The sequence below is a fragment of the Streptomyces dioscori genome (assembly GCF_003024195.1).
Taxonomy (GTDB): Bacteria; Actinomycetota; Actinomycetes; order Streptomycetales; family Streptomycetaceae; genus Streptomyces; species Streptomyces dioscori.
In genome coordinates this window covers 114,529-227,396 of sequence record NZ_KZ679052.1, presented here as the reverse complement: position 1 = coordinate 227,396, position 112,868 = coordinate 114,529, and the positions used below count along the sequence as shown (strand labels likewise).

Here is a 112,868-nt window from a genome sequence, read left to right as displayed (position 1 = left end):
GCGCCCTCGAACTCCGCAGCCACACCGCTCCCCTGCGCCTCGACGTGGACGTCGACCAGCTCGACCCGGTCCGCTCGCAGGCCCTCGTCGACCATCCGGAACGGCTCTCCGGCCTCCAGGACGAGGTCGCCGAGGACGTCGGCGCCGGCACGCTCGACCTGGCCGTACGGTCCTGTGCCGCCGTGGTCGCCGGTGCGACGGGGCTCGGCCTCGCCGTCTACCGCCGCCCGCGCCGGGCCCTCGCGGCGGGCGGCCTGGCGCTGACCCTGCTGGCCGCCTGCGGGGCGACGGCCTTCGCCACCTGGAACCCCAAGTCGGTCCTGGAACCGAAGTTCTCGGGCCTGCTCTCCTCGGCACCCTCGGTCGTCGGCAACGCGCGCAGCATCGTCAGCGAGTTCGACGTCTACCAGAAGGAACTGGCCCGCCTGGTGACGAACGTGACGAAGCTGTACGACGTCACGTCCACGCTGCCCGCGTACGCGCCGGACCCCTCCACGATCCGGGTCCTGCACGTCTCCGACATCCATCTCAACCCGGCGAGCTGGAAGATCATCGCGTCGCTGGTGAAGCAGTACAAGATCGATGTCATCGTCGACTCCGGCGACACCATGGACCACGGGACGGCGGCGGAGAACGGCTTCCTGGACCCGGCGGCCGACCTCGGCGCCCCGTACGTCTGGGTGCGCGGCAACCACGACGGGCGCGTCACCCAGGACTACTTGAAGCGCATGAAGAACGTGCACGTCCTCGACGACGGCCGCGCGGTCTCGGTCGCCGGCCTGCGCTTCGCGGGGATCGGGGACCCGCAGTTCACCCCGGACCGCTCGGCCGGGGTGGGCGGCGCCGGACAGTCGGAGGTACTGGCGGGAGCCCGCCTCGCCTCCTCCCTCCGCGACCAGGAGGCGGCCGGGACCCCGGTCGACATCGCGGTCGCACACAACCCCACCGCCGCGCGCGAGACGGACGGGGACGTGCCGCTGGTGCTGGCCGGCCATGTCCACCACCAGGAGATGGAGGTCCTGAAGTACGGCACGCGGCTGCGCATCGAGGGCTCCACGGGCGGCGGCGGACTGCGTGCGCTGGAGGGCGACGATCCCGCGCCGATCGAGACGTCGATCCTCTACCTGGACCGCGACACCCGGCGGCTCCAGGCCTGGGACGAGATCAAACTGGGCGGGCTCGGACTGACGACGGCCGAGGTCAGCCGCCATCTCCCGAAGGAGAACCAGCCCGGCGCGCCCGCCTCCACGACCCCTTCCACCCCCGCCCCGTAAACCGTTTTGGCGATCCCTCCCGACATCCCATATGCTTCTCACGTCCCCGACGCGCTGCGAAGCGCCCAGGTGGGCCGATAGCCCTCATCGTCTAGCGGCCTAGGACGCCGCCCTTTCAAGGCGGTAGCACGGGTTCGAATCCCGTTGGGGGCACGTAATACCGTGTGCGAGACTGAGTTCGCTCGCTCGTGCACAAGCTTGGTCCTGTGGAGCAGTTTGGAGTGCTCGCCACCCTGTCAAGGTGGAGGCCGCGGGTTCAAATCCCGTCAGGACCGCTGCGGTTGTTGTTTGAACCGCGTGGCTGGGTAGCTCAGTTGGTACGAGCGATCGCCTGAAAAGCGATAGGTCGCCGGTTCGATCCCGGCCCCAGCCACTTCTCGAAGGCCCCGTCCAGTTGGACGGGGCCTTCGCCGTGGCCGGGGCCTTTGCCCTGCGGCCGGCCGGCGGGTCCTTCGGCTGCGGGTCCGTGGGGGTCGGCCGCGCAGTTCCCCGCGCCCCTCAAGAGCGCCAGCGCTCCGCTCGGGCCGCCGCCCCGCCGCGTGGGCCGGGCCCGATTCGCAACCCCCGGGGCCTTTGCCGTGCGGCCGGCGCCGGCGGGTCCTTCGGCTGCGGGTCCATGGGGGTTGGCCGCGCAGTTCCCCGCGCCCCTTAAAAGCGCCAGCGCGCCACTCGGGCCGACGGGGCGTGGGCCGGGGGGCGGGGCCCCGTTCGGGGCGGCGGTCTGAGCCCTGCATTCGGCGTCCTGCAGGGCACGCGCCTTTTAGGGGCGCGGGGAACTGCGCGGCCAGCCCCCACCGGCCCGCAGCCGAAGGACTCGTCGGCGCCGGCCACATGACGCAGGGTCCCGGGGCCATGGAGCCTCGGGGGCTCGGGGGCTCGGGGGCTCGTCTCGTAGGTTCCCGTGACGCCGTCAGGTCGCCGCGCCCGTCGTCGAGGATTCCGGCGGTGGGGTGCCCGCCGCGTGGGACGGACCCCCGGTTCGGCCTCCTGGGTGGCGGTGGCGCCACGTCCAGAACACCGCGCAGGACAGCAGGGCCCAGCCGGTCAGGACCAGGAACGGAAAGACGTGCTGGTGGCCGGCGAAGTACACCGCCGTGTGCTGGGCGTTGACCGAGCCGCCGGGCGGGAGCCAGCGGCCGATGACGCCGAGCGGGGACGGCAGCAGGGGCCAGGAGACCGCGCCGCCCGACGAGGGGTTGCCGAGCATGACCATCAGCCCCCAGGTGGGCAGCATCGCCCAGCGCCCGAACAGGGTGTTGAACATCGTGAAGACCATGCCGGACGTGAACATGGTCAGCGCGAGGATCAGCCAGGACTCGACGAACGGCAGCTTCAAAGCGCCGAGGATCCAGTCGACCGCCACCACGATCACGAAACCGCCGAGCAGGGAGTACGCGGCGGTGAACGCGATGCGTTCCACCGGGTTCAGCCCCCGCGCGTGCACGCTGAGCTGGATCGCCCCGATGAAGCCGATGATCACGGCCGCCAGGGAGATGTAGAAGATGGCGAGGCCCCGCGGATCGCCCTCCTGGAGCGGCTTGATGTCCCGGACCGTGACCGCCACCCCCGTGGCCTTGCCGACCGCCGGCGCCGCCTGTTCCAGCAGTTCCGCGACCGAGGCCCCGGACGCCCCGGAGACGTCGAGGACCACCGCCCTGCCGTTGTCCCGCGTATCGAGGATGGCGAAGACCTTCTGGTCGTCGACCGCCCGCACGGCCGCCGCCCGGCTGTCGTACGCGTGGATCTTCAGGGAGGCGTCGAGCGCCTTCTCCATCTCGGCGAGGAACGCCTTGCCCCGCCCCTCCTCGTACGAGCCCACGATCGCGGTCGGCACATGGCGCGGGGTCGGGTTCGCCATGGAGTACGTGTACGAGCCCGCGAAGAGGCCGGCCGCCGCGGCGAGGATCAGCACCAGCACCGACGCGGGAAGGAAGGGGGACTCCTTGAAGGAGGCCCAGCGTTCGCGCCGCGTGGGCGGTCTGCCATGGGCACCGTGCGGCATCTCGGACATACGCCCACGCTAAAGGCGCATAAAGGATATTTCTCTGCGACGGTCACCTCTAGCGGCCTCGGAGCCCTGCCTGCCGGACAGGCCCCCGCGCAAAAGCGTTCGCCCCACGTTTCCCCGAGGTGAGATCCTGGACCGCGTATGTCTACGCATCCTGCCCCCGCCCTCGGCGATCTCGCCTCCCGTCTGGCCGAGCTGTCACTGCGCGACGCGCACCGGCTCGGGCGCAGGCTCGAAGGCGCGCGCCGGATCCGCAAGCCAGAGGCCCGCGCCGCCGTCACCGCCGAGATCGAGACGGAGGTGGCGAGGGCCGAGACCCGCATGGCCGAGCGGCGCGGCCGCGTGCCCACCGTCTCGTACCCCGAGCAGCTGCCCGTCAGTCAGAAGAAGGACGTGATCGCGGACGCCATCCGTGATCACCAGGTCGTCATCGTCGCGGGCGAGACCGGCTCCGGCAAGACGACCCAGATCCCCAAGATCTGTCTGGAGCTGGGCCGTGGCGTCCGCGGCATGATCGGGCACACCCAGCCCCGCCGGATCGCCGCCCGGACCGTCGCGGAGCGGGTCGCCGACGAGCTGGACACCCCGCTGGGCGAGGCCGTCGGCTGGAAGGTCCGCTTCACCGACCAGGTCAGCCCGGAGGCCACCTTCGTCAAGCTGATGACGGACGGCATCCTGCTCGCCGAGGTCCAGACGGACCGCGAGCTGCGCGCGTACGACACGATCATCATCGACGAGGCCCACGAGCGGTCCCTGAACATCGACTTCCTGCTCGGCTATCTGGCCCAGCTGCTCCCGAAGCGGCCGGACCTGAAGGTCGTCATCACCTCCGCGACCATCGACCCGGAGCGGTTCTCCCGGCACTTCGGGGACGCGCCGATCGTCGAGGTCAGCGGACGTACGTACCCCGTCGAGGTGCGGTATCGCCCGCTCCTCGAAGAGGACGGCGACGACGCCGACCGCGACCAGATCACCGCGATCTGCGACGCCGTCGAGGAGTTGCAGGGCGAGGGCAAGGGCGACATCCTCGTCTTCCTCTCCGGGGAGCGGGAGATCCGCGACACGGCGGACGCGCTGGAGAAGAGGAAGTACCGGTTCACCGAGGTGCTCCCTCTCTACGCGCGCCTCTCGCACGCCGAGCAGCACCGCGTGTTCCAGCAGCACACGGGGCGCAGGATCGTTCTGGCGACCAACGTCGCCGAGACCTCCCTCACCGTCCCGGGCATCAAGTACGTGATCGACCCGGGCAACGCCCGTATCTCCAGATACAGCCACCGCACCAAGGTCCAGCGGCTGCCCATCGAGGCGATCTCGCAGGCCAGCGCCAACCAGCGCAAGGGCCGCTGTGGTCGTACGAGCGACGGCATCTGCATCCGGCTGTACTCCGAGGACGACTTCCTCGCCCGCCCGGAGTTCACCGACGCCGAGATCCTCCGTACGAACCTGGCGTCCGTCATCCTCCAGATGACCGCGGCCGGGCTCGGCGAGATCGAGAAGTTCCCCTTCATCGACCCGCCGGACCACCGCAACATCCGCGACGGCGTCCAGCTCCTCCAAGAGCTCAACGCCCTCGACCCGACGGAGAAGGACCCGCGCAAGCGGCTCACCGACACCGGCCGCAAGCTCGCCCAGCTGCCCGTCGACCCGCGCCTGGCCCGCATGGTCCTGGAGGCCGACAAGAACGGGTGCGTCCGCGAGGTCATGGTGATCGCCGCCGCGCTCTCCATCCAGGACCCGCGCGAGCGGCCGTCGGAGAAGCAGACGCAGGCGGACCAGCAGCACGCCCGCTTCAAGGACGAGACGTCCGACTTCCTCGCGTACCTCAACCTCTGGCGGTACGTGCGCGAGCAGCAGAAGGAGCGCGGCTCGTCCTCTTTCCGTCGCATGTGCAAGCAGGAGTACCTGAACTTCCTGCGGATCCGCGAGTGGCAGGACATCTACACGCAGCTGCGGACCGTCGCCAAGCAAATGGGCATCCAGCTCAACGAGGACGACGCTCCCGAGCAGCACGTCCACCTCTCCCTGCTGGCCGGCCTGCTCTCCCACATCGGCATGAAGGACGTGAAGGAGACCGGGAAGGAGGGCGGCAAGGACGGCGGGAAGGACGGCCGCAGCAGCGCGAAGAACGACTACGTGGGCGCACGCAACGCCAAGTTCGCGATCTTCCCCGGCTCGGCCCTCTTCAAGAAGCCCCCGCGCTTCGTGATGTCCGCCGAACTCGTCGAGACGTCCCGGCTGTGGGCCCGCGTCAACGCGAAGATCGAGCCCGAGTGGATCGAACCGCTCGCCGAGCACCTGCTGAAGCGCACGTACAGCGAACCGCACTGGGAGAAGGACCAGGCTGCGGTGATGGCGTACGAGAAGGTCACCCTGTACGGGGTGCCGATCGTCGCCCAGCGGAAGGTCAACTACGGGCGCATCGACCCCGAGATCAGCCGCGAGCTCTTCATCCGCAACGCACTCGTCGAGGGCGACTGGCGTACGCACCACAAGTTCTTCTCCGACAACCGCCGGCTCCTCACCGAGGTCGAGGAGCTGGAGCACCGGGCGCGGCGCCGGGACATCCTGGTCGACGACGACACGCTCTTCGACTTCTACGAGGAGCGGGTGCCCGCCCATGTCGTGTCCGGCGCGCACTTCGACTCCTGGTGGAAGCACAAGCGGCAGGAAGAGCCCGAACTCCTCGACTTCGAGCGCTCGATGCTCATCCGCGAGACCGCCGGGGCGGTCACCAAGGACGACTATCCGGACTCGTGGCGGCAGGGGCGGCTGAAGTTCCCCGTCACGTACCAGTTCGAGCCGGGCGCCGACGCGGACGGTGTGACCGTCCACATTCCGCTGCAGGTGCTGAACCAGGTCACGGACGAGGGCTTCGAGTGGCAGATCCCGGGGCTGCGGGAGCAGGTCGTCACCGAGCTGATCCGTTCTCTCCCCAAACCGATCCGCCGCAACTACGTTCCGGCGCCCAACTTCGCGCAGCGGTTCCTGGAGCGGGCGGTGCCCCTGCAGGAGCCCCTGACCGTGACGATGGCGCGCGAGCTGAAGCGCATGGTCGGAGTGCCTCTCACCGCCGACGACTTCGACTGGTCCCGGCTCGACGACCACCTGAAGATCACCTTCCGGATCGTCGACGAGCGGCGCCGCAAGCTGGCCGAGGATAAGGACCTGGAGGCCCTCAAGGTCCGGCTGAAGCCGAAGGCGCGCCAGGCGATCTCGCAGGCCGCGGCGGCGACGGCCCAGCGGGAGGGCGGGGAGTCCCTGGAGCGGACCGGGCTGACCGACTGGACCATCGGCTCCCTCACCCGCCTCTTCGAGACGCGCCGGGCGGGCCAGCCGGTGAAGGCGTACCCGGCTCTGGTCGACGAAGGGCCGAAGGCGAACACCGTCTCCGTACGCCTCTTCGACACCGAGGCCGAACAGCAGCAGGCGATGTGGAAGGGCACGCGGCGGCTCATCCTGCGCAACATCCCGGTGAATCCGGCGAAGTTCGCGTCGGACAAGCTCACCAACGCCCAGAAGCTGGCCCTTTCCGCGAATCCGCACGGGTCGATCCAGGCCCTGTTCGACGACTGCGCGACGGCCGCCGCCGACAAGCTCATCGGCGACTTCGGCGGCCCGGCCTGGGACGAGGAGTCGTACCGGAAGCTGTACGACAAGGTGCGCGCGGAGATCGTCGACACGACGGTCCGCACGGTCGGCCAGGTCGAACAGGTGCTGGCCGCCTGGCAGGCCTGTGAACGCCGTCTGAAGGGCGTACGCAGCCCTGTGCTGCTCGCCAACCTGACGGACGTACGGACGCAGCTGGACGCCCTCGTACGGCCCGGCTTCGTCACGGCGACGGGCCTGCGGCGGCTGCCGGACCTGATGCGCTATCTGGTCGCGGCGGACCGCCGTCTGCAGCAGATGCCGACGAACGCGCAGCGGGACACCAGTCGGATGGAGAAGGTCCACGAGATGCAGGACGAGTACGCCTGGCTGCTGGAGCAGTTGCCGCAGGGCCGCCCCGTCCCCTCCTCCGTCCGGGACATCCGCTGGATGATCGAGGAGCTGCGCGTCAGCTACTTCGCGCACGCGCTGGGCACGGCGTATCCGGTCTCCGACAAGCGCATCGTGAAGGCGATCGACGCGGCCGCTCCGTAACGGCGTCCGCACACCGGGTGAGTTCGCTCGGGGGGCCAACCCTCCTGTACAGTCTTGTCTCGCAGCGCAACGCAAGATCGCACTGCGAAACAAGGTCCTGTGGAGCAGTTTGGAGTGCTCGCCACCCTGTCAAGGTGGAGGCCGCGGGTTCAAATCCCGTCAGGACCGCAGAAGAAGAACAAGAAGGCCCCGCATCCGGAAACGGAAGCGGGGCCTTCTTGTTGCGCCCACCCTCCCGAGGGCCCCTCCGGGGCCTCCCAGGGGCGCGGGGAACTGCGCGGCCAACCCCCACCGGCCCGCACCCGACATTCCACGGCACCCCCACCCCCTGGGGGCGCGGGGAACTGCGCGACAAGCCCCCGTCGACCCGCAGCCGACGAACGGGCCCACCACCCCAATCGCCGCCACAGATCCCAACAACACCCCCACAGACCCCATCAGGCCCGTCCGCCGTCCACACGCCCTTGACGCCGCCACATTCCCCAAGTACCTACAGAACAAAGCCCCAGACCCCACCGGAGGTGACCATGGCGGCGACCGCTCGGCATGAGACGCGAGCCCTGCTCCGCGCCCACCTGTCGGCCGCCTCAGGACACCGCCACCGGACGAGGCACTGCCCGATCTGCCACCGCCTCCTGCGACTGGCCTCGGAGGCCGGCCCCGAGGACCTGGACGGCACCCCGGAGGACGACGGCCCCGCCCCGGCGTGACCGCCCGTGTCATCGCCCACGTGACCGCCCGCGCGATCGCCGCGTACGCGCCCGCGTGATCCGCCCGTCTGAACGAAGGCCGCGTCTCAACTACCCCTCACGCGGCCCCAGATGAACGCGTCCCCCAATAGCGCAGGTATGCCACGCGCAACAAGAACCCCGGCATGTGACGGGTGTCACCGCATAAGTTTTCAAACCTGCGGATCTTACCCCCCACCTACAACAGGTCAATTTAATATGTGCAATTGCACCGAGCCCCAGAGGGACTCACAGCCGATCCGACAGTCTCGCCCAGACTGCGACAAGGCCACTCACAGACCGACCCGGTAAGCGCGCACACCCCATGACCAGCGCACAAAAAAAGATCGCGCTGGACCCGGCGGAGTCCAGCGCGATCTACGACGCACCCACAGTGCTAGTGGTTCTTGCTCGGGCGGGGACCCCGTTGGGGCGGGATCCGCGTCGCTTGGTACTTGGGTGGTGCTTGGATGACGCGTGAAGCGGTACTTGCGTCAGGGCCCTGCCGACAAGTTGGGGGACCTGCCGAAATACCCTGCTATGTGGCTATGCAGTTGTTGTTCAGGCTTCGCTGCGCTGCTGCGGGATGCCCGCGAGCAGAGCACGTACCTCTGCTTCGCGGTAACGGCGATGCCCACCCAGCGTGCGGATCGACGTGAGCTTGCCGGCCTTCGCCCACCGCGTGACCGTCTTAGGGTCCACGCGGAACATCGTGGCGACCTCAGCCGGGGTCAGCAGCGGCTCGGCATCAGGGGTGCGAGCGGTCATGAGCGGCCTCCTCGGGAGAACCGATCGTTCTCGGTTCTTTCCTCTAAATTCTGCACCTTGACCCGCGTTGCCCGAAATGGCGGATGCGGGTCGAGTCGGTTATAGGACGAACGGCTTGTCCTCGGCACTACAACTACACCATCCGTCCAGCCACGTCGGCCAAACCGATGGAATTGCCCTCCCAGGTGTTCATCAGCGACGGAAGCCGATGGACCATGCCATAGCGGACAGTCACGCCACTGTGACGATCAGTCACAGGACGATCAGGAGTCACGTGACCCCCCTGCAGCGCAATGCCGAGATTCCACCCAAACGTGGGCAGAGAGAGCCCTCCCCGGACTCCTTGTCCTATTTTGGCATGAGGAGGGCCGTTGGGCGCAAGGTCCGTGTTAGTGCCGTCCGTCACCCTTACCCCGTACGACCCGGATCGGGACTTACGTCCTGTCAGGCTCCGTGACGCACAGGAACCGGGCGCCCGAAGAGCCTCCGTGCGCCCCTCAGTTCGCCGAGCGCCGGTCCCGTACCGAACGCCACCGTTCCACGAGCCGACCGTATGCCTCGCCCGCGCCGGGCCCGTCGCCCGTGCGCAACGCCTCGATGCCCTCGGCGACATCGGCGGCGGAATGGTCGCCGTCCAGCTCCCCCGCGGGCAGCACGTGGACGAGGCCGCCGTAGTCAAGCTCCACCAGCGAGCGCGGATGGAACTCCTCCAGCCAACGCCCCACGTCCACCAGGCCGTCGATGAGCGGACCCTCGTCGAGGGTGTCCCGCAGCGTCCGCAGGGCCCGCGCCACCCGCCGCCGCGCCTGCACCATCGGCGTGCGGTAGCGCAGCACGGGAGCGTCCTGCTCGGCCCGCGAAGCGCCCCCGGACCCGGCGCCCTTGTCGTACTCGCGCTCCTCGTCCGAGACGAGCACGAACCAGTGCAGCGGGACCTGCCAGGTCGAGGTGCGGATCCAGGGCCGGGCGTCGGGGTTGCGGGTCAGCCAGCGCTCGTAGTCCTGGGTCGCCTGCCGGCGTACGAGCTCGGGCAGCGCCGCGTCCAGGACGGGGGCCGGCAGCTCCTCGGCCAGGTCGCCGAGCGCCTCCCAGCCGCGTAGCCGGGTCCGCCAGGGGCACACGCACAGCACGCCGTCCACCTCCGCGACGAACGCGTCACCGCTCTCCTGCACCGGCACCGCGATCGGCGGCACGGGCAGCAAGTCGGCCAGCGAGCGGCGCAGTTCGTCCTGGTACGAGGGACGCCCTGGCCGGCGCGCGTAGCGGTACCAGTGGCCGCGCTCCGGTTCCGGGAAGGCCGCGAGCGGTTCGTACACCCGGAGATAGGACGCGTACGGGACGATCAACGAGGTCACCTTGGGCACGCTTGCTCCCTCCCCAGCCGACCCGGTGGAAAACCGCGCAACCGGTGCGCGGACACGCGGGAAACCCCTGCAAATCGTCCCACGCCCGTCCGTGACCGTACTCCGGCCGGGGGTGATCCTGACCACTGGGCCGATGGCGGTCCCGTACAGGCTCTAATCTCGTGCCACACGGACCCCCGCCACCCGTACGAGGGCCGCCCCGACCCGCCGCTACTTACCTGGGAGTCACCACAGTGACCGACGTAACCGGCAGCCCTGACGACGTACTGCACACCCTGTTCCGGTCGGATCAGGGCGGCCATGAGCAGGTCGTGCTCTGTCAGGACCGCGCCACCGGCCTCAAGGCCGTCATCGCCATCCACTCGACCGCCCTGGGCCCGGCCCTCGGCGGCACCCGCTTCTACCCGTACGAGAGCGAGGCCGCGGCCGTCGCCGACGCGCTGAACCTCGCCCGCGGGATGTCCTACAAGAACGCCATGGCCGGGCTCGACCACGGCGGCGGCAAGGCCGTGATCATCGGTGACCCCGAGCAGATCAAGACCGAGGACCTGCTCCTCGCGTACGGCCGTTTCGTCGCCTCGCTCGGCGGCCGGTACGTGACCGCCTGCGACGTCGGCACCTACGTGGCCGACATGGACGTCGTGGCGCGCGAGTGCCGCTGGACCACCGGGCGCTCCCCCGAGAACGGCGGCGCGGGCGACTCGTCCGTCCTGACGGCCTTCGGGGTATTCCAGGGCATGCGGGCCTCCGCCCAGCACCTGTGGGGCGACCCGTCGCTGCGTGGCCGCACGGTCGGCGTCGCGGGCGTCGGCAAGGTCGGCCGCCACCTGGTGGAGCATCTGCTGGAGGACGGCGCCCGGGTCGTGATCGCGGACGTGCGCCAGGACTCCGTGGGCCGTATCGCCGACAAGCACCCCGCCGTGCAGATCGCCCCGGACACCGAGCGGCTGATCCGGACCGAGGGGCTGGACATCTACGCCCCGTGCGCGCTCGGCGGCGCCCTGAACGACGAGTCCGTGCCGGTGCTCACCGCGAAGATCGTCTGCGGCGCGGCCAACAACCAGCTGGAGCACCCGGGAGTGGAGAAGGACCTCGCCGACCGCGGGATCCTCTACGCGCCGGACTACGTGGTGAACGCCGGCGGTGTCATCCAGGTCGCCGACGAGCTCCACGGCTTCGACTTCGACCGGTGCAAGGAGAAGGCCGCGAAGATCTTCGACACCACGCTGGCCATATTCGCTCGTGCGAAGGAGGACGGGATTCCGCCGGCCGCCGCGGCCGACCGGATCGCCGAGCACCGCATGGCCGAGGCCCGCCGCCCCTGATGTTCGGGGGCTGTTCGGCAGCCGTTCGCAGGGCTGTGCTCACGACCCCGCGGGGTCCCGTCGGCGGGTGTGGGAGAGAACTCTCACGTTCGTCGGCGGGTCGCTCGCCAAGAAGAGGTTAAAATCGCGGTTGACCAGCGAGGACAGGGCACCTCGCGGGTCCTGTGCACACGAGCTTCCTGCGGGCGACGTACCGTATGGGCGTGGGCTCAGGTACCGTGGAAGCCCTACGGACCGGTCTCTCCACGGAGAGCCCGTTCCAGATCATGAACGCGTGTCAAGACTCTGGGGCCGTCGAGCCCCGTATCCGAGGGGGTCGAGCCATGGGGCGCGGCCGGGCAAAGGCCAAGCAGACGAAGGTCGCCCGCCAGCTGAAGTACAGCAGCGGCGGGACCGATCTGTCGCGTCTGGCCAATGAGCTGGGCGCTTCGACTTCGCAACAGCCGCCGAATGGCGAGCCGTTCGAGGACGACGACGAGGAAGACGACCCGTACTCCCAGTACGCGGATCTCTACAACGACGACGAGGACGAGGACGATGAGTCCGGTCCTGCGTCGCAACGCCGCGGGGCTTGACGTACCAGCTGCGCTCGTCGTTCTAGCTGCGCTTCACCCGGTCCGGGGTTGGTTGCCGGACCGGGTTTTGTGCATGTCGCTCTGCGGGTTGGCTGGGAGTACTTGCTGTGGGCTGGTCGGCTGCAGGTTCGTCGTGGCTGGTCGCGCAGTTCCCCGCGCCCCTTACGGGGCTGCCCTGAAGGGCGCCCTTGTGGGCGCCCCTTTCATGGCTACCGCGTGACTACCGTGCTGCGTAGTCGCCCGTCAGGGTTGCGCCCGTGTCGTGGGTGCCCCGGTCCGTGATCTCGCCTGCCACCCAGGCTTCCACTCCTCGGTCCGCCAGGGTGGTGAGGGCGGCGTCCGCGGAGTCCTGGGGGACGATCGCGATCATGCCCACGCCCATGTTCAGCGTCTTCTCCAGTTCCAGGCGCTCGACCTGGCCGGTGGTGCCGACGAGGTCGAAGACCGGGGCCGGGGTCCAGGTGGCGCGGTCGACGGTCGCGTGCAGGCCGTCCGGGATCACCCGGGCGAGGTTGGCCGCGAGGCCGCCGCCCGTGATGTGCGAGTAGGCGTGCACGTCGGTCGTGCGGGTCAGCGCCAGACAGTCCAGCGAGTAGATCTTGGTGGGCTCCAGGAGCTCCTCGCCGAGCGTGCGGCCGAACTCCTCGACGTGCTGGTCGAGCTTCAGGTTCCCGCGGTCGAACAGGACGTGCCGGACGAGTGAGTACCCGTTCGAGTGAAGGCCGGAGGACGCCATGGCGATCACCGCGTCACCCGTACGGATACGATCCGCGCCGAGCAGCCGGTCGGCCTCCACGACACCCGTACCGGCGCCGGCGACGTCGAAGTCGTCCGGGCCCAGCAGGCCGGGGTGTTCGGCCGTCTCGCCGCCCACCAGGGCGCAGCCCGCGAGGACACAGCCCTCGGCGATGCCCTTCACGATGGCGGCCACGCGCTCCGGGTGGACCTTGCCGACACAGATGTAGTCGGTCATGAAGAGCGGCTCGGCGCCGCACACCACGATGTCGTCCATGACCATCGCGACCAGGTCGTGGCCGATGGTGTCGTACACGCCGAGCTGCCGGGCGAGGTCGACCTTCGTGCCGACCCCGTCCGTGGCGGAGGCGAGCAGCGGGCGCTCGTACCGCTTGAGGGCGGAGGCGTCGAAGAGGCCGGCGAAACCGCCGAGGCCACCGAGGACCTCGGGGCGCTGCGTCTTCTTCACCCACTCCTTCATCAGTTCGACGGCGCGGTCGCCCGCTTCGATGTCGACGCCCGCGGCGGCGTAGCTGGCACCAGTTGTCTCAGACATGACGGTGAGAACTTTCGTGTCGTACAGCTCGTACAGCGGTGTCGCTGCGAGATCGCTGCGAGGTCTTACGGGCGACGGATCGCGTCGGACGCGGCCGACGCGGGGCCCGCGGCCAGCTCGGTCTCCAGGAGCTGCTTGCCGAGCAGCTCGGGGTCCGGGAGGTCCATCGGGTACTCGCCGTCGAAGCAGGCACGGCAGAGGTTCGGCTTGTCGATGGTGGTGGCCTCGATCATGCCGTCGATGGAGATGTACGAGAGGGAGTCGGCGCCCAGGGACGTGCCGATCTCCTCGATGGACATGCCGTTGGCGATCAGCTCCGCGCGCGTGGCGAAGTCGATGCCGAAGAAGCAGGGCCACTTCACGGGCGGCGAGGAGATCCGGATGTGGATCTCGGCCGCGCCCGCCTCGCGGAGCATCCGGACCAGGGCGCGCTGGGTGTTGCCGCGCACGATCGAGTCGTCGACGACGACCAGCCGCTTGCCCTTGATGACTTCCTTGAGGGGATTCAGCTTCAGCCTGATGCCCAGCTGGCGGATGGTCTGTGAAGGCTGGATGAAGGTCCGGCCGACGTACGCGTTCTTCACGAGACCGGCACCGAACGGGATGCCCGAGGCTTCCGCGTAACCGATCGCGGCGGGCGTGCCCGATTCCGGGGTCGCTATCACCAGATCGGCCTCGACCGGAGCTTCCTTGGCGAGGCGGCGGCCCATCTCGACCCGGCTGAGGTACACGTTCCGGCCGGCGATGTCGGTGTCCGGGCGGGCCAGGTACACGTACTCGAAGACACAGCCCTTGGGCTTCGCTTCCGCGAATCGGGAGGTTCGCAGTCCGTTCTCGTCGATGGCGACGAACTCGCCCGGCTCGATCTCGCGGACGTAGGCCGCGCCGCAGATGTCGAGGGCGGCGGACTCGGAGGCGACGACCCAGCCGCGCTCCAGGCGCCCGAGGACCAGCGGGCGGATGCCCTGCGGGTCACGGGCGGCGTAGAGGGTGTGCTCGTCCATGAAGACGAGCGAGAAGGCGCCCTTGACCTGCGGGAGGACCTTCGCGGAGGCCTCCTCGATGGTCAGCGGCTTGCCGTCGTCGTCGACCTGGGCGGCCAGCAGGGCCGTCAGCAGGTCGGTGTCGTTGGTCGCCGCCACACGCGGGGTGCGGCCCTCCTGCTTCGGGAGGTCGGCGACCATCTCGGCGAGCTCCGCCGTGTTGACGAGGTTGCCGTTGTGGCCGAGCGCGATCGAGCCGTGCCCGGTGGCACGGAACGTCGGCTGGGCGTTCTCCCAGGTGGAGGCCCCGGTGGTCGAGTAGCGGGCGTGACCGACCGCGATATGACCGAGCAGGGAACCGAGGGACGCCTCGTCGAAGACCTGGGAAACGAGCCCCATGTCCTTGAAGACGAGGATCTGAGAGCCATTGCTGACCGCGATTCCCGCGGATTCCTGGCCTCGATGCTGGAGGGCGTAGAGCCCGAAGTAAGTGAGCTTGGCGACCTCTTCACCGGGAGCCCAGACTCCGAAGACGCCGCAAGCGTCCTGGGGTCCTTTCTCGCCGGGGAGCAGATCATGACTGAGTCGACCGTCACCACGTGGCACGCCACCGAGTGTAGGCGAGATCGACCACTGGTCCGAATTGGGGAAGTGCCCGGGCGGCGCGGTGAGACGCCGCCCGTCCGGGGTCACTTCGCGGCGACGGCTTCCAGGCCAGCGCCGTTTTCGCTGGTCAGGGTCAGGTTGCTGCCCTTCAGCGTGTACTTCACGGTGCCGCCGAAGAGCGCCAGCAGGGACCTTTCGGTGTCCATGAGTGAGTCGGAGCACATCTTCCGGGTGGTGCCCGGCGCGCCCAGAGTGATAGTGCCGTCGCCGACCGTGGCCTTCGCCGTCACCTTGTTGCAGCCGAGCTCGCCACGGACGGTGCCCTTCTCGTCGAAGGTGAGATGGACCTTGCCCTCGGCCTCGGAAGCCAGGGCGACGGCGGAGCCGCCCTTGGTGTCGGCCTTCTTGTCGGCCTTCACCGTGCCGGTGACGTTCCACTTGGTGCCGTAGAGGTCGGCCGGCTTGTCGGCGGTGAGTTTCACGGTGTAGCCGTCCTCGGTGGTGAGCGTCAGCCTGTCGCCGTTGACGTCGGCCTTGATCGTGCTGTCGGACATGACCTCGCCGAGTTTCGACTCGAAGCCCATCGTGCCGTCGGCCGTACAGGCCATCTCGGTCTTGAACGTGTCGTCGCCGATCGTGATCGTGTCGCCCTCGATCTCGGCGGTGGCCCCGAAGTGGTTGCAGCCGTAGTTGCCACCCACCTTGCCGTCCTTGCCGAACTCGACGTGCGCGCCGGCCGGGGCGTCCTGCGTCTTCCCCTTGGCCGTCACGCTGTCGACGTTCCACTGCGTGCCGGTGAGCCCGGTGTCCTGCCGGGTCCCGACGGAACTCGAACCGGGATCCTTGCCGCCGCTGTCGCCGCTGCCGCTCTCCGTGCCGCAGGCGGCCGTGGCGAGGAGTCCGGTGACCGCCAGGGCGCTGAGGCCGACCCGCGGGCTGAGGGCGCTGAGGTTGCGTCGCTGCGTGTGCATGCCGCTTTGACGGGGCGGGTGGGGTGCTTGGTTCCCTCACGGGGTAACGGCCGCGCAACGGGCGGTTCCCGGTCCGGCCGTCCGGCTCAGCCCATGAGGGGGAGCAGGGCGCCCAGGTCGGCGCGCTCTCCGCTCGCGCTGACCTTCGCGTCGTCGAGGGCGGTCTGCCACGCCGTCCGCCCGGTCGCGAGACGGATCCAGGTGAGCGGGTCCGTCTCCACGACGTTGGGCGGGGTGCCGCGGGTGTGGCGCGGGCCCTCCACGCACTGCACGACGGCGTACGGCGGTACGCGCACCTCCGTCGAGGCGCCGGGCGCCTTCGCGGCGAGGGCGTCGGCGAGCAGGCGGGTGCACGTGGCGAGGGCGTGGCGGTCGTAGGGGATGTCGAGCCCCGGGACGGCCGCGTTCAGGTCATCGGTGTGAACGACCAGCTCCACCGTGCGGGTGACGAGGTGGTCGGCCACGGTCATCGCTCCCACGCGAGTGGTGAGCAGGCGGCCGTCCCTGGCGTCCGGCAGCCGTTCCCCGAACCGGGCTTCCGTGCGCTCGTACAGCGCGTCGAGGTCCGGTTCGGCGGCGGCGAGCGCGTGGACGTCGCCGTCGACCTCGCCGGCGCGGGGGGCGGTGGTGGACGGCCAGTCGAGGAGGGCGAGCGCGGGGGTCGCCGGCTCCGGCCCGTCCAGGCCGCGGCTGACCGCCTCCAGCGCCATGGTCAGATGCACGGCCAACTCCCGTACGGTCCAGTCGCCGAGGCCCGCGGGTGCGGCGAGCCGGCCGGGGGTGAGGGTCCGCACCGCCGCCCGCACGTTCCCGAACTGGGCGAGGACCGCGGCGCGGGTCTTTACCGGATCGTAGGCGCGGGGACGCTTCTTGGCCGGGGGCATGGGGGGAGTTTATGCGGGGCGGGGGTGCGCCTGCGGGATGGGTGAGCGGGGGTGGGTCCGCGACTGCGGGGTGGGTGAGCGGGGGTGGGGTTCTGTCTGCGGCGCGGTGGGGGCTGGGCGCGCAGTTCCCCGCGCCCCTGACGGCGAAGCCGCCGGATTTACCGACGTGCTTCGGCTGCGGCGCCGTCGGGGCTGGGCGCGCAGTTCCCCGCGCCCCTAAGAGCAGCCGGGGTGCACGGGGGTGCTTCGACTGCGGCGGCGTGGGGGCTGGGCGCGCAGTTCCCCGCGCCCCTGAAAGCAGCCGGGGTGCACCGGGGTGCTTCGTCCGCGGCGGCGTGGGGGCTGGGCGCGGGCGGAGGGGGCGCCGGGGTCGCTTGGTGCAGCCGCGCTCGCCGGTGCCCCCCAGGGGCGCGGGGAACTGCGCGGCCCGCCCCCACCGGGCGGGAGACGGGATACGGGCCTCGCCGCCCGTTGCTTTTTGGGGGCGCGGGGAACTGCGCGACCAGCCCCCACCGGGCCGCAGACGGAACCCGGCCCCGCCCGGTTGCTGGGCGGGGCCGGGTTTCGTGTGGGTGTTAGGCGAACAGCGCAGGGATCGTGCGGGTGTGGGCCTCGCGCAGGTCCGAGAGGGGCAGAACGAACTCACCCTGGATCTCGACCGCGTCACCGTCGATCACACCGATACGCACGGCCGGCAGGCCCCGCGCACCGCACATGTCGGTGAAGCGCAGTTCCTCCGAGCGTGGGATCGCGACGACGGCGCGGCCCGCGGACTCCGAGAAGAGGAACGTGAACGCGTCGAGCCCGTCGGGCACGACGAGCCGCGCCCCCTTGTCGCCGAGCAGCGCCGATTCGACCACGGCCTGGATCAGACCGCCGTCGGACAGGTCGTGCGCGGAGTCGATCATGCCGTCACGGGACGCGGAGATCAGGATCTCGCCGAGGAGGCGTTCCCGCTCCAGGTCCACGGCCGGCGGCAGTCCGCCGAGGTGGTCGTGGACGACCTGCGACCAGGCCGAACCGCCGAACTCCTCACGCGTGTCGCCGAGAAGGTAGAGGAGCTGGCCCTCTTCCCGGTAGGCGACCGGCGTGCGCCGGGCGACGTCGTCGATGACGCCCAGGACCGCGACAACCGGAGTCGGGTGGATGGCCGCCTCGCCCGTCTGGTTGTAGAGCGAGACGTTGCCCCCGGTGACCGGCGTGCCCAACTGCAGGCATCCGTCGGCCAGTCCGCGGATGGCCTCCGCGAACTGCCACATGACGGCCGGGTCCTCGGGCGAACCGAAGTTCAGGCAGTCGGAGACGGCGAGCGGCTTGGCACCGGTCGTCGCGACGTTCCGGTACGCCTCGGCGAGCGCGAGCTGCGCACCCGTGTACGGGTCCAGCTTCGCGAACCGGCCGTTGCCGTCCGTGGCGATGGCCACCCCGAGCCCGGACTCCTCGTCGATGCGGATCATGCCCGAGTCCTCGGGCTGCGCCAGCACCGTGTTGCCCTGCACGAAGTGGTCGTACTGGGAGGTGATCCAGGACTTGGAGGCCTGGTTCGGGGAGGACACCAGCTGAAGGACCTGGTTGCGCAGTTCCTCCGAGGTGGCGGGCCGCGGAAGCTTGTTCGCGTCGTCCGCCTGCAGCGCGTCCTGCCAGTGCGGGCGGGCGTACGGACGCTCGTAGACCGGGCCGTCGTGCGCGACCGTGCGCGGGTCGACGTCGACGATCTTGCCGCCGTGCCAGAAGATCTCCAGGCGGTCGCCGTCGGTGACCTCACCGATCACCGTGGCGATGACGTCCCACTTGTCGCAGATCTCCAGGAAGCGGTCGACCTTCGACGGCTCGACGACCGCGCACATGCGTTCCTGCGACTCGCTCATGAGGATTTCCTCGGGCGAGAGCGTGGAGTCGCGCAGGGGTACGTCGTCCAGCGTCACGCGCATGCCGCCGGAGCCGTTGGACGCCAACTCGCTGGTGGCGCAGGACAGTCCGGCCGCTCCCAGGTCCTGGATGCCGACGACCAGCTTCTCGGCGAATGCCTCCAGGGTGCACTCGATGAGGAGCTTCTCCTGGAAGGGGTCGCCGACCTGGACCGCGGGACGCTTCGACGGCTTGGCGTCGTCGAAGGTCTCGGAGGCCAGGATGGAGGCGCCGCCGATGCCGTCGCCGCCCGTGCGGGCCCCGTACAGGATGACCTTGTTGCCGGAGCCCGACGCCTTGGCGAGGTGGATGTCCTCGTGCCGCATGACGCCGATGGCACCGGCGTTGACCAGCGGGTTGCCCTGGTAGCAGGCGTCGAAGACGACCTCGCCGCCGATGTTGGGCAGGCCCAGGCAGTTGCCGTAGCCGCCGATGCCCGCGACGACACCGGGGAGTACGCGCTTGGTGTCCGGGTGGTCCGCCGCGCCGAAGCGGAGCGGGTCGACGACCGCCACCGGGCGTGCGCCCATCGCGATGATGTCGCGCACGATGCCGCCGACGCCGGTGGCCGCGCCCTGGTAGGGCTCGACGTACGACGGGTGGTTGTGCGACTCGACCTTGAAGGTGACCGCGTAGCCCTGGCCGACGTCGACGACGCCGGCGTTCTCGCCGATGCCGACGAGGAGGGCGTCCGACTGGGGGGCCTTCTCGCCGAACTGGCGGAGGTGCACCTTCGAGGACTTGTAGCTGCAGTGCTCGGACCACATGACCGAGTACATGGCGAGCTCGGCACCGGTCGGACGGCGGCCGAGGATCTCCACGACCCGCTCGTACTCGTCCTTCTTCAGGCCGAGTTCGGCCCAGGGCAGCTCGACGTCGGGGGTCTCGGCCGCGTGCTCGACCGTGTCCAGAGGCGTCCGGCTCATGCGTTGACCAGCTTCTTGAGGATCGAGGTGAAGAAGGGGAGGCCGTCGGTGCGGCCGGACCCGACGAGGGGTTCGACAGCGTGCTCCGGGTGCGGCATCAGACCGACGACGTTGCCCGCCTCGTTCGAGATGCCGGCGATGTCCCGCAGCGAGCCGTTGGGATTGCCGAAACCGTCGGCGAACGCGCCGCCGACCACGTAACGGAAGACGACGCGGCCCTCCGCCTCCAGCATGTCGAGGGTGCGCTCGTCGGCGACGTACCGCCCGTCCATGTTCTTCAGCGGGATGTGGATCTCCTGGCCGGACTCGTAGTCCGCGGTCCAGGCGGTTTCCGCGTTCTCCACCTTCAACTTCTGGTCGCGGCAGATGAAGTGGAGGTGGTCGTTGCCGAGCATCCCGCCGGGAAGGAGATGGGCTTCGGTGAGGATCTGGAAGCCGTTGCAGATGCCGAGCACCGGCATTCCCGACTTCGCCTGCTCAATCACCGTCGCCATGACCGGCGAGAAGCGCGAGATCGCACCGGCGCGCAGATAGTCGCCGTACGAGAAACCACCCGGCAGGACAACGGCGTCGACCTGCTTGAGGTCCTTGTCCTTGTGCCAGAGAGCGACGGGTTCGGCGCCGGCGAGCTTGATCGCCCGCTGGGTGTCCCGGTCGTCGAGGCTTCCCGGGAAAGTGACGACGCCAATACGAGCGGTCACTTTCCGGCCTCCGCGACTTCCTCGACCTTGACGGTGAAGTCCTCGATCACGGTGTTGGCGAGGAAGGATTCGGCGAGTTCGTGGATGCGGGCGAGCGCGGTGTCGTCCACCGGTCCGTCCACTTCCAGTTCGAATCGCTTTCCCTGACGGACGTCGGAGATGCCTTCGAAACCGAGGCGCGGCAGTGCACGCTGCACCGCCTGGCCCTGGGGGTCGAGGATCTCCGGCTTGAGCATGACGTCGACTACGACGCGTGCCACTGGCACTCCCGGTGTGTGGTGCTGAGCAGGTTCGTTCAGACTACCCGTACAAAATTTCTACGCGAGTAGATTCGTAGGAATCTACGTGACCGTCATCACGATTGCGCATCGAGAACCTATCGTCGGGCTGCCTTCACGAAAAATCCTGGGAAAGATCCGGATCGAGACCGGGCCCCCTATTGCCTGGGGACACGCCAGGGGATTTAGTCGAGCTTCACATTGGATTGCCGGGCACTGTACAAATGAATTGGCAATAGCCGATACTTTGCCCAATCACCCATAAAAGCAGTCGGACAGTCGGCATCTCGACACGTCGTCGCACGTCGTCGGATAGGTGCCGCACGAAGGGACCGATATTCGTGGCGCAGCGTGTCGTAGTCACTCTCTCCGACGACATCGACGGCTCGGAAGCGGCGGAAACGATCGCCTTCGGTCTGGACGGCAAGTCGTACGAGATCGACCTGAATCCGGCCAATGCCGAGCAGTTGCGTGCGGCGCTTGAGCCGTATGTGGAGGCCGGGCGCAAGCGGTCGCGGTCCGGGAAGGCGTACCGGCAGACGGCGGTGGCGCCGGATCCTGCGGCTGTGCGGGCTTGGGCGCAGTCCAACAAGTTGGAGGTGCCTGCGCGGGGGCGGATTCCCAAGCGGGTGTATGAGGCTTTTACTGCTGCGCAGTAGGGCTTGTGGGGTTTTGAGGTGCTCAGGGTGCTCAGGTGCTCTGCGGGGAGTTCGGCCGCTCGGGGGTCGGACTCCTTTCCGGGCCCCTGCGGTCGCCTGCCGGCGGTGTGCGTTGTGCATGCGGTGTTGTGTGTCGGGTGCGGTTCCGTGGGGGCTGGTCGCGCAGTTCCCCGCGCCCCTGAGGTGCGTGGGGGCCAGGCCCTGTGTTGGGTGCGGGTTCCTGGGGGTTGAGCGCGCCGTTCCCCGCGCCCCTTGGGTGGGTGGGGGTCGGCGCTGTGGGTCGGGGTTCATTCGGGCCTGGGGGTAGTCGACTTGCGTTGTACCCCGGGCGATCGGCTAGAGTTCGGAGCACGCCGAGGGGCAAGGCCGAAAGGCCCGGCTCACCGGAGTCACGCGGGTGTAGTTCAGTAGCAGAACATCCCCCTTCCAGGGGGAAGGCGCAGTGTGCAATTCCTGTCACCCGCTCTGCATCGCCGGTCTGGTCGTTCATTCGATCAGGTAGGCTGGTGCCCGCGCCGATCGGTGAAAGCCGGTCGGAGGCAATGCGGACGTAGCTCAGTTGGTAGAGCGCAACCTTGCCAAGGTTGAGGTCGCCAGTTCGAACCTGGTCGTCCGCTCAGCGAAGAAAGACCCCGGTCATATGACCGGGGTCTTTCTCGTATGCGCCTGCTCTGCCGTCCGGTTCACGGCCGTCTGACATTTGTCATGTCCACCAGTGACAGCGCGCACTGCCGAAGGCCGTCGTCCGCGGGGACGCTTGAGTCATGAATACGAATGAGCCCGTGATCGAGGTCACTGATCTCCGACGCGTCTACGGGGGAGGGTTCGAGGCGGTCCGAGGGGTCTCCTTCGAAGTCGCCCGGGGCGAACTCTTCGCACTGCTCGGCACCAACGGCGCGGGCAAGACCTCCACCGTCGAACTCATCGAGGGCCTCGCCCGGCCGTCCGGCGGCCAGGTGCGCGTTCTCGGCCACGACCCGTACTCCGAACGCTCCGCCGTCCGCCCGCGCATCGGCCTCATGCTCCAGGAGGGCGGCTTCCCCTCCGAGCTGACCGTCTCGGAGACCGTACGCATGTGGGCCGGCTGCACGAGCGGGGCCCGCCCCGAGAGCGAGGCGCTGTCCCTGGTCGGCCTCACCCGCCGGGCCGACGTACGCGTGAAGCAGCTGTCCGGTGGGGAGAAGCGGCGCCTGGACCTGGCACTCGCGCTCCTCGGACGGCCCGAGGTGCTCTTCCTGGACGAGCCGACGACCGGCCTCGACGCCGAAGGGCGCCAGGAGACCTGGGAGTTGGTGCGCGAACTGCGTGCGCAGGGCACGACCGTGCTGCTCACCACCCACTACCTGGAGGAGGCGGAAGGGCTCGCGGACCGGCTCGCGATCCTGCACGCCGGGAAGATCGCGGTCTCCGGAACCCCTGCCGAGGTGACCGCCTCCCAGCCGTCGCGCATCTCCTTCGAACTGCCCAGCGGCTACTTCCCCGGCGATCTGCCGCCGCTCGACTCCCTCGGCGTCACCGGACACGAGGTCACCGGACGCGTAATACGGCTGCGTACGAACGAACTGCAGCGGGCCGCCACCGGGCTGCTGACATGGGCCGAACAGGCCGGTGTCGAGCTGCGGGGGCTCGACATCCGGTCGGGGTCCCTGGAGGAGGCGTTCCTGCGGATCGCACGGCACGTCTCGGAGCAGGACGCCCAGGCGGAACGGGCAGGGCAGGCAGGGCAGACGGAACAGTCCCAGTTTTCCGAGAAGGAGCATGTGGCATGAGCGCGGACACCGTGACCAGGACCGCACCCGCGGAGTCGACCGTGACCGCGGTGGGGCGCATGACCTCCCTCGCCCGGGCCGAACTCACCCTCCTCGCACGCAGCAGGGCCACCTTCTTCGCGGCCGTCTTCGTGCCGCTGATCCTGCCGCTCAGCCTTCGCTCGACGGTCGAGGACATGGACCTGAAGGGGTCCGGTCTCTCGGTCGGCTCGGTCATCCTGCCCTCCGCCATCGGCTTCTCCCTGCTCTTCGCCGTCTACAGCTCGCTGGTGAGCGTCTACGCGGCCCGTCGTGAGGAGCTCGTGCTCAAGCGGCTGCGCACCGGGGAGCTGCGGGACGCCGAGATCCTCATGGGTGCCGCGGTCCCGTCGGTCCTCATCGGCCTGGTGCAGAGCCTGGTGCTGACGGCCGCCTGCGCGGCGCTCATGGACGTGGGAACGCCCGAGGCACCCCTCCTCGCCGTCCTGGGGCTGCTGCTGGGGCTCATGATGTGGCCGGCGCTCGCGGCGGTGACCGCGAGTTTCAGCAGGAGCGTGGAGGGCGCCCAGGTCGCGGCGATGCCCCTGCTGCTCATATCGATGGTGGGCTCCGGCACCGTCGTGCCCTTCGAGGTCATGCCCGACCGGCTCGCCAGGTTCTGCGAACTGCTGCCGCTGTCCCCGGTGATCACCCTCATCCGCGGTGGCTGGGCCGGGAACCTCTCCACGTCCGAGACCCTGGGCGCGCTCGCGACGGCGCTGGCCTGGATCGTGCTCGCGGTGTTTGCTGTACACAAGTGGTTCCGCTGGGAACCGAGGCGCTGACCCCGGCCCGCGCAGTGCACCAGAGCGGAGCGGCGACGGAAACGGGGACGGTCGGTCATGGGAATCGGGAGTTCGGGAATGCGCAGGCCGGGTCGCTGGTGGCGCGGGAAGAGCACGCTGGCGAAGGTCGAGACGTACACCCGCTGGTCCTTCCACTTCTTTCCGCTGGTGGAGGTCACCGCGATCGGGCTGCCGGTCTTCGGGCAGGTGGGAGCCGGGTTCGCCGTCTGGCTCGTGCTGCCGCTGTGCGCCCACGCCGTGCTGTGCGGAGTGACCGCGTCCAGGTCGCTCGACTGGACGCGCGGTACCCGTGAACAGCCCGTACGCCTGCTCGTCGTGCTCGGCGTCGCTTCCGTGCTGCTGGGGACCGCCGCGCTCAGCCTGGTGAGACACGGGCCGGGCGGCGAGGACACGACGTCGGCGGTGGTCCCGGTCTGTGTGGGCGTGCTGATCTTCGGCACCGGCACCATCGCGCTCGGCGTACGCGGCCGGCTGCGCGTCCTCGGGCTCGTGGCCGGCACCGCCGCGTACGCGGGACTCATGGCGTTCGCGCTGGGCCTCGACGGGGACGCCTCGCTGGGAACGGCGTTCGCGGTGCTGTTCGGCGGCGGCGGCCTCGTCTTCACCTCCGTCTTCTCCGTCTGGCTGCTCGACGCCGTGTACGAGCTGGACGCGGCCCGCGAGACCCGGACCCGCCTCGCCGTCGCCGAGGAGCGGCTCCGCTTCGGACGCGACCTGCACGACGTGATGGGCCGCAACCTCGCGGTGATCGCCCTGAAGAGCGAACTCGCCGTCCAGCTCTCCCGCCGCGAACGCCCCGAGGCCGTGGACCAGATGATCGAGGTGCAGCGGATCGCCCGCGAGTCGCAGCGCGAGGTCCGCGAGGTGGTACGGGGCTACCGCGAGGCCGACCTCGGTGCCGAACTCGCCGGTGCGCAGGGTGTGCTGACCGCGGCCGGGGTCGACTGCTCGGTGACCGGCTCCGCGACCGGACTGCCCCCGGCGGTCCAGTCGGCGCTCGGCTGGGTCGTACGGGAGGCCACCACGAACGTACTGCGGCACGGCGACGCCCGGCGGTGCCGCGTGACGCTGGAGACGGCGGGGAACCACGTGGTCCTCACGGTCGAGAACGACGGGGTGGAGCGGGCCGCCGCGCAAGGGGCCGCCGGGCGGCCCGGCGGCGGGTCCGGTCTCGCCGGGCTGCGGGAGCGGCTGGCCGCGGTGGCCGGGACGCTGGAGGCGGGGCCCGTCGACGGCGGCCTCTTCCGGGTCGTGGCCGACGTGCCCCTGCCTCCCACCTCCTCGTCCGCCTTCCCGGCAGGTTCGTCGTCCGCCTCCTCGTCGGACACCGTTTCGCGCTCAGTGAGTGAAGAGGTCACCCCATGACATCCGTACGACCCATCCGGCTGCTGCTCGCCGACGACGAGCACCTCATCCGGGGGGCGCTCGCCGCGCTGCTGGGTCTTGAGGATGATCTGCTCGTGGTGGCGGAGGCGGCCGGCGGGCCCGAGGCGCTGGCGATGGCGCTGGCGCACGAACCCGACGTGGCCGTACTGGATCTGCAGATGCCCGGGGCCGACGGTGTGAGGGTGGCCACATCGCTGCGGACCGAACTGCCCGCCTGCCGCGTGCTCATCGTGACGAGCCATGGGCGCCCCGGCCATCTCAAGCGGGCACTGACGGCCGGTGTGCGCGGTTTCGTCCCGAAGACGGTGAGCGCGCAACGGCTCGCGGAGATCATCCGTACCGTCCACGCGGGAAACCGTTACGTCGACCCCGAGTTGGCCGCCGACGCGATCTCCGCCGGGGATTCGCCGCTCACCTCGCGCGAGGCCGAGGTGCTGGAGCTGGCCGCCGACGGGGCGCCCGTCGCGGAGATCGCGGAGCGGGCCGCGCTGTCGCAGGGGACTGTACGGAACTATCTGTCGTCGGCCGTGTCCAAACTCGGAGCCGAGAACCGGCACTCGGCGGTGCGTCTCGCACGCGAGCGAGGTTGGGTATAGTTGCTCTCGCGCCACGGCGAAAGCCACCGCGCGGCGCGGACGTAGCTCAGTTGGTAGAGCGCAACCTTGCCAAGGTTGAGGTCGCCAGTTCGAACCTGGTCGTCCGCTCAGCGTAGGAAGTCAGTCAGCAAAAACGAAGGAACCCCCGGTCATCGACCGGGGGTTCCTTCGTTGGCCGCAGCGCCCGTGGGTGGGCGCCGCGGTCCGCTCAGGTCCAGGGCGTGCCCGTCAGGCGCTCGTACGCCTCCACGTACTTGGCACGGGTCGCGTCCACCACCAGCTGGGGCAGGGCCGGCGGCGGCTGCTCGCTCTTCCGGTCCCAGCCGGACTCGGCGGAGGTCAGCCAGTCGCGTACGTACTGCTTGTCGAACGAGGGCTGCGCGCGGCCCGGCTCCCACTGGTCGGCGGGCCAGAAGCGGGACGAGTCCGGGGTCAGCACCTCGTCGGCGACGACCAGCGTTTCGCCGTCGAAGCCGAACTCGAACTTCGTGTCCGCGAGGAGGATTCCGCGCTCGCGCGCGATGTCACGGCCGCGGCCGTAGACGGCGAGCGTCGCCTGCCGCAACTGGGCCGCGGTCTCCGCACCGACCTGCCGGGCGACCTCCTCGTACGAGACGTTCTCGTCGTGCTCGCCGACGGCGGCCTTGGTGGCCGGGGTGAAGATCGGGGCGGGCAGCTCCGAGCCGTCACTGAGCCCGTGCGGGAGCGCGAGGCCGCAGACGGTACGGGTCTCGTTGTACTCGACGAGGCCGGAACCCGTGAGATAGCCGCGGGCGACGCACTCGACCGGGACCATCTCCAGGGACTTGCAGACCAGCGTGCGGCCCTGCCAGTCGGCGGGAGCGCCGGGCGGCGGTTCGGTGCCGAGCACATGGTTCGGCATCAGGTCGGCGAGCTGGTCGAACCACCAGAGCGACAGCTGCGTCAGGACGCGGCCCTTGTCGGGGATCTCCGTGGGCAGCACCCAGTCGTACGCGGAGATGCGGTCGCTGGCGACCATCACGAGGTCGCCAGCCTCGTTGCGGTACAGGTCGCGCACCTTGCCGGTGTGCAGGTGCACCAGACCCGGAACCTGAGGGGGCTCGGGCTTTTCTACGAATCCGGACACGGTTCCTCCCCGGGGTTCTGGCTGACTGGCTCGATTCTCCCGTACGGGAGGCCCGCGCTCGGCCAAGGGTCGGTCCGGAGCGGCCGGAGGGCGGCCTCAGTCGCGTTTGCAGATGCGGTCGAGGAGGTTGGCGGTGGCCCGCTGGACCCGGGCGTCGGTGTGCCCCGGCCGGTCCAGGGCCGGGGACCAGGCGAAGGTGCCCGCCGCGAAGACGAGAGCCCCGGAGTGCGCGCGGTACAGGGACGTCTCCTGGTGGCGGATCGTCCCCTCCGTGTCCCGGTACGGGGAGTGCGAGAGGAGGATGCGGCCCTGGTGCTCGGGGAGCGCGATCCGGGGGAAGTAACGGTCGGCCTCGCCCGCGACCATGCCCTCCAGCTCGTCGCCCTCGTGGGCTCCGGTCGCCTCCCACAGCCAGTGGTCGGCGTTGCGGACGACGAGGGGGTGGGCCTCGGGGACCCGGCCCGCGTACTGGATCCCGAGGACCTCCTGCTCCGGGCGGTCGATCTCCCGCCACAGCGCGGGTCTGCCCGGTCCACGGCGTTTCAGGCAGGTGAGAAGGCGGTCGGGGGTGCCGGACGGGGAGGGCGCGAGATCCACCTGCCAGTACATGGTGTTGGCGGAGAGGAAGACGAGCGAGGTGCCCTGCTCGCGGGCGACGTCCACGGTACGGCGCATGGTCGTCGACCAGTACTCGTCGTGTCCCGGGAAGACCAGGCCGCGGTAGCGCGTGGGGTCGATGCGGCCGGCGTGCAGATCGCGGGCGTCGGCGTACGCGAGGTCGTAGCCGTAGCGCTCGGCCCAGCGGATGAAGTCGTAGGCGTGGCCCACGTGCAGGGGCAGGCCCGCGCCCGCGTACGGACGGTCGAAGGAGACCGTCGTCGCGGCGTCGGCCTCGCCCAGCAGCCGGCCGTCCTCGTCCCACGCGTGGTAGAGACTCGCGCCCGTGCGGCCGTCCTCCGGATAGAGGTTGTACGCCTGCCAGGTGATGTCCGGCAGGACGAGCAGCAGGTCGGCCGGGTGGTCGTCGCGGACCGTGAACGGGATGTGGGAGCGGTGCCCGTCGTCGGTGGTCAGGACGGCGACGTACGCGCCGATGCTCCAGTACGACGGGATCTGCAGCCGCCAGGAGAGCCACCAGTGGTGGCAGGAGACCGTACGGTCCGCGGTGAGCGGGGCCGGCTGGACGATCCCGGAGAGGCGCGGACTGGTGGTGATCTTGCTGGCGCCGTCGCCGCCGTAGTGGCCGATGCGGTAGATGTCCACGCCGAACTGCTGGGGCGGGTCCACCGTGATGTGGAAGTCGACGGCCTCGCCGGGGGCGACCGCGCCGGTGGAGGCGAACCCCTTGATCTGCCGGTGGACGTCATCGGCCGAGCGGGGGTCTCCGGCGGTCGCGCGCGAGGTGGGGACGCGTGGGCCGGTGCTTCGGTAGCGGTCGTGGGCGGTGGTCGCGCCGGGGGGTGGGGTGTGGTCTACGTACCAGGGGACGACGTGGCCCGTGTCGTCGAAGTAGTTCTCGCTGCCGCGCAGCCAGGGGACGGGGCCCTGTCCGAATGGGTCCGTGACGGCGTGCGCCAGCGCTCCCGACTCCCATCGGCGGATCTGCTCGGTCCCCATGTGACGTTCCCTCCCTCGTACGTCCTTGCCCATACGTGCCGCCGCGCACGGGTAGGCACGGGTGGGCACGGGTGGACCCAGCACATCACATTACGCATGCGTGCGGTCACCGTTCGTCGCTAATTGCCTGCGGCGGGCGGGGAGATGGGGGCGCGGGTGGGGGTGGGGGTGGGCGGGGGTTGTTCGTGACGTGCGGGTTCGTGGGGGCTGGGTGCGCCGTTCCCCGCGCCCCTGAGGGGGTGGGGGTGCGGGGGTATGGGGGTGTGCGGGAGCGTCGTGGTTGCTCGCGCCGTTCCCCGCGCCCCTGGGTGGGTGGGGGTGCGCGTGTCGTTCCTCGTGCCCCTGAGGGGGGCGGGGTCAGACCAGTCTGACTGGTTTTTCTGCGCGTACTCCTAGGTCCAGGAGCCAGGCTCGTAGGGGGGCCGGGTCGCCTTCCTCGATGAGGCTGAGGACTCGGGGGCCCAGGTCCGCGGAGCGTTCGCCGTCGACGAGGAGCGACGGGCCGTCGAGCCAGTCGAGCCCCGGCATCGCCCCGGCCGTGTCCATCGCCGCGCAGCAGACCATCGCCGTCACATGGTCGCCGAGCAACTCGCGACCCGTCCGCGGCGGTTGCAGCGGGAAGAGCGGCAGCGCGCCGTCGTCCCAGAGCGCCAGATCGGGGCCCCCCTGTCCCGCGGAGGCCGTCGAGGGCGCCGCGGAACCCGTCGGCCCGGCGGTCGTCGCGGCCTCCTCGCGCGCCAGCTCGGCGCTCAGCACCGCCGCGAGCGCCGCGCTCCGCTCGGTCGCCGGAACGCCGTCCTCGTCGCTCTCCGGGCCGCCGTCGGCCTCGTACGCCGTCGCGTCGGTGTCTGTGCCTTCAGTGGTGCGTTGTTCGCCCTCCGGGGGCGCGGCGGACGTCAGGTGGTCCATCACGCGGTCCAGCGTCGGGCCCTCCGGCTCCGATGTCCCCGGACCCGCCGTGCGGCTCACGCCCAGTCCGTCCAGTACGCGATGGAGCCGTGCCGCGTCCGTACGCCACTTGCGGTCGACGACCTCGTCCGGATACTCCGCCCAGTCGACCGGGGCCCAGTCGGGTCCGGTCTCGGCGGGGCCGCCGTGGAAGAGGCGCGCGGCCAGCAGGGACGTCGCCTCGTCGATGGCGCCCGGCTCCTCCAGGAGATCGCAGGCGGGCCGTTCGCCGAGCCGGGAGGTGAAGCCCTCGGCCAGCCGGTCACGCCGGGACAGTTCGGTGAGCGCCGCGACGACACCCGCGTCGAGCCGGGACGGCCACCGCCCCATGCGCCAGGCGGGCAGTGCGACCCTGGTCAGCAGCCGGTCCCAGCCCGCGTACGCCAGACCGACCTGTTCCTGGGCGACGATCCGCAGGCCGTAGTCCACCGTCTGCGCACGCTCCGCCGCCGCGGTCGCCACGCCCCGCTCCATCTCCGCCGCGTGCACCCGGCAGCCGCGCAGCATGACCCTCGCCACCCAGCCGGCCACGCCCAGCACCATCCCGGTCAGGGGTCCGCGCGAGGGCTCCGAGGCCACTGCCACGGCCGCGTCGAGACCGCGTACGAACCTCCGGGCCGCGGCTATGTCGGGGTGCGCCGAAGGTCCCGTACCCGCGACGACCGGGGCGAGCACCGCCCGCAGCTCGCCGACCCGCATCCACCACAGGAAGGGGGAGCCGATGACGAGGACGGGCGCGGCGGGCGTACGCCGGTGGGCGAGGCCAAGGCCCCGGCCGCCCTCCATCTCGTCCCCGGACTCCGGGCGGGGCGGGGTGTGGGCCGGGTGGGTGCGGTCCTCCAGCCAGCTGTCGCAGTCCGGGGTGAGCGCTATCGCGGAGGGCGCGGGCACTTCGAGGCGCTCGGCAAGATCCCGCACCATGCGGTACAGGTCCGGCGCCGACTCCTCGGCGACCGGGACCGTCGGGCTCATGGCGGGCCGCGAACGGGCGACGAGCAGCGCGACACCCACCGCGCACAGCAGCACGAACACGGCGAACCCCGTCACGACCGCGCGCACCACGCCCCAGCCAGGGCCGTCGATGTGCCCGGTCGACCCGCCGACGAGCAGGACGACGGCGACGGCCGCGGGCAGCAGGGCGAGAGCCAGCGCCCTGCTGCGGATGCGCAGCACGGCGAGAGCCCGTGAGCGCGCGGTGTGCGCGCCCAACTCCACTCCCATACCGGACACGACCGGTGTCACCCCCTACTGCCCGCCCGGCGTGTGCATACCCAGCCACCGCCGGCGGACGTCCATGGTGTTGCTCACTCCCCCACTGTGGCACCCGCGACTGACATCGCAATGCCGGTGGGCCAAGTGCCGGAACGCTTTGCGCCGCACCCTAGTTGGGGCCCCGCCCCTCGTCAGCCGGATGGGGGATCGGTCACTCGATGGAATGGCTTTGGCTAAAGGTGGCTGACGAAAGGGCCCCGGATCCTGTGCCGGATCCGGGGCCCGAGGGTGCCGTGGGGGTGCTGTGGGGGTGCTGAGCATGCACCGGGCGTGCGCTAGGTGCGGGCTGGGTGCGGGCTGCCGGGGGTGTCGCGTGGCGGGAAACGGTGCAGGTGGCAGCCCGTGACCGAGGGTTACCTCAAGCTACTCCGCGGCGGCTTCCGCGACCTTCGCCGCGATGTCCGTACGGTGCTGGGAGCCGTCGAGGCGAATCCGGTCGACCGCCCTGTACGCGCGGGTGCGGGCCTGGGTGAGGTCCTTGCCGCTCGCCGTGACCGAGAGCACCCGGCCGCCCGCGCTGAGGACGGCGTCGCCGTTCCGCTTCGTACCGGCGTGCAGGACGTACGCGTGCGGGGCGTCCTCCGCCGCCACCTCGGCGAGGCCCTCGATGGGGTCGCCGGTGCGAGGGGTGCCGGGGTAGTTGTGCGAGGCGATGACCACGGTGACGGCCGCGTCGTCGCTCCAGCGCAGGGGTTCGAGGTCGGCGAGGGTGCCGTTCGCGGCCGCGAGAAGGATGCCGGAGAGCGGCGTCTTCAGGCGGGCGAGGACGACCTGGGTCTCGGGGTCGCCGAAGCGGGCGTTGAACTCGATGACCCGTACCCCGCGCGAGGTGATCGCGAGACCGGCGTACAGCAGCCCGGAGAACGGGGTGCCGCGGCGCCGCAGCTCGTCGACGGTCGGCTGCAGAACGGTCCGCATGACCTCCTCGACCAGCTTCGGGTCGGCCCACGGGAGGGGCGAGTACGCGCCCATGCCGCCGGTGTTGGGACCCGCGTCGCCGTCCAGGGCCCGCTTGAAGTCCTGGGCGGGCTGCAGCGGGACGACCGTCACGCCGTCGGTGATCGCGAAGAGCGAGACCTCGGGGCCGTCGAGGAACTCCTCGATGACCACGCGGTCGCAGGCGTTGGCGTGGGCCGCGGCGGCTGCGAGGTCGTCGGTCACGACGACGCCCTTGCCTGCGGCGAGCCCGTCGTCCTTCACGACGTACGGGGCGCCGAAGGCGTCCAGTGCCTCGTCCACCTCGGCGGGGGTCGTGCAGACGTACGAGCGGGCGGTGGGGACGCCCGCACCCGCCATCACGTCCTTGGCGAAGGCCTTGGAGCCCTCCAACTGGGCGGCGTCCTGCGAGGGCCCGAACACCGGGATACCCGCCTCGCGCACGGCGTCGGCGACTCCGGCCACGAGGGGTGCCTCCGGGCCGACGATCACCAGCTCGGCGCCGAGATCCGTGGCCAGCGCGGCCACGGCCTTGCCGTCGAGGGCGTCCACCTCGTGCAGCTCGGCCACGTCGGCGATACCGGCGTTGCCCGGGGCGCAGTGCAACGCGGTGACGTCGGGGTCGAGGGAGAGGGAACGGCACAGGGCGTGTTCGCGGGCACCGCCGCCGATTACTAGGACGTTCACGGGGGTCAGCGTAGCGGGCGGCTGGCCGGCGGGGGATCTGGTGTCGGGCAGCTGGACGGTTCGGCATCTGTGCCGGGTGGGTGGGGGCTTGTCGCGCAGTTCCCCGCGCCCCTTGGGTGGGTGGGGGTCAAGGTCGTACGTCCAGTGCCGCAGTGTGGGGGCTGGGTGCGCAGTTCCTTGCGCGCCTTGGGTGGGTGGGGGGCGGGGTTGTGTGTCGGGGGGCGCGGGCTGGGGGCTGGGGCGCAATTCCCCGCGCCCCTTGAGTGGGCAGGCGGGCGGGGGCGGGGTTGTGCTCGGTGGGTCTGCCCGGGTGGGGCGTTGGTCGGTCAGTCGTTCGTGAACTCTTCCAGGACCGTCGCTCCCAGTTCTCGGACGATCAGTTCGTGGCCGGAGAGGGCCGACTCGTCGAGGTCGGGGTCGTCGTCCTCCGGGGTGTCGTCCTCCGGGGAGATGGGAGGCGGTTCCTGGGCGGCGGGGCGGGGTGGGGGCTGGTGCGCCGGCGCGGACGAGGGCGTGGAGCCGGAACCGGAGGCGGAGGCGGGCGCCGGGCGGTTCTGGGACTGTGCGGAGGACGGCCCGGGCGCCGGAGCCGGGGCGGCGGGCTGCTGCGGGGCGGGGCGGGGCGCGCCCGTGCCCTGAGCAGCGCCGCCACCCGACGGGTAGCCGCCGCCGTAACCACCGCCACCGCCACCGAAGCCGCCACCGGGCGCGGGCGGGGGCGCCGAACCTCCGGAAGGATCGATGACCGCCTCGATCTTCCAGGTCACGTTGAACAGCTCGGACAGCGCCTGCCGCAGCACCTCCTCGCTGCCGCTGCTCGCGAAGTTGTCCCGCGCTCCGACGTTGACGAAGCCGATCTGGAGCGTGGTGCCGTCGAAACCGGTCACCTGGGCGTTCTGGCTGAGCAGGATCCAGGTGAAGCGGCGACGGTTCTTGACCGCCTCCAGGATGTTCGGCCAGAGCGTACGGGGGTCGGGCCCACCGCTCGGAGGAGCGGAGTACGCGGCGGGGCCGCCGGTCCCCTGCGAGGAGGCGGCGGCGGAAGGCGCTTGGGAGGGCGCGGACGCCGGTGCCGGGCGGGCGCCCGACGCGGCGGACCCTCCGGACGGGGGCTGCCCCCCGCCTGCGCCTGCCGTGGTCGGCCAGCCGCCCGGCCGCCGCCCGCTGCCCACGGCCGTCGCGGTGGGCCAGGCACCGGGCGCACCACCGGCGCCCGGGGCGGCCGGCTGTTCCGCGGCGGGAGCGGGGGTGGGTGCGTGGGCGGCAGGCGCGACCGGACTGAGGCTGGGGTTGTGGCTGGGGCTGGGACTGTGGCTGGGAGCCGGCTCGACGGGAGCGGGCGGGGGTGTGTACGCGGCCGCGGGAGCTGCTGGTCCGTGGGCGGGCCCGGCTCCCGCATCACCACCGGGGCCGGGACCGGAACCGAGGCCGGAACCGGGGCCGGGACCGGGACCGGGGCCGGGACCGGGAGCTCCGGGCGCCTGTCCCACGCCCCCTCCCCGCACGGCGGCGCGAGCGGCGGCGGCCCCGCCGCCCGGCATCCCCGCGTGTCCCGGTTGTCCGGCGGGGGCTCCCATCTGGGCCCCCGGGTGTGCGTCGGGCCCAGGCACGTAACCGACGGCGGGCCCACCGACCCCGCCACCGAGTCCGCCTCCTGCCCCTCCCCCGCTGAAGTTCACGCCGCGCTCGATCCGGTCGAGGCGGGCCATGACGGACCGCTCGTCGCCGTAGGCCGCGGGCAGCAGCACGCGCGCGCAGATCAGTTCGAGCTGGAGGCGGGGCGAGGTGGCCCCCCGCATCTCCGTCAGCCCGGCGTTGACGAGGTCGGCGGCGCGGCTCAGCTCGGCGGCGCCGAAGACGCCGGCCTGGGCCGTCATCCGCTCCACCACGTCCACGGGGGCGTCGATGAGCCCCTTCTCACCAGCGTCGGGCACGGCCGCCAGGATCACGAGGTCCCGCAGCCGCTCCAGCAGGTCGGCGACGAACCGCCGGGGGTCGTTGCCCCCCTCGATGACACGGTCGACGACCTCGAAGGCGGCGGCGCCGTCACCCGCGGCGAAGGCCTCGACCACGGAGTCGAGCAGCGAGCCGTCCGTGTATCCGAGGAGTGAGGTGGCCATGGCGTACGTCACACCGTTGTCCCGGGCGCCCGCGAGGAGCTGGTCCATGACGGACATCGAGTCACGCACGGAGCCCGCGCCGGCCCGCACGACGAGCGGAAGCACCCCGTCCTCGACGGGCATGCCCTCACGTCCGCAGACCTCGCCGAGGTACTCCCGCAGGGTCCCGGGGGGAACCAGCCGGAACGGATAGTGATGCGTACGCGAGCGGATCGTCCCGATGACCTTCTCGGGCTCGGTGGTGGCGAAGATGAACTTGAGGTGCTCCGGCGGCTCCTCGACGACCTTCAGCAGCGCGTTGAAACCGGCCGACGTGACCATGTGGGCCTCGTCGATGATGTAGATCTTGTACCGGCTGCTCGCGGGCCCGAAAAAGGCCTTCTCACGCAGGTCACGGGCGTCGTCCACACCACCGTGGGAGGCCGCGTCGATCTCGATGACGTCGATGGACCCGGGCCCGTTGCGCGCGAGATCCCGGCAGGACTGGCACTCGCCGCACGGTGTGGGCGTAGGTCCCTGCTCGCAGTTCAGACAGCGCGCGAGGATGCGCGCACTGGTCGTCTTCCCGCAGCCGCGCGGCCCGCTGAACAGGTACGCGTGATTGACCCGGTTGTTCCGCAGCGCCTGCTGCAGCGGGTCGGTGACATGCTCCTGCCCGATGACCTCGGCGAACGACTCCGGGCGATAACGGCGGTACAGCGCGAGGGACGACACACACACGAGGTTATAGGCGCCCACTGACAACGGGGAACGCCCGCCGACTCCCGCCCACCCGGCCCCACCGCCAACGTCCGGCACCCTCGGGCCGACCGGCCCGAATCGGCCTCCGCCTCACCCCGCAAACGCAAGCGCCCCCCACGCACCCGCCAGAGCCAACCTACCCTTGCTGCCTTCCGGCCCTGGGGGAGTTCAGTCAGATAGCGCCACGTGAGGGGCTGCGCACACAGTACCCGATCCGAGCGGGGGGAACGAGTTCGCGAGCACTGCTCAACGTCTTGTATTGTTTGCCCCGGAGGATTCGCCTAGTGGCCTAGGGCGCACGCTTGGAAAGCGTGTTGGGGGCAACCCCTCACGAGTTCGAATCTCGTATCCTCCGCCAGTGCCTCACCGGGCACTAACGTTGAAGGGCCCCACCGCTTGCGGTGGGGCCCTTCAACGTTTGCGGTCTCAACGCGGCCCTGGGGATGAGCCGGACCGTGCCGACGGTGCGTCGTGCGGTCGGGCGTTGTCGCCTGACCTCGTCCGTGTGTGGACTGCACGATGTTCTTGCCGTCCGTCGTGCTGCTCGCCGTGGGGGCGATGACCCGCGGTTCCGTCCGTGCTCGTCGACGGGGATCGGTCGCAAAACTGTCGCCCCGTCTCCACGACCGAGCGGTGACTGATCCGCCAAGACACAGCGGTAGTCAGCACCGTTGGACACCGTGTTGCGTGGCCGGGAGGTTGGCTCCGGTCACGCTGGGCCGGTGGTGGGACGTGTCGTGAGCCTTGCTCAAACCGGGAGCGTATGGACGCCTTGTGGGGGACCTCGTAGCCTGCACGCATGGAGTGGGGGACTCTGGCGGTTGTGGCGGTCGGCGCGTTTTTGGGGATCGGCGCAACGCTGGTGACCGACGTTCTGCGTTCTCGGCGCGAGAGAGAACAGCGTTGGGCGGAAGTGAAGCGGATCACTTACGCCAGGTTTCTGGCCTCACTGGCCCAGGCGCACAGCCGTATGACGGTGGCGGCCTCTCAGGGGGAATCCGGCCTTGCTCGGCAGCGAGCCGTTCACGACGCTTTTCTCAGTGATCCGCAGCACTCCGACGCCAAGTCCGTTCTGCGGGAAGTGGCCATATCCGGACCCGATCACGTATACCGGGCCGCCGAGGGGGTCTATGAACGGCTACGGACCGCACGCGACCTGCTGTGTTCGGAAGCGGTGACATTCGAGACGCCGGAATACCGGCTGGCCATACGCTCATTCTTCGCCGACCTGGATGCTCTTCAGCGGATCATGCGGAACGATCTGCAGCCACCGTCCACCCATCGTCACCCGTGATGGTCGGCCAGGGCGGCGGCTCGTCGTACACATGACTGCCCGATGGCGCATCATCGTCCACCACTGGGTCGGCCAGATCGTTTTCGCTGTCGTGGTCGATGCCCTGGCGATTCATCGACCGGCTCGTGAAAATTTCCCGGCGGCCATCGGCAAGGGGTCTTCTAGAGGAGGAGGAGGAGGAGGAAGCGTGCCGTCGTCGGTGATGTCCTACCGCGGGGTTCAACCGCGGGCGAACTAGATACCGGGGGCGGTGTCCCCGTGGACGGCGGCCCGTACCGCGATCGTCCCCTGTGCCACCGCGCACAGCGTCTGCGTTCCCTGTGCGTCCAGCGTCGACAGGTCGCAGCGGGAGACGATCCGGGTGCGGCCGGCTCGGACGACGTGGGCGTGGGCCCGTAGGAGGGCGCCGTCGGCCGGGCGCAGGTAGTCGATGGTGAAGCCCGAGGTGAGTACGTGTGCTCCGGCGGCGCTGCCCGCGGCGAAGGTCAGCGCGTTGTCGGCCGCGTAGCCGAGTACGCCGCCGTGCACGAAGCCGTTCTGCTGGCGCAGGTCGTCCCGGATGTCCAGTTCCAGTACCGCCTCGCCCTTGCCGAAGGCCACCAGGCGGGTGCCGAGCAGCCTGCTGAAAGGCTGTGCCGCCAGTGCCTCCTGGGCTGCGGCCAGGTCCAGAGAGTCCTTCACACCTGCACCTCAGCTTCGGACGTCAGGGAGGGGACGAGAGGCGCGCACTGGCAATGCAGCGGCTCTCACTTCACTAGTGAAGTGAGAGTCCCGTACGGCTGTCTCATCTGTCAACATCGGGCCATGTCCGAACCCGAAGCCGATCAGCGGTTGTTCTTTCTTCTGCAGCGGGCCGCTCTTCGGCTGCGTACGGTCGCCGACCGGCGTTGTGTGGCCGCCGCCGGGGTCACCACCGCTCAGCTCGGTGCGTTGTTCGCCGTGCGCGACCGGCCCGGCGGGACCCAGCGGGAGCTCGCCCGCACCCTGGGGCTGCGCGAGTCCGCCGTCACCGCGCTCGTCGCACGGCTCACCGCGGCCGGGTTCGTCGTACGGCGGGCCCATCCGCGCGAGCACCGGGCCGTGACGCTGGAGCTCACCGCCGAGGGCTCCGCCGCCCTGCGCGCCGCCCAGCCGGAGATCGACCGCTTCAACGGTGAGCTGCGCGCCCTCCTCGGCGACCAGGGTTTCGCGCGGACCTCCGCCGCCCTGGACCGCCTTGCCCACTGGGATGCCGAGTGAGAGTGAGAGGAAGGAGGGAGGGAGGGAGGGAGCGGGGGCTGTTCACATCGCCCGGGTGCCCGCGTCCGCCAGACGGTCGCGCAGGCGTGCCGTGTCCTGGCCCGGCGGGAGGCCGTACGTCCGCCGGTACTCACGGTTGAACTGGGTCGCGGACACGTAACCGACCTTCTCCGCGACCAGCGCCGCCGTGGTGTTGCCGGCGAGGAGCAGCCGGCGGGCCTCCTGGAGGCGGAGGTGCTTCTGGAAGCGCAAGGGGCTCATCCCCGTGGCCGCCTTGAAGTTGCGGTGCAGGCTCGCGGTGCTCATGTGCGCCGTCGCCGCGATCTCGTCGACGGCGAGCGGCTCGGCGAACCGTGCGCAGATCCAACGGGCCGCCGTACGGACCCTGGCCGCGGGCGAGTCGGCCAGGGTGTAGTGCCGCAGGGTCGGGCCGAGACCGGTGCCGAGCAGCCGGTAGAGGATCTCCATCTCGAAACGGCCCGCCAGGGCGCGGATGTCCTGCGGGGTGTCGAGCAGCCGTACCCAGCGGGTGACCGCGTCGGTGATCTCGGGAGTCATCGGTGCCGTGACCGGGCCGGCCGGGCCCGCGCCCGGGAGAACGGGCTGATCCGTGCCGTCCGGTTCCAGTTCCAGCAGGAGTTGGGCGAGCCTGCCGCCGTCCAGGCGCAGGACCGCCGAGCGGTACGGCACCTCCTCGAACGTGGCCGTGACCGGCAGGACCAGCGAGTTGAGGAACACCTGCCCGCGGCCGGCCGTCCAGCTCCGCTCGCCCGCGACGCTGCTCTTGGAGCCCTGGACGACGAAGCAGATCATCGGCTCGTAGAGCAGGTCGAGCGGCGCCTCCGCCTCGTCGAGTGTCACCAGTCGCTGGCGTGGCACCGCGGTGTCGGACCACATGTCGCTGCCGTGCCGGGCGATGACCGCGGCGAGTTCGTCCAGCATGCGCGCTCCCTGTCTCTGTCGCTGTCTGTCTCTGTCGCTGTCTCTGTCTCCGTCTCCGTCTCCGTCTCCGTCTCCGGAAGCCGGTGGCTCTGAGAGGATCAGGCAATCCTATGCGGCCGACGGCCCATGACTCGTGGTGTGCGCGCTCCTAGCGTTGACGGCATGACACAGCAAGGCAAGCAGGGCGATGACCAGCAGAATCAGCAGAACCACCAGAACGACGCCCAGCAGGGCAAGAGCAGTGGACTGTCCGTTCGTGCTCTCGGCGGGCAGGGGCTGACCGTCGGCGCGATCGGCCTCGGCACCATGGGCATGACCATGGCGTACGGCTCCGGTGACGAACCCGGCGGCATCGCGACCATCCGCCGGGCGTACGAACTCGGCGTCACCCTCTTCGACACCGCCGAGCTGTACGGCATGGGCACCGGGAGCAACGAGCAGCTGCTCGGCCATGCCGTACGGGACTTCCGCGGCGACGTCGTGATCGCCACCAAGTTCGGCTTCGACATGGACGCACCGCAGAACGCCGAGGGCTACGCCCTCAACAGCCGTCCCGAGCACATCCGTGCGGTCACCGAGAACAGCCTGCGTCACCTCGGCACCGACCACATCGACGTGCTGTACCAGCACCGCGTCGACCCGGATGTACCCATCGAGGACGTGGCGGGCACGATCGGCGAGCTGATCGCCGAAGGCAAGGTCCGGTACCTCGGGCTGAGCGAGGCCGGGCCCGACATCCTCCGGCGCGCCCACGCCGTCCACCCGGTGTCGGTGCTGCAGACCGAGTACTCCGTGTTCGAGCGGGCCGTCGAGGCCGACGTCCTGCCCGTGGTGCGTGAGCTGGGCATCGGATTCGTACCGTATTCGCCGCTCGGGCGGGGGTTCCTGACCGGCACCGTGCGGCCCGCCGCCGAGTACCCCGCCGACGACATGCGCAGCTGGGACGACCGCTGGCAGCCCGGCAACTACGAGCGGAACCTGACCGCCATCCGCGAACTGACCGCCCTCGCGGCGGGCAAGGGAATCTCGGTCACGCAGTTGGCCCTGGCCTGGCTGCTGGCCCAGGGCGACGACGTCGTCCCGATCCCGGGCACCCGCAGCCCGGAGCGCCTCGCCGAGAACGTGGCCGCCGCGGACGTCACGCTCACCCCGCAGGACCTGGCCCGCGTCCAGGAGATCCTGCCCAGGGGGGCCGCCGGGTCCCGCTACCCCGAGGCGATCATGCCGACCTGGTGACATCCCGGGACCGGCGGCCGCCTCGGCGGGTCAGCGCGGCCGGCTGACCGTCTGGCCCTCCGGCCGTTTGGCCGTCTGGCCGTCTGGCCCTCCGACCCTCCGACCCTCCGGCCGTCTCCGCAGGTCAGCGGGCGATCTTCACCTGCCGGGTCTCCGACACCTGGTCGATGTCCGACGTACGGACGGTGACCTTCATCGTCCAGGTGCCGGCCAGGGGCAGGTTGAGGGACCGGGTCCCCCAGTAGCCGCCCTGGTCGGTGAGCCGGGCGTCGATGGGGCCGATCTTCTGGGCCTTGAGGGTGAAGGAGAGCTTGATCTCGGGAACGGTGGCGATGCCTCCGTCCGGGCCGATGACGACCGCCTCGACCGTGTTCTCGCCGACACGGCCCGGCTCCAGGACGATCTGCACCTTGCCGTGGCCGCCCGGGGTGCCGACGTCGAAGGGGATCAGGGTCGTGGACGCGGTCGGGCCGCCCCCGGCGGCGTTCGCGGTGGACTCGGCCGCCGCGGCCGTCTCCAGTTCGGCCCGGCCGGGCTGGGTGCCGGTCAGCACCGTCGTGATCACCAGCACCGCCACCCCCACGACCACCTCGGCGAGAACCGAGCGGCGCAGGGCGCGGTGACCGGAGCCGCCGGACGGCGAGGGGGAGGGCGAGGAGGGCGTCGGCGAGGGGTCGTCGGCCACCGGGCTCGACGTCCGACTCGGCGTCGAACTCGGCGTCGAGCCCGGAGTCGGGTCCGACGCCGGGTCCGACATCGGGCCGGACACGGACACCGCCCCGGACCCGGATACCGACCCTGATACTGCCCCGGACACGGCCATCTCCGGCACCCGCTCCTTCGACGGTCGGGTCACCTCCGTCAACCGGGCCGTCCAGCGGCGCGAGAAGGCCGCCGCGGCCAGCAGCACCACCACCGCGCACACCTTCGCGACCAGGATCCGCCCGTACGACGTGCCGAACACCGCGTCGACGGAGCCGAGTCCGCGCCACGACTGGTAGACGCCGGTCAGCACCAGGACCGTGACCGAGGCGAACGCCAGCCGCGAGAAACGGTGCACGACCGCCGCCGGGAGCGGGATCTCGGAACGGTGCAGCGCGGTGAGCAGGGCGCCGAGACCCCCGAGCCAGACCGCCATCGCCAGCAGGTGCAGCATGGTGGACGTCATCGCCAGGGGCACCTGGATGCCCGCGGACGCGTGCTCGGCGACGGCCCACGTGCCCGCGAGGGCCAGCGCCAGGAACCCCCCGACCGCGAGAACGGCCGGCGTCGGTGCCGATGCCGATGCCGATACCGGGGTCGGGGTCGGGGTCGGGGTCGGGGTCGGTGCGAGTCCCTCGGCCCCCGCCCCCGCCCCCGCCCCTGCTCCTGCTCCTGCTCTTGCCCCGGCCCCGGCCCCGGACCGCCGCAGTGCCCCCTCCGTCCGTACGAGGAAGACCGCCACCCCCGCCAGCAGCGTGAGCCGGGCGAGCAGTGCCCAGCCGGGCCTGCTCGTCAGGGTGTTCTCGATGAGGGCCGGGTCCAGGAGGGTCGACGGGCCGGTACCGCGTTCGTACGGGCCACGCAGGAAGACGAGGACGACCGTGGTGCCGAGGAGGGTCCACCAGCCGGCGCGCACGAGCCCGCGCAGCGGCTGGGTGCTCGGCGGGCGGCAGGCCAGGACGAAGACGGCCACGCCGATGAGCAGCGCGACGGCGGCGTACGCGGCATAGCGGGCGATGTCGTAGAGGGCGCCCGAGGCGGGGTTCACGGCCGGCTCGGCGGAGATGGAGGCAGTCGTCGCGGAGGGCTCGCCGATGGAGAAGGTGAAGGCGCCGGAGATGGGGTGGCTGTCCGCCGAGACCACGCGCCACGCGACCGTGAACGTACCGTCGGGCAGGTCGTCGCGGAGCCGCACGCGGACCTTGTCGGAGCTGCCGGGGACGTGTTCCGTGTCGCCGGCGTTGACCCGGCGGTTCTCGGGGCTGAGGACGCGCAAGGAGTCGTCGGTGATGCCGACCGACTCGGTGAAGGTCATGGTGACCTCGCGCGGCGCGGTCTGGACGACGGACCCTTCACGGGGGTCGGTGTCCCGCACGGCCGAGTGGGCGGACGCGGGGGTCGCGCCGCCCAGCAGGAGCAGCAACAACGTGCCCAGCAGGCTGACGAGGGCCGCGGCCCGGTGTGTACGGCGCACTCGGCCCACGTCGGCTCTCCCTGCTTTCCGTGCTGCTTTCCGTGCTGCTTCTCGTGCTCGTCGCGCGTTCGTCCGTGGCCTCTGCGGAAGTGACCTCTGCGGGAGTACGGATGTACGCGGCACGTTGTTCAACCCGCTCACCGTTCGACCCGTCCGACCCGTCCGACCCGTCCGACCGACCCGCTAGCCCCTTCACCACGTCGGCCGCGCCGAGACACCCCCGTCCACGACCAGGTCGTGCCCGGTGATCCAGGAGGCCATCGGCGAGGCGAGGAACACGCAGGCGTCGCCCACGTCCTCCGGGCGCCCCAGCCTCCCGGTGGGTACCGCCTGCTGCCAGCGTCGTACGCCCTCCGGCCAGGCCTGTGCGAGGCCCTCGCGGTCGATGAGTCCCGGGGAGACGGTGTTCACGCGGATTCCGTAGGGACCGTACTCCAGGGCCGCCGAGCGCGCGTGCATGACGACGGACGCCTTCGACGCGGAGTAGTGGGCGTGGTGCGGGGCGGGGTGCGTGGCCTCGATGGACGCGATGTGGGTGATGCTGCGCACACGTCCACCGGCATCGTCCCCTGCATCTCTCGCGTCTCTCACATCTCTCATATCTCTCGCGTCTCTCGCGTCCCGCATCAGTTCGGCGGCGGCCTGCGTGCACGCGAACACGCTCGACACGTTGGCGTCGGCCACCGCCCGCCAGTCCGCCAGCGTCATGCCGGGCAGTTCCCGGACCGGTTGGACGCCCGCGTTGTTGACCAGGGCCGTCAGTGCGCCGCCTCCCCAGTCCGCGGCCTCGCGCACCACCCGGTGGCACTCGGACTCCACGGTCAGATCGGCCCGCAGGGCCACCGCTCGGCCGCCCGAGTCCGCGATGCGGGTGACGACTTCGTCCGCCGCCCGCGCGTTCGTACGGAAGTGGACGGCCACGGCCGCGCCCGCCGCCGCGAACCGGAGCGCGATCCCCCGCCCGAGGCCGCCCGAGGCGCCGGTGATCAGCGCCACCTGGCCTTCGAGCAGCCCGCCGCTCGCACCACTCACGCCACTCTCACCACGCGCGCCCGTCACGGGCGGCTCAGCGCGGTGATCCGCGCCGCCTGTGCCGGGTAGCGGGCGGCGAGTTCGGTTCCGTCCCCATGCTCGTACCCCTCGTACGTGAAGCCGGGGGCCATCGTGCAGCCGAAGAACGACCAGGCGCCGTCCGCGGCGACCCGCGCGCCCATCCAGGTGCGCGCGGGCACGGTGAACTGGATGTGCTGGCCGCCGAGGACGTCCGGGCCGAGCAGGACCGTACGGGACGTGCCGTCGGGGGCGAGGAGCAGCAGTTCCAGCGGGTCCCCCAGATAGAAGTGCCAGGTCTCGTCGGCCGGGAGGCGGTGCAGGGCGGAGAAGTCGCCGGGCCGCGAGGTCAGGAGGGCCACTATCGCGGAGCCCTCGGGCCGTCCGTCGGGGCGTTCGGGACCCGCCCAGGTACGGCGGAAGAGGCCGCCCTCCCTGGGGATGGGCTCCAGTTCGTAGTGCGCGGCTAGGGCTTCGGGAGTGATGTCATCGGCCACTCCCCGACCATGCCCCACCGGAAGCCGCCGACGCGCCGTCCCTCACGAGGAAAGCCAGACGGGCCTTCTTCTCGGGCAGGTACACCTCCGGGAGGTCGATCTCCGGCAGCACGACCGGCGGGCCGAGCACGAAGCCCTGGCGGATCAGCCGGGTGATCGCCTTCTCGTTGCGGAGGTCGGGCTCGACCACGACCCGCGGCCGGTCGAGAACCCGCAGGACGTAGGTGGTGAAGGCCCTGAGCAGGGCGGTGCTGTGGCCGGGCCGGCCGACGCCCCCGGGTGCCGGGCCGATCAGCAGGTGGACACCGATGTCGCCGGGCTGCACCTCGTAGCACTCGCTGACCCGGTCGGCCTGCGGTTCGTACGTCTGGAAGAGCGCGGCCGGTTCGCCGTCCAGGACGGCGAGGAACGCGTGGTGCGTGTCGAGCGAACCGAGATGCCGGTACGTCTCCAGCACCTGCTCCCTGGTGAAACCGCCCATGCCCCAGAAACGGGCCCGTTCGGCCGTCACCCAGGGATGCAGCACGTCCAGGTCGGCGTCCTCGTCCACGGGCACGATACGGACGGTACCGAGACCTTCGACGACCTCCTTGTGGACGGCCGCGCGGTCATGCAGGGGCGGGGTCGCGCCCGTGGTCGCGCTCGTGGTCGTGGTCGTGGTCGTGTACGACGTCATGCGTGCGTTGTCCTCGTTCTCGTTCTTGTCGTCGTTCTTGTCGTTCTTGTTCTCGTTGCTCGGCCGGTCCGGGCGGAGTTGGTTCCAGTCGGTGGTCACGGGGGCCAGTTCTCCGCCGAGCCACAGGGGGAGCTGGTCGCGGTGGTGCGGTGAACCCGGTACGCCCGACGCGCCGAACGGCACCACCCAGAGGCTGTCCTCACGCCGTGCCAGGTCCCACACATAGCGGGCGGCGGGGCCGCGCGCGGCCCGGTCGGTGAGACCCGGCACGGCCGAGGTGCACAGCACGCAGTCGTGATCGCCGGAGAGCCCCGGCTCACTCCCGTCACTCCCGTCACTCTCGTCGTACGCGGGGTCCGGCAGCGCCCGCCAGGGAGCGAGGCGGTGGGTGTCGCCCCACACACCCTTCGGCGGGGCCCCGGCCACCTCCTCCACGGCCGCCCTGACGATCTCGGCGCGGTCGATCCCGTACAGCTTCTCCGCGGTGAGGAGGTTTTCGAGGGCGAAGGCGACCCGGGGGAGGAGCGCGAGCCAGGGGCGGAACACCTCGGGGTAGGGCGGGAGTTCGGTGAGGGGTGCCAGGGCGGGGTGGGCGGCGAGACGGCGTACGACGGCGCTGCGGACCGCCGCGTAGCCGGCCGCCGCCGTGCTGTCGGCGGCCATGTGGCGGTCCCAGCGCAGGAGTTGGCCGCGCAGGGCGGCGGCTTCGGGGCTGAGGTCTTCGAGGGCGGCGAGGTGGTTCAGCAGCGGGGCCGCGGAGGCGAGGTGGGTGTCCATGTGGAGGGCGGCCATGTCGGCGGCCTTCCAGTCCTTCCGCACGTCGAGGAGGGCGCGCAGGCGGACGGCACGGTGCGGTGGCGCGAACTCGACGCCGAGAGGGGTGGCGGGGCCGCGCTGGTTGGCCATGACCGCGATGCCGTCGTCGACCGTCCCGCGGGGCATGGGGGCGTACCAGCCGTGCCACTCGTGGGCCGGTTCCCAGGCCGGGACGATCCGGGTGCCGTTCAGGGGGTCGCGTACCGGTACCCGGCCCGCGACGCGGTGGAGCAGGCCGCCCTCGGTGTCGGCCGCCTGGACGACGTTGACGGGCTCGGCCCAGTCGTCGAGGGCGCGGTCGACGTCGGCGACCCGGCGGGCGCGGAGGAGGGGGAGGAGGGCGCTGAAGCCGAGGTCTTCGGAGACGCGGGGCGGGTGGCGGAGGCTGATGGCGTCGCCGGTTGCGTTTTCACCCCGGCCACCGTCGGCGTCGGCGTTGGCGTCCGCATCGCCATCGCCATCGCCATCGCCATCGCCATCGCCATCGCCATCGATGATGACCGGGCCGCGGTCGGTCTCGATCACCTCCACCTCCACCGGGTCGGCGCCGGCCACCTCGATCCGTTCTGTGCGGTGGGTGGCGGGGTGCCAGGCCCCGTCCGGGCCGAGCGCCTCGACCAGTTGTCCCGCTCCCGGCCGCCCGGTTCCATCGCCGTCGCCCGACCGCCGGAGCCGCTCCCGGTACAGGTCCTGGTAGTCGGCCATCGCGTTGGTGATCGCCCAGGCCACTGTGCCGGTGTGGCCGAAGTGGGCGATGCCGGGGACGCCCGGTACGGCCAGGCCCACGACGTCGAACTCCGGACAGGCAAGCCGGACTTGCTGATAGACACCCGGCGCCTCGATGTAACGGTGGGGGTCGCCCGCGATGACCGGCAGCCCGGTGGCGGTGCGCTCGCCGGTGACGAGCCAGCCGTTGCTGCCGGAGGTGCCCGGTCCGTCGGTGGCGAACAGGGCGACGGCGTCCGGACCGAGACGGCGTACGACCTCCTCGCGCCACAGTTTGGCCGGGAACCCGGCGAACAGGATGTGCGTGGCCAGCCAGACGCCCAGCGGGGTCCACGGTTCCCACCGGCCCGGAACGAGCCCGACGGTCCCGAACTCGGGTGCGCGGCGGACCCCTTCGGGCAGGCCCTGGTTGACCCCGTCGACGTACGCCCGCACCCAGGCGGCCGTCTCGGGGTCCCGTCTCTCCAGGGCCGTGAAGCAGCGTCTCGCGGTGTCGTCGAGCAGGGCCTGTCTCGCGAACCGGTCCCAGGCGAGCGCGTCCGCGCCGAGGAACGCGGCCGAGGTGCCACGGGCCCTGTGCCGCTCGACCTCGATCTGCCAGGCACGGTCGTGGGCCGTGGCGAGCCCCTGGACGCGGGCCAGTTCGAGCACGTCGTCCGCGCGCAGGTGCGGGACGCCCCAGGCATCGCGGTAGATCTCGGCAGTCACTCTGCGTCTCCCCTCAGTTCGAGATTAGGTTAGGCTCACCTAAGTAAGGTGTGCCGGAATCGTACGCGAAGGGTGAAAACGTCATGGGGCAGGGGCAGGGACACGGCTGGGAGGGCGCGGTCCTCAGGCTGTTCCGGGGCAAGGACTTCACGTTCACCGTCCTGGGCACGGAGGACGTCACCGAGCACTACCGCCGGCTGCACCTCTCCGACGGCGGCATGCTCGCGGCGACCGGGGTGCACCCGACGATGTGGGTGCGGCTGTGGTTCGACAACGCGGGCAAACCACACCAGCGGGCGTACACCCTCGTGGACCCCGACCCGGCCGCGGGCACCTTCAGCCTGGAGTTCGCACTGCACGAGGGATGCGCGAGCGACTGGGCGCGGGCCGCGAAGGCCGGGGACACCATCGAGGCCACGGTCCAGGGCACCGGCTTCACCGACCCGGACCCGGCCCCGTCCCGGGTGCTGGCGATCGCCGACCCCGCCTCGCTCCCCGCTCTCAACTCCCTGCTGGCAGCGGTGGGTACGGCGCCCGCGACGATCTGGTTCGAGACCGCAGGGACCGCTGGAACCTCCGTGAGCGGCGGGATCGGCGGGAGCGGCGGAAGCGCGGGGAGCGGCGCGGGCGGGGACGTCCGAGGCATGGACGGTCTGCCCCTGCGGGTGGACCCGGCCCGCCACGACCTGCGTACGGTCCCCCGGCTCGACCGGGGCGCCCATCTGGTGGCACAGGTGCGGGCGGCCGTGCCGGAACTGCTCAAGGAGACCGCCGACCCGTACGTCTGGATCGCCTGCGACACGGCGACGACCCGCTCGCTGGCCGCGTACTTCCGCAAGGAACTGGCCCTGCCGAAGCAGCGGGTGAACGCGCTGGGGTACTGGCGAGCGGCCTGAACCCGCACGCGCGATGATCGAGGCATGGACGTCACCCTGCATCTCGCCCAGCAGCCCGAGGCCGACGAACTCCTCGGGCGCAGCCCGCTCGCCGCGCTCGTCGGCATGCTGCTCGACCAACAGGTCCCGATGGAATGGGCGTTCGCGGGCCCGTACACGATCGCGCGGCGGCTCGGCGGGGACGATCTCGACGTGCACGATCGCGACGCGCACGATCTCGACGCGCACGAGATCGCGGCGTACGAGCCGGAGGCCTTCGCGGCCCTGCTGTCCACGAAACCGGCCGTGCACCGCTACCCGGGCTCCATGGCCAAGCGGATCCAGCAGCTGTGCCAGTACCTCGTGGAGCACTACGACGGGGACGCGGCGAAGGTCTGGGAGGGCGCGGGGACGGGTACGAGCGCGGACTCGGGGGCGGAGCTGTTGCGGCGGCTCAAGGAGCTGCCCGGCTTCGGCACCCAGAAGGCGCAGATCTTCCTCGCCCTGCTGGGCAAGCAGCTGGGCGTACGCCCGAAGGGCTGGCGCGAGGCCGCCGGTCCCTACGGTGAGGCCGACTCCTTCCGCTCGGTCGCGGACATCACCGGCCCCGAGTCGCTGACGAAGGTGCGGGCGCACAAGCAGGAGATGAAGGCGGCGGCGAAGGCGGCGGCCGAGACGACCGCGAAGGCGGCGAGGACCGGGAAGACCACGAAGGCGGCCAAGACCACCAAGGCGGCGAAGGCTTCCGGCAGCTGAGGTTCGCCGGGGGCGTGCCGCCGCGTTCAGTCGTTCGGGTGTCACGAGTGGCAGGGGCCCCGGGCCCGGCCGAGCATGAGGCATGGCCGAGGTACCGAGTGGCGGCCCCTGGGGCCCTGAATACGACGACCGGCGGGCCCACGCGGCCCGCGACCCGCGCCGGACCGGCGATCTCCACGAACCGGAGCAACTCGAAGGTCCCCTCTTCCTGCTCTCCCGCACCGCCTGGCAGGCCGTACTGGCCGCCGGGATCGCCGCGCTCGCGCTCGGCATCATGATGCTGGTGTGGCCGAAGGCGACGCTGCTCGCGGCGGGCGTGCTCTTCGGGCTCTATCTGCTCTTCAGCGGCGTGCTCCAGCTGGCCTCCGCCTTCGGTACGCACAAGGCGACCTCCCTGCGGGTGATGGCGTTCATCAGCGGAGCGCTGTCGATCCTGCTGGGCCTGTTCTGCTTCCGCGGCGCGATGCAGTCGATCCTGCTGCTCGGGCTGTGGATCGGCATCGGCTGGCTGTTCCGCGGTGTCACGCACACGCTGGCCGCCGCGTCCGACCCGTCCGTGCCCGCCCGGGGCTGGCAGGTCCTCCTGGGGATCCTCAGCTTCCTCGCCGGGGTCGTCCTGATCGTCTCCCCCTTCAAGTCGGTGGCCGTCCTCACCGTCGTCGGCGGCGCCTGGCTGCTGGCCCTCGGCATCACGGAGATCATCACGTCGTTCCAGATGCGCAAACGGGCCCTGGCCGTACCGCGCGCGCTCTGAGCGGGGTGGTGGAGTCGTACGGGGCCGGGTCGTCCCGGGCCCGGGCCCGGGCCGGAGCGGAGTCCCTGCTCCTAGCCCGAGCCCGGGTCCGAGCCGAGGTCCGGGTCCGAGCCCGGGTCCGGGTCCGGGTCCGGGTCCGGGTCGGAGCCCAGGTCCGAGCCCGGGTCCGAGCCGAGGCCCTGGTCCTAGCCCGAGCCCAGGTCCGGGCACGGGTCCGAGCCGAGGCCCGGGTCCCAGCCCAGGTCCAGGTCCAGGTCGAAGCCCAGGTCCGGACGCGCCGCTCTACGCCAAGCGAGCGGTTCTGGTGGTGCGGCCGATGCACCGGGCCCTCCGACCGGGGACATGACCTCTCATGAGCCTCGACCGGAGCCTCGCCCGGAGTGCCGACGGGAGTCCCGACCCGGGGGCCCACGTGGGTCTTGACCGGGGTCCTGACCGGAGTCCTGACCGGGGTCCCGACCCGGGTCCCGGCCGGTTCGTCCCGCGTGCTCCGCGCCGGGTCGCCCGGCAGCGGCTCCTCGTGCTGCTCGCCTCGCTGCTGTGCGCGCTGTGTGCCGTGTGCGCGGCCGGTTCGGCGGGCGGGCACGGCGGGATCCGTACGGCCCCGCCCGCCGCCGTCTCCACCGAGCCCGGTCTCGAACACCCCCACGACGTCCTGGACACCGCTTTCCGGTCGGCCGCCCGTCACGGCCACCGTCCCCCGGTGCGCCGGCACCCTGCGGGGCGGTCCGCGCACCGCCCAACCGCCACCGGCGCGCATCCCCGGTCGCGGGTCCGCGCCCTCCATCACGCCCCCGCCCCGCGCGCCCTGCGCTGCATGGTCCTCCGCTGCTGAGGAGCCCGGCTTCGACCGGACCGCTCCCCCTTTCCCAGCAGCACGAGAGGACTCTCTCCATGCCGATGGACCCGTACGCGATCCTGCGCGCCCTGGTACGCGCCGAATCCCTCCGCAACGCTCCGAAGCCGCCTCCTGAATCCCGCCGGGCCGCACCAAACCCGAGCCCTAGCCCGAGCCCGAGCCCGAAAGTGAAGCCGACGCCCTCACCGTCGTCGGCCTCGGCTTCGGAGCAGGTCCCGTTCCGGAACGGCGAGCGCGACTGAATCGACGGACAGGGTCGGGTGAACCGACCGCGGGGCGGGCCACGGCTGGCCCGCCCCCTTCCCCGCCGCCGTCCCCGCCGCCGCAGAGGCGGTTCTGGCTACGGGTACCGGCTACCGCCTGCGCCGGGCCGTACCGAAGACCGATCGGGTGATCTCGCGCCCGATCTGCGTACCCAGGCTGCGGGCCAGCGACTTGAAGACGCCGCTGCCGACGACCTGCTGGACGACGGAGGGGCCCTCCTCGGTCTTACGGGCAGCACGGCCTCCACCCGCACCCTTCTCCGGCTTCGCATCCTTCTCCGGCTTCGCGCCCGTCTCCGGCTTCGCGTCCGTCTCACGGTCCGTCTTCGTCGGCGTACCCGCGTCCGGCTGCGCGGACGTACCCGCCTCCGCGGCCCGGAGCTTCTCGTACGCCGATTCGCGGTCGACCGCGAGGGCGTAGCGCGTGTGCAGCGGCGACTGCTCGACCGCCCGGTCGAGGACGGCCGGGTCCACCGGACCCATCAGGGACTCCGGCGCCCGCAGCCGCGTCGCCGCGACCGGCGTCGGCGCGCCCTTCTCGCTGAGGACGGTGACGACGGCCTCCCCCGTGCCGAGGGCGGTGAGGACCTCCTCCAGGTCGTACGGGGAGTCCGGGAACGTCTTCACCGTGGCCTTGAGCGCCTTCTGGTCGTCGGGGGTGAAGGCGCGCAGCGCGTGCTGCACACGGTTGCCCAGCTGGGCGAGGACGTCCCCGGGTACGTCCTTGGGGGTCTGCGTGACGAAGAAGATGCCGACCCCTTTCGAGCGAATCAGCCGGACGGTCTGCGTGATGGCGTCGAGGAAGGCCCTCGACGCGTCGTTGAAGAGCAGATGCGCCTCGTCGAAGAAGAAGACGAGTTTCGGTTTGTCGAGGTCACCGACCTCGGGGAGGTCGTGGAAGAGGTCGGCGAGGAGCCACATCAGGAACGTCGAGAAGAGCTGCGGTTTGTCCTGCACGGCGGGCAGTTCCAGGACCGAGACCGTGCCCCGGCCGTCCGCCGCCACCTTCAGCAGCTCGTTCGTGTCGAACTCCGGTTCCCCGAAGAACGGGCTCATCCCCTGCGCCTCGAACGCGGTCAGCGAGCGCAGGATCACGCCGGCCGTGGCCGTGGAGAGTCCGCCGATGCCCTTCAGCTCGGGCTTGCCCTCGTCGGAGGTGAGAAAGGTGACCACGGCCCGCAGGTCCTTCAGGTCGACCAGCTCCAGCCCCTTCTGGTCGGCGTAATGGAAGATCAGGCCGAGCGACTGCTCCTGCGTCTGGTTCAGCCGGAGCACCTTGGACAGCAGGACCGGGCCGAAACTCGTGACGGTGGCGCGTACGGGGATGCCGTGGCCCATACCTCCGAGGGCGTAGAACTCGCAGGGGTAACCGGCCGGCGTCCACTCCTGGCGGACCTCCGAGGCCCGCGTCCGCACCTTGTCGTTCTCCTGGCCGGGCGCCGAGATCCCGGAGACGTCACCCTTCACATCCGCGAGGAAGACCGGCACGCCCTGCGCCGACAACTGCTCGGCGACGAGCTGCAGGGTCTTGGTCTTGCCGGTACCGGTGGCACCGGCCACCAGGCCGTGCCGGTTCAGCATCCCCAGCGGGATCCGGATCTGCGCGTCCGGCAGACACCGCCCGTCCCACAGCAGAGCCCCCAGATCGAGCGCGGCCCCCGGAAAGGCGTACCCGGAGACGATCTCCAGGGCTTGGGGCGGAAGGGGCGGGAGGGAGGGGGTGTCGCTCGGGGCGGCGGGTGCCGCGGCCGTACCGGTTTCAGAAGTCCCGGCCGTATCCGTTTCGAAAGTCCCGGCCGTACCGGGGTTCCGGACCCGCCGTGCTTCACTGTTAGTCATTTCAGGCCCCTGTTTCCGGGTTTCCCGAGACCGTTCTCGGGCCGTTTCCTAACGGATCATGAACGGGTGATCTGGGAGAATTACCGGTTTGCCCATATTTACGACGTCATTTCCAGCGTCGCACTCCGGCGCCATGGCTGCGCCCGGAAGCTCTTGGCCGGTAGGCTTTCCGTGTGATCTTCAAGCGCATCGGAAACGGACGGCCGTACCCCGACCACGGCCGGGAAAGCACCCGGCAGTGGGCGGATGTCGCGCCGCGCCCGGTCCGCCTCGATCAGTTGGTGACGACCAAGGGCCAGCTCGACTTGGAAACGCTGCTCGCCGAGGACTCCACGTTCTACGGCGACCTCTTCGCACACGTCGTGAAGTGGCAGGGCGACCTGTACCTGGAGGACGGCCTGCACCGCGCCGTCCGCGCCGCGCTCCAGCAGCGCCAGGTGCTCCACGCCCGCGTCCTCGAACTGGACTGAGTTCCTCGTTCCTCCCTTCGCCCGGACCGGTCCACCCCTGGGCGGGTGACGCCTGCCCGGGTTGGCCCTTTTGGGTTGGACTGAGCCCCGGTCAATGATCATCTAGTAGGCATCGTCGCTTCGGCGCACTACGCTGCGCCCATGAGCATGCTCACTCCCCCTGGCATGGGCGGCCAGTACCGGATCACGGGGGACAAGTACCCACGGATGCGCAGAAACCGGGGGCGCCGCAGGATCGTGCTCGCGGTCGCCGCCTCCGTCACCGCACTCGGACTGGCCGGCTGGGGAACCCTGCAGCTCATCGACGTCTTCACGGGCGGCGGCGACAAGGCGTCCGCGGCGGGATCGGCACCGGGCTGCAAGACGTCCCCTTCGCCTTCCGCGAAGCCGGTCAAGGCCCTGCCCGAGCCCGGCCGGATCACCGTGAACGTCCTCAACGCCACGGCCCGCAAGGGCCTCGCCAAGGACACCGCGGACGCGCTGAAGAAGCGCGGCTTCAAGATCGGCGAGGTGGGCAACGCGACCAAGGCGTACGACAAGAAGGTCGACGGGCCCGGCATCGTGCTCGGCGCGAAGGCTGCCGCCGACGCGGCCCTGCCCGTCCTCGCGACCCAGCTCGCCGGCGCCGAGCTGAAGACCGACACCCGGGCCAGGCCCGCGGAGGTCGACCTGATCCTCGGCAAGGCCTATAAGGCCCTGACGACGAAAGAGGACGCCGACAAGGCACTGACCGCACTGGCCAGGCCCGAACCGGCGCCCTCCACGAAGAAGGACTGCTGAGGAAGAGCTGCTGCGGAGGACCGACAAGGACCGTCACAGAAGGCGGTCCGGTCGGGCCGGTTATTCGGCCGCGCCGTACATACGGTCGCCCGCGTCGCCCAGGCCCGGGACGATGTAGCCGTGCTCGTTCAGGCGCTCGTCGACCGACGCGGTCACGACCGTGACGGGGGCGCCCGCGAGGTCACGCTCCATGACCTCGACGCCCTCGGGGGCGGCGAGCAGGACCACGGCCGTCACGTCGTCCGCGCCGCGCTTGATCAGCTCCTGGATCGCCGCGACGAGGGTGCCGCCCGTGGCCAGCATCGGGTCCAGGACGTACACCTGGCGCCCGGAGAGGTCCTCCGGCATACGGGTCGCGTATGTGGACGCCTGGAGCGTCTCCTCGTCGCGGATCATGCCGAGGAAACCCACCTCGGCGGTCGGCAGCAGACGCACCATGCCGTCGAGCATGCCGAGGCCGGCTCGCAGGATCGGTACGACCAGGGGGCGCGGGTAGGACAGCTTGACGCCCGTGGTGGCGGACACCGGGGTCTCGATGTCGACCTGTTCGGTGCGCACGTCCCGCGTGGCCTCGTAGGCGAGCAGGGTGACCAGCTCGTCGGCGAGCCGGCGGAAGGTCGGGGAGTCGGTGCGGCGGTCGCGCAGCGTGGTGAGCTTATGAGCGACCAGGGGGTGGTCGACGACGTGGAGACGCATGTCCCCCAGGGTATCCGGGCCCGTCCAGGGCGCCCGTCGCCCGTCGCCACCTGGGTCGGGAACACTTCGCCGATGCCACCGCGCAAACCTCCGCTGGCATCAAACCGCCCGTCGGGGGGAAAGTGGGAGTGACCGAACTGGGGGTGTTGCCGATGCCGGACCCGGAGCGACAGAACCGGGAAGACCTGGAGAGCGACGCGCAGCGCCGCAGGCGCAGGGCCCAGTTCCTGCGAGAACTCACGGAGGCACGCGAGCTGCGCGACAGGGTGCAGCCGCGCCGAGCGAAAACGGCCCGCCTGCGCCACGCGATGCGCATGCGCACGTTCCGCTGGTAGTCCCGACCGCCATGACGACCCCGCGGCCGACAGCGCCACCTCGACGCCCCCGCACCCGACGCCCCCGCACCCGACGCACCGCCACGGCCCACCACCGCGAACCGGATGCGCACACCGGGGCAGCCACGGACCGGCCACCGGCACGGCCGACAGCCGCAGGCCCGGGAGCCCACCGCTGACCCGCTCGGGCTGAACGCCGGTACGGCCGCCGCCCGAGACCCGCTTACAGCGCCGATCAACGGCGTGCGGGCCCTCGCACGGCCAGCAGACACAAGCGCGCCGCACTGCGGGCAGCCGCGGGCCAGCGCCGGCCTGGTCGGCAGCCACAGCCCGCGATTCCGCCCGGTGGGCAGCCATCGCCCGGACGCCACTCGGCCCGCCGCCGTGGGCCGGAAGCTCAAGCGCCGACCAACGGAGGTGCGGTCAGGCACCGCCGGTAGCCGCAAGTGGATGCCCGTCGGCGTGCGGCCACAGGCTGGCTGGCGACACCGCAATGCGGCGGCAGGGGCGAGTGCCCGCCACCGGCAGCAACCGCCGCGCGCCGCGCAAGCCGGGCGGATGCCCCACCGTTGGCAGCCGTCGCCGGGGTGACGGACAGGCCGGACGCCCCACCGCCGACAGCCCTCGCCGCGACGCGCGCCGCGCAAACCAGACGCACGCCCCACCACCCGCAGCCCGCCGGGTGGCAGGCAGACCCGGCGGCGGGCCGGCCGGGCGGCGGGCCGGGTGGGAGCCCGTCGGCGGGCGAGCCGCTGGCGTCGGAGCGCATGGCCCGACTGCCCGCAGGCCCCGGGACGGGCAGACCTGACTACCCGCAGGACCCGGCGCGGGCAGGCCCGACTGCGCGCAGAACCCGGCGCGGGCAGGCCCGACTGCCCGCAGGAGCCGGGACGGACGAGCCCGGATGCGCGCAGGACCCAGGGCGCGCGGGCCCGGATGCGCGCAGGACCCGGGACGCGCGGGCCCGGATGGTCGGTTGAGTGCGTCCGACCAGCCCCGGGGCCGTTCGCCGAGCCGTCCGTAGGGGCATCGCCGTGCGACCCGCCGGGCAGCGGTCGGGCAGGCGCGTACGAAGCCGGGGTGCGGCGGCGTACGATCCCGCTGTCGGTGGGCGCCGGGCGCCCAGGTGAGGCCATGCGGCGGCGTGACGCACGCGCCACGCGACCGGGCGTGGGAACGCGACCGGGACACAGCGAGCCGAAGACCTCTCCTGAACGCTCTGTTTCTGCCACGATTCCGAGTGGGCGGGGCTCGGAGCACGTACCCCCCGCCCACAACCTCCGCCGGGGGGATCCCCAACCGGCACGCCTAGGACCAGTGGGAGAGTCACGGTGTACTTCGCCGCACTGCTCGCGCGCACCGAAGACGGGTGGGAAGCGAGCGACACAGAGCTCGACGATGTGGAGACCCTGTCGGATCTAGCCGACCTGGCCCGCGAAGCCTCGGTCGACGACGACACGGTGCTCGTCTTCATCGAGCAGGAGGACGCGTGGTTCGGAGTCGTCCGCGTGGACGGCGAGGAGGACCCTCGCATCTACGTCTCGGACGGCGCGGCCGCGGCCCGCAGTTCGTACGGCGAGATCCTGCTCACGGACGAACTGCTCGGACGGGAGCCCGGCGACGACGATGTCGCCGACCTGGACTCCCTCGACCTCGACGGCACGGAGGACGGTGAACCCGAGGACGAGACCGACGACGACGAAGAGGACGACGTCGGCACCACCTCCAAGGGTGAGACCGTGCCGTCCGGACCCATCGGAGACCGCGAGGTCCTCACCGATCTCGGTGTGAGCGAGAAGGAGTTGCTGGCCCTGGACAGCACCGACGCACTCGGCGAGATCGCCGAGGTCCTCGGAGCGGCAGAGGTCCTGGAGACCGTCCGCTGACTCCGTCGAACACGCAGGAGGAACAGGACCCCGCCGACGGTCCCGTACCGGTTCCCGTACCTGTACCAGTCCCCGTATCCGAGGCCGTATCCGTAGAAGATCCCGTACGCGATCCCTGGCGGCCCGCGATGCGGCTCGCCCTGGAGCAGGCCGGACTCGCGGGCCGCGGCGGGGACGTACCCGTCGGCGCCGTGGTGCTGGCCCCGGACGGCACGACGGTGCTCGCCACCGGGCACAACGAGCGTGAGGCGGCCGGTGACCCGACCGCCCACGCCGAGGTGCTGGCGATCCGCCGGGCCGCCGCGAGGACCGGGGAGTGGCGGCTCACCGGCTGCACGCTCGTCGTCACCCTCGAACCGTGCACGATGTGCGCCGGAGCGCTCGTCCAGTCCCGTGTGGACCGGGTCGTCTACGGCGCCCGGGACGAGAAGGCGGGCGCGGCCGGCTCCCTCTGGGACGTCGTACGGGACCGCCGGCTCAACCACCGGCCCGAAGTGATCGCCGGAGTGCTCGACGAGGAGTGCGCCCGGCTGCTCACGGAGTTCTTCAGGAGCCGCTGAACCGATTTCCGAGCACGGCCCATCTTGGGCTAGGATCTCTCTCGGTAGCGTGTCCGAGCGGCCGAAGGAGCTCGCCTCGAAAGCGAGTGTGGCGCAAGTCACCGAGGGTTCAAATCCCTCCGCTACCGCAGGTAGATGAGGGGCCCGGTCCACTGGACCGGGCCCCTCATCTACATTCCGTCTCAGTTCCCGTCTCAGTTGCCCATCTCTGTGGACACGCCTCCGTCGATTTACCATGCTGACCACTCATGGCAGACAGAGAACCCCGCGTTCGGCCCAACCAGATTCTTCGATGGATCCCGGGCATCGGTTTCACTGGCGCGTGGTTCGTGGCCCTGAGGTACGACACCCTGGATGGCTCCCCAACTACCAGCGACTGGGTGCTCGCGGCGGTGGGGGGCGTTCTGTGCTTCGGCCTAGCAGCGGCGATGTTCATGGCTTTGAGCGACCCGCGACGTTCAGAGAGCCGTGAACGTGTTCGTGAAGCCGAGCAAGACTTGGAAGAAGCCTTGCGAGGCTCAGCTTCCGCTCCCGCCAGCTCCGACCAAGAGGCCGATGGCTCTCTCGACACCAGAGTCAACAGAGACCTGGATCAGAGGCAAGCCCGCCTGACGCTCTCTGAGTTGTGGGTTGTAACACATCGCCGCCTCGACCACTACCACGGCATTGCCCTCGGCCAGGCGAAGCGATCTTTCCTCAGCGCACAGATCGCCATGGGGCTCGGGTTCGTCCTGCTCCTCGGCTTCGTAACCATTGCATTGAATGCCAGCACCGTGGCTGGCAGTGTCGTCGCAGGTGGTCTCGGAACCGTCGCTGCTGCGCTGGCTGGCTATGTGAGCCGGACATTCATCAGGTCCCAGGAAGCGGCGGCGGGGCATCTACGGGCCTACTTCGATCAGCCTTTGGAGTTCTCCCGATACCTCGCAGCAGAGCGGCTGGTGACTGATGCCGGATTGAGCGAAGAGCGCAGGGCAGAGATCTTGAGCATCCTTGTACAGGCGATGATCAGCGGACCCTCCGATCCAATGCCTGATGGGTCCGATATACAGCAGTCAGACGGGCGGCGGTAACTCTGCGTGGATAGACACCGCCAATGAACACGGGGTGGCCAATCACCGGCCACCCCGTTCCTGTCAGTTGGCTGGTACGAGCGCCTCGGCGTCACCGTCGTCCGGTCGGTCTCCGGGCGACTTCCAGATGAGTCCGTCGACGCGTTCGGCAACCTCGTTCCGAACCGTGTCCACCATGTGTTGGTACCGCGCGGCCATGGCCGTGGTCGACCAACCCATGAGTCCCATGACCGCCCGCTCGGAGACTCCGAGGATCAGCAGGACCGTGGCGGCAGTGTGGCGGGCGTCGTGCAACCGGCCATCTCGGACCTTGGCGTCGTCGAGAAGCTCCTTCCAGTCGTCGTAGTCCGTGCGGGGCGAGGTGCCCCGTCCGGTCGTCGTCGCGAAGAGCCAGCCTTGTTCCGTCCAGTCGTCGCCAGCCGCCGCGCGTTCGGCCTCCTGCTTGCTCCGGTGCGTCCGCAACAGGTCCACAAGCTGTGAGGGCAGCCCGACCGCCCGTCGGCCCGCGCGAGACTTCGTATCGGCCGTCTCCGGATTGGTTCGCTGCCTCTGGGGGCAGTACCCGGCTTTCCTTCCGCAGGTGTCGCCGCATCCGTGGGCGTAGCGCGGTCGGCGGCGGCTCCGACGGACCATCAATACGCCCCGTGACAGATCCACATCAGCCCACTTGAGTCCGAGCGCTTCCCCCTGCCTGAGTCCAAGAGAGAGCGCCACAGCCCATCGCGCGGAGTTCCGGCGGTTGTCAGCCGCACGCAAGAGGCTCTGTACCTCTTCGACGGTGTACGGCTCCACCTCCTCTTCCCGTAGACGCGGTGCCTTGGCGAGCCGCACGGGGTTCATCGCGAGGTGGCCACGCCGGACCGCCTCATTGAGCGAGGTACGGAAGGTGCGATGGATCTGGTGAATCGTGCCGGCACGACGGCCATCCGCCTGCATTCGCCCGTAGAAACGCTCGATGTGCTCGGGTCCAAGCTTGTCGAGACGATGGGCCCCGAGAGCAGGGATCAAGTGCTTCCGCACGGCAACGCCGTATCCGACCATCGTGTTCTCGTTGACCGCGAGCGGCGCGATGGTGTCGACCCAATGCGTCAGCCACGCCTCCACGGTCCAGGCCCGACCCGCCTTGCGCATGGTTCCGCTATCGCGCTGCTTCTCCAGCTCCCGCACGGCGGACGTCACTTCGGCGCGGGTCTTGCGTTCGACGTGTCGGCGGTCCGGCCTGCCGTCGTCACGGATGCCGACGGTCACGCGACCGTGCCACTTGCCGTCTTTGCTCTGGTAGATGGACGACCGGCCGTTGGGCTGCCGGGTGCGCTTCTTGTCCTCCGCCACGGGCGGACTCCTTCAAGTTGGTGTGGAAACAACCCGGGACGCCACCTCGCGGCGAGGTGGCGTCCCGGTGTGAGGCGATCAGGCAGCGCGCTGCTCAGCGCGGCGACGTGCGAGGTAGGCGGCCGGAGCGTCGGCGGGGACGCGCCGGAGTCCACCGATGGTCAGGGACTCCAGCTCTCCAGTGCGGATGAGCGCGAAGCAGGTGGTGCGACCGACGCGGAGGCAGCGGGCGGCCTCTTCGACGGTCAGGAGAACCGGGGCCAGGTCACCAGCCTCAGCGAGCGGTGCGATGTCGACAGCAGCGATGCTCATCGAAAGGTCTCCTTCAAGGGAGTCTGTCGGGGGTCCTGACCCCCTCCTGAGAAGTCCGCTACATCCGCTACGCCGCTACATCGCAGGTCAGCGGCGGGTTTTCTGTAGCGGAGGGGTGGCGTGTAGCGGCTACGCCCGGATTCCGGGGTGGTGGGCGTAGCCGCTACACGCTTCGGTGCCGCTACAGATTCAGGGCCTCTGAGCTGGCCTGTAGCGGCGTAGCGGATGTAGCGGCTTCCTGGGGAGGGGGGCAGTAGCGGGCCCACGCGTCGGTGAGGTCGCTGGTGTGGAAGCCCTTGAGGATGCCGCCGGCGGTGCGGATGTTGCGGGAGCGGATCGGCTCGTTGTCGGCCGTCATGTACTCCCCGAGCATTCGGGAGAGTCGCCGGTTGTCGAGCGGTTTGCCGTCGAGGTCGGCCCACGGGGCGTCATCGAGGGCGTTGAGCCGGTCCAGGATGGCGATGGTGGGCAGGCGGTCCATGCCGATGAGGACGTGGTCGCGCAGGTCGGTCAACAGGCGGATGCCGAGACTGTGCTTGTCGGTGTACTGCGCTGCCTTGACGAGCGTCACGCACGCTTCCCGGACTCGGCGGGGCCAGTCCCCGCCGATGGCGTCGGCGATGGCGAGCAGGGGTTCCCACACGTCGGCGGGGCGGTCGGTGATCCCGTCGGGCATCTGCGGCCACGCGCCCATGACGAACCCCCGGCTGTGCTCGGCCCACTGGGCGAGCCGGTCGCGCAACTTGTGCCCCTCGGCCTCGTGGAGGCGGGCCCGGAAGGCTTCCACGCGTTCGTTGCGTGCTCGTCGGCGCATCCGGATGACGATGGAGCGGGTCAGGATCGTGTCTGGGAGCGAGCCGAGTCCGGCAACCGCGACGGCGCAGTAGGACGGGAAGGCCTGCACGCTCTGGTTGCCGCCGTCGCCGATGCACCGGTAGGTGACCCCGGTCCGGCGGTGACCGGCGTTGAGGAATCCGCGCAGTTCCTCGTTGTCCCCTGCCTTCGGGCCGAAGATCGTGTCAATCTCGTCGAACAGGATCGTCGGCCGGCCGTCCACCCCGGACACCGACCGGAACAGGGCGGCGGCGGACGCGTTGACGGCCGTCATGGGCTGCGGAACGAGGGTTTCCACGATCTCCAGCGCGCGGGACTTCCCCGACCCCGGTTCCGGGGAGAGGAAGGCGAGGCGGGGGGTGGAGTCGAAGCAGTCGAGCAGGTGGGCGTGCGCGTCCCACAGCGCCACGGCGACGTAGGCGGCCTCGGTGGGGAAGACGTTGAAGCGGCGGTGAAAGGCTTCCACCTCGTTGAGCAGCGTCGCGCCGTCGATGGTGTCGCTCATGCGGCGGCCCTCCCTTCCTGGGTGGTGCGGAGCGGGCAGGTGTCGCGGTGCGCTTCGTGGTCGGCGATCAGGGCCCACACGTCGGCGTCTCCGGTGGCGTGCCGGTCACGGCCGCACATGCACCACGACGTTGCGATGGGCACCGCGCGGTACGGAGTGCTGATGGTCAACCACGCGATCGGGTACCGGTCGTCTCCGGCCTGCGGGTCAGAACCAACGGCAGTGGGGACGCCTTCGGCGACGCCCTTCGGGTCGCTCACGGCCGTCGGGGGTCCGGCAGGTTCGGCGGCCGGCGGGCCGGTGGGGTGTCGGGTGTGGCTCTTAGAGGGGAGAGGGTTGGTCATGCGGCCCTGCCCCGGGGCGCGTTGTGGGTGATCGACCAGTCCAGGGCGCGGCGGATCACGTCGTCGTAGTAGCGCTGGGGCTGTGTGGCGTTGGCCCCCGCCGCTCCTCTAAGAGCCTCCTCGACCACCGATCGAGGGAGGTCGCCGGACGCGATGAACCGTCCCAGAGCCCGTGCGGCCCTGAGCAGGGTGGAGTTGCGGGTGCCGTCCGCGGCGGTGGCCACGTTCCGCACCTCACACGTGAGTGCTACATCCGCGTATCGCCGCGATTGCCCCGCTACGACCCCTGTAGGGGGCTGTGCGGGCTTGGGGGCGGGTTGAAGGATGCTCAGCAGCCATCCGGGCACCGGGGCCGCCACAGAGCCGCCTACGGCTTCGTAGGGTCCGGCGGGGGTGATGCTGCCCGCGGCGACGACGTACCCGCCACATGCGCGGGTGTCGACCAACGGGGCAATCGTGCCTGCCGTGTTGGTCAGCCGCACGCTTGCCGGGGCGGTGAAGTACAGGTGCTGTCCGCCGCTCGCGGTCCGGGTGCGGTAGGTGTCGGGGACGGCGCGGCCGGTGCGCTCGCAGAGCGCCTCAAAGGTCGTCACGCCGTCAGGCGTGCCCTCACTGGTCTTGTCGTTGCTCTTGTTCTTGGGCATGTCGAGGTCGATGACGACCAGGTCGGAGGGACCGGTGGCGATACCGACGTTGAACGGCCCGTGTGACCAGGCCGCACGGATACGGTCCGGATCGGTGGTGGCCCGTTGCTCCCACTTGCGGTGCCCGCTCGCACAGGGGCCGGTACGGGGGCAGGCGGTCTCTCCGTGCAGGGCGGGGCGCTTGCTGCCGGGACGGAGCGGGAAGACGTGCCAGCCGCGCTCAGCGGCGGACAGGGCCGCGTTCAGCAGGTGCGCACTCACGCCGCCACCCCCTGCGCCGTGCGGGCGAGGAATGCGCGGCCGATCCACTCGCCGTAGGCGGGCGGGATGGCCTCGGTCAGTTCCTCGCGCACGTCCGTCCAGTCGATGCCCATCGCGGCCTGTAGCTCCGGCACGGACGGCTTGCCGCCGCCGTTGCCGTACGCGGCGACGTACGGGCCGTCGAAGTATTCGCCGTGCCGCCACCCGCGCACGCGGCCCCGGTGGGCGACGTGCGCCGGCCGGTTGACGCTCCAGCCGCCCAACTCGAAGTTGCGGTGCCGGATGACCCCGAGCCCGAACATCTCGCCGCACAAGGTCAGATCCTTGCGGATCTTCGCGCGGCCGTTGGGCTGCTCGATGATGTAGGGCAGGCCGGTCCGATCGAGCAGGGCCCGGGTCGGCTCGACCAGGTCCACATGCGTTCCACCCCATCCCTGCGAGGCGTTAGTGCCCACGGTGAGGGTGCACTTGTCCTGGCAGGGCGGGGAGGCGTGGACGAACGCGTACCGGCGGATCTCACCCGTGACGATGAGGTGGGCGAGGTAGGTGAGCGCGTCGCCCCGGTGATAGGGGAACGGGTAGTTGGGGCGGTCGGCGATGTCGACACCGTCTACGGCGAAGCCAGCCCGGTGGTAGCCGGCACCGGCCCCACCGGCGCACGAGAACACGTCCAGCACACGCGGCCGTTCGCCGCGCCCTCGCCGGATGTCGGTGGGTTGCGTCATGCTGGGAGACCTCCACAGGTCTGTTGAGGACTGGAGACAAGGGCGGCCCCGGACTTTGGCGAGACGGGGGCCGCCCTTGGTGTTTCTGGTCATCGAGACGCGATCAGTTACCTGATCACTCGTTACGGGTAATGCCCCGGTACTTTCGATCTGGGGGGACTGAAATGACCGAAGCATTCGAGATGATCGCGCCCATCGGCGTGGTGGCGTCATTACTCATCACTGCCTGGCAGACGCGGGAACTCGCACGCCAGACAAGAACCAACAATGGGCTTGCCGGAGCAACGGCCACCTATAACGGCCTTGAGCGGCTACACCAGGTTGATGGCTTCATAGCCGCGCACCCGTCGCTCTACGACTGCATCTACGGCGGTGCACCAATCCCGCAGGATCCAGAAGAGCGAGCCCGAGTGATGGCCTTGGTCAACATTCTGGCCGACTCGATCGACTACGGACTGATGACGACTGCGGTCACCCCGGCAGTTCTCGGGTACGAAGGATGGCGAGCTTTTGCTACCGAGATGCGCCATGATTGCCCCGCTCTCGTGCATGCGGTCCGAGATAACCCGAGCTTTTATCCGGGGATCGTGACTCATTGGAACAGCAAACCGGAAACTGCTTTGTGAATCAGCGATGGAAATGACTGCGTTTGATCACGGCTTTGCGGATGTTGACCGTGGCCCCGCCGCTGTGGCCGCTCGTGCCGAGGATCTGTACGGCGATCCAGCCGCCGAAGATCACGGCGGCGAGGGTGATGAGTTGGGTGATGAACGCGGTCAGCGCGGCGATGAACGAGGTGAGCAACAGGAGACCGCCGCACACGGCGAGGAACCCGACCCCGCCCAACGCGACGTTCACCGCAGCACGGGAGACGGCGGGTTTGGCGGCGAGGGGCTCGGGCTGCATGGGGCTGATCGCGTAGCCGGTGACCACCCGCCCGTCCGGGAGGACGACGCTCGCCACCGCGGGGACGGAGCCCGGTTGCATGGGCACGAGCGGAGCGGCCGGCGGGTGGGTGATGGGGGTGGGCTGGTGGACGGTCACGGCCCGTTCGGCGGGCAGGTAACCGGGGTGTTCGGGGTACATGCGGAATCCCTTCCGGCGGTGGGTCAGGGAGGCTCGGGCATCCCCTTGGGGGTGCGCTGTGGAGGGGGTTTTCGGGGGCTGACCTGGGGTGCCTCCCTGCCTCCCTGAACGATCATTTGTGCAGGTCAGGTGGAGGGAGGCGGGTCAGGGAGGGGGTCAGGGAGTTCTCCCTGCCTCCCTGCCCCGCCACCGGTCGACTCCCTGTCACTCAGCGGCAGAAGCGGAACCCGTGTCGTCGCGGTTGGCGAGCGCGCGGGCGAGCCGGTCACGGCCGACGACCATGACCCCGTCGGACTTGTACGGCTCGGCCCCGGTGCCGTCGAGAACGCGCTTGAGGTCGATGAACGACCACTTGCCGTAGGCGCCGGAGTTGAGGGTGCTGAGCCGGGCGACGACGTCCTTGGTACGCACCCGCTCCGCCGTGCCGACCACGGCCGCGATGTCCGCGAGCGGGTCACGGTCCTGGTCGCTCTGCTCGATGGCGTGCAGGGTGGTGACGCCGTCGCGCAGAGCCTTGGCCCGCTCGATGATGGCCACGGCGGCGTCGTCGTCGATGTAGTGCGTGCGCACCGTGATGGCGGCCTGCCCGGCGGGGATGTCGATACCGGAGGAGGCGACGACCAGCGTTCCCTGATCCAAACCGGGACGCAGCATGTTCGGGGCGGCCCCGCCGTCAACGGCCTTGTCCCCCAGCGCCATGCGCGCCTGTGACTCGGTGCCCAGCGCAAGGGAGGCGCGGGTGTGCGCGCCCTCGCGGACCAGCTTGGGGAGGTTCTGATCGGTGGGGTCCTGGGTGCCCTGCCACATCAGGACGTTGACCGCCCGTCCCTGGTTGTGAATCTTGCGGACGGCCATGAAGTACCGGGAGTTGGCCTTGGACCCGCCGTACGGTCGCTTGTCCTCGTCCTTGGCCGGGCACATGAACGCCATCTGCGCCTCATCGACCAGCACGATCAGGGCGGGGAAGACCGTGCCGGGCGGGGCCTGGATCCGGCGGTTCATCTCCTCAACGGCGCCCTCCACCATCTCGGTCACCTGGATCACGTGCTCATCCGTCGGACCCTGGATCAGCACCCGTGCGCGGCCATCGAACATGGCCCAGTCACCCACGCCTTTGAGGTCACCGAGCAGGAACTCCACCGACCGGTCCAGCGCCAGCCACAGGGCGAGCGAGCGCAGCGCGACAGTCTTGCCCTGGTTGGACAGGCCGGTGATGAGGAGGTGGCGCTGGTAGAGGCTCAGCGCTGCCGCGTCTCCGCGCAGGTCCTGCCCCCACGGCGCGCGGCCCTTGCCGTAGTCGGCGGTCATCGTCTCGTCGGTGACCAGCGGAGACGGACCGATCGGCTCATCCAGAGCGCCGGAGTCGGCCACCCACAGCCGCACCGTCCGCGCCGCCTGGGGGATGGTGATGAACACCTCGTGCTCGTGCCGGGTCAGGTTCTCCGCGAGCTTGCGGCGCCGGTTCTGCACCTCGTTCGTGGACACCCCCGAGGGCAGGGTGACGTCGACCTCGACACCGCATCCGGCGATCCGGATCGGCCCGAGCATCGAGGCGCCGGCGTCGCCCATCTCCTTGATGGCGTTGCGCAGCGCGGGCACCCCGAGGTCGCGTAGGGCCTTGACGACGATCGAGGGGGTGATGGGTTCGCCCTCGCTCGATCGGATGTTGTCGGGCAGGGCCCATGCGGGGGCGGCTTGCTGCTTGCTGCCGACGGCCCACAGGGCAAGCAGGGCGAGGAACGGGCCGATCGTCAGGGCCGGGCCCCACACCACCTGCACGATATGGATGAGGAGGCCGATGAAGTCGATCGTTGCGGCGAGCGGGGTGATGACGTCCTTGATCTCGCCGTTGTTGATGGCCATCACGACTCCGAGGGCGACCAGGGTTCCGATGCCCATCCCGGTGCCGACCGCGATCCCCTTGGCCACGTCGACCGGGGAGTGCAGCAGGTCCATGCGGCGGCGGTGGCGTGCCTCGCGGAAGCGTTGCAACCGCTCCTCCCACTCCTCCGCCACCTCATAGTTCCCGGCGGCTTCCGCCGCGCGGAGCATCCGCTCGTAGCGGGAGCCGGTCTTGCCGTCCCACGTGCGGCGCGCCACGATCCGGCCCCCGTTGAACGTGTAGAGGCCGTGGCGGACGACGGCGCGGGCGGCGGTCTTGGTCCGCTCGTGGGTGACGGCGGTCTTCACGGCACGGCCGGAGCGCACCCACAGCGGCACGATCGGCGCCGGTACCGGGTCGGGGACCACGGTCAACGTGGTCACAGCCGCCGGTTCGTCGGCAGGTTCGAGGTTCTTGTGCAGGTGAACGACGTTCTCAGACATGCTGGAACTGCTCCTGACTGCCCCTGTCGGGGCGGGAGTTCGTGGGAGTACCGGGGTGGCCTGGTCCGCGGCAGGGAGGGCCACCCCGGGCGTCGCAGCGTGCGAGGGCCGCGCGGTTCAGGCGGCGGGACGTGCGGGCGGCAAGGGCGCGCTCACCACCAACGCGACTTCTTGCCGGGCACCAGGGAGGGACAGCCGTTGCGCAGGTGGTCGACACACTGCGGGCAGTCCTCGCGGGGGCGCAGGTGGCGGTGTGCGCGCCGGTCATGGGCGTGCTGCCAGCACTGCGGGCACTCACCCGCAGGCGCCGGTTTGCCGGGCATGGTCACCACCACCCCGAAGACTTCTTCGCCGCCTTCACCTTCGCGGCCTCGCTCACGATGCGCTGCCGCTCGCCCTGCAACGCGCTCAGTTCCGTGATGAGGCGGGTCTGCACGGACTGATAGACCGTCTCCAGCCTGCGGTCCGCGCGGTCGGTGCTCTTACCGCGGGCGACGCGGTAGGAGCCACCCGCGAGGGCGGCGAGCACGGCGCGGCGCTCGGAGCCGGTGAGCGGCCACATCTCCTCGTTGCGGACCGCTTCCAGCTTGCGGTTCGTCTTGTGGATCTCACGATCCAGACGGCGGGTATCAGGCTTGCCCATTCAAAGACTCCTCACGCTGTCGGAGGTTCGGGGTAGGCGCAGGTCACGCAGGTGCCGAGTGAGAGCGGGATGACGTATCCCGCGTCGCGTCGGCAGGCGGGGCAGGTGCGGCGGGCGCGCATCGCCTTGGCGAGCGCGGCACGCTTGGCCGGCGTCATCGGCCGCACGGGCTTGGCCAGGTCCTCGCGGTAGAGGTAGGCGACCAGCGGGCCCCGCCGGTAACGCGGGCGCAGCACCTGCGCCGCGACCGGCTGTCCGCCGGGGCGCAGGCCGCACGCCCTCAGTTGGCGGCGGGTGGCGTAGCCGTCGGGGGCGTGGCGCCACGGGAAGGTCGGTATGCCGTGGCGGGCACCGGTGGGGTCGTAGCACTTGCCGAACGCCCCGCCGCTCACGGCGCCGGGGTGGCGCGTTCGGCGAGCAGGGTGTCGCGCAGCATCCGGGCATTGGCCGGGGAGGTGTGGACCTCCCGGCGGATGCCCTCAGCCGTCACCTTCCCGTCCGGCCAACCCGCCGTCACCTTCCGCGCCTCAGCGAGCAGTTCAGCCGCAGTGCGCTTCGGGCGGGTCGACCGGGCGGCCTGCGGGAGTCGACCCGTGGCCCGACGCGGGCGGGTCGACTCAGCAGGCACAGGGCGCGGGGCGATCGAGGTGACCGGAGCTGCAGCCACGGCCGGGATCGGCTTGAGCGGGACGGTCGACTTCACGAACTCGACCGTGACCGGGTCGGGCATCCGCCACGGCACCGCAGTGATCGGCGCGGGCGTCGATTCTCCGAGGTCAGCCGTAGACCGAATCCTCTCGGTCTCGGTGGATTCCTCCGCATTCGCGATCGGGGCGGGTTGGTGGTGGAGGACCTTGGCGACCAGGTCGGAACCGAAGTAGATCGACCCGACCGGTAGCGAGGTGGCGAGCAGCACGAGAGCCCAGTTGGCCGGGTCCCAGTCGGCGAGTCGGGTCCAGTCGACCGTGACGCCCGTGTCGCTGTGGAGCTTGGGCACGAGGCCGTGGACGTAGTTGAGGACGAGTGAGGCGAGGGTGTAGGTGCCCAGCACCCGTAGCGCGAACTTCCGTGCGTCGTCGGTGAGCACGAGGGTCGCGATCAGGGCGAGCGCCATCAGGCCGTCGACCACGAACGGGTAGAGCGTCGCGGCCGTCTCGTCGGCGCCGACCGCGCTCGCGATGTCCCGCAGCGCGTTCCAGGAGACCCGAAAGGCCATGGCAACGACCGCGACCAGCGCGGCCACCAGCAGGATCTTTCCCTTGCGGTTCATCGGCCGGCCCTCCCGTGCTCGTCACGGTCGCCCGGCTCCCAGATGAATCGCTCGCCCATCCATTCGTCGGTGTCGCCGTTGTCCGGCCCGATCTGCCACACGGCCGACGGCCGGGGCCGCCAAAGGTGCAGGAGCCATCCGGGGATCTGGACGGCCCCGCCCGCAGCGACCGCGAACCGCAAGACCGGTTCGTGGGTCACGAGCAGGGCGACGGTGGCGGCGACCATGACCAGCGCCCCCGCCACGATCAGCACCAGGGCGAGGCCCCGGGGAGAGGAGGAGTCGGCGTTCATGCCGCACCCCCGAGGGCGAGCAGCGCGGCGAGGATGAGCAGGGCCCCGCCGGTGCAGGTGAGGTCGACCGCGCGGCGCAGGCCGGTGAACTTGGCGACCGCGAGACGGGACAGCCCCGCGATGTCCGCCGCTCGGTCTTCGGACAGGGTGATGCTGATCTGCTCAGCGGTGAGGGTGGCCCACAGCGGGAAACCGTGGCGGCCCCGCAGGTTGGGGCGGACCGACCGCAGCAGCAGACCCGCCGCTACGACCAGCGCCCCCATGCCGAGACCACCCACGACGTACGCGGGAACGGTCAGGTGCACGTCCTTGGCGACCGTCCACGAACCGGCGAGCACCGCGCCGACGAACGCCAGCAGCAGACCGGTCTTCGTGTCGGTCCGCGCGATCTCCGCCTTCACCTCCGCATGCGCGGCGGCGAGCGTCTGGACGGTGCTCATGCGGACACCCCCGGGGCCCGCGTCGCGGCGAAGTTGGCGAGCGTGCGGCGAGCGGCCAGCACCCGTCGGCGGGCCCGCCGGATACGCCGCGCGTCCAGCTCCGTCGGCGTGCGGTCCAAAGTGATGATCTGCGCGTCCAACAGGTCGATGTCCGCCCGGATGACGGGCATCTCCCGGTCAATCGCGTCCAGCTCCGCGGCGGTAGGCTCGCGGTCGAACTCGTCGGCGGTAACAACCGCCTGAACAGCACCGATGTACACCATGGGTCGTTGTTCCTTTTCGCAGGGTGGAACGGCCCGAACGCGGTCCCCGGGGTGCCACCCGGGGACCGCTTGCCGTTGGAGTCACTTCCGGCTCCCCGCGCTCCCACCCGTACGGCCCCCGCAGCAAGCGGACCCGGACGGGTGGGAGAGGCAGCCGGCCGCAGCACGAGGCGCTGCGAGCCGAGAACGGACCGGTGGGCCCTACGGGCGCCGTCGGCCGGTCCGTCACGGCGACGCCCAAAGCATTCGTTGACGCACGAGAACTCCCGAAGATCGAAGAGACAAGAACCAGCACTGCAAGGGGGACCTAGTCCCCACACGCCGGCCGTTGCTCGCGGTCACCGGGCCACCTCGCCAGTACGGGCCGAAGCCCTGTTCCACCTGGCCTTTAGCGGGATTGCAGCGTCCCCGCCCTAAGCGTTCTTGCAGGTCAGAAACCCAAGACGGATCCACCCTTAGAGTGCTTAGGGGGGGTTGCCGTCTCGCTTGATAGGTACGGTAGGCAAACTGGAAGCTGCGCGCAACCCCCTCTCGCTGTAGAGTCTGATATCCCCCCTAGGCAATGATCGGAGAGTCGTGCACTACGACATGGAGCAGGTCCCTGGGATCGCGGACCCCGTAGACCGCGCCAAAGCCGCAATCGACCTGATGGCGCGGTATCAGAGCCACGTGAACGAGCTGTCCCGCATCCGCCGGGAAGCGATCGAAGAGGCGCAGGCGTCGGGCATGACCCAAGCTGAAATCGCGAAGCGACTCGGCGTCAGCCGCGGGCGCGTCGGTCAGCTCGCGTCATCTGGGCCCCCGCCAGAGCGCGCCTTCTTCGGCACAGACCTGGTTACGGTCTCGCTCGGGGGCAAGTACGAAGCGGGAAAGGCGCCTGAGCAGAACCCCAGTGAGGTGGTCACGCGGGAAGACCTCAACAACTTCGAGCACCTTCGCAAGCTGCTGGGTGGCATGAAACTGGACACTCAGTACGAGGTGATCCCACCGAGTGGAATCGTCAACCTCAATCGGGACAACCACGTCGTGGTCTGCGGCCCCCGCCTGTCCCCGATCGTGGCGCAGGTGCTCGAAGGGGACGACAACCTTCGGTTTGCCAAGGATCATGCGTGGCACCTGGTCGACCAAGTGGCCGGGAAGGAATTCCGGTCCCCACAGGATGAGGACGGGTCGGCCGGCGATGTCGGTTACCTGGGACGCCTCCCCCGCCTGGATGGGAAGGGAACGTTCCTCTACATCGCCGGTATCCACTCCATCGGAGCGAACGGAGTCGTTCACTTCCTGGAGAACAACCTGGCAGAGCTTTACAGAGAGGTCCGCACGCGCCGCTTCTCTACTCTTATTTCGTGCCGCTACGACCCGACAACGCTCGAAGTGCTGGAGAGTCGACGCGTCACTCCGCTGTACCGACACGAAGGCTGAGCATGCGCGTCGCGATCGACACCCGACCCGGTGGAGCCGCCCCCAACGAAGATTGGGTGGCCAGCACACCCGCTCTTGCCGTCGTGCTGGACGGGCTCAGCACTGCGGGTCTGGACACGGGATGCCGCCACGGCGTTCCGTGGTACGTCGCACACCTGGGCAGTCAGCTCGTGGCCGCACTGGCTGACCCGGAGCGCTCACTTTCGACCGGTTTGGCCGATGCCCTCGAACGTGTGGCGGCCAAGCACCCCGAATGCGACTTGGGAAATCCGGGAACCCCGTCCGCAACGGTGGCTGTCCTCCGACAGCGCGAAGGTTCCTTCGATCACCTCGTCTTGGCTGACTCCCCGATCGTGCTCGAAAGCCGCCGAGGCTTCTCCGTGATCACTGACTTGCGCGTGAAGGAGATCCTTCCGGAGTTGAAGGCGGAAGTTGATCGGTACGAGACCAATACGGCAGAGCACAAAGAGGCTCTGCGCCGCTTGGTGCTCGCGCAGCGAGAGACCCGCAACACGGCGACCGGGTATTGGGTCGCGGCTTCCGGGCCCGAAGCCGCAGAACATGCGTTGACCGGCAGCGCTCCCGCCGAGGATCTGCGCGCCGCCGCGCTCTTGTCCGACGGTGCGGCATGCCTCGTGACGGACTACTCGATGGCGACCTGGTCCGAAGCCTTCAGGACGCTCCGCGCCGGGGGGCCGCGCGAGCTGATCGACGCGGTTCGTAAGGTGGAGGCCTCAGACCCTCATGGGCAACGATGGCCGCGCTACAAGTCCGGGGATGACGCGTCCGTTGCCTTCTGCGAGTGGGGATAACGGCTGGTCAGCACTCGCGCGCTCCGTCTCAGTTTCCGTCTCATTCACCCCCGTCCGAAGGCGTTCACGAGGGTTCACGCAACGGGCCGGAGTACGGGAATGAACGAGGTTGAACGGCCTTATACCGCGCTCTGACCAGCGCGAACAGACCTCGAAAGCGAGTGTGGCGCAAGTCACCGAGGGTTCAAATCCCTCCGCTACCGCAGATAGATGAGGGGCCCGGTCCACTGGACCGGGCCCCTCGTGCTGCTCCGTCTCAGTTGGCCGACCCCTGACCTACTCACCTAACCCTCTGAGCTATGGAACCAGAACGAGTTCCACACCTCTGGCAGCGGGTCGTTTCCACGAAAAGGCAGCGCCTCAGGTCACAGCGACGGGATACGGTCCTCAAGTGACGAATGAGTTCAAGGGCCTTGATGGTCGAGACCCCGACCAGTCAACTGTCGCTGGCAAGTGTCCGCACTGCTTCCATCACGCGACACTCATGTGTACCGAGCACCGAGAACTGCAAGGTACTCGCGTGTCCAACACGGAACCCTCTACTGCCAAGTTTCTAATGTCATTGCGCTGCCATTGGTGCAATGCTGAGAGCGTCTTCCTGCGCCTCGGGGCCATGGAGGTGCACCAACTCTCGGGAGCGCGCTACACGGTGTCCATTGCTACCAGGGAACTGGAACAGCTCTGGCCGAAGAGGACCCCGCGTGAGCTAGCCCCCGAGGCTCCGGAGACCATCCGTGAGGTCTTCTCGGAAGGCGCCCTGGCCGAGGCAGCCGGAGCCTTCCGTCTCGCCGGCATCGGGTATCGCGCGACCGTCGAGCAGATCGTCAAAGAACGCGGCGCCGCCGGCAAGAATCTGTACGAGCGCATCACTGCACTTAAGGATCTTGGCGCGTCGCAGGAGATTGTGGACGCGTTTCATGAGGCACGATTCGTCGGGAACGACGCGGCGCACGAAGCCCTCGCCTACTCCGCCGAAGAGATCGCAGACATTGCCGAACTCATTGACGAAGCAGTGCTCGTGCTGTACGTCCAGCCTGCTCAGCGTACCCAAATGGCAGCTCAGCGAGCCGCACGTCGCACGTCGCAGAAGCAAGCAAAACCTTCGGGCGGGGCCTGAAAGCCCCGCCCTGTCCTGATCACCGCGCTGACGTGAAGCCCTCGGGGAATTCGTCGTTACGGTCGCTTGAGCCTGTTCCGGCCGACCTCCAGATGAGTCCGTCGACCTGCCGCGCCACATCCATCCGAACCGTGTCGACCATGTGTTGGTATCGCGCGGCCATGGACGTAGTGGACCATCCCATGATCCCCATCACGGCTCGCTCGGAGACTCCGAGGATCAGCGGGACCGTCGCTGCGGTGTGGCGAGCGTCGTGCAGCCGACCGTCCCGAACCTTGGCGTCGGAAAGCAATTCCTTCCAGTCGTCGTAGTCGGTGCGGGGCGGGGTGCCGCGTCCGTCCGGAGTGGCGAACAGCCAGCCCTCATCGGCCCACTTCTCCCGCGCCGCCGCGCGCTCGGCATCCTGCTTCACCCGGTGAGCCCTCAACAGGTCTACGAGCTGCGCAGGCAGGCCAACTGCCCGGCGTCCGGCGCGTGACTTCGTGTCTGCCGTCTCCGGGTTCGTGCGCTGCCTCTGCGGGCAGTACCTGGCCTTACGACCGCAGGGGTCCCCGCACCTGTGGGCATAGCGCGGGCGGCGACGGCTCCGACGCACCATCAGCACTCCGCGTTCGGCGTCCACATCGGTCCACTTCAGCCCAAGGGCCTCGCCCTGCCGGAGTCGAGCGCCAGTGCCACAGCCCAGCGAGCGGAGTTGCGGCGGTCATCGGCGGTTCGCAGGAGTCGTTTCACCTCTTCGACGGTGTACGGCTCGATCTCCTCTTCGCTCACCCGGGGCGCCTTGGCGAGCTGTACCGGGTTGCGTGCGAGGTGGCCCCGTCGTACCGCCTCGTTGAGGGAGGTCCTGAAGGTGCGGTGGATCTGATGGATCGTCCCGGCCCTACGGCCGGCCGTTTGCATCTTCCCGTAGAAGCGCTCGATGTGCTCGGGGCCGAGCTTGTCGAGACGATGGGCCCCAAGCGCGGGGATCAGGTGCTTTCGCACGGCAACGCCGCATCCGACCATCGTGTTCTCGTTGACCGCGAGCGGCGCGATGGTGTCGACCCAGTGCGTCAGCCACGCCTCCACGGTCCAGGCCCGACCCGCCTTGCCCATGGCTCCGCTGTCGCGCTGCTTCTCCAGCTCTCGCACGGCGGACGTCACTTCGGCGCGGGTCTTGCGTTCGACGTGTCGGCGGTCCGGCCTGCCGTCGTCACGGATGTCTACGGTCACGCGGCCGTGCCACTTGCCGTCTTTGCTCTGGTAGATGGACGACCGGCCGTTGGGCTGCCGGGTGCGCTTCTTGTCCTCCGCCACGGGCGGACTCCTTCAAGTTGGTGTGGAAACAGCCCGGGACGCCACCTCGCGGCGAGGTGGCGTCCCGGTGTGAGGCGATCAGGCAGCTCGCTGCTCAGCGCGGCGGCGTTCGAGGTATGCGGCCGGAGCGTCGGCGGGGACGCGCCGGAGTCCGCCGATGGTCAGGGACTCCAGCTCTCCCGTGCGGATGAGCGCGAAGCAGGTGGTGCGACCGACGCGGAGGCAGCGGGCGGCCTCTTCGACGGTCAGGAGAACCGGGGCCAGGTCGTCAGCCTCAGCGAGCGGTGCAGTGTCCACAGCGGCGATGCTCATCAAAAGGTCTCCTCTAGGACTGGCCTTCCGGGGGCCCTCTGAGGGGCGCTACTTCCGCTACCGCCGCTACCTCGCAGGTCAAGGGCCTGTTCGAGGTAGCGGGAAGGGGTAGCGGTAGCGGATGGGTAGCGGGTCGGTAGCGGCAACCGAGGGCGGTTGCCGCTACCGCGTTTTCGCTGGTCAGACCGTGTTTTCCATGCCCGGTAGCGGAGGTAGCGGACTTTCCGGGGGTGGGGGGCAGTAGCGGGCCCAGGCGTCCCACAGATCGGCGGCGGAGTAGCCCTTGAGCACACTCCCGGCGGTCTTGATGTTGCGGGAGGCGATGGGCTCATTGTCGGCCTTCATGTACTCCGCGAGCATCTTCGACAGCCGCCGGTTGTCGAGCGGCTTGCCGTGCAGATCCGCCCACGGGGCATCGTCGAGCGCGTTCAGCCGGTCGAGGATGGCGACGGTGGGCAGGCGGTCGATGCCGACCATGACGTGGTCGCACAGGTCGGTCAGCAGCCGGACCCCAAGGCTGCCTTCGTCGTTGGCGCGTGAGGCGGTCAGGCCCTTCGTGCTGCCCTGCCCCACTTCATTGAAAGATCGTCAGATCAACTGGCCGGGGTTACACTCGCCGCCGACACCAGGGGCCCCAACAGGCACAGCGGCCGCAGGGACACAGGCAGCGGGTGGCAGGCGCGGGCACAGACAGCAGGCACACGGGGGAGGCCGCGATGGCGGTGCATTCGAAGAAGATCGCCGTCTACGTAGTCGTGGTCTTCGCGCTGTACGTGATCATCACCGACCCCAAAGGGGCAGCGGACTACGTCCAGATAGGCTTCGAGGGCATCTCGAACGCCGCCCAGTCCGTCGGTGACTTCATGACCTGGGTCGCCGACGGGGCCAAGGACTAGGGCGTTTCGTCGCCGCCCCCACCCCACATCTCGGAGTGCACGTGATCCGCCACCTGGTCCTCTTCAAGCTCAACGAAGGTGTCGAGCGGGACGAACCCCGCGTCGTCGAGGGCGTCGCCGCCTTCCGTGCACTCGGCGGTTCGATTCCCGAACTGCAGTTCTGGGAGTGCGAGTGGAACATCACCGACCGCCCCATCGCCTACGACTTCGCGATCAACTCCGCGGTCGAGGACACGGACGCCCTCAAGCGGTACATCGAGCATCCCGCCCACCAGGCGGGCGTCGCACTGTGGCGCGAGTTCGCCACCTGGGTGATCGCCGACTACGAGTTCTGAGTCGCCGCGCGACGCCGCACGACGCGGTACAGCGCGGCACGTCGCGTCCCACGCGGAACACCGGCCCCTCGCCCGAACGGCGGGGGGTTCTTTCGTGTGCTCTTCATGCCCCGGCCCCCGAACGGAGCTCAACACGGAGTGATGAGGTGCTTGCACACAGTGCACATGTCTTGTGATGCTATGACCGCTTTTGACCGATGAGTTGACGCATGTGTCTGACGGACGTCGTTCGGACTTGTGTTTTCACGGGTTGACGGACCCAGAGGTGGAGTTGACCGTGCCGGCCAGTACCGCGCCTCAAGCACCTGCACCTCCCCAGCAGAAGCCGCAGGCCCACGAACGGATCGACGAGCCGGGCGATTCCCCGGACCAGAGCCCGCAGCGGCGCCGCGGCGCCGACACCCGGGCCCTCACCCAGGTCCTCTTCGGCGAGCTCAAGAACCTGGAGCCCGGCACCCCCGAGCACGGCCGGGTGCGGGCCGCGCTGATCGAGGCGAACCTCCCGCTCGTGCGGTACGCGGCCGCCCGCTTCCGCTCCCGCAACGAGCCCATGGAGGACGTCGTCCAGGTCGGGACCATCGGGCTGATCAACGCCATCGACCGCTTCGACCCCGACCGGGGCGTGCAGTTCCCGACCTTCGCGATGCCCACCGTCATCGGTGAGATCAAGCGGTACTTCCGCGACAACGTCCGCACGGTCCACGTACCGCGCCGGCTGCACGAGTTGTGGGTGCAGGTGAACAGCGCCACCGAGGACCTCACGACGGCCTTCGGGCGCACGCCCACGACCGCCGAGATCGCCGAACGGCTGCGCATCACCGAGGACGAGGTGCTGGCCTGCATCGAGGCCGGGCGCTCGTACCACGCGACCTCCCTGGAGGCCGCCCAGGAGGGCGACGGGCTGCCAGGACTCCTCGACCGGCTCGGTTTCGAGGACCCCGCGCTGGACGGCGTGGAGCACCGGGACCTCGTACGGCATCTGCTCGTCCAGTTGCCCGAGCGGGAGCAGCGCATCCTTCTGCTGCGTTACTACAGCAATCTGACGCAGTCACAGATCAGCGCTGAACTGGGTGTCTCGCAGATGCATGTGTCAAGGCTCCTCGCCCGTAGTTTCGCTCGGCTTCGATCCGCAAACAGGATCGAGGCGTAGCTCCGGGGAGCGAATCGCTTCCAAGGCCTTTTCCCGTCGTTTCTGCGTCGAAAAACCGTCAGACCCCCCTTTTCCAGGGCCTATTCACCCCTGTTGTGTCGACATGTCACTACAGCGTGTTGCCGACATGTGACATTCTTCCGGTGACGCGTTTGCCGCAGCCCCGCCGCCGGTATTCAGGTGGAGGCTGCGTTCCTTCGACGGGAGCGTTCCGCCGCGACCGTCCGCGACCCAAAGGGGGTGGCATGTCCGCAGACCAGGGCAGCTCGAAGGTGCTCACGCTCACGAAGAGCGAATCCGCGCCAGACGTGCTTCACAGTGTCGTTGTCGAGGTTCCGGCCATCCCGGCCGCGGAAGCCCCGGCCTTCCCCCCGACCCCGGAAGTGATCGACACCCGCACTCTGTCCCGCTCCCTGTTCCTGCGGCTCGCCGCACTCGACGAGAACAGCCCCGAGCGCGGCTATGTGCGGGACACCCTCATCGAACTCAACCTTCCGCTGGTGCGTTACGCGGCCGCCCGGTTCCGGTCGCGCAACGAGCCGATGGAGGACATCGTCCAGGTCGGCACGATCGGCCTGATCAAGGCGATCGACCGCTTCGACTGCGAACGGGGCGTGGAATTCCCGACGTTCGCGATGCCGACGGTCGTGGGTGAGATCAAGCGCTTCTTCCGGGACACCTCGTGGTCGGTGCGCGTGCCGCGCCGGCTCCAGGAGCTGCGGCTCGCGCTGACCAAGGCCAGCGACGAGCTCTCCCAGAAGCTGGACCGCTCGCCGACCGTCGCCGAACTCGCCGTGGTGCTGGGCGTGTCCGAGGAGGACGTGGTCGACGGCCTGGCGGTGGGCAACGCCTACACGGCGTCGTCCCTCGACTCCCCGGCCCCCGAGGACGACGGCGGCGAGGGATCCCTCGCGGACCGCCTCGGCTACGAGGACACGGCACTGGAGGGCGTCGAGTACCGCGAGTCCCTGAAGCCCCTGCTCGCCAAACTCCCGCCCCGCGAGCGGCAGATCATCATGCTCCGCTTCTTCGCCAACATGACGCAGTCGCAGATCGGCGAGGAGGTCGGCATCTCACAGATGCACGTCTCCCGACTGCTCACGCGGACGCTGTCCCAGCTTCGGGAAGGCCTCATCTCCGACTGAGCCGGCGCCCCGAGCCCCCGAGCCCCCGAGTCCCCGAGAGGTTCTTCCGCGCGGGTTCATAATTGACGGATCGTCAGCCACACTGGCGCGATGCGTCGACGGGTGGGGCAGCAGTCGATACGTGGTCGCCGAGGGGCCCTTGGGGGCGCCTCGGCGGCTGTGGTCTGTCTGGGCGCGGTGACGTTGGTCGCCTGCGGCAGCGGTATCGGCATCGGTGGTGGTATCGGTGGTGGTATCGGTGGTGGCGAAGGCGACGGTGACGGGTACGTCGCCGTGCAGCGGCCCTCGTCCTCGGCGGAGGCCGTCGCGCCCACAGGAGACGTGGAGTTGGTGCCGCTGGAGAGCGGGTCCGCGGCCAAGGGGCCGGTGGACGGCCCGAGTTCGGCGGGTGCGGCGCCCGGCGGTAAGCGGTCGGGCGGCGGGGACCCGAGTGGCGCCCCGGCTGCCGGGGGCGGGGGCGCGAACGGGCGCGACGCCGGCCCTTCGGCGTCCGACTCATCGGCGTCCGGTTCGTCCGGGGCGGCGGCGCACGACAGCGGTCGTACGAGCCCGCCCTCGGCAGGGGACGGCGGTACGGGCGCCACCGGCGGCGCCGGCACGCCCGCCGGTCCCGCCGTGCTGGACGTCGGTGAGCCCGCGCGGGAGCCCGCCGACAAGCGGTGGTGCGAAAAGGTCACCGTCGGGTTCCACAACACCGGGGGCACCGCGGTGCGTTCGGGCACGGTGACCTTCGGGACGCACGTCATCGGCGCGCTCGGGATCGACTGGGCGACCGTCGAGTCGACCGAACGGCTGCCCGTGCCGATCACTCCGGGCAGCCGGACGGAGAAGACGTGGACGGTGTGCGTCGACGCCTGGCGCGTACCTCTCGGTATGCATGTGGAGACGCTGGACGTGTCCATCCGGTGGGAATAGGGCGCCCGGGGGCGCCCGCAACCGCCTGAGCAGCCGCTTGAGCGGCTGCTCGCAGCGGCTACATGAGTGCGAGCCAGGCGACCACGGCGACGATCGCGACGGCCACGACCACACCGACGATCAGCCCGACCTGGGGACCCCGGGTGGTGGCCGCCTGCTGCTGCTGACGGCTCTGCGGGTCGTCGACGAATGCTCGGAACATCTGGGTGCTACCCGCGGGGTCGTAGTTGCCCTCGGGGCCCTGGGTGTTTGCCATGCGCGTGACCCTATCGGGTGCGTTCGGTGGCCCCAAGTTTTGGGGCCGTCTATCTCTTGGGCACCGCCCAGGGGCTCCGCCCTCGGACCCCCGTATCGGCCTTGCGGCCTCGTCCTCAGACGCCGGACGGGCTGAATGGGGCGGCCGACTCAGGCATCGCGCGGGTCGAACGGCCAGCGACTGCCGACGGTCTGCGGCCAGCGGCCAGCGGCCAGCGGCCACGAAAAACCCGCCTGAGCTGCGAGTTTACGTTCGCCAATACTTGCCTTTGCCAAGGTTTTAGGCCGTAGGGTCCCATTTCGTTTGCCTGCAGCAACCAACAGTATTTATGGTTGCCTGAGGCAATAAACGAAACGTGAAGAGGGATGAAGGGGGTGCGATGGCCGCTCGACGGCAGTACGAGGAGCTGGCCCAGCAGCTGAGCGCCATCGGCGCCGTGAAGCGGGGGCTGGGCCGGATCCTCCCGCACGAGTGCCCGGCGGGTTCCGCCGCGGTGCTCACGCTGCTCGACCGGCACGGGGAGATGCGCATGAGCCGTCTCGCCGAGCTGATGGCCATCGACATGTCGGTGACCAGCCGGCATGTGGCGCACGTCGCCGAGCACGGCTGGATCGACCGGTCCCCCGACCCGGCCGACAAGCGCTCCCGCATCCTGCGGCTCACCCCCGCCGGACGCGACATGCTCGCCGATCTCTCCGAGCGCTACATGAACGCGCTTGCCCACTACCTGGCGGACTGGTCCGACGACGAGGTCGACCAGCTCAACACCCTGCTCGGCCGACTGCGCGCCAGCTTCGGCGACTGCCGGGCCCTGACGCCCGTACCGGCCTCCCCGGTCGTACCGGCCGGGCCCGCCGCGGCGCCCGCCGAGCGGACCACCCGTACACCCGTATGACGCAACACAAGAAAAGGAAGCCCATGGCAACGACCACACCAGCCGGTGTGCGGGGCTCACACGCCAAGCACGGAGGCGCCCCCGACGGCGCTCCGATGACGCACCGGCAGATCATGGAAGCCCTCTCCGGGCTCCTGCTCGGCATGTTCGTCGCGATCCTGTCGTCGACGATCGTCTCCAACGCCCTGCCCGAGATCATCGGTGACCTGGGCGGCGGCCAGTCCGCCTACACCTGGGTCGTCACCGCCGCCCTGCTGTCGATGACCGCGACCACACCCCTGTGGGGCAAGCTCGCGGACCTGTACAGCAAGAAGGCGCTCGTCCAGATAGCCCTCGTCGTCTACGTCCTGGGCTCGGCCGCCGCCGGTCTGTCGCAGAACGCGGGCATGCTGATCGCCTGCCGCGTGGTCCAGGGCATCGGCGTGGGCGGTCTGTCCGCCCTCGCGCAGATCGTCATGGCCGCGATGATCTCCCCGCGTGAGCGCGGCCGGTACTCCGGCTACCTCGGAGCCACGTTCGCCGTCGCGACCGTAGGCGGCCCGCTGCTCGGCGGTGTCATCACCGACACCAGCTGGCTCGGCTGGCGCTGGTGCTTCTACGTCGGTGTGCCCTTCGCGATCATCGCGCTGATCGTCCTCCAGAAGACCCTGCACCTGCCCGTCGTGAAGCGGGACGTGAAGGTCGACTGGGCCGGCGCGTTCTTCATCTCCGCCGCGGTCTCGCTGCTGCTCCTGTGGGTCACCTTCGCGGGCGACAAGTACGAGTGGGTGTCGTGGCAGACGTACGCGATGGTCGGCGGTTCGATCGCGCTCGGACTGCTCTTCGTGTTCATCGAGTCGAAGGCCAAGGAACCGATCATCCCGCTGCGGCTCTTCCGCAACCGGACCATCGCGCTCTCCTCCCTCGCCTCGCTCTTCGTCGGTGTCGCGATGTTCTCCGGCACCGTCTTCTTCAGCCAGTACTTCCAGCTGGCCCGGGACGAGTCGCCCACCATGTCCGGTGTGCTGACGATCCCGATGATCGGCGGCCTGTTCGTCTCCTCCACGGTCTCCGGCCAGATCATCACCAAGACCGGCAAGTGGAAGGCGTGGCTGGTCGGCGGCGGTGTGCTCATCACGGCGGGCCTCGGTCTGCTGGGCACCATCCGCTACGACACGGACTACTGGAAGACCGCGATCTTCATGGCCCTGCTGGGTCTCGGCATCGGCATGATGATGCAGAACCTGGTGCTCTCCACGCAGAACCAGGTGGCGCCCCAGGACCTCGGCGCGGCCAGCTCCACGGTGACCTTCTTCCGTTCCCTCGGCGGCGCGATGGGCGTCTCGGCGCTCGGCGCGGTGATGGCCAACCGCATCACCGACTACGTCAAGGACGGCCTCACCGGCATCGACCCCAAGTACGCCGCCGCGGCGAGCCATTCGACCGGCAGCATCCCGGACATGGACTCCCTGCCCGCGCCGCTGCGCACGGTCATGGAGAGCGCGTACGGGCACGGCATCGCGGACGTCTTCCTGATCGCCGCCGCCATGGCCCTGCTCGCCTTCGTCGTCACGCTGTTCATCAAGGAGGTCCCGCTGCGTACGTCGGGCGGGCTGGCGCAGGCCGCCGAGGCCGCCCAGGCGGACGGAACGGCCGCCGTCGCCGCGACCGTCCCGGCGGCGGACTCCCCCACGGCGAACTCCCCCGCGGCGGCCGGCTCGGCCGACGTCTTCCCGAACGGGAGCGACGAGCGCGTACCGAGCTGGGCGGTCGCCGACACCGGCAACGGTGCGGGCCCTGAGCAGGGTCCCGCGGGCACCCAGCGGCTCTCGGCCGTCGCCACCCTGGCGGCCGGTACCGACGCCGCCGTGAGTGCGGGTTCCGGCTCCGGCTCCGGTTCCGGCGGGGTGCCGGTCCACGGGTTCGTACGCGGCGCCGAGAGCGCGCCCGTGCCCCGGGCAGCCGTCACGCTGATCTCCCTCGCGGGCCGTCAGCTGGGCCGCTCGGTCGCCCAGGCCGACGGTGGATACGCGGTGGACGCGCCCGGCACGGGTTCGTACGTGCTGATCGCCTCCGCGGACGGGTTCCAGCCGCAGGCCTCGACGGTCGTCGTGAACGGTGAGCCGCTCGCGTACGACATCCTGCTGAGCGGCACGAGCGGGCTCGCCGGTGCGGTGAAGGCCGCCGGGACCGGGCAGCCGGTCGTCGGCGCGATGGTCATCGTGACCGATGTGCGCGGTGACGTGCTGGCCACCGGGACCACCGGTGAGCAGGGCGAGTTCACCTTCGCCGAGCTGGTGCCCGGTGCGGTGACCGTCGCGGTGAACGCCGCCGGACACCGGCCCCGCGCCCTGCCCGTCGAGGTCGGCGGCACCGGCGTCACCCGGGTCGAGGTCGAACTGACCGCCGGGGCGCAGCTCCAGGGCGTGGTGCACGCACCCGCCGGCCCCCTGGGCGACGCCCGGGTCACGCTCGTCGACGCGGCGGGCAACGTGGTCGGCACCGCCACCACCGGGACGGACGGGGCGTACGCCTTCGCCGACCTGGACAGCGGCGAGTACACCGTCATCGCGACCGGCTACCCGCCGGTGGCCACGGCCCTGACCGTGAGCGGCGGCGGCGTGGACGGCCACGACATCCGGCTCGCCCACCCCGGCGAGTAGTCGCAGGACCGCCTGAAGAACAACCTGAAGAACAAGAAGAACAAGTAGCTGAAGAACCAGCAGGTCGAAGACCCCGGCCCGTGGGGCGCGTTCCGAGCGGAGGCGTGCTCCGCGGGCCGGTTTTCATGAGATGAGGTTGTGTGCAATGGGACTGACCGCGCGGATCCGTACGCGGGACGGCTGGGCCGTGTCGCACGCGGTCGTCACCGTGACCGACATGACGGGCGCCCAGGTGGTGCGTGCCGAGGCCGACGAGGAGGGCGCCGTGCGGGACGCGGTCGTCCTCGTGCCCGGCGCGTACACGGTGATCGTCACGGCCGTCGGGTACGCGCCCGTCGCGTCGAGCGCCATCGTCACGGCGAGCGGCCGGGCCGAGATCGGCACCGTGACCCTCGCCCGGCAGGGTGGCACCGAGCTGCCGCCGCCCGGCCCGTGGACGGTGGACCCGGCCCACTCCTCCGTGGGCGCCGTCGCCCAGCACCTGGGGATCTCCAGCGTGCACGGCCGGTTCACGCAGTTCGCCGGGTCGATCGAGATCGCCCCGGACGAGGTCGCCAAGTCCCGGGTGGAGGCGGTGATCCGGGCCGACTCGATCGACACGGGCAACGCCATGCGCGACGGGCACCTGAAGTCGCCGGACTTCCTGGACGTGGAGCGCCACCCGGAGATCACGTTCGTCTCGACGGGCCTGACCCCGGCCACCGGCAGCGACCGCTGGACGGTCCACGGCGACCTGACCCTGCACGGGGTCGTACGCCCGGTCGACCTGGACCTCGCCTACCTCGGCACCGGCGCCGACCCCTGGGGCGGCACGCGGGCGGCCTTCCGTGCCACCACGGAACTGCGCCGCGAGGACTTCGCGATGAACTACAACCAGGTCGTCCAGGCGGGCATCGCGGCGATCGGCACCACGCTCAAGGTGGAGCTGGACATCCAGGCGGTGCAGGGGGAGACGCTCCCGCAGGTATAGCCCGCGGGTACGGACAAAGACCTGTGCGTAGGCACGGCAGGGTCAGCCTGGGTGGGCGGTTGTACATCTAGGCTGCCCCCATGGCACCGAACATCGCTACGAACACCTCCGTATCGTCGGCCGAGCTGCTCGACTTCGTACGTCCCCGTCATCGCGCCATCCTGCTGACCCGCAGGGCCGACGGGAGCCCGCAGGGGTCGCCCCTGACCTGCGGGGTCGACGACTCGGGCCGCATCGTCGTCTCCACCTACCCGGAGCGCGCCAAGACCCGCAACGCCAAGCGCGACGAGCGGGTCAGCCTGATCGTCCTGAGCGACGAGTGGAACGGCCCCTGGGTCCAGATCGACGGCACGGCCGAGGTGATCGACTCCCCCGACTCGGTGGAACCCCTGGTCGAGTACTTCCGCAACATCTCGGGCGAACACCCGGACTGGGACGAGTACCGCCAGGCAATGCTCAAGCAGGGCAAGTCGATCATCCGCATCACCCCGGAAAAATGGGGCCCGGTGGCAACGGGCGGCTTCCCGGCCCGCCTGGCATAGCCCCAGCCCGGCCACCCCAGGGGCGCGGGGAACGGCGCAATCTTTGACCTTCACCCCCCAGGGCCGCGGGGAACGGCGCAGCCTTTTGCTTTTAGGGGCGCGGGGAACGGCGCAGTCTTCGCATCTCAGGGGCGCGGGGAACGGCGCAGTCTCTTCGTCTTGAGGGGGCGCGGGCAACAAACCCGCACCCCTACCCCTCACCCCCGCGGAGCACAACCGTCTCGATCCCCGCGATCACCAGATCCAACGCGAACCCGAAGTCCCGTTCATACATCTCCCCCACCGTGCTCCCCCCGCGCGCCCGCATCAGCTCCTTGGACTCCTCCAGCACGTCGTCCAGTTCAGGAGCCCCCCGCAGAGTGCTCAGCGCCTGCTGGAAGTACGCGTCAGGGCTCATCCCCGCCTCCGCGGACCGCGCGGTGAAGTGCCCCTCGATCGTGCCGAACCCGTACACGAACTGGAGGACGGCCGAGATGGCCCCCGCCAGCCGGTGCGTGGGCAGCCCGGTCCTGCGGATCACCCGTTGCACGGTCCGCGAGAAGGCGACCGACCTGGGGCCGATGTTGAGGAACGTCCCGGTGAGCGGCGAGGCCCAGGGATGCCGTACGAGCAGCGCCCGGTAGCCGGAGGCGAGCGCGCGGAGCTGATCCCGCCAGTCCTCGTCCGCCTCCGGGTCGGGCAGTTCCAGTTCGCCGTAGATCGCGTCGAGCGCCAGCTCAAGAAGGTCGTCCTTGGTGTCCACGTACCAGTAGACGGACATCGCGGTCACATTCAGCTCGGCGGCCAGCCGTCGCATGGAGAACTTGGCCAGCCCGTCCGCGTCGAGCAGCCGTACCGTCGCCCCGGTGATCCGCTCACGGTCGAGTGACGCCGGCTGGCCGCCCCGGGCGCCACCGCCTCGCGGGGCCTTGCCCTCCAACCACACGCTGGTCCGTGCCGGGCGCTCGGCCCGGTCGACTGCCCTCACCATGGCGCACCTTCCTCGACACTTCCGTACCGGGACGCCTCGGACCATCGAGGTCCGCCCCGGCCCTGCTACCCACCGGGCGGCCTCACATCGGGACCGCCACCGCGGAGTCTGCCCTCTCGGCCCGCCGAAGCAACGCGGCGGCCAGCAGTCCGCCGAGGAGCACGGCGAGCGCGCCCACCAGCTGGCTGGTCTCCAGGCCGGACGCGAACCCGTCCGTGATCCGCGCGCGTTCGTCCGTCGAGTCCGCCGTGGCGAGCGTCGCCGGGAGCGAGGCCGCGGCGAACGGGATCAGCGCGGCGAAGCGGGCGTTGAGGACCGCGCCGAGGACGGCGACGCCGAGGCCGTTGCCGAACTCGGCCAGCGTGCCGTTGATGCCCGCGCCCACGCCCGCCTTCTCCGGCGGGATCGCGCTCATGATGGCGTGCGCCATGGCGGGGTTGGCTATCGCGCAGCCCGCGCCGATGAGCAGCAGGCCGAGCAGCGTACCGGCGTAACCGTTCGACGCGAGGGTCGCGATCGACACCAGGCCGCCGGACATCAGCACCATGCCGAGGGCGATGGAGACGGGTGTGCCGAGCTTCGCGGTGAACTTCGCCGACAGTCCGGTGAAGTTGAGGGCCACCACGGTCAGGGCGAGCGGCGCGGTCCGCAGACCTGCCTCCAGGGGCCCGTATCCGAGGACGAACTGGAGGTGCTGGGTCAGCAGGAAGAGCGCGCCGCCCATGCCGAAGGTGATCAGTACGGCACCGGCGACGGCCCCGGTGAAGCGCCGGTCCCGGAAGAAGTGCAGGTCGAGCATCGGGTACGGGATCCGGCTCTCCCAGTAGGCGAAGAAGGCCAGGACGGCGAGTGCCAGGGCGGCGGTGCCGAGGACGCGGGCGGAGGTCCAGCCGTGTTCCGGGCCGGAGATGATCGCGTACACGAGGGCGGTCATGCCGATCGTGGAGAGCAGGGCGCCGAGGAGGTCGGGGCGGTCGCCGCGCTCCGGGGGTCCGGGGGTTGCTCCCCGGAAAAATACAGCCTTGGACTCCGGTACGAGGCTGATCACGGCGGTGAGGGCCAGCGCCACCACGGGCAGGTTGATGAGGAAGATCGCGCCCCACCAGTAGTGGTCGAGCATGAACCCGCCGAGCAGGGGTCCCGTCGCGAAGCCGAGGGCGTTGACGGCGCTCCAGATGCCGATGGCCTTCGGCTGCTCGTCGGGCGCGAAGATCTGCATCGCGACGGCGAGCGTCGTGGTGAGCAGCAGCGCGCCGCCGACGCCCATGCCCGCGCGGGCGGCGATCAACTGCCCGGTGGTGTCGGCGAGTCCGGCGACCAGCGAGCCGATGCCGAAGAGCACGAGACCGGCGACCAGCATCTTTTTACGGCCGTAACCGTCGGCCGCGCTGCCCGCGCTGAGCAGCAGTCCCGACTGCACCAGCGAGTACGCGTTGATCATCCACTGGATGTCGGAGGTGCCGGCGCCCAGTTCCTCGGTGAGGGTGGGGATCGCGACGTTCAGCACGGTGTTGTCGAGCAGCACGGTGAGCTGGGCGAGGCAGATGACACCGAGGATCAGCCACCGCTGGGGGTGGCCTTGGAAAGTGGGCATGCCATACACCGTAGAACAGTCCCTATACGGCGTACAACAACAGAAAAGATGGCCCGGGCGCTCGTTCGCCCGGGCCACCGCCTTTGGTGAAGTACGTCAGCTGCTCGTGGCCTGCGTCAGGTCGTAGAAGGTGGACGAACCCACCGTCACCTCCTTGAAGTTCTTCTGCACCCACTCGCTGATCTGGGTCCCGGTGCCGGAGCTGTCGCTGCCGCCACCGCCGCCCATCGAGCCGGACGAGATGAAGTAGTGGATCTTCCCGTCCGCCACGTACTTCTTGAACTGGGCCAGCGTCGGCGACGGGTCGCTGCCGTTGAAGCCGCCGATCGCCATCACCGGGTCGCCGGTGGAGAGCTGGTAGCTCGCCGCGTTCTGCGCGCCGATGGCCGCCGCCACCCAGGTGTAGTCCCCGGAGTTCTTCTCCAGGAGCGCCTTGGCCTCGGAGCTGACGGTCGCGCCGTTGAGCAGACCGCCCATACCGCCACCGCCTCCGCCGCCCATGCCGCCACCGTCACCGGTACCGCCGGCGGTACCGCCTCCCGGCTGGGTCCGGCCGTTCTGACCGTTCTGGCCGTTCTGCCCCGTCTGGCCATTGCCGTTCTGCTGGCCGCCACCGGGGAAGCCGCCGGTCGGAGGCTGGCCCATGCCGCCGCCCTGCTGGTTCTGACCGGTACCGGTACCGCCCTGCTGGTTCTGGCCCGGCATACCGCCACCGCCGCCACCGGGACCGCCGCCCATGCCACCGCCGCCGGGGCCGCCGCGACCGCCGGAGACCGAGGGCCCCGCCGTGACGATCGAGCCGCTGTGGCCTTCGTTCAGCGTGGTCAGCGTGTACGCCGTCGGGCCCGCGAGAGCCGCGACGAAGCTGAGCCCGACCACCGCGAGGGACAGCCTGCGTCCCAGCCGCGCGATGAAGATCAGGCCGAGTGCCGCGACCAGCCCGCCGACCAGGACCAGCCACTTGAGCCAGGGCAGGTAGTCGGAGGAGCGGTTCAGGAGGACGTAACCCCAGACCGCGGTGGCCGTGGCGGTGGCCGCCATGGTGAGCGAGATCCACATCCGGCCGCGCTCTTCCCACAGCACGCTCGCGCCCATACCGACCACGGCGGCGACGTACGGGGCGAGGGCCACGGTGTAGTACTCGTGGAAGATGCCCTGCATGAAGCTGAAGACCACCATGGTGATCAGCAGCGAGCCGCCCCAGGCGAGGAACGCGGCGCGGGCCATGTCGGTCCGCTTCGTCTTCCAGGTCAGCGCGATCCCGGCGGCGAGCACGATCAGCGCGGCCGGGATCAGCCAGGAGATCTGACCGCCGATGGACGAGCTGAACATCCGGTCCCAGCCGGTCTCGCCCCAGCCGCCGCCTCCTCCGCCGCCCCCGACACTGCCGGTCTCCTCGCCGTTGATGCGGCCGAGTCCGTTGTAGCCGAAGGTGAGTTCGAGGAACGAGTTGTTCTGCGAGCCGCCGATGTACGGTCGGGAGGACGCCGGCCACAGCTCGACCAGGGCCACCCACCAGCCGCCCGCGACGATCATCGCCAGGCCGGAGAGCAGCACCTGACCGATGCGCCTGCGCACGGTCGTGGGCGCGAGGACCGCATAGATGATCGCGAGGGGCGGCAGGATCAGGAAGGCCTGGAGGGTCTTCACCAGGAAGGCGAGACCGACGGCGGCACCCGCCCACACCAGCCACTTCGTCTCGGCCTTCTCCATGGCGCGCAGGACGCAGTGGACCGTGACGGCCATCAGGAGGGCGAGGGCCGCGTCCGGGTTGTTGAAGCGGAACATCAGCGCGGCGACGGGCGTGAGCGCGAACACCGCCATGGTGAGGAAGCCGGCCGCGGGGGTGAACCGGCGGCGCACGGCCCCGTACAGCACTCCGGCCGTGGCGACGGCCATGAGGACCTGCGGGAACAGGATCGCGAAGGAGTTCAGGCCGAACAGCCGCACCGACAGGGCCATCGGCCACAGGGAGGCCGGGGGCTTGTCGACGGTGATGGCATTGGCCGAGTCGAGCGAGCCGAAGAAGAAGGCCTTCCAGGACTGGCTGCCGGCCTGGGCCGCCGCCGAGTAGAAGGAGTTGGCGTACCCGGAGGCCGTGAGGTTCCAGGTGTAGAGCGCGCCGATCAGCAGCAGCGCGCCGAGGAACGCGGGGCGCACCCAGCGGTTGTCCTCGGGCCGCCCGCGCCACAGGCGGCGCGCGAAGGGCTGCTTGGGACTGCCGTCCTCGGGAGCGGCGGGCGGCGCGGTCGGCTCCGCCGGAGTGACCGGTTCCTGTACCGCCGTCGATGCGGGTGGCCTCCGACCGGGGTCGGCGGCCCCCGTATCCGGCTGCTCGTGCTGAGTCGTCGTCATCGCGGGTCCCTCGGATCGTGATCGTTCGGGCGCACCGGCTGCAGCTGCATCGTCGGGTCCCCCCAGGTCTGGTGGTCGTGCGGAGCGTCGGCCGCGCCGTACAGGGACTGCGTGCCGTACGGGGACCGCGGCGCCGTCGCGTAGACGGGGGACGCGGGTCCGGTCGGCACGGTCGGCGGCGCGGTCGGCATGGCGGGCGTGTGGGAGGCGACGACGGTCGACGGTGACGTGTCGTGCCGGTCCGGGAACACCCAGGCCCGGAAGAGCAGGAAGCGCAGCACGGTCGCCGCGAGGTTGGCGACGACCAGCACCGCGAGTTCGGTGGCGTGCGCCGGCTCGGTCGTCGCCGCGTTCAGGGCGGCGAGCGAGCCGCTGGTGAGGGCGAGTCCGATGGCGAAGACGACCAGGCCCTGCGCCTGGTGGCGGACCGCGCCGCCCTTGCCCCGTACGCCGAAGGTCAGGCGCCGGTTGGCGGCGGTGTTGGCGACCGCCGAGACGAGCAGGGCGAGCGCGTTGGCGATCTGCGAACCCGAGAACGTACGGAAGCCGCTGTAGAGCACCAGGTAGAACAGCGTGGACAGGGCGCCCACGACGCAGAATCCGACGAGCTGGCGGGCCAGGCCCTTCGGTACGCCGCTGATCTCGCTCTCGCGCGGGTCGTCCCCGAACGGCCGGGCGAGGCGGTCGAGCGCCAGTGAGCCGGTGGCGAGGGCGCGTCCCACACGCCACACGCCCTTGAGGTCGTCGGTCGCGGTCTTCACGATGTGCACGGTCGAGTCCGGGTCGTCGACCCAGTCAACCGGCACCTCGTGGATGCGCAGCCCGGCCCGTTCGGCGAGGACCAGCATCTCGGTGTCGAAGAACCAGCCGGTGTCCTCGACGAGCGGCAGCAGCACCTGCGCGACATCGCGCCGGATCGCCTTGAAGCCGCACTGCGCGTCGGAGAACCGGGCCTGCAGCGACCCCCGCAGGATCAGGTTGTACGTACGGGAGATGAACTCCCGCTTGGCGCCCCGCACCACCCGCGAGCTACGGGCGAGCCGCGAGCCGATCGCGAGGTCCGAGTGACCGGAGATCAGCGGGGCGACCAGCGGGAGCAGCGCGTTCAGGTCGGTGGAGAGGTCGACGTCCATGTAGGCGAGGACCGGGGCGTCCGAGGCGGACCAGACGGTCCGCAGCGCCCGGCCGCGGCCCTTCTGCTCCAGCCGGAACGATCTGACCTCGGGGAGCTCCGCCGCCAGCCGCGCCGCCACCAGGGGAGTGGTGTCCGTGGACGCGTTGTCCGCGACGGTGATGCGGAACGCGTACGGGAAGGTGCGGGACAGGTGCTCGTGGAGTCTGAGCACACACGGCTGGAGGTCCTTCTCCTCGTTGTAGACGGGGATCACTACGTCCAGGACAGGCGTACCGGCATTTCCGGCCGGGAGGTGCTCCCGCGCCGGCAGGTTGCCGGGAGAAGGTTCGGTTCGCATGACAACGACTGTCGTCAAGCGCCCTGTTGCACCCATGTGGTCGCGCTGTGGTGTGCCTGTGAGTACGGTTGTGAATTTGTTTGAGAAATGAACGCCTCATGAGAATGGGGCGCCTGCGGGGCCGGCGCGGGCAGGTGCACCGTGAAGACGGTGTGTCCGGGGACGCTGTCGACGGTCACCGCACCGCCGTGCGCGGCCGCGACGGCCTGCACGATGGCGAGCCCCAGCCCGGTCGAGCCGGAGGAGCGCGAGCGCGAGGAGTCGCCACGCGCGAACCGTTCGAAGACATGCGGAAGCAGGTCCGGCGGAATGCCCTGCCCGTTGTCCTGGACGTCCACGCACACCCAGGATCCCTGGCGGCGCACGCGGGCGGTCACGGTCGTGCCCGGTGGTGTGTGGGTACGCGCGTTCGCGAACAGGTTCACCATGACCTGCTGGACGCGAGCCGCGTCGGCCAGCACCAGCGCGGGTTCATCCGGCAGCTCCAGCCGCCAGTTGTGCTCGCGCCCGGCCGCGCGGGCGTCGCTCACGGCGTCCACGACCAGCGGCGAAAGGTCGGTGTGCTCGTAACTGAGCGGCCGTCCCGCGTCGAGGCGCGCGAGCAGCAGCAGGTCCTCGACGAGGCCCGTCATCCGCCCGGCCTCGGACTCGATCCGGCCCAGCGCGTGCCGGGTGTCGGGCCCGGTCTCCTCGCGTCCGCGTCTGGTCAGCTCGGCGTATCCGCGGATGGACGCGAGAGGGGTACGCAGCTCATGGCTGGCGTCCGCCACGAACTGCCGTACGCGGGTCTCGCTCTCCTGGCGCGCGTGCAGCGCGCCCTGGACGTGGTCGAGCATGCGGTTGAGCGCGGCCCCGACCTGCCCGACCTCGGTGTGCGGATCGGTCTCGGACTCGGCGACCCGTTCGTTGAGGGTCACCTCGCCGGTGTGCAGCGGCAGTTCGGAGACGCGGGTGGCGGTGGAGGCGACCTTGCGGAGGGGGCGCAGGGCGACGGTCACGATGGTCGCCCCGGCGAAGGAGGCGGCGATCAGGCCGGCGACCGTGACGCTGACCTCGACGAGGATCAGGGTGTTGAGCGTGTTGGTGACGTCCTCGGTGGGCACGCCCACGTAGAACGAGCCGTTGTCACCGGTCTGGAACTGGACGTGGTACTCGCCGAGGCCGGGCAGGGTGACCGTGTGCGGGCGCCCGTCCTGCGGCACGCCCGCGAGGGCGGCGGTCTGTGCCGCGGTGAGGGAGTCGGCGTCGAGGTCCGGTATCCCCTCGTCGGTCTTGGTCTTCTTGCCGACCTGTGCCTCGGTGATGCTGCCGCCGGTCACCTCCGCTGCGACCGTGCCGCTGGGCTGCGGGCCCTGCTTGACGAACTCCGACAGCGACTTCTCCGGTTTCCCGTTGTCGCCGCCACCGCTGCCGTCGCCGTCGGGATCGGGCTGGACCCCACCGGGCTTCAGCGGTCCCGCCGCCCTCATGGTGGCGTCCTTGAGCGTGTCGTCGAGCTGCTCGTACAGGTGCGAGCGGAGCGCGATCGTGGTCACCGTGCCGATCACCGCGCACACCACCGCGATCAGCACGACCGCCGAGACGACGAGCCGCGTCCGCAGGGTCCGAGGCTGCCGGCGCCGCAGCGTGCGCGGGGCCCCGGACGGTCGGCGCCGCTGCGTACGCGGCCGTCGCCGCCCGCTCACGACGTCGCGGGCTTGATCAGGTAACCGGCGCCGCGCCGGGTGTGGATCATCGGCTCACGGCCGGCGTCTATCTTGCGGCGCAGATACGAGATGTAGAGCTCGACGACGTTGGCCTGGCCGCCGAAGTCGTACGACCACACGCGGTCGAGTATCTGCGCCTTGCTGAGCACCCGGCGCGGATTGCGCATCAGGAACCGCAGCAACTCGAACTCGGTCGCGGTGAGGTGGATGCCGTCACCGGCGCGCGACACCTCGTGGCTGTCCTCGTCCAGGGTGAGGTCACCGACGACGAGCACCGAGTCGGAACGGCGGTCGGCGGCGCCGGAACGGCGGATGAGACCGCGCAGCCGGGCCACGACCTCCTCCAGGCTGAAGGGCTTGGTGACGTAGTCGTCGCCGCCGGCCGTCAGCCCCGCGATCCGGTCCTCGACCGCGTCCTTCGCGGTCAGGAAGAGAACGGGCACGTCGGGCAGCTCCCGGCGCAGCCGGCCGAGGACGGCGAGACCGTCCATGTCGGGCAGCATCATGTCGAGAACGACGGCGTCGGGCCGGAACTCACGGGCGGTCTGCACCGCACCGGTTCCGTCGGCCGCGCTGCGGATCTGCCACCCTTCGTAGCGAAGGGCCATGGACAGCAGCTCGGTGATCGACAGCTCGTCGTCCACGACAAGCACGCGGACGGGGCTCCCGTCCGGCCTCAGCAGTTCGGTGCGCCCCTGGGGCGAGGTCGTGGTCATAGCCAACACATTGGTGGGCCGCCCTGAGAGCACCCTTTCGGGAACCTGTGAATACCCTGAGAAACACACAGCCGTCTCTCAGGGAACACTGGGGAACCTCTCGGACCCGGTACGAGACGAGCGGGTCCGGTGCTCGTGCGGGCGGGCCCGGCTTCGTACGGGCAGGTCCGGCCTCGTACGGGCAGGTCCGGCCTCGTACGGGCAGGTCCGGCCTCGTACGGGCGGGTCCGGCGCTCACAGCCCGAACAGCCGTGCCCCGTTGTCGTGACAGACCGCGCGCAGCCAGTCCTCCCCGAGCCCGAGCCGCTCCAGCGCCCGCAGCTGATGCTCGTACGGGTAGGGGATGTTGGGGAAGTCGGTCCCGAGCAGAATCCGGTCACCGAGACCGGCGAGGCGAGGGAGATCCGCGTGACGGCGCAGGCCGTCGGGGCGGGGCGGTCCGTCGGGGCGGGGCGGTCCGGCAAGGCGGGGGAGCGCGCGCCGGGGGAACGGTGCGAACTCCTCGCTGAAGTCCGTGAACGCCATCGTCGTGTCCAGCCGCACCTCCCCGAACCGCTCGGCGAGGTCGAGGAAGTCCTCGTACTCCGGCATCCCCATGTGCGCGATCACCAGCCGCAGCCGCGGATGCCGCGCGAGCACCTGCCCGACCGGCCCGGGGCCGGTGTGCTTGCCGGGCGAGGGCCCGGATCCGCAGTGGATCACGACAGGGGTCCCCGCCTCGGCGAGCAGCCCCCAGGCCGGATCGAGAAGCGCGTCGGCGGGGTCGTACGCCCCCACCTGGACGTGCGCCTTGAAGACCCGCGCCCCGTCGTCCAGCGCCCTGCGCACGTACTCCGCCACGCCCTGCTCCGGGAACAGCGTCGCCGTGTGGAGGCAGTCGGGGGTCCGGCGGGCGAAGTCGACGGCCCACTGGTTCAGCCACTCGGCCATGCCCGGCTTGTGCGGGTAGAGCATGGCGGTGAAGGCACGCACGCCGAACTCCCGCAGCATCCCGACCCGTTCGTCCTCCTCGGCGCGGTAGGTGATGGGCCACTCGACACCGCCGGTGAGCGGCCCGAGCGCGTCGAAGTAGGCCCAGACCTTCTTCAGTACGGACTCGGGCATGAAGTGGGTGTGGACGTCGACGAGCCCGAGAAGCCCGAGGCCTTCCCAGAACCGCCGCACGCCGACGGCTTCGCCCTCTGTTTCCGTCCCCGCTTCCATCCCGCTTCCGTCCTCTCCGTGCCGTCGGCCATGCCCGCGCTCGAAACCGTGGCTCCGCTCCACCTCGGCGCCATGCGACGTGTGGCACCGGTACCACTCGGCACGCCCACGCCCACGCTTCCACACCGCCCGGTGCCTGCCCCCTGCCCCGCCTATGTTCTTGCCCCCGCCCCTCAGAAGAGCCCGTCCTGAACTCCCCCGAACTCCCGCACGGGCACGGTGACGTCCCCGCGCTCCCCCGGCCCGGTCGCTCCCGTCGCCCCGGTCGCTCCCGTCGCCCCGGTCGCTCCCGTCGCTCCGGTCGCCCCGGTCAGTTCCCACCCGGTCATGAGCCGCGTATCGAGCACGACGACCCCTCGCCCGGTCCGCAGATGCAGATCCGGCCCGGCGGCGGCGACCAGTTCACCCCGCACGACACCTCCCGGGACCAGCTCGCCGACGACGGCCACGGCCGGCGGCAGCCCGTCCAGCCCGAACGCGTCCGTGTGATCGACGGCCTCGAACGGCATCTGCTCCAGGGCGTCCGGCCACCCGTCCAGCCCCACGGCCCGCGCGTGCAGTTCCCGTACCTCCGCCGCCCGCACGCCCCGCTCCGGCAGCGCACTCCGCACGGCCCGCTTGGCGTCGTACGCGATCCGGTCCGGCACTCCCAGCGCCGTCCGCAGCAGCTCCTCACTGCGCCGGGCGGACATCAGCGGCCCCCGCCCCAGCCAGGTGAAGACGACGGCGCCCTGCTCCAGCAGCCGCGCCGACCCGCGCTCGACGGCCGTGATCCCCACCTTGACCATCCCGGGTCCGAACCAGGCCAGATAGACGGAGTAGGGCCGGGGGTCGTCGGCGAAGGTGTCCGCCGCGACGGAATGGGCCCGGTCCAGCCGCGCGCACTCCTCGCACCGGGCCCCGACACTGCGCCCGGACACCGCGGCCCCCGCGAAACAGCTGTGCCCGCGCGCCCCCACACACCGCCGCTCACCCCCGCCCACGACGGCGAACGCGACCTGCTTCCCCCACGGCAACCCACTGCGCCGCTCCCCGTCCCAGACCAGCACGGGCTCGCCCCCGGCCCACCGAAGCCCCTTGCATTTCCACACCTGTGCCATCACTGACGAGCATAGAGGCTCGGGGCCCCCGGGGGCCGGGGACCCGAGCTCGGGCTCCCCTGCGCGTTCGCCTACACGGCATCCAAGGCATCCTCGGCATCCACGGTCAGGAAGTAGTCCACACCGACGGACAAGTCCTCGGCCTGACCACGGATCGTCAGCGTGTGCTTCCCGGACTTCAGCGGCGGCAACTGGACCCAGAGGCCGCACCCGGTGGTCGTGAAGCGCTCGTCCGTGCCGGTGACGGGGTTGAAGACGACGCCCTGCACAGAGATCGGCTCTCCTCGGCTGCTCTCCGCCTCGACCTCCTCGCCGTCCAGGACCGCCGACCCCTTGGCCGTGCTCATGAAACTGGTGCAGACCGCCGGGCCGGCCATCAGGTTCACCAGGGGAAACGCGACAGGGACCCCGTCGGGGATGCTGCATGTGCGTTCGGCCCGAGTACCGAAGGTCCCTGCCAGAAACCACACGTCCTTCGGCTGGTTGCGCTCGCAGTCGCTCCCGTCCTCGTCAGCGACCGGGTTGGTACCTTCAGGTTCCGACATCGCCCATGTCCACCAACGGCTCTGCAGCTCCTCAGGAGAGAGACCGGCTTGCGCCGACCACGGTGCACTCGAAGCCGAAGATGCCGAGTCCTCCAACCCTCCGGCCGAACTGCGCCCGCAGCCCGCCAGTGTCGCCAGGACCATGGTCATGACTGCCACTGTGCCGGTCTTGATCCTCATGAGTTCCCCTCCCGTGCTGCGCACATGCCACGACCCCCCGGTCGCCACACAGTGTGTACAGACCTCGTCCGCGAGCTCGGCAAGCCCTCTTGGACCACGGCCGCTGCACTTCGCCGCTGTATGCCCCAGAAACGCAAGAAGCCCCGGATCTCTCCGGGGCTTCTCAACTGTGTGCACTCGGCAGGATTCGAACCTGCAACCTTCTGATCCGTAGTCAGATGCTCTATCCGTTAAGCTACGAGTGCTTGTGTGTTCTGTTGTGTTTGCTCTTCCTTCCGGACTTTTCTGCCCGGTTGGCGTTGCGGGAACAACATTACATGACTGGCGGCGTGAGGCGAAATCCGTTTGCCAGACCCTGCCTGACCTGCGGAAACGGCCCCCTGGAGCCCATCGGACGGCCCGCGGCACGGTCCCGTGGAGCGTCGGGAACGATCAAGGAACGACGAAGCCCCGGTCGAGGACGACCGGGGCTTCGTGATCTTCTGCGGAGGCGGAGGGATTTGAACCCTCGATGGGATTGAAGTCCCAAACCGCATTAGCAGTGCGGCGCCATAGACCGGACTAGGCGACGCCTCCAGCACAACCATCCTCGCCTGCGCGAAATGGTGCCTGCAGATGATGACACAGCCGAGCGGGCTGTCACCAATCGCCCCCCACGGTACTAGGGGGAAAGCCCCGAGGGCAAAGCCCTTCTCGCGGCGCAACGTCAGGGCTCGGACGGCGTTAGAGCAGGCGTCAGAACTGTCGCAAGGGCAGCCGCCGGGACAGTCGATCAGAACCGTCGTCAGGGGAGCCACCATGCTGCGCCGCATCGCCCTCACCGTCGCCACCTCCGCCGCCGCCGCCTCCTTCGCCGCGCTGTCCGGGGCGCCGACGGTCGCGTACGCCGATTCGTTTCCTCTCGTGCCGCCGCCGGTGAGCGGTGCGGACAGGACCGACCATCTGACGGTGACGGTCAGCGGGGCGGGTGACGGGCGCGACGGGAAGTTCGAGCTCGACTGCCATCCGATGGGCGGCAGCCATCCCCAGGCGCAGGCCGCCTGCGACCACCTGGACCGGAACATCTCGTGGGGCAAGAGCCCGTTCGCGCCCGCGCAGGAGCGCGGGATGTGCACGATGCAGTACGGCGGTCCGGCCACCGCCCACGTCACGGGCACCTGGGCCGGGCGGCCCGTCGACGCGACGTACGAGCGCGGTGACGGGTGCGAGATCGCACGCTGGAACGCCCTCGTGCCCGTCCTCCCGGATCTCAGCGCGTAGGCGCGTAGACCCGTAGACCCGTGGTCGTGCGGACCCGCAGACTCGTGGACCCGCCGACCCGCCGACCCGCCGACTCGTGGACGCGTAGGGCCGGGGCTGTGGGCAGGCGTCGGCTGATTTGTGGGATCGGGTGTCGCGTCGGGGCGGCGAATCGCACGGTCACAGGTTCTCCAGGCCTTCTGCGTGCGTTCTGCGTCCCCTCTACGTGCGACCTCCCTCTCATCCGGCGTCGCGAGCGCAACCACTGCCCGTAGACTCCCTCGCGTGACACGTCGCGGACCCGTTGGCAAGATGGCTACCGCGGTCGGCAAGGAGCGGTAACAGGGAGGAAGCGTCTCGTGAGCAGCAGGCCATCCCGAGGCGCTGCTCGCCTCGCAGCCATACTCGACGCACTTCCTGACGCGTTGGTGCTGGTCAACGCCAATGGAACGGTCGTCAACGCCAACACCATCGCCCTGGAGGCCTTCGAGGCCCCGGGCACCGCGCTCGTGGGGCGTGGACTGCTCGATCTGCTGCCGCAGTTCGACTCCCGGCTCATCCCGGGCACGATGCGGCGGGCCGAGACCGTCGACGAGAACGGGCGCACCCGGCCCACCCGGATGATCGCCCGCCGCACCGACGGCAGCGAGTTCCCCGTCGAGGTCACCAGCGCGAACCTGGAGAACGGGCAGCAGGCGTACGACGGTTACGGCTACACCGGCGACGAGCTGCTGATGATCGTCGTACGGGACCTCTCCGGCACCGTCGACACCGAGGCGGAACTCGCGCGGTCGCAGCGGCAGACGGAGATGATCCTGCGGGCCGCCGCCGAGGGCGTGGTGGGCACGGACACCGAGGGACGGGTCGTCCTCGTCAATCCGGCCGCGGCGCAGATACTCGGCTTCCGGGCCAGCGACCTCGGCGGGCAGGAACTGCACCCGCTGATGCTGCACTCGCGCGCGGACGGCGAGCCCTTCCCGTACGAGGAGTCGCCGCTCGCCGACACCCTGCGCTCCGGGCGCAAGCACCGGGTGCGCGGGCAGGTGCTGTGGTCCAAGAGCGGCGACCGCGTGCCGGTCGACCTGACCACCGCGCCGGTACGGGACGGCGACCAGCTCGTCGGGGCCGTGATGACGTTCACGGACCGGCGGCCGTACGACGCGCTCGCCGAGGAGAAGGACGCCGAGGCCGAGCGGCATCAGCAGGAGCTCGCGCAGGCCGCCGAGACGCATGCCGAGGAGCTGGCCGCCCTCCGGGAGGAGCACGCCAGGGCACTCGCCGAACTGCGCGAGGAGCACGACGAGGAACTGGCCGCCGGTGACGACCGGTACGCGGCCCTCGCCGAACGCGAGAAGGACCGTTACGAGGCACTGTCCGCGCGGCACGAACAGCTGCTGGCCGTTCTGGGGCGCTCCCTGCGCGGGCCCCTGGACCAGTTGCGCGGCGAACTCGCGACCCTCGCCGCGGACGACGCCGGACAGCTGTGGCCCGAGGCCAACCAGGTGCTGCACCACCTCTCGGCGGGCTACTCGCGCATCACCACACTCGTCGACAACGTGCTCGCCTACCAGCGCCTCGACTCCGGGACCGAGGGCGTCACCCGTACGAAAGTGATGCTGGACGCGGTCGTCGCCGCCGGTGTCGACGGGGCCGTCGAGCTGATCGGTCCCGGGCGGGTGCAGTTCGCCGTGCACGCGCCGCCCATCGAGGCGGAGGTCGATCCGCAGCGGCTCGCCACCGCGCTCGCGCACCTCATCGCGGACGTAGCGGGCGTCGACTCCACGGGCAACTCGCCGGCCTCGGCCGGCGGCTACATGGACAACACGGTCGTCGTGGCGGCCGCGCAGCGCGGCGAGGGCGTACGGATCGAGGTACGCGGGCCGTACGCCGGGGGAGACCCGGTGCACGAGCCCATCGTGCGCGGCATCGTGCGCGCCCACGGGGGAGTGCTGCAGACGCACGAGGTCCCCGGGATGAGCGGCAGCGCGTTCGTTCTCGAAGTACCCATCGGCGGCGGGGCCGGGTCGGTTCCGGCCGCCGTTCCGGGTGCGGGCGGCCTTCCCGACGCGGGTCCGGGCCCGGGCGGGGCCCCGGACGGCCCTCCGGCCGCAGAAGCGGGTGCGGGAGCGGCACTGGGAGCGGGTGCGGGCTCCGGTGCCGTCGGCTCCGCCCTCGCGCTGCCCGAGCAGGCTTCCTCGCAGGGCGGCGGACGGCGGCGGGCCCGGCGCGCGTCCGTCGACGCCTTCCTGGAGAGCGAGGTGGGGCCCCCGACGGAGGCGGCCGTACCCACCGGGCGACGCAGGCGCGCCGCGGAGGCCGCGGGGCAGCCCGCGCTGCCGGCCCGGGCCGCCGAGGACGAGAGTGCTTCCGAGGGCAAGGGTGCGACCGGACGGCGGCGTGGGCGGCCGAGCCCCGTCGAGGGCGGCGGCTCCGGGGGCGGCGTCTCCGAGGGCGCGGTGGTCACCGCCGCCGAGCATGCGGCCGGTACCGCCGCCACCGGCCTGGGTGCGACCGTGCCTCCGCAGGGCGTACCCGCGCCCGCCGACGGACGCCGGGCCCTGCAGGACGGCGGCCGACAGGCCCTGCCCGCCGCACTGCCCGCGGCCGTGCCCTCCGGGCCGGGTACGGGTTCAGGTGGGGACGCGGGTGAGAACTCCGAGGGCGGCGGCGCTCAGCCGACCGGACGGCGGCGGCGTGCGCTGGCCGCCGCGGCGGAGCGTGCGGCGGCCCAGGAGGCGGGGCCTCGCGCGGTGTTCGCACTGCCGCCCGCCGAGGCGGACCGCTCTCCCGAGTACGCGACGCAGTCCGCCGAGGGCCATGGCCACGGTCAGGCAGCGGCGGCCGGCGGACGCCATGATGTCGCCCTGCGCGATCCTGCCGACGATCACACGCCGCCCCAGCCGCATCCGGTGCAGGCGCCCAGCGGACGCCGACGGGCCCGGCAGGCCGCAGGCGAGGCGGCAGGCGTCGGCGCAGGCGTCGGCGCAGGCGCAGGTGTGGGCGATGTGACGTCGGACGGTTCGGCCGCGGTGCCTGCGGGGCCCGGGCAGCAGCCGATGCCGGGCCATCTGCCTCCCGTACAAGCCGTTCCCGCCCCAGCCGTTCTCCCTGAGGGCGCGCCCGCTCAGCCCGTTGCCGGGCAGGCCGTTCCCGGCCAGCCCGCACCCGCGCCCGCGCCCGTATCCGTACCTGGTCAGGGAATCCCTGGGCACGGCGCCCCTTCGGCCGTTCCCGCCCTGGGACAGGCCGTTCTCCCGCAGGGTGTCCCCCAGCCGCCCGCCCCCGGGCAGGCCCATCCGCAGCAGGCCCTTCCCCAGCAGGCAGGGCCCCTCCCCGGTCAGGCCCTGCCGCCGCAGGCCGCTCCCGGCCAGGTCGCCCCGGCCGGTCTCGCCGGACCCGCGGCACCCGCGACGGCCGAGGGCGCCCCGGGCCGCGTCGGAGTCCCGGCACCCGGCACGCCTGCCCAAGGAACCCCCGCGGCGGGTCCCGCCCAGCCGCAACCGCAGCAGCAGCCCCGGACGCCCGCTGCCGGGACTCCGAACGCGGACCCGACCGCGCCCGCTCAGCCGTGGCCCGGCGCGGCCGACACCTCCGGCGCCGGAGTACCCGTACCGCCGGAGGGCGCCGCCGCGCCGCAGCCGTGGCCGGGCACGGCCGATACGTCGGCCGCTCCTGAGCCCGCGGCGGCCCAGGAACAGCCGCGCGTCGCACAGCCCCTCCCCGCGGAGGAGGCGGCGCCTCCCGTCGACCCCAACTCGACTCAGGGCCGGGCGATCAGCGTCCGTACGCTCGGGCAGGGTGTCCCCTTCGGCCGCCGGATGATCGACGCCCAGCAGCCCAAGCCCGGCCGGACGGCGTCTCCCTCCCCCCAGGCCCACGCGCAGACGCCGGCGCAACCCGTGGCGCAGGGGGGCACCGCGGCACAGCCCCAGGCGCCTACGCCTCCCCCGCACGCGACCAACGGCTCCGGGCGGCGCCGCAAGCTCGGCACGCGGCCCGACCCCGCGGCCGAGCAGACGGACACGGCGGCGCGCTCGCACCCGGGTGCCGGCGGGCAGCAGTCCCGGCTCGCCCACACCACCGAGGGCACCGGCCGTTCGTACGCCATAGGAGCACCGGACCAGAACGCCGACGAAGGCCCCGAGCCGCTCGACGGCCCGGGCGGCGCGGTGGAGGTCGCGAACCAGCCCCACCCCCAGCCGATGGACGACGAGCTGCCCCCGGAGCCGCTGGACAACCCGCGTCGGCTGCTGGTGTGGCCCGCGCCGGACATCACCACGCAGCAGGCGCTGAGCGACCGCGGCTACCGGCCCGTCATCGTGCACTCACGCGAAGAGGTCGACGCGCAGATCGCCGCCTTCCCGGCCGCTCTGTTCGTCGACCCGCTCACCGGCCCGATCACGCGTACGGCACTCCAGTCGCTGCGTCAGGCCGCCGTCGCCGCCGAGGTGCCGGTCCTGGTGACCGCCGGTCTCGGTCAGGCGACACGCGAGGCGGCGTACGGCGCCGACCCCGCCGTACTCCTCAAGGCGTTGTCTCCGCGCGACAGCGAGCAGCATCCGCCGCGGGTTCTCCTCATCGAGGAGCACGCGGAGATCGCGCTCGCGCTGACCTCGACGCTGGAGCGGCGCGGAATGCAGGTCGCGCGGGCCTCGTCCGACGAGGACGCCGTCACGCTGGCCGGGCAGATGCGGCCGAACCTGGTGGTGATGGACCTGATGCAGGTACGCCGCCGACGCGCCGGGATCGTCGACTGGCTGCGCGCGAACGGCCAGCTCAACCGCACCCCGCTGGTCGTCTACACCGCGGCCGTCGATCAGACCGAGCTGCCGCGGCTGGCCGCGGGGGAGACGGTGCTGTTCCTGGCCGAGCGATCGACGAGCGCCGAGGTCCAGGACCGGATCGTGGATCTGCTGGCCCGCATCGGCACGAACTGAGCGTCGCCCCAGCCCACGCGTGCACCCGGCCGCCTCAACCACGCGTGCACACATACGGGTTGGGGCGTTGTTTCACGTGAAACAACGCCCCAACCCGCACTTATCGCCCGCTGTGTCCGTCAGAGCTGGGTGACGTCCAGCTCGCCCGCCGCGTACTGCCTGCGCAGCACCTTCTTGTCGAACTTGCCGACGCTCGTCTTCGGCACCGACTCGATGATCGTCCAGCGCTCGGGGAGCTGCCACTTGGCGATCTTGCCCTCGTCGGCGAGGAAGGACCGCAGGGTGTCGAAGTCGGCGCCCGCGCCTTCCTTCAGCACGACGGTGGCGAGCGGGCGTTCGCCCCACTTGTCGTCCGGGACGGCGACGACCGCGGCCTCGGCGACATCGGGGTGGGCCATGAGGGCGTTCTCCAGGTCGACCGAGGAGATCCACTCGCCGCCGGACTTGATGACGTCCTTGGCGCGGTCGGTGAGGGTCAGGAAGCCGTCGGGGCTGATCGTGCCGACGTCACCGGTCTTGAGCCAGCCGTCCTCGCTGAACTTGTCGTCGGGACGCAGGGCCTCGGCGCCCTGACCGCCGTAGTACGCGCCCGCGATCCAGGGGCCCCGCACTTCCAGCTCGCCCGCGGACTCGCCGTCCCAGGGCAGCCGCTCGCCGCCCGGTCCCGTCAGCCGTGGCTCGACACCGGCGGGGAAACGGCCCTGGGTGAGCCGGTACGCGAACTCCTCGTCCGAGCCCGCCTCCACATGGGCCGGCGGCCGGGCGATCGTGCCGAGCGGTGAGGTCTCCGTCATGCCCCAGGCGTGGCAGACGCGCATGCCCAACTCGTCGAACGCCTTCATGAGGGCGGGCGGACACGCGGAGCCGCCGATGGTGACCTGGGTCAGCGAACTCACGTCACGCGGCTTGCCCTTGAGCTCCGCGAGCAGCCCCTGCCAGATGGTGGGGACGGCGGCGGCGTGCGTGGGACGCTCCTTCTCGATCATCTCGGCGAGCGGTGCGGGCTGCAGGAAGCGGTCCGGCATCAGCACGTTCACGCCGGTCATGAACATCGCGTGCGGCAGGCCCCAGGCGTTCACATGGAACTGCGGGACCACGACGAGGGAGGTGTCCCCGTCGGTGAGCCCCATGGACTGCGTCATGTTGACCTGCATCGAGTGCAGGTAGATGGAGCGGTGCGAGTAAATGACGCCCTTGGGGTCGCCGGTCGTGCCGGAGGTGTAGCACATGGCCGCGGCCTGGAGTTCGTCCAGCGCGGGCCAGTCGTAGCTGTCCGGCTTGTCGGCGATCAGTTCCTCGTACTCGTGCACCTGGACACTCGCCCCGTCGAGCAGCGAGCGGTCACCGGGGCCGGAGACGACCACGTGCTCGACCGACTTGAAGTGCGGGAGCAGCGGGGCGAGCAGCGGGAGCAGCGAACCGTTGGCCACGATGACCCGGTCGGCGGCGTGGTTGACGATCCAGACGAGTTGCTCGGGGGGCAGCCGGAGGTTCAGCGTGTGGAGGATCGCGCCCATGGCCGGGATCGCGTAGTACGCCTCGACGTGCTCGGCGTTGTTCCACATCAGCGTCGCGACCCGGTCGTCGTCCCGGACTCCGAGGTCGTCGCGCAGGGCGTGTGCCAGCCGTGCCGTCCGTGCCCCGATCTCGGCGAACGAACGCCGGTGCGGCTCGGCTTCACCGGTCCAGGTGATCACCTGAGATGCCCCGTGGATCGTCGACCCGTGGGTCAGGATCCTAGAGATCAGCAGCGGTACGTCCTGCATCGTGCTCAGCACGGCGTCCTCCCGGGGGCGACATTGCCTACGCGGTAGTAAGGGTTGGGCTGATTCTGCTCACATACCGCGCGGTATGTCACTACTCCGGGGTGATCGATCACGTCACGGCGAGGATTGCTTGCCCGCTTCCGCGCTCTGTGCCTCCAAGACGCCGGTCAGCGCACGGGGCCCAGCTCAGGGTCCTCACGGAGCTTGCCCAGCGCGCGCGACACGGCCGACTTGACCGTACCGATCGACACACCCAGCACCTCCGCCGTCTGCGCCTCGCTCAGGTCCTCGTAGTACCGCAGGACGACCATCGCCCGCTGCCGGGCGGGCAGCTTCATGATCGCGCGCCACATCGCATCGTGCAGCGCCTGCTGCTCCGCCGGGTCCCCGGCCGGCGGAACCTGCGGCTCCGGCATCTCGTCGCACGCGAACTCGTCGACCTTCCGCTTGCGCCACTGCGACGTCCGCGTGTTCAGCAGCGCCCGCCGCACATATCCGTCGAGCGCCCGGTGGTCCTCGATCCGCTCCCAGGCGACATACGTCTTGGTGAGGGCGGTCTGCAGCAGATCCTCGGCGTCGCACGGGTTCGCGGTCAGCGAGCGCGCGGTACGCAGCAACACGGGTTGGCGAGCCCTCACGTACGAGGAGAACGACGGGTACGCATGGGTCCGCGTCGCCACGTTCGAAGCGCTGGTGCAGACGGGTGTGGTCATGGCTCCACGCTAGGATCGCCCCCTACTCCAGCGGATCGGCCGCAGGTCCCGAAGCCTTGTCCGCCTCAGGTTGTAGGAGGGGGGCAGGCCCCACCTCCTGAAGGTGGACACGAGGCTCAGGACCCCTGAGGGTTCACCCCTGAGAGACGGGCCCCCGCACACTCCCACCGCAGTAGTCCGGCCCCCGGCATGGTGCCGGAGTAGTACGACCGCGTACGAGGGCCGCTCCGCACGGTCCGCGTACGAGGGCCGCTCCGCACAGCGCCCGCGACAGCTCAGTCGACTCGTGCGACCGGCGCGTGCATCAGATTGCGGTCGATCAGCAGCGTCCGGCCGCCGTGCCGTTCCCGTACGTTCCCCGCGTACTGGTGGATGCGCCGCGCGGGCGCCCACGCGGTCTTCCGCAGTACGGGCTCACGGTGCAGCCCGTTCTTCACGCCCCAGCGCGCGAACCACACCACCGACGGCAGATCCCGTACCCCGGCCCGCCGCGAGCGCTCCATGTGGGCGACGCCCGACGCGGCGCTGCTGTAGAACCCCGGCAGATACCCCCGGCGCGACACCTCGCGGTTCCACCCCCGCACGAACAGGAGCGTGGTGCGGGCACACTTCTTGTTCCGGTAGGCATAGGCCTCCATGTCCAGGAAGAGCGGGCTGCCGGGCCTCATCCCGAGCGCCGCCGCCCTCTTCACCGCGTCGCGGGCCTCCGCCGTCCCCTGCTTCCAGGGATGCCGGCCGATCCGTACGTTCTTCTTGTGCCGCGCGAACACACAGGTCGACTGCGAGCCCACGTACAGCGGCAGGACCCGCCAGCCCTGGTCCCGCACCGTCCGCATCCAGCGGTGACTCAGATGGGGCTGTGACCGGCAGGCCCGCCCGCGCCCGCCGAAGTAGACACCCACCGCCCGGTACGGGGACGCCCGCCACCGGCGCATGGTGTCCGCGGACGGCGCCCGGCAGGTGTCGAACGCCCGGCCCTTGAACGTGACCGCCTTGGGTCTCGCGCCGGACTCCCGGACACCGGATTCCCGGACACCGGATTCCCGGACACCGGGCTCCCGGACGCCGGATTCGCGGACACCGGACTCCCGGACACCGGATTCGGGGACGCCGGGCTCCCGGCCGGGGGAGACCACCGGAGCGGCAGTACCCGGTGACCAGGGCCCCGCCTGTGCCGGTGGTGCCGCCGTGAGCCCCAGCAGGAGCAGCACGAACCCGAATCCGACGATCATCTTGTGACATCGCAGCCAACGCATAGGCCGAGTCAACGGCCCCGCCCTCGCTGTAGGGCCCGGACACGCGCCACGTTCATCCGTCCGCCCCGCAATCAGCCCCGATCGTCCGAACCGGGGATCGGGCGGACCCCTGGATCAGGCCCGGTCGTCCGACCCCAGGATCAGCCCCGAGGTCGGCACACCCGTCCCCGCCGTCACCAGCACCCGCCGAGCCCCGGGTATCTGGTTCACGGCCGAACCGCGCAGTTGCCTGACCCCTTCCGCCACTCCGTTCATCCCGTGCAGATACGCCTCCCCGAGCTGCCCTCCGTGGGTGTTCAACGGCAGCCGCTCCTCCGCCACGAAGTCCGCGGCCTCACCCGGCTTGCAGAACCCGAACTCCTCCAGTTGCGTCAGCACGAACGGCGTGAAGTGGTCGTACAGGATCCCGACGTCGATCCCGGCCGGCGTCAGCCCCGACGTACGCCACAGCTGCCGCGCCACCACACCCATCTCCGCCAGCCCCGTCAGATCGTCCCGGTAGAAACTCGTCATCTGCTCCTGGGCCCGCCCCGCGCCCTGGGCGGCCGCGACGATCACGGCCGGCGGACGCGGGAGGTCGCGCGCCCGCTCCACCGAGGTGACGACCAACGCCTGTCCGCCGTCCGTCTCCTGGCAGCAGTCGAGCAGCCGCAGCGGCTCGACGATCCAGCGGGACGCCGCATGGTCCGCGAGCGAGATCGGTCTGCCGTGGAAGTACGCCGCCGGGTTGGTCGCCGCGTACTTCCGGTCGACGACCGCGACCTGCCCGAACGCCTCCGAGGTCAGCCCGTACGTGTGCAGATAGCGCTGGGCCGCCATCGCCACCCACGACGCGGGCGTGAGCAGTCCGAACGGCAGCGCCCAGCCGAGCGCCGCGCCCTCGGCGGACGGCGTCCGGCGCTGCACCCCGGAGCCGAATCTCCGCCCTGACCGCTCGTTGAACGCCCGGTAGCAGACCACCACCTCGGCCACGCCCGAGGCCACCGCCAGCGCCGCCTGCTGGACGGTCGCGCAGGCCGCCCCGCCGCCGTAGTGGATCCGGGAGAAGAACGACAGCTCGCCCATGCCGGCCGCCTGGGCGACGGTGATCTCGGGGCTCGTGTCCATCGTGAACGTCACCAGGCCGTCCACATCCCCCGGTGTGAGCCCCGCGTCGTCCAGCGCGGCCCGCACCGCCTCCACGGCGAGCCGCAGCTCGCTGCGCCCCGAGTCCTTGGAGAACTCGGTGGCCCCTATCCCGACGACGGCCGCCCGTCCGCCGAGGCTGTCCCTCGTCCGCACGCTCATGACCGGCCCTCCGCGTTCCGCGCCGTGGCCCCGACCGGGCCCCCGACCGTGACGGTGACCGTCCCCGTGACGTGTTTTCCGAGACTGTTGGCGCCGACGACCCGCACCGTCGCCGTGTCGCCCCGGACGTCCTCCACCACCCCGGTCAGCACCATGGTGTCGCCCGGATGGTTGGGGGCGCCCAGTCTGATCGCCACTTTGCGCAGCACGGCCCGGGGGCCGAAGTGGTCGGTGATGTAGCGCCCGACCAGCCCGTTGGTCGTCAGGATGTTCATGAAGATGTCCGGCGAACCCTTCTGCCGCGCCGACTCGGCGTCGTGGTGAACGTCCTGGTAGTCGCGCGACGCGATCGCCCCGGCGACGACGAGCGTGCGGGTGATCTCGATCTCCAGCGGTGCCAGCACGTCGCCGGCCCGCACCGGCCCGACGTCGGTCGTCATGGGTCCGGCCTCGGTCGTCATACGTCCGACCTCGGGCGTCATACGTCCGACCTCGGGCGTCATACGTCCGGCCTCGTCGGTCATGCGTCCGACCTCGCTGGTCATGCGTCCCCCTCGCCGCGCACGATCGACTCCCCCAGTTCCTGGAGCAGTTCGCTCCCGCACCCCAGATACGCCTCCAGCTGCCGCCCCCACAGGAAATGCCGGTGCACGGGATGCTCCAGGTCGGCTCCCATACCGCCGTGCAGGTGCTGCCCGGCGTGGACGACGCGGTGCCCCGCCTCCGAGGCCCACCAGGCGGTGGTCAGCGCATGCGCGGCGTGGTCCAGCCCCTCGTCCCTCCGCCAGGCCGCCTCGTACGCCGTGACCCGTATCGCCTCGGTGTCCATGTGGGCGTCCGCCGCCCGGAGTTGAACCCCCTGCTTGGCCGCGAGCGGCTGTCCGAACTGCTCACGGGTGTTGGTGTACGCGACGGCCCGGGCGACCGAGCCCGCGCACACTCCCGCCTGCAGCCCCGCGAAGGCCGTACGCGCGGTGGCCAGCACGTCGTCGTACGCGTCGGCGCCACCGAGCTGTTCGGCCGGTGCGGCGTCCAGGGTCAGGCGTCCGGCCGACCACGGAGCCGTCGACTCGACGGGCTCGCAGCACGCGTCGGCGGTCCGGACGAGCCACAGCCGCTGTTCCTCGTCGGCGACCAGCACATGCGTGGCGTCGCGGAGCCACGGCACCACCGGGACCACCCCGCTCAACCCGCCCGGCACGCCTGCCCTTACCGCGGCCCGTAGCGCGGTGTCGTGCAGGGCGCCGGTCATCACGACCGACCCGTCCGCGATCCCCGGCAGCAGTCGCTCCCGCTGTTCCGCCGAGCCGTGCGCCGACACCGCCAGCAGCCCGTGGACACAGCTCGCGGCGAACGGCACCTGGGCCGTCGTCCGCCCCTGCTCCTCCAGGAGGAGCACCAGCCCGAGGAGCCCGATGTCCTCGACGGCGGCCGGCAGCCCCGCCGCGCACAGCGCCTTCCACAACTCCTCGTCGCTGCCCGTCCCGACGGCCGTCAGCCGCTCGTGCGTGGACAGGTCGCCGAAGATCCGCGCGGCCAGATCGCGGGCCGCCGTCTGCTCCTCCGTCGGCGTGAAGTCCATCAGCCCCCGCTCCCTTCGGCGGAGGAGTGGACGACGGTCCGGAAGACCGGCAGCTCCAGCTCCTCGTCCACCCGCTCGAACTCCAGCCGCACCGGCATCCCGATCCGTACGCGGTCGTGCGGCACTCCCACCACATTGCTGATCATCCGCACGCCCTCGACGAGTTCGACCAGTGCCACCGCGTACGGAGGATCGAAGGCAGGGAAGGGCGGGTGATGCATCACCACGTACGAGTAGACGGTTCCGTCGCCGGCCGCCTCGACCGTGTCCCACTCCAGGCAGCCGCAGGAGTTGCACCCCGGCAGCCAGGGGAAGCGCAGGGTCGCGCACTTCTCGCAGCGCTGGATGAGCAGCCGGTGCCGGGACACGCCCTCCCAGAAGCCGGCGTTGTCGCGATTGACGACGGGCCGGGGCCGCTCGGGGCGGGAGGCCGACGCGGCTTCTCCGGAGGACGCGAGGGCCTTCCCGGCATCCGCCACGGCCTCCTCGGCCGCCGTTCTCGCCCCGCCCGTCGCCCCGCCCGTGACGCCGCCCGTGACGCCGCCTGTCACGCCGCCCGTCGCACCGTCTCTCCTGCGCCGCCCCGCAGGTGCGTACTTGAGGATCCGGAACCGGTGCGTACCCGCCGGTTCGCCCCCTGCCCGTACGTCCGTCCGCGTCGTGACGAAGTACCCCGTCCCCAGCTTGGTCGTCTTGCGCTCGGAGACCGACTCGATCACCGAGTCGAAGGTGATCCGGTCCCCCGGCCTGAGCGGCCGCAGATACTCCTGCTCGCAGTCGGTGGCGACCACCGAGGTGTACCCGGCGGTGTCGAGCAGCCCGAGCATCTCGACGTACGCCTCCGAGCGGCCCCCATGGCCGGAGAGTCCCCCCATCGTCCAGGCCTGGAGCATGGTGGCCGGCGCGACGGCGTCCGCTCCCGCATACGCCGGATTCGTGTCTCCCATCGCCTCGCACCAGTGCCGGATCATCGGTTCGTTGACCAGGTCCTTGCCCACGCCTCCGACGGCCGTCAGCCCCTCGTACGTCTTCAGCCGGGCGTGGATGTCCTCGTATCCGGCCCCGGTCACGTCCACGGTCACGTCGACGGACACCGGCCCCTCTCCCGACACGCTCCTCCCGCTCACCGCCGCCCCCTCGTCATCCCGAGCCGCATCGTCGCCACGATCTCCCGCTGCACCTCGCTCACCCCGCCCCCGAACGTGTTGATCTGCGCCGCCCTGTTCATCCGCTCCAGCTCGCCGTCCCCGAACACCCCCGGCGAACCGGACCGGATCAGCGCGTCCGGTCCGACGATCTCCTGGCACATGCGATACACCGCGACGGCCGATTCGGTTCCCACGACTTTCACGCCGCTCGCATCGCCGGGTGCCAGCCGGCCGGCCCCCACATCACCCACCAGACGCCAGTTGAGGAGGCGCGTCGCCGCCAGCCGCGCATGTACCTCGGCCAGTCTCGAACGCACCCACGGCTCGTCAACCCGGCGCCGCCCGGTCACCCGATCGGGGACGCGAGCGGCGGCCAGCGCGGCCAGGTAGAAGTCCTCGGCCTGCATACCTAGGGCGGCGAGCGCGACCCGTTCATGGTTCAGCTGGTCGGTGATGAGCCCCCAGCCGCCGTTCTCCTCACCGACCAGGCGGGAGGCCGGGACCCGGATCCCGTCGTAGTACGTGGCCGTCGTGGTCAGCCCGCCCACCGTTTCGATCGGGGTCCACGAGAATCCCGGCGCGTCCGTGGGGACCAGCAGGATCGAGATGCCCCTGTGTTTCGGCGCGTCGGGGTCCGTACGGCAGGCGAGCCAGATCCAGTCGGCGCGCTGGGCGTTGGAGGTGAACACCTTCTGCCCGTCGACGATCCACCCGCCACCGGGCCCTACGCCGGACCCTTCGCCAGCCCTTTCGCCGAACTCCTCGCACGCCTCTTGCCCCTCTTGCCCCTCTTGCCCCTCTTGCCCTTCAGGGTCGCCGACCCGCACGGCACGCGTCCGCAGCGAGGCCAGGTCCGTACCCGCCGACGGCTCGCTGTACCCGATCGCGAACACGAGTTCTCCACGCAGGATCCGCGGCAGGAAGTAGTCCTTCTGCTCCTCGGTCCCGTACTTCATGAGCGTCGGCCCGACCGTGTTCAGCGTGACCATGGAGATCGGGGCGCCCGCCCGGCAGGCCTCGTCGAAGAAGACGAACTGCTCGTCGGCGCCGCGCCCTTGGCCCCCATAGGCCTCGGGCCAGCCGATACCGAGCCATCCGTCGGCGCCGATCCGCCGCAGCAGCGCCCGCCGCCCCGCGGACCCGGTCCGGGTGCCGGAGTCGGCAGGAGCAGGCCTCTCCGGCAGAAGTTCCCGGAAATACGCGCGGAGTTCGGCGCGTAGGCGTCGCTGGCGTTCGGTGGGGGCGAGATGCACGACGACGTCCCTCCCGGACCTCGTACGTACGAGCAAGGGTTTCTGACTGTCCGTCAGATACACCCCGCTGTCAAGGTTCCCAAGGTCCGAGGTCGCTCGACGCACCGGGCGCAGCGGCGCGGGCGCTCAGACACGCAGACACGCAGGCATGCAGGCACGCACACGCAGGCACGCGGATGGCCGGGACGCGCAGGGCGCGCACGAGCACACACGCACACGCACGCACGCACACACGCACAAATGCACACAAACGTCTGCGCGGCGATGCCGAAGCACCGCCGCGCAGACGTGTTACCACCCCACAAAGCACCCCACCAAGGAGGCATACGGCCGTCGGGGGTCTCCAGCCCCCGGCGGCCGCCGGCTCACCAGAGGTGGGTGAAGTTGACGGCGACGTTGTCGTTCGACTGGTCGATGGCCGTGAACGCGGACCCGTTCACCTGCGCCGTATTGCTCTGGTTCGAGGCGCCGGAACCGACGGCCTGCTGCTGCGTCGTGGACGAGGTGCCGTAGTTGTCACCCCCGACTCCGCTGCCACCGACAGTCGCCACCGCGGCGTTCGATCCGTTGTCCGCGAAAGAGCCGTTGTCGGCCACTGCCACTCCCGAGAAGAGGGCGGCGGCGAGCGGCAGGGCTGCCGCGGCGGCGAGAACGCGGGCGGTACGGATGCTTGCCATGTGTGTTCCTCCAGAAGCGAGAAGTACGTACCGGTCGGGACCTGTTACCGGTCAGGACCGGCTGAGTACGGCTGGATCCGGGGCAGTTGGCCGACCGCCCCGGTGTTCGTTCACGACGTCGCGAGATCAGAATTGCCCACCGAATCCCCGGCGAACCACCCCGGAAGCCGCTATTCGCTCGCAAGCGTGAGTACATGTCGATAAACCCCCTTCGCGCCCCCAAAACCGCAGTTCAGGATGGTGTGGGCAGCTCAATCCCATACACCGCAAGGGATGAAGCGTTTCGTCACCTTTTCAGTCAATCCCGCCGGGCGGGTTTATCCACCCTCTCCGGGGCGCCCTCCGCCTCCACCCCTTCCCTTTTTCGAACACTCGTACGAACATAGATGTATGGCCACCATCGACCGGCAGGCCACGACGCTGGCCCTCGCACACGCCCTGTCAGCCGCCGAACGCGGACTGGCCGTCATCCCGCTGTCCCGGACCAAGCTCCCCGCGCTGCGCTCACCCCACCGCGACGACCCGGCGGCACCGCCCTGCCACGGCGAGTGCAACCGCTTCGGACACGGTGTGTACGACGCCTCGACCGACCCCCGCCGCATACGCGCGCTCTTCGCCGCCGCGCCCTGGGCCACCGGCTACGGCATCGCCTGCGGCCTGGACCCCCACCACCTGATCGGCATCGACCTGGACACCAAGTCGGGTACGGACTCGTCCGCGGCCCTTCGCGAACTGGCGCTGCGGCATCTGTTCACGATCCCCGAGACGGTCGTCGTGCTGACGCCCAGCGGCGGCCGCCACCTCTGGCTGAGCGGACCGCCCGACGTCGTCGTACCCAACTCCGCGAGCCGGCTGGCCCCGGGCATCGACGTCCGCGGTGCCGGCGGCTACCTCGTCGGCCCCGGCTCCCGTACCGAACACGGCGTCTACAGCACGGCTCCGGGCACCGCCCAGCTGCCCCCCGCCCCCTGCCCGGCGTCGCTGCTGCGCCTCCTGGCGCCACCGCCCCGCCCTCACAACACCCCGACGGCGGCCACGCCGAGCCAGCAGGGCCAGGGCCTCGTCCAGTTCGTCCTCGCCGCGCACGAGGGCCAGCGCAACACCCGCCTGTTCTGGGCGGCCTGCCGCGCCTACGAGAACGGCTTCGGCCCACAACTGACCGAGGCCCTGGTCCACGCCGCCGTCCGCACGGGCCTGACCGAACGCGAGGCCCGCTCGACCATCACATCGGCATCCCGCATGACGAGCCACCGCCCGTAGCGTGCCCACACACAAAGGAACGGCCCCCGAC

At 70.5% G+C, this 112,868-nt stretch carries 98 protein-coding genes, 11 tRNA genes, 1 other RNA gene and 2 pseudogenes (1 of these 112 running past the window's edge); 48 read left to right on the top strand and 64 right to left on the bottom strand.

Features of this window, described 5'->3' with window-relative positions; all coding sequences use genetic code 11:
• From C6Y14_RS33185 to C6Y14_RS33170, 4 genes are all read left to right on the top strand, one after another.
• Window positions 1–1,274, top strand: partial view of a metallophosphoesterase gene (locus tag C6Y14_RS33185; protein ID WP_107020568.1) — the 3' portion only. It extends 283 nt beyond the left edge of the window; only the last 1,274 of its 1,557 coding nucleotides appear in the window; its start codon lies off the left edge, out of view; its stop codon occupies window positions 1,272–1,274.
• A gap of 80 nt (window positions 1,275–1,354) precedes the next feature.
• Window positions 1,355–1,427, top strand: a tRNA-Glu gene (locus C6Y14_RS33180).
• 47 nt (window positions 1,428–1,474) lie between these two features.
• Window positions 1,475–1,549: transfer RNA gene (locus C6Y14_RS33175), tRNA-Asp, on the top strand.
• Between the two features lie 24 nt (window positions 1,550–1,573).
• Window positions 1,574–1,647 (top strand) — tRNA-Phe (locus C6Y14_RS33170).
• A gap of 537 nt (window positions 1,648–2,184) precedes the next feature.
• On the opposite strand, the gene C6Y14_RS33165 is transcribed toward C6Y14_RS33170, so the two are convergent.
• The gene (locus C6Y14_RS33165) at window positions 2,185–3,276 is read right to left on the bottom strand and encodes a hypothetical protein (protein WP_107020615.1); all 1,092 of its coding nucleotides are present in this window, start codon (window positions 3,274–3,276) and stop codon (window positions 2,185–2,187) included.
• Between the two features lie 147 nt (window positions 3,277–3,423).
• Here C6Y14_RS33165 and hrpA point away from each other — a divergent pair, with 147 nt between their 5' ends.
• The 3 genes from hrpA (at window position 3,424) to C6Y14_RS33150 (ending at window position 8,132) form a co-directional block, all read left to right on the top strand.
• The gene (hrpA, locus tag C6Y14_RS33160; RefSeq protein ID WP_107020567.1) at window positions 3,424–7,422 is read left to right on the top strand and encodes an ATP-dependent RNA helicase HrpA; all 3,999 of its coding nucleotides are present in this window, start codon (window positions 3,424–3,426) and stop codon (window positions 7,420–7,422) included.
• Between the two features lie 93 nt (window positions 7,423–7,515).
• Window positions 7,516–7,590 (top strand) — tRNA-Asp (locus C6Y14_RS33155).
• A gap of 359 nt (window positions 7,591–7,949) precedes the next feature.
• Window positions 7,950–8,132: a DUF6274 family protein gene (locus tag C6Y14_RS33150; protein WP_107020566.1), complete on the top strand. Its 183-nt coding sequence runs from the start codon at window positions 7,950–7,952 to the stop codon at window positions 8,130–8,132.
• A 579-nt stretch (window positions 8,133–8,711) separates the two neighbouring features.
• Here C6Y14_RS33150 and bldC read toward each other — a convergent pair.
• Together bldC and C6Y14_RS33140 are read right to left on the bottom strand one after the other, a co-directional pair.
• Complete coding sequence (gene bldC / locus C6Y14_RS33145; RefSeq protein WP_003949541.1) at window positions 8,712–8,918, bottom strand: developmental transcriptional regulator BldC; 207 nt, start codon at window positions 8,916–8,918, stop codon at window positions 8,712–8,714.
• A gap of 497 nt (window positions 8,919–9,415) precedes the next feature.
• Window positions 9,416–10,282: a hypothetical protein gene (locus C6Y14_RS33140; protein ID WP_107020565.1), complete on the bottom strand. Its 867-nt coding sequence runs from the start codon at window positions 10,280–10,282 to the stop codon at window positions 9,416–9,418.
• A gap of 233 nt (window positions 10,283–10,515) precedes the next feature.
• On the opposite strand from C6Y14_RS33140, the gene C6Y14_RS33135 reads away from it, so the two are divergent.
• Window positions 10,516–11,607: a Leu/Phe/Val dehydrogenase gene (locus tag C6Y14_RS33135; RefSeq protein WP_107020564.1), complete on the top strand. Its 1,092-nt coding sequence runs from the start codon at window positions 10,516–10,518 to the stop codon at window positions 11,605–11,607.
• Between the two features lie 323 nt (window positions 11,608–11,930).
• Entirely contained in the window at window positions 11,931–12,182 is a 252-nt protein-coding gene (locus tag C6Y14_RS33130; protein ID WP_107020614.1) for a DUF3073 domain-containing protein, read from the top strand.
• Between the two features lie 220 nt (window positions 12,183–12,402).
• Here C6Y14_RS33130 and purM read toward each other — a convergent pair whose 3' ends face one another.
• The 7 genes from purM to purS all read right to left on the bottom strand — a co-directional run bounded on the left by purM (window position 12,403) and on the right by purS (window position 20,712).
• Window positions 12,403–13,473, bottom strand: a complete 1,071-nt coding sequence (gene purM / locus C6Y14_RS33125; protein ID WP_107020563.1) for a phosphoribosylformylglycinamidine cyclo-ligase — start codon at window positions 13,471–13,473, stop codon at window positions 12,403–12,405.
• Between the two features lie 65 nt (window positions 13,474–13,538).
• Entirely contained in the window at window positions 13,539–15,062 is a 1,524-nt protein-coding gene (gene purF, locus C6Y14_RS33120) for an amidophosphoribosyltransferase (protein WP_107020613.1), read from the bottom strand.
• Between the two features lie 83 nt (window positions 15,063–15,145).
• On the bottom strand, window positions 15,146–16,033 hold the full coding sequence (locus tag C6Y14_RS33115; RefSeq protein WP_107020562.1) for an META domain-containing protein: 888 nt from the start codon (window positions 16,031–16,033) through the stop codon (window positions 15,146–15,148).
• An 86-nt stretch (window positions 16,034–16,119) separates the two neighbouring features.
• Complete coding sequence (locus C6Y14_RS33110) at window positions 16,120–16,917, bottom strand: maleylpyruvate isomerase family mycothiol-dependent enzyme (RefSeq protein WP_107020561.1); 798 nt, start codon at window positions 16,915–16,917, stop codon at window positions 16,120–16,122.
• 575 nt (window positions 16,918–17,492) lie between these two features.
• Entirely contained in the window at window positions 17,493–19,751 is a 2,259-nt protein-coding gene (purL, locus tag C6Y14_RS33105) for a phosphoribosylformylglycinamidine synthase subunit PurL (RefSeq protein ID WP_107020560.1), read from the bottom strand.
• Window positions 19,748–20,452: a phosphoribosylformylglycinamidine synthase subunit PurQ gene (gene purQ, locus C6Y14_RS33100; RefSeq protein ID WP_107020559.1), complete on the bottom strand. Its 705-nt coding sequence runs from the start codon at window positions 20,450–20,452 to the stop codon at window positions 19,748–19,750. Before purQ ends, purL begins: the two co-directional genes overlap by 4 nt.
• Window positions 20,449–20,712 (bottom strand): phosphoribosylformylglycinamidine synthase subunit PurS, encoded by a 264-nt coding sequence (purS, locus tag C6Y14_RS33095; RefSeq protein WP_055518089.1) that lies wholly within the window; start codon window positions 20,710–20,712, stop codon window positions 20,449–20,451. The genes purQ and purS overlap by 4 nt, the downstream gene beginning before the upstream one ends.
• 359 nt (window positions 20,713–21,071) lie before the next feature.
• Here purS and C6Y14_RS33090 point away from each other — a divergent pair, with 359 nt between their 5' ends.
• The 8 genes from C6Y14_RS33090 to C6Y14_RS33055 all read left to right on the top strand — a co-directional run bounded on the left by C6Y14_RS33090 (window position 21,072) and on the right by C6Y14_RS33055 (window position 26,072).
• Window positions 21,072–21,389: a histone-like nucleoid-structuring protein Lsr2 gene (locus tag C6Y14_RS33090; RefSeq protein WP_107020558.1), complete on the top strand. Its 318-nt coding sequence runs from the start codon at window positions 21,072–21,074 to the stop codon at window positions 21,387–21,389.
• 393 nt (window positions 21,390–21,782) lie between these two features.
• Window positions 21,783–21,854: transfer RNA gene (locus tag C6Y14_RS33085), tRNA-Gly, on the top strand.
• A 79-nt stretch (window positions 21,855–21,933) separates the two neighbouring features.
• Window positions 21,934–22,006 (top strand) — tRNA-Gly (locus C6Y14_RS33080).
• 147 nt (window positions 22,007–22,153) lie between these two features.
• On the top strand, window positions 22,154–23,158 hold the full coding sequence (locus C6Y14_RS33075) for an ABC transporter ATP-binding protein (RefSeq protein WP_107020557.1): 1,005 nt from the start codon (window positions 22,154–22,156) through the stop codon (window positions 23,156–23,158).
• Entirely contained in the window at window positions 23,155–23,961 is an 807-nt protein-coding gene (locus C6Y14_RS33070; RefSeq protein ID WP_107020556.1) for an ABC transporter permease, read from the top strand. Before C6Y14_RS33075 ends, C6Y14_RS33070 begins: the two co-directional genes overlap by 4 nt.
• Before the next feature lie 78 nt (window positions 23,962–24,039).
• Window positions 24,040–25,347 (top strand): sensor histidine kinase, encoded by a 1,308-nt coding sequence (locus C6Y14_RS33065; protein WP_107020555.1) that lies wholly within the window; start codon window positions 24,040–24,042, stop codon window positions 25,345–25,347.
• Window positions 25,344–25,964, top strand: coding sequence for a response regulator transcription factor (locus C6Y14_RS33060; protein WP_107020554.1), 621 nt, complete (start codon window positions 25,344–25,346; stop codon window positions 25,962–25,964). Before C6Y14_RS33065 ends, C6Y14_RS33060 begins: the two co-directional genes overlap by 4 nt.
• A 35-nt stretch (window positions 25,965–25,999) precedes the next feature.
• Window positions 26,000–26,072, top strand: a tRNA-Gly gene (locus tag C6Y14_RS33055).
• Between the two features lie 100 nt (window positions 26,073–26,172).
• Here C6Y14_RS33055 and C6Y14_RS33050 read toward each other — a convergent pair.
• The 6 genes from C6Y14_RS33050 to ffs form a co-directional block, all read right to left on the bottom strand.
• Entirely contained in the window at window positions 26,173–27,072 is a 900-nt protein-coding gene (locus tag C6Y14_RS33050; RefSeq protein WP_107020553.1) for a phosphoribosylaminoimidazolesuccinocarboxamide synthase, read from the bottom strand.
• A 96-nt stretch (window positions 27,073–27,168) separates the two neighbouring features.
• Window positions 27,169–28,689 carry a N,N-dimethylformamidase beta subunit family domain-containing protein gene (locus tag C6Y14_RS33045; protein ID WP_107020552.1) on the bottom strand — a complete coding sequence of 507 codons (1,521 nt, stop codon included), beginning with the start codon at window positions 28,687–28,689 and terminating at the stop codon, window positions 27,169–27,171.
• A 357-nt stretch (window positions 28,690–29,046) separates the two neighbouring features.
• Window positions 29,047–30,858 (bottom strand): M48 family metalloprotease, encoded by a 1,812-nt coding sequence (locus tag C6Y14_RS33040; RefSeq protein WP_199854953.1) that lies wholly within the window; start codon window positions 30,856–30,858, stop codon window positions 29,047–29,049.
• 414 nt (window positions 30,859–31,272) lie between these two features.
• Window positions 31,273–32,532: a phosphoribosylamine--glycine ligase gene (purD, locus tag C6Y14_RS33035; RefSeq protein WP_107020550.1), complete on the bottom strand. Its 1,260-nt coding sequence runs from the start codon at window positions 32,530–32,532 to the stop codon at window positions 31,273–31,275.
• 326 nt (window positions 32,533–32,858) lie between these two features.
• On the bottom strand, window positions 32,859–35,366 hold the full coding sequence (locus C6Y14_RS33030) for a DNA polymerase III subunit gamma and tau (protein WP_107020612.1): 2,508 nt from the start codon (window positions 35,364–35,366) through the stop codon (window positions 32,859–32,861).
• A 127-nt stretch (window positions 35,367–35,493) separates the two neighbouring features.
• Window positions 35,494–35,592: signal recognition particle sRNA small type (ffs, locus tag C6Y14_RS33025), an RNA gene on the bottom strand.
• A gap of 71 nt (window positions 35,593–35,663) precedes the next feature.
• Between ffs and C6Y14_RS33020 the strand changes: the two genes are divergently transcribed.
• Window positions 35,664–35,751, top strand: a tRNA-Ser gene (locus tag C6Y14_RS33020).
• 441 nt (window positions 35,752–36,192) lie between these two features.
• Complete coding sequence (locus C6Y14_RS33015; protein WP_107020549.1) at window positions 36,193–36,687, top strand: hypothetical protein; 495 nt, start codon at window positions 36,193–36,195, stop codon at window positions 36,685–36,687.
• Between the two features lie 234 nt (window positions 36,688–36,921).
• Here the strand turns inward: C6Y14_RS33015 and C6Y14_RS33010 are convergent, their stop codons facing one another.
• Entirely contained in the window at window positions 36,922–37,368 is a 447-nt protein-coding gene (locus tag C6Y14_RS33010) for a PaaI family thioesterase (protein ID WP_107020548.1), read from the bottom strand.
• Between the two features lie 123 nt (window positions 37,369–37,491).
• On the opposite strand from C6Y14_RS33010, the gene C6Y14_RS33005 reads away from it, so the two are divergent.
• Entirely contained in the window at window positions 37,492–37,926 is a 435-nt protein-coding gene (locus tag C6Y14_RS33005) for a MarR family winged helix-turn-helix transcriptional regulator (protein ID WP_107020547.1), read from the top strand.
• A gap of 42 nt (window positions 37,927–37,968) precedes the next feature.
• On the opposite strand, the gene C6Y14_RS33000 is transcribed toward C6Y14_RS33005, so the two are convergent.
• Entirely contained in the window at window positions 37,969–38,868 is a 900-nt protein-coding gene (locus C6Y14_RS33000) for an AraC family transcriptional regulator (RefSeq protein ID WP_107020546.1), read from the bottom strand.
• Window positions 38,869–39,114: 246 nt separating this feature from the next.
• Between C6Y14_RS33000 and C6Y14_RS32995 the strand changes: the two genes are divergently transcribed.
• Window positions 39,115–40,104, top strand: coding sequence for an aldo/keto reductase (locus C6Y14_RS32995; protein WP_263973114.1), 990 nt, complete (start codon window positions 39,115–39,117; stop codon window positions 40,102–40,104).
• Between the two features lie 124 nt (window positions 40,105–40,228).
• Here C6Y14_RS32995 and C6Y14_RS32990 read toward each other — a convergent pair whose 3' ends face one another.
• From C6Y14_RS32990 to C6Y14_RS32975, 4 genes are all read right to left on the bottom strand, one after another.
• Complete coding sequence (locus C6Y14_RS32990) at window positions 40,229–42,289, bottom strand: copper resistance CopC/CopD family protein (protein ID WP_225891391.1); 2,061 nt, start codon at window positions 42,287–42,289, stop codon at window positions 40,229–40,231.
• 183 nt (window positions 42,290–42,472) lie between these two features.
• The gene (locus tag C6Y14_RS32985; RefSeq protein ID WP_199854947.1) at window positions 42,473–43,312 is read right to left on the bottom strand and encodes an SDR family NAD(P)-dependent oxidoreductase; all 840 of its coding nucleotides are present in this window, start codon (window positions 43,310–43,312) and stop codon (window positions 42,473–42,475) included.
• Window positions 43,313–43,335: 23 nt separating this feature from the next.
• Window positions 43,336–43,815, bottom strand: coding sequence for a cupin domain-containing protein (locus tag C6Y14_RS32980; RefSeq protein ID WP_107020609.1), 480 nt, complete (start codon window positions 43,813–43,815; stop codon window positions 43,336–43,338).
• A 1-nt stretch (window position 43,816) separates the two neighbouring features.
• Window positions 43,817–46,753 (bottom strand): GNAT family N-acetyltransferase, encoded by a 2,937-nt coding sequence (locus C6Y14_RS32975; protein ID WP_107020544.1) that lies wholly within the window; start codon window positions 46,751–46,753, stop codon window positions 43,817–43,819.
• Window positions 46,754–46,836: 83 nt separating this feature from the next.
• On the opposite strand from C6Y14_RS32975, the gene C6Y14_RS32970 reads away from it, so the two are divergent.
• From C6Y14_RS32970 to C6Y14_RS32960, 3 genes are all read left to right on the top strand, one after another.
• Window positions 46,837–47,649 (top strand): siderophore-interacting protein, encoded by an 813-nt coding sequence (locus tag C6Y14_RS32970; protein ID WP_107020543.1) that lies wholly within the window; start codon window positions 46,837–46,839, stop codon window positions 47,647–47,649.
• A gap of 24 nt (window positions 47,650–47,673) precedes the next feature.
• A complete protein-coding gene (locus tag C6Y14_RS32965) occupies window positions 47,674–48,384 on the top strand; it encodes an HhH-GPD-type base excision DNA repair protein (RefSeq protein WP_107020542.1) in 711 nt (236 codons plus the stop codon).
• A gap of 82 nt (window positions 48,385–48,466) precedes the next feature.
• Complete coding sequence (locus tag C6Y14_RS32960) at window positions 48,467–49,138, top strand: HdeD family acid-resistance protein (RefSeq protein ID WP_107020541.1); 672 nt, start codon at window positions 48,467–48,469, stop codon at window positions 49,136–49,138.
• Between the two features lie 185 nt (window positions 49,139–49,323).
• On the opposite strand, the gene C6Y14_RS44285 is transcribed toward C6Y14_RS32960, so the two are convergent.
• Window positions 49,324–49,482 (bottom strand): hypothetical protein, encoded by a 159-nt coding sequence (locus C6Y14_RS44285; RefSeq protein ID WP_159074353.1) that lies wholly within the window; start codon window positions 49,480–49,482, stop codon window positions 49,324–49,326.
• Between the two features lie 8 nt (window positions 49,483–49,490).
• On the opposite strand from C6Y14_RS44285, the gene C6Y14_RS32955 reads away from it, so the two are divergent.
• Window positions 49,491–49,973, top strand: a complete 483-nt coding sequence (locus C6Y14_RS32955) for a hypothetical protein (RefSeq protein WP_107020540.1) — start codon at window positions 49,491–49,493, stop codon at window positions 49,971–49,973.
• Window positions 49,974–50,350: 377 nt separating this feature from the next.
• Here C6Y14_RS32955 and C6Y14_RS32950 read toward each other — a convergent pair whose 3' ends face one another.
• Window positions 50,351–52,099 (bottom strand): helicase HerA-like domain-containing protein, encoded by a 1,749-nt coding sequence (locus C6Y14_RS32950; RefSeq protein WP_107020539.1) that lies wholly within the window; start codon window positions 52,097–52,099, stop codon window positions 50,351–50,353.
• 173 nt (window positions 52,100–52,272) lie between these two features.
• Here C6Y14_RS32950 and C6Y14_RS32945 point away from each other — a divergent pair, with 173 nt between their 5' ends.
• Window positions 52,273–52,569 carry a type II toxin-antitoxin system VapB family antitoxin gene (locus tag C6Y14_RS32945; RefSeq protein ID WP_003999914.1) on the top strand — a complete coding sequence of 99 codons (297 nt, stop codon included), beginning with the start codon at window positions 52,273–52,275 and terminating at the stop codon, window positions 52,567–52,569.
• 141 nt (window positions 52,570–52,710) lie between these two features.
• Window positions 52,711–53,349: a LytR C-terminal domain-containing protein gene (locus C6Y14_RS32940; protein ID WP_225891390.1), complete on the top strand. Its 639-nt coding sequence runs from the start codon at window positions 52,711–52,713 to the stop codon at window positions 53,347–53,349.
• A 60-nt stretch (window positions 53,350–53,409) separates the two neighbouring features.
• Here C6Y14_RS32940 and upp read toward each other — a convergent pair whose 3' ends face one another.
• Window positions 53,410–54,045 (bottom strand): uracil phosphoribosyltransferase, encoded by a 636-nt coding sequence (upp, locus tag C6Y14_RS32935; RefSeq protein WP_107020537.1) that lies wholly within the window; start codon window positions 54,043–54,045, stop codon window positions 53,410–53,412.
• A 152-nt stretch (window positions 54,046–54,197) separates the two neighbouring features.
• Between upp and C6Y14_RS32930 the strand changes: the two genes are divergently transcribed.
• From C6Y14_RS32930 to C6Y14_RS32905, 5 genes are all read left to right on the top strand, one after another.
• On the top strand, window positions 54,198–54,380 hold the full coding sequence (locus C6Y14_RS32930) for a hypothetical protein (protein WP_107020608.1): 183 nt from the start codon (window positions 54,198–54,200) through the stop codon (window positions 54,378–54,380).
• Between the two features lie 1,331 nt (window positions 54,381–55,711).
• A complete protein-coding gene (locus tag C6Y14_RS32920; protein ID WP_107020535.1) occupies window positions 55,712–56,266 on the top strand; it encodes a tRNA adenosine deaminase-associated protein in 555 nt (184 codons plus the stop codon).
• Between the two features lie 128 nt (window positions 56,267–56,394).
• Window positions 56,395–56,826: a tRNA adenosine(34) deaminase TadA gene (gene tadA / locus C6Y14_RS32915; RefSeq protein ID WP_107020534.1), complete on the top strand. Its 432-nt coding sequence runs from the start codon at window positions 56,395–56,397 to the stop codon at window positions 56,824–56,826.
• 43 nt (window positions 56,827–56,869) lie between these two features.
• Window positions 56,870–56,954, top strand: a tRNA-Ser gene (locus C6Y14_RS32910).
• Between the two features lie 120 nt (window positions 56,955–57,074).
• A complete protein-coding gene (locus C6Y14_RS32905; protein WP_159074352.1) occupies window positions 57,075–57,896 on the top strand; it encodes a hypothetical protein in 822 nt (273 codons plus the stop codon).
• A 63-nt stretch (window positions 57,897–57,959) separates the two neighbouring features.
• Here C6Y14_RS32905 and C6Y14_RS32900 read toward each other — a convergent pair whose 3' ends face one another.
• The 6 genes from C6Y14_RS32900 to C6Y14_RS32875 all read right to left on the bottom strand — a co-directional run bounded on the left by C6Y14_RS32900 (window position 57,960) and on the right by C6Y14_RS32875 (window position 62,853).
• A complete protein-coding gene (locus C6Y14_RS32900) occupies window positions 57,960–59,228 on the bottom strand; it encodes a tyrosine-type recombinase/integrase (RefSeq protein ID WP_107020532.1) in 1,269 nt (422 codons plus the stop codon).
• A gap of 78 nt (window positions 59,229–59,306) precedes the next feature.
• A complete protein-coding gene (locus C6Y14_RS32895) occupies window positions 59,307–59,540 on the bottom strand; it encodes a helix-turn-helix domain-containing protein (RefSeq protein ID WP_107020531.1) in 234 nt (77 codons plus the stop codon).
• 181 nt (window positions 59,541–59,721) lie between these two features.
• Complete coding sequence (locus C6Y14_RS32890; protein WP_107020530.1) at window positions 59,722–60,879, bottom strand: DUF3631 domain-containing protein; 1,158 nt, start codon at window positions 60,877–60,879, stop codon at window positions 59,722–59,724.
• Window positions 60,876–60,998 (bottom strand): hypothetical protein, encoded by a 123-nt coding sequence (locus C6Y14_RS45605; protein ID WP_263973112.1) that lies wholly within the window; start codon window positions 60,996–60,998, stop codon window positions 60,876–60,878. Before C6Y14_RS45605 ends, C6Y14_RS32890 begins: the two co-directional genes overlap by 4 nt.
• Window positions 60,999–61,219: 221 nt before the next feature.
• Window positions 61,220–62,128, bottom strand: a complete 909-nt coding sequence (locus C6Y14_RS32880; protein ID WP_107020528.1) for a bifunctional DNA primase/polymerase — start codon at window positions 62,126–62,128, stop codon at window positions 61,220–61,222.
• Window positions 62,125–62,853, bottom strand: coding sequence for a DNA cytosine methyltransferase (locus C6Y14_RS32875; protein WP_107020527.1), 729 nt, complete (start codon window positions 62,851–62,853; stop codon window positions 62,125–62,127). Before C6Y14_RS32875 ends, C6Y14_RS32880 begins: the two co-directional genes overlap by 4 nt.
• Before the next feature lie 164 nt (window positions 62,854–63,017).
• Here C6Y14_RS32875 and C6Y14_RS44280 point away from each other — a divergent pair, with 164 nt between their 5' ends.
• The gene (locus C6Y14_RS44280) at window positions 63,018–63,479 is read left to right on the top strand and encodes a hypothetical protein (protein ID WP_159074351.1); all 462 of its coding nucleotides are present in this window, start codon (window positions 63,018–63,020) and stop codon (window positions 63,477–63,479) included.
• A gap of 1 nt (window position 63,480) precedes the next feature.
• Here C6Y14_RS44280 and C6Y14_RS32870 read toward each other — a convergent pair whose 3' ends face one another.
• The 9 genes from C6Y14_RS32870 to C6Y14_RS32830 form a co-directional block, all read right to left on the bottom strand.
• Entirely contained in the window at window positions 63,481–63,939 is a 459-nt protein-coding gene (locus tag C6Y14_RS32870; protein WP_107020526.1) for a hypothetical protein, read from the bottom strand.
• A gap of 204 nt (window positions 63,940–64,143) precedes the next feature.
• Entirely contained in the window at window positions 64,144–66,264 is a 2,121-nt protein-coding gene (locus C6Y14_RS32865) for a P-loop NTPase family protein (protein ID WP_107020525.1), read from the bottom strand.
• Between the two features lie 152 nt (window positions 66,265–66,416).
• Window positions 66,417–66,587 (bottom strand): pRL2-8, encoded by a 171-nt coding sequence (locus C6Y14_RS32860; RefSeq protein ID WP_107020607.1) that lies wholly within the window; start codon window positions 66,585–66,587, stop codon window positions 66,417–66,419.
• Window positions 66,588–66,589: 2 nt separating this feature from the next.
• Window positions 66,590–66,907: a hypothetical protein gene (locus C6Y14_RS32855; RefSeq protein ID WP_107020524.1), complete on the bottom strand. Its 318-nt coding sequence runs from the start codon at window positions 66,905–66,907 to the stop codon at window positions 66,590–66,592.
• A gap of 11 nt (window positions 66,908–66,918) precedes the next feature.
• The gene (locus C6Y14_RS32850) at window positions 66,919–67,299 is read right to left on the bottom strand and encodes an RRQRL motif-containing zinc-binding protein (RefSeq protein WP_107020523.1); all 381 of its coding nucleotides are present in this window, start codon (window positions 67,297–67,299) and stop codon (window positions 66,919–66,921) included.
• Window positions 67,296–68,177, bottom strand: a complete 882-nt coding sequence (locus C6Y14_RS32845; RefSeq protein WP_107020522.1) for a DUF2637 domain-containing protein — start codon at window positions 68,175–68,177, stop codon at window positions 67,296–67,298. Before C6Y14_RS32845 ends, C6Y14_RS32850 begins: the two co-directional genes overlap by 4 nt.
• A complete protein-coding gene (locus C6Y14_RS32840) occupies window positions 68,174–68,470 on the bottom strand; it encodes a hypothetical protein (protein ID WP_107020521.1) in 297 nt (98 codons plus the stop codon). The genes C6Y14_RS32845 and C6Y14_RS32840 overlap by 4 nt, the downstream gene beginning before the upstream one ends.
• Entirely contained in the window at window positions 68,467–68,910 is a 444-nt protein-coding gene (locus tag C6Y14_RS32835; RefSeq protein WP_107020520.1) for a Pycsar system effector family protein, read from the bottom strand. The genes C6Y14_RS32840 and C6Y14_RS32835 overlap by 4 nt, the downstream gene beginning before the upstream one ends.
• Window positions 68,907–69,173, bottom strand: coding sequence for a DUF6284 family protein (locus C6Y14_RS32830; protein ID WP_107020519.1), 267 nt, complete (start codon window positions 69,171–69,173; stop codon window positions 68,907–68,909). The genes C6Y14_RS32835 and C6Y14_RS32830 overlap by 4 nt, the downstream gene beginning before the upstream one ends.
• 576 nt (window positions 69,174–69,749) lie before the next feature.
• Here C6Y14_RS32830 and C6Y14_RS32825 point away from each other — a divergent pair.
• The 3 genes from C6Y14_RS32825 to C6Y14_RS32815 all read left to right on the top strand — a co-directional run bounded on the left by C6Y14_RS32825 (window position 69,750) and on the right by C6Y14_RS32815 (window position 72,524).
• Entirely contained in the window at window positions 69,750–70,595 is an 846-nt protein-coding gene (locus C6Y14_RS32825; RefSeq protein ID WP_107020518.1) for a sigma factor-like helix-turn-helix DNA-binding protein, read from the top strand.
• Window positions 70,596–70,597: 2 nt separating this feature from the next.
• The gene (locus tag C6Y14_RS32820; RefSeq protein ID WP_107020517.1) at window positions 70,598–71,407 is read left to right on the top strand and encodes a protein phosphatase 2C domain-containing protein; all 810 of its coding nucleotides are present in this window, start codon (window positions 70,598–70,600) and stop codon (window positions 71,405–71,407) included.
• A gap of 520 nt (window positions 71,408–71,927) precedes the next feature.
• On the top strand, window positions 71,928–72,524 hold the full coding sequence (locus C6Y14_RS32815) for a DUF4145 domain-containing protein (RefSeq protein ID WP_159074350.1): 597 nt from the start codon (window positions 71,928–71,930) through the stop codon (window positions 72,522–72,524).
• Between the two features lie 19 nt (window positions 72,525–72,543).
• On the opposite strand, the pseudogene C6Y14_RS32810 reads toward C6Y14_RS32815, so the two are convergent.
• The 3 genes and pseudogenes from C6Y14_RS32810 to C6Y14_RS32800 all read right to left on the bottom strand — a co-directional run.
• Window positions 72,544–73,820, bottom strand: a pseudogene (locus C6Y14_RS32810) (tyrosine-type recombinase/integrase).
• A gap of 78 nt (window positions 73,821–73,898) precedes the next feature.
• Complete coding sequence (locus C6Y14_RS32805; protein WP_107020515.1) at window positions 73,899–74,132, bottom strand: helix-turn-helix domain-containing protein; 234 nt, start codon at window positions 74,130–74,132, stop codon at window positions 73,899–73,901.
• A gap of 180 nt (window positions 74,133–74,312) precedes the next feature.
• Window positions 74,313–74,681: pseudogene (locus C6Y14_RS32800) on the bottom strand (DUF3631 domain-containing protein); the annotation flags it as partial.
• Between the two features lie 167 nt (window positions 74,682–74,848).
• Between C6Y14_RS32800 and C6Y14_RS32795 the strand changes: the two are divergent.
• The 5 genes from C6Y14_RS32795 (at window position 74,849) to C6Y14_RS32775 (ending at window position 78,573) form a co-directional block, all read left to right on the top strand.
• Complete coding sequence (locus C6Y14_RS32795; protein WP_107020514.1) at window positions 74,849–75,028, top strand: hypothetical protein; 180 nt, start codon at window positions 74,849–74,851, stop codon at window positions 75,026–75,028.
• 41 nt (window positions 75,029–75,069) lie between these two features.
• Entirely contained in the window at window positions 75,070–75,363 is a 294-nt protein-coding gene (locus C6Y14_RS32790; RefSeq protein ID WP_107020513.1) for a Dabb family protein, read from the top strand.
• 277 nt (window positions 75,364–75,640) lie between these two features.
• Complete coding sequence (locus C6Y14_RS32785) at window positions 75,641–76,513, top strand: RNA polymerase sigma factor SigF (RefSeq protein WP_107020606.1); 873 nt, start codon at window positions 75,641–75,643, stop codon at window positions 76,511–76,513.
• A gap of 245 nt (window positions 76,514–76,758) precedes the next feature.
• Window positions 76,759–77,658, top strand: a complete 900-nt coding sequence (locus tag C6Y14_RS32780) for an RNA polymerase sigma factor SigF (protein ID WP_107020512.1) — start codon at window positions 76,759–76,761, stop codon at window positions 77,656–77,658.
• Between the two features lie 90 nt (window positions 77,659–77,748).
• Window positions 77,749–78,573, top strand: coding sequence for a hypothetical protein (locus tag C6Y14_RS32775; RefSeq protein ID WP_107020511.1), 825 nt, complete (start codon window positions 77,749–77,751; stop codon window positions 78,571–78,573).
• Window positions 78,574–78,631: 58 nt separating this feature from the next.
• Here C6Y14_RS32775 and C6Y14_RS32770 read toward each other — a convergent pair whose 3' ends face one another.
• A complete protein-coding gene (locus tag C6Y14_RS32770; protein ID WP_107020510.1) occupies window positions 78,632–78,829 on the bottom strand; it encodes a hypothetical protein in 198 nt (65 codons plus the stop codon).
• Window positions 78,830–79,208: 379 nt separating this feature from the next.
• Between C6Y14_RS32770 and C6Y14_RS32765 the strand changes: the two genes are divergently transcribed.
• From C6Y14_RS32765 to C6Y14_RS32750, 4 genes are all read left to right on the top strand, one after another.
• Window positions 79,209–79,724 carry a MarR family winged helix-turn-helix transcriptional regulator gene (locus tag C6Y14_RS32765; RefSeq protein ID WP_107020509.1) on the top strand — a complete coding sequence of 172 codons (516 nt, stop codon included), beginning with the start codon at window positions 79,209–79,211 and terminating at the stop codon, window positions 79,722–79,724.
• Window positions 79,725–79,747: 23 nt separating this feature from the next.
• The gene (locus C6Y14_RS32760) at window positions 79,748–82,366 is read left to right on the top strand and encodes an MFS transporter (protein ID WP_107020508.1); all 2,619 of its coding nucleotides are present in this window, start codon (window positions 79,748–79,750) and stop codon (window positions 82,364–82,366) included.
• 145 nt (window positions 82,367–82,511) lie between these two features.
• The gene (locus tag C6Y14_RS32755; RefSeq protein ID WP_107020507.1) at window positions 82,512–83,336 is read left to right on the top strand and encodes a YceI family protein; all 825 of its coding nucleotides are present in this window, start codon (window positions 82,512–82,514) and stop codon (window positions 83,334–83,336) included.
• A gap of 80 nt (window positions 83,337–83,416) precedes the next feature.
• Entirely contained in the window at window positions 83,417–83,878 is a 462-nt protein-coding gene (locus tag C6Y14_RS32750; RefSeq protein ID WP_107020506.1) for a PPOX class F420-dependent oxidoreductase, read from the top strand.
• A gap of 190 nt (window positions 83,879–84,068) precedes the next feature.
• Here the strand turns inward: C6Y14_RS32750 and C6Y14_RS32745 are convergent, their stop codons facing one another.
• The 11 genes from C6Y14_RS32745 to C6Y14_RS32695 all read right to left on the bottom strand — a co-directional run bounded on the left by C6Y14_RS32745 (window position 84,069) and on the right by C6Y14_RS32695 (window position 96,295).
• Entirely contained in the window at window positions 84,069–84,848 is a 780-nt protein-coding gene (locus C6Y14_RS32745) for a TetR/AcrR family transcriptional regulator (RefSeq protein ID WP_199854946.1), read from the bottom strand.
• Between the two features lie 82 nt (window positions 84,849–84,930).
• On the bottom strand, window positions 84,931–86,442 hold the full coding sequence (locus tag C6Y14_RS32740; protein WP_107020505.1) for an MFS transporter: 1,512 nt from the start codon (window positions 86,440–86,442) through the stop codon (window positions 84,931–84,933).
• 96 nt (window positions 86,443–86,538) lie between these two features.
• On the bottom strand, window positions 86,539–88,797 hold the full coding sequence (locus C6Y14_RS32735) for an ArnT family glycosyltransferase (protein WP_107020504.1): 2,259 nt from the start codon (window positions 88,795–88,797) through the stop codon (window positions 86,539–86,541).
• Window positions 88,794–90,269, bottom strand: a complete 1,476-nt coding sequence (locus C6Y14_RS32730; protein ID WP_107020503.1) for a bifunctional glycosyltransferase family 2/GtrA family protein — start codon at window positions 90,267–90,269, stop codon at window positions 88,794–88,796. The genes C6Y14_RS32735 and C6Y14_RS32730 overlap by 4 nt, the downstream gene beginning before the upstream one ends.
• A 14-nt stretch (window positions 90,270–90,283) precedes the next feature.
• Window positions 90,284–91,954, bottom strand: coding sequence for a sensor histidine kinase (locus C6Y14_RS32725; RefSeq protein ID WP_107020502.1), 1,671 nt, complete (start codon window positions 91,952–91,954; stop codon window positions 90,284–90,286).
• Entirely contained in the window at window positions 91,951–92,691 is a 741-nt protein-coding gene (locus tag C6Y14_RS32720; protein WP_210881354.1) for a response regulator transcription factor, read from the bottom strand. The genes C6Y14_RS32725 and C6Y14_RS32720 overlap by 4 nt, the downstream gene beginning before the upstream one ends.
• A 234-nt stretch (window positions 92,692–92,925) precedes the next feature.
• A complete protein-coding gene (locus tag C6Y14_RS32715; protein ID WP_107020500.1) occupies window positions 92,926–93,894 on the bottom strand; it encodes an amidohydrolase family protein in 969 nt (322 codons plus the stop codon).
• A gap of 173 nt (window positions 93,895–94,067) precedes the next feature.
• Entirely contained in the window at window positions 94,068–94,994 is a 927-nt protein-coding gene (locus C6Y14_RS32710; RefSeq protein WP_107020499.1) for a DUF2797 domain-containing protein, read from the bottom strand.
• 71 nt (window positions 94,995–95,065) lie between these two features.
• Window positions 95,066–95,719, bottom strand: coding sequence for a signal protein (locus C6Y14_RS32705; RefSeq protein ID WP_159074349.1), 654 nt, complete (start codon window positions 95,717–95,719; stop codon window positions 95,066–95,068).
• 172 nt (window positions 95,720–95,891) lie between these two features.
• A tRNA-Arg gene (locus C6Y14_RS32700) sits at window positions 95,892–95,964 on the bottom strand.
• 240 nt (window positions 95,965–96,204) lie between these two features.
• Window positions 96,205–96,295, bottom strand: a tRNA-Ser gene (locus C6Y14_RS32695).
• Between the two features lie 222 nt (window positions 96,296–96,517).
• Here C6Y14_RS32695 and C6Y14_RS32690 point away from each other — a divergent pair.
• Entirely contained in the window at window positions 96,518–96,979 is a 462-nt protein-coding gene (locus C6Y14_RS32690; RefSeq protein ID WP_107020497.1) for an SSI family serine proteinase inhibitor, read from the top strand.
• 338 nt (window positions 96,980–97,317) lie between these two features.
• Entirely contained in the window at window positions 97,318–101,895 is a 4,578-nt protein-coding gene (locus C6Y14_RS32685) for a PAS domain-containing protein (protein ID WP_107020496.1), read from the top strand.
• A gap of 119 nt (window positions 101,896–102,014) precedes the next feature.
• Here the strand turns inward: C6Y14_RS32685 and C6Y14_RS32680 are convergent, their stop codons facing one another.
• The 9 genes from C6Y14_RS32680 to C6Y14_RS32635 form a co-directional block, all read right to left on the bottom strand.
• The gene (locus tag C6Y14_RS32680) at window positions 102,015–103,661 is read right to left on the bottom strand and encodes a long-chain fatty acid--CoA ligase (RefSeq protein WP_107020604.1); all 1,647 of its coding nucleotides are present in this window, start codon (window positions 103,659–103,661) and stop codon (window positions 102,015–102,017) included.
• 167 nt (window positions 103,662–103,828) lie between these two features.
• Window positions 103,829–104,374 (bottom strand): SigE family RNA polymerase sigma factor, encoded by a 546-nt coding sequence (locus C6Y14_RS32675; protein WP_107020495.1) that lies wholly within the window; start codon window positions 104,372–104,374, stop codon window positions 103,829–103,831.
• A 275-nt stretch (window positions 104,375–104,649) separates the two neighbouring features.
• A complete protein-coding gene (locus tag C6Y14_RS32670; RefSeq protein ID WP_225891389.1) occupies window positions 104,650–105,630 on the bottom strand; it encodes a DUF1906 domain-containing protein in 981 nt (326 codons plus the stop codon).
• A gap of 114 nt (window positions 105,631–105,744) precedes the next feature.
• Window positions 105,745–106,917 (bottom strand): lipid-transfer protein, encoded by a 1,173-nt coding sequence (locus tag C6Y14_RS32660; RefSeq protein ID WP_107020493.1) that lies wholly within the window; start codon window positions 106,915–106,917, stop codon window positions 105,745–105,747.
• Window positions 106,914–107,336, bottom strand: coding sequence for a MaoC/PaaZ C-terminal domain-containing protein (locus C6Y14_RS32655; RefSeq protein WP_199854952.1), 423 nt, complete (start codon window positions 107,334–107,336; stop codon window positions 106,914–106,916). The genes C6Y14_RS32660 and C6Y14_RS32655 overlap by 4 nt, the downstream gene beginning before the upstream one ends.
• 122 nt (window positions 107,337–107,458) lie before the next feature.
• Window positions 107,459–108,499 (bottom strand): acyl-CoA dehydrogenase family protein, encoded by a 1,041-nt coding sequence (locus C6Y14_RS32650; protein ID WP_107020492.1) that lies wholly within the window; start codon window positions 108,497–108,499, stop codon window positions 107,459–107,461.
• Complete coding sequence (locus C6Y14_RS32645) at window positions 108,499–109,593, bottom strand: bifunctional MaoC family dehydratase N-terminal/OB-fold nucleic acid binding domain-containing protein (RefSeq protein ID WP_225891388.1); 1,095 nt, start codon at window positions 109,591–109,593, stop codon at window positions 108,499–108,501. The genes C6Y14_RS32650 and C6Y14_RS32645 overlap by 1 nt, the downstream gene beginning before the upstream one ends.
• A gap of 29 nt (window positions 109,594–109,622) precedes the next feature.
• Window positions 109,623–110,900, bottom strand: coding sequence for an acyl-CoA dehydrogenase family protein (locus C6Y14_RS32640; protein WP_107020602.1), 1,278 nt, complete (start codon window positions 110,898–110,900; stop codon window positions 109,623–109,625).
• A 365-nt stretch (window positions 110,901–111,265) separates the two neighbouring features.
• On the bottom strand, window positions 111,266–111,577 hold the full coding sequence (locus C6Y14_RS32635) for a hypothetical protein (RefSeq protein ID WP_107020491.1): 312 nt from the start codon (window positions 111,575–111,577) through the stop codon (window positions 111,266–111,268).
• Window positions 111,578–111,967: 390 nt separating this feature from the next.
• On the opposite strand from C6Y14_RS32635, the gene C6Y14_RS32630 reads away from it, so the two are divergent.
• Window positions 111,968–112,837 (top strand): bifunctional DNA primase/polymerase, encoded by an 870-nt coding sequence (locus C6Y14_RS32630; protein ID WP_107020490.1) that lies wholly within the window; start codon window positions 111,968–111,970, stop codon window positions 112,835–112,837.
• Window positions 112,838–112,868 lie beyond the last annotated feature (31 nt).

What these genes read in the sequence shown, in the direction of transcription:
- C6Y14_RS32890 (WP_107020530.1), bottom strand. Translation starts at nt 60,879, where the DNA reads ATGAGCGACACCATCGACGGCGCGACGCTGCTCAACGAGGTGGAAGCC.
- C6Y14_RS33150 (WP_107020566.1), top strand. Translation starts at nt 7,950, where the DNA reads ATGGCGGCGACCGCTCGGCATGAGACGCGAGCCCTGCTCCGCGCCCAC.
- C6Y14_RS32950 (WP_107020539.1), bottom strand. Translation starts at nt 52,099, where the DNA reads ATGACTAACAGTGAAGCACGGCGGGTCCGGAACCCCGGTACGGCCGGG.
- C6Y14_RS32690 (WP_107020497.1), top strand. Translation starts at nt 96,518, where the DNA reads ATGCTGCGCCGCATCGCCCTCACCGTCGCCACCTCCGCCGCCGCCGCC.
- C6Y14_RS32870 (WP_107020526.1), bottom strand. Translation starts at nt 63,939, where the DNA reads ATGTACCCCGAACACCCCGGTTACCTGCCCGCCGAACGGGCCGTGACC.
- C6Y14_RS32680 (WP_107020604.1), bottom strand. Translation starts at nt 103,661, where the DNA reads ATGCAGGACGTACCGCTGCTGATCTCTAGGATCCTGACCCACGGGTCG.
- C6Y14_RS32780 (WP_107020512.1), top strand. Translation starts at nt 76,759, where the DNA reads ATGTCCGCAGACCAGGGCAGCTCGAAGGTGCTCACGCTCACGAAGAGC.
- purM (WP_107020563.1), bottom strand. Translation starts at nt 13,473, where the DNA reads ATGTCTGAGACAACTGGTGCCAGCTACGCCGCCGCGGGCGTCGACATC.
- C6Y14_RS33045 (WP_107020552.1), bottom strand. Translation starts at nt 28,689, where the DNA reads ATGGGGACCGAGCAGATCCGCCGATGGGAGTCGGGAGCGCTGGCGCAC.
- C6Y14_RS32875 (WP_107020527.1), bottom strand. Translation starts at nt 62,853, where the DNA reads ATGACGCAACCCACCGACATCCGGCGAGGGCGCGGCGAACGGCCGCGT.
- upp (WP_107020537.1), bottom strand. Translation starts at nt 54,045, where the DNA reads ATGCGTCTCCACGTCGTCGACCACCCCCTGGTCGCTCATAAGCTCACC.
- tadA (WP_107020534.1), top strand. Translation starts at nt 56,395, where the DNA reads ATGCGGCTCGCCCTGGAGCAGGCCGGACTCGCGGGCCGCGGCGGGGAC.
- C6Y14_RS32755 (WP_107020507.1), top strand. Translation starts at nt 82,512, where the DNA reads ATGGGACTGACCGCGCGGATCCGTACGCGGGACGGCTGGGCCGTGTCG.
- C6Y14_RS32775 (WP_107020511.1), top strand. Translation starts at nt 77,749, where the DNA reads ATGCGTCGACGGGTGGGGCAGCAGTCGATACGTGGTCGCCGAGGGGCC.
- C6Y14_RS32735 (WP_107020504.1), bottom strand. Translation starts at nt 88,797, where the DNA reads ATGACGACGACTCAGCACGAGCAGCCGGATACGGGGGCCGCCGACCCC.
- C6Y14_RS32960 (WP_107020541.1), top strand. Translation starts at nt 48,467, where the DNA reads ATGGCCGAGGTACCGAGTGGCGGCCCCTGGGGCCCTGAATACGACGAC.
- C6Y14_RS33065 (WP_107020555.1), top strand. Translation starts at nt 24,040, where the DNA reads ATGCGCAGGCCGGGTCGCTGGTGGCGCGGGAAGAGCACGCTGGCGAAG.
- bldC (WP_003949541.1), bottom strand. Translation starts at nt 8,918, where the DNA reads ATGACCGCTCGCACCCCTGATGCCGAGCCGCTGCTGACCCCGGCTGAG.
- C6Y14_RS32650 (WP_107020492.1), bottom strand. Translation starts at nt 108,499, where the DNA reads ATGGACTTCACGCCGACGGAGGAGCAGACGGCGGCCCGCGATCTGGCC.
- C6Y14_RS33165 (WP_107020615.1), bottom strand. Translation starts at nt 3,276, where the DNA reads ATGCCGCACGGTGCCCATGGCAGACCGCCCACGCGGCGCGAACGCTGG.
- C6Y14_RS32745 (WP_199854946.1), bottom strand. Translation starts at nt 84,848, where the DNA reads ATGGTGAGGGCAGTCGACCGGGCCGAGCGCCCGGCACGGACCAGCGTG.
- C6Y14_RS33115 (WP_107020562.1), bottom strand. Translation starts at nt 16,033, where the DNA reads ATGCACACGCAGCGACGCAACCTCAGCGCCCTCAGCCCGCGGGTCGGC.
- C6Y14_RS32860 (WP_107020607.1), bottom strand. Translation starts at nt 66,587, where the DNA reads ATGCCCGGCAAACCGGCGCCTGCGGGTGAGTGCCCGCAGTGCTGGCAG.
- C6Y14_RS32840 (WP_107020521.1), bottom strand. Translation starts at nt 68,470, where the DNA reads ATGAACGCCGACTCCTCCTCTCCCCGGGGCCTCGCCCTGGTGCTGATC.
- C6Y14_RS33070 (WP_107020556.1), top strand. Translation starts at nt 23,155, where the DNA reads ATGAGCGCGGACACCGTGACCAGGACCGCACCCGCGGAGTCGACCGTG.
- C6Y14_RS32740 (WP_107020505.1), bottom strand. Translation starts at nt 86,442, where the DNA reads ATGCCCACTTTCCAAGGCCACCCCCAGCGGTGGCTGATCCTCGGTGTC.
- C6Y14_RS32930 (WP_107020608.1), top strand. Translation starts at nt 54,198, where the DNA reads ATGCCGGACCCGGAGCGACAGAACCGGGAAGACCTGGAGAGCGACGCG.
- C6Y14_RS32865 (WP_107020525.1), bottom strand. Translation starts at nt 66,264, where the DNA reads ATGTCTGAGAACGTCGTTCACCTGCACAAGAACCTCGAACCTGCCGAC.
- C6Y14_RS32805 (WP_107020515.1), bottom strand. Translation starts at nt 74,132, where the DNA reads ATGAGCATCGCCGCTGTGGACACTGCACCGCTCGCTGAGGCTGACGAC.
- C6Y14_RS32940 (WP_225891390.1), top strand. Translation starts at nt 52,711, where the DNA reads ATGAGCATGCTCACTCCCCCTGGCATGGGCGGCCAGTACCGGATCACG.
- C6Y14_RS32720 (WP_210881354.1), bottom strand. Translation starts at nt 92,691, where the DNA reads ATGACCACGACCTCGCCCCAGGGGCGCACCGAACTGCTGAGGCCGGAC.
- C6Y14_RS32675 (WP_107020495.1), bottom strand. Translation starts at nt 104,374, where the DNA reads ATGACCACACCCGTCTGCACCAGCGCTTCGAACGTGGCGACGCGGACC.
- C6Y14_RS32715 (WP_107020500.1), bottom strand. Translation starts at nt 93,894, where the DNA reads ATGGAAGCGGGGACGGAAACAGAGGGCGAAGCCGTCGGCGTGCGGCGG.
- C6Y14_RS33110 (WP_107020561.1), bottom strand. Translation starts at nt 16,917, where the DNA reads ATGCCCCCGGCCAAGAAGCGTCCCCGCGCCTACGATCCGGTAAAGACC.
- C6Y14_RS44285 (WP_159074353.1), bottom strand. Translation starts at nt 49,482, where the DNA reads ATGTCCCCGGTCGGAGGGCCCGGTGCATCGGCCGCACCACCAGAACCG.
- C6Y14_RS32635 (WP_107020491.1), bottom strand. Translation starts at nt 111,577, where the DNA reads ATGGCAAGCATCCGTACCGCCCGCGTTCTCGCCGCCGCGGCAGCCCTG.
- C6Y14_RS32905 (WP_159074352.1), top strand. Translation starts at nt 57,075, where the DNA reads ATGGCAGACAGAGAACCCCGCGTTCGGCCCAACCAGATTCTTCGATGG.
- C6Y14_RS33040 (WP_199854953.1), bottom strand. Translation starts at nt 30,858, where the DNA reads ATGGGAGTGGAGTTGGGCGCGCACACCGCGCGCTCACGGGCTCTCGCC.
- C6Y14_RS32630 (WP_107020490.1), top strand. Translation starts at nt 111,968, where the DNA reads ATGGCCACCATCGACCGGCAGGCCACGACGCTGGCCCTCGCACACGCC.
- C6Y14_RS32835 (WP_107020520.1), bottom strand. Translation starts at nt 68,910, where the DNA reads ATGAGCACCGTCCAGACGCTCGCCGCCGCGCATGCGGAGGTGAAGGCG.
- C6Y14_RS32750 (WP_107020506.1), top strand. Translation starts at nt 83,417, where the DNA reads ATGGCACCGAACATCGCTACGAACACCTCCGTATCGTCGGCCGAGCTG.
- C6Y14_RS32670 (WP_225891389.1), bottom strand. Translation starts at nt 105,630, where the DNA reads ATGCGTTGGCTGCGATGTCACAAGATGATCGTCGGATTCGGGTTCGTG.
- C6Y14_RS32795 (WP_107020514.1), top strand. Translation starts at nt 74,849, where the DNA reads ATGGCGGTGCATTCGAAGAAGATCGCCGTCTACGTAGTCGTGGTCTTC.
- C6Y14_RS32955 (WP_107020540.1), top strand. Translation starts at nt 49,491, where the DNA reads ATGAGCCTCGACCGGAGCCTCGCCCGGAGTGCCGACGGGAGTCCCGAC.
- C6Y14_RS32760 (WP_107020508.1), top strand. Translation starts at nt 79,748, where the DNA reads ATGGCAACGACCACACCAGCCGGTGTGCGGGGCTCACACGCCAAGCAC.
- C6Y14_RS33015 (WP_107020549.1), top strand. Translation starts at nt 36,193, where the DNA reads ATGGAGTGGGGGACTCTGGCGGTTGTGGCGGTCGGCGCGTTTTTGGGG.
- C6Y14_RS32770 (WP_107020510.1), bottom strand. Translation starts at nt 78,829, where the DNA reads ATGGCAAACACCCAGGGCCCCGAGGGCAACTACGACCCCGCGGGTAGC.
- C6Y14_RS33005 (WP_107020547.1), top strand. Translation starts at nt 37,492, where the DNA reads ATGTCCGAACCCGAAGCCGATCAGCGGTTGTTCTTTCTTCTGCAGCGG.
- C6Y14_RS33130 (WP_107020614.1), top strand. Translation starts at nt 11,931, where the DNA reads ATGGGGCGCGGCCGGGCAAAGGCCAAGCAGACGAAGGTCGCCCGCCAG.
- C6Y14_RS33075 (WP_107020557.1), top strand. Translation starts at nt 22,154, where the DNA reads ATGAATACGAATGAGCCCGTGATCGAGGTCACTGATCTCCGACGCGTC.
- C6Y14_RS32705 (WP_159074349.1), bottom strand. Translation starts at nt 95,719, where the DNA reads ATGAGGATCAAGACCGGCACAGTGGCAGTCATGACCATGGTCCTGGCG.
- hrpA (WP_107020567.1), top strand. Translation starts at nt 3,424, where the DNA reads ATGTCTACGCATCCTGCCCCCGCCCTCGGCGATCTCGCCTCCCGTCTG.
- C6Y14_RS32660 (WP_107020493.1), bottom strand. Translation starts at nt 106,917, where the DNA reads ATGAGCGTGCGGACGAGGGACAGCCTCGGCGGACGGGCGGCCGTCGTC.
- C6Y14_RS32895 (WP_107020531.1), bottom strand. Translation starts at nt 59,540, where the DNA reads ATGAGCATCGCTGCTGTCGACATCGCACCGCTCGCTGAGGCTGGTGAC.
- C6Y14_RS32965 (WP_107020542.1), top strand. Translation starts at nt 47,674, where the DNA reads ATGGACGTCACCCTGCATCTCGCCCAGCAGCCCGAGGCCGACGAACTC.
- C6Y14_RS32730 (WP_107020503.1), bottom strand. Translation starts at nt 90,269, where the DNA reads ATGCGAACCGAACCTTCTCCCGGCAACCTGCCGGCGCGGGAGCACCTC.
- C6Y14_RS32710 (WP_107020499.1), bottom strand. Translation starts at nt 94,994, where the DNA reads ATGGCACAGGTGTGGAAATGCAAGGGGCTTCGGTGGGCCGGGGGCGAG.
- C6Y14_RS45605 (WP_263973112.1), bottom strand. Translation starts at nt 60,998, where the DNA reads ATGTGCGGCCGTGACCGGCACGCCACCGGAGACGCCGACGTGTGGGCC.
- C6Y14_RS32830 (WP_107020519.1), bottom strand. Translation starts at nt 69,173, where the DNA reads ATGGTGTACATCGGTGCTGTTCAGGCGGTTGTTACCGCCGACGAGTTC.
- C6Y14_RS33000 (WP_107020546.1), bottom strand. Translation starts at nt 38,868, where the DNA reads ATGCTGGACGAACTCGCCGCGGTCATCGCCCGGCACGGCAGCGACATG.
- C6Y14_RS33060 (WP_107020554.1), top strand. Translation starts at nt 25,344, where the DNA reads ATGACATCCGTACGACCCATCCGGCTGCTGCTCGCCGACGACGAGCAC.
- C6Y14_RS32845 (WP_107020522.1), bottom strand. Translation starts at nt 68,177, where the DNA reads ATGAACCGCAAGGGAAAGATCCTGCTGGTGGCCGCGCTGGTCGCGGTC.
- C6Y14_RS44280 (WP_159074351.1), top strand. Translation starts at nt 63,018, where the DNA reads ATGACCGAAGCATTCGAGATGATCGCGCCCATCGGCGTGGTGGCGTCA.
- C6Y14_RS32970 (WP_107020543.1), top strand. Translation starts at nt 46,837, where the DNA reads ATGGGGCAGGGGCAGGGACACGGCTGGGAGGGCGCGGTCCTCAGGCTG.
- C6Y14_RS32855 (WP_107020524.1), bottom strand. Translation starts at nt 66,907, where the DNA reads ATGGGCAAGCCTGATACCCGCCGTCTGGATCGTGAGATCCACAAGACG.
- purL (WP_107020560.1), bottom strand. Translation starts at nt 19,751, where the DNA reads ATGAGCCGGACGCCTCTGGACACGGTCGAGCACGCGGCCGAGACCCCC.
- C6Y14_RS32820 (WP_107020517.1), top strand. Translation starts at nt 70,598, where the DNA reads ATGCGCGTCGCGATCGACACCCGACCCGGTGGAGCCGCCCCCAACGAA.
- C6Y14_RS32765 (WP_107020509.1), top strand. Translation starts at nt 79,209, where the DNA reads ATGGCCGCTCGACGGCAGTACGAGGAGCTGGCCCAGCAGCTGAGCGCC.